The 115,343-nt window shown below is 57.2% G+C and carries 101 protein-coding genes, 1 tRNA gene and 1 other annotated feature (2 of these 103 running past the window's edge); of the genes, 90 read left to right on the forward strand and 12 right to left on the reverse strand.

Annotated features, from left to right (window positions below; genetic code table 11):
* The 4 genes from nagE to leuS all read left to right on the forward strand — a co-directional run.
* On the forward strand, positions 1 to 966 hold the 3' portion of the coding sequence (gene nagE / locus ACK2JC_RS25820; RefSeq protein ID WP_368271481.1) for an N-acetylglucosamine-specific PTS transporter subunit IIBC. Its footprint begins 510 nt before the window's first position; only the last 966 of its 1,476 coding nucleotides appear in the window; its start codon lies off the left edge, out of view; it ends in the stop codon at positions 964 to 966.
* Positions 967 to 1,170: 204 nt separating this feature from the next.
* Positions 1,171 to 1,449, forward strand: coding sequence for an autorepressor SdpR family transcription factor (locus tag ACK2JC_RS25825; RefSeq protein WP_007712605.1), 279 nt, complete (start codon positions 1,171 to 1,173; stop codon positions 1,447 to 1,449).
* On the forward strand, positions 1,436 to 2,119 hold the full coding sequence (locus ACK2JC_RS25830) for an SdpI family protein (protein WP_092361092.1): 684 nt from the start codon (positions 1,436 to 1,438) through the stop codon (positions 2,117 to 2,119). Before ACK2JC_RS25825 ends, ACK2JC_RS25830 begins: the two co-directional genes overlap by 14 nt.
* A 48-nt stretch (positions 2,120 to 2,167) precedes the next feature.
* Positions 2,168 to 2,402 (forward strand) — a binding site (T-box leader).
* A gap of 103 nt (positions 2,403 to 2,505) precedes the next feature.
* The gene (gene leuS / locus ACK2JC_RS25835) at positions 2,506 to 4,920 is read left to right on the forward strand and encodes a leucine--tRNA ligase (protein ID WP_368271482.1); all 2,415 of its coding nucleotides are present in this window, start codon (positions 2,506 to 2,508) and stop codon (positions 4,918 to 4,920) included.
* Positions 4,921 to 5,243: 323 nt separating this feature from the next.
* On the opposite strand, the gene ACK2JC_RS25840 is transcribed toward leuS, so the two are convergent.
* A complete protein-coding gene (locus tag ACK2JC_RS25840) occupies positions 5,244 to 6,152 on the reverse strand; it encodes a helix-turn-helix domain-containing protein (RefSeq protein ID WP_368271483.1) in 909 nt (302 codons plus the stop codon).
* A 223-nt stretch (positions 6,153 to 6,375) separates the two neighbouring features.
* Here ACK2JC_RS25840 and ACK2JC_RS25845 point away from each other — a divergent pair, with 223 nt between their 5' ends.
* The 7 genes from ACK2JC_RS25845 (at position 6,376) to ACK2JC_RS25875 (ending at position 15,105) form a co-directional block, all read left to right on the forward strand.
* A complete protein-coding gene (locus tag ACK2JC_RS25845) occupies positions 6,376 to 8,559 on the forward strand; it encodes an FAD-dependent oxidoreductase (protein ID WP_368271484.1) in 2,184 nt (727 codons plus the stop codon).
* A gap of 33 nt (positions 8,560 to 8,592) precedes the next feature.
* Positions 8,593 to 9,942 (forward strand): sugar ABC transporter substrate-binding protein, encoded by a 1,350-nt coding sequence (locus ACK2JC_RS25850; RefSeq protein ID WP_320936684.1) that lies wholly within the window; start codon positions 8,593 to 8,595, stop codon positions 9,940 to 9,942.
* A 16-nt stretch (positions 9,943 to 9,958) separates the two neighbouring features.
* Complete coding sequence (locus ACK2JC_RS25855) at positions 9,959 to 10,849, forward strand: carbohydrate ABC transporter permease (protein ID WP_368271485.1); 891 nt, start codon at positions 9,959 to 9,961, stop codon at positions 10,847 to 10,849.
* A gap of 12 nt (positions 10,850 to 10,861) precedes the next feature.
* Positions 10,862 to 11,692, forward strand: coding sequence for a carbohydrate ABC transporter permease (locus tag ACK2JC_RS25860; RefSeq protein WP_024734985.1), 831 nt, complete (start codon positions 10,862 to 10,864; stop codon positions 11,690 to 11,692).
* 227 nt (positions 11,693 to 11,919) lie between these two features.
* Positions 11,920 to 13,236, forward strand: coding sequence for a hypothetical protein (locus tag ACK2JC_RS25865; RefSeq protein WP_368271486.1), 1,317 nt, complete (start codon positions 11,920 to 11,922; stop codon positions 13,234 to 13,236).
* 186 nt (positions 13,237 to 13,422) lie between these two features.
* Positions 13,423 to 14,193 (forward strand): L,D-transpeptidase, encoded by a 771-nt coding sequence (locus ACK2JC_RS25870; RefSeq protein ID WP_368271487.1) that lies wholly within the window; start codon positions 13,423 to 13,425, stop codon positions 14,191 to 14,193.
* A 120-nt stretch (positions 14,194 to 14,313) separates the two neighbouring features.
* Positions 14,314 to 15,105 carry a DUF6612 family protein gene (locus tag ACK2JC_RS25875; RefSeq protein WP_092361098.1) on the forward strand — a complete coding sequence of 264 codons (792 nt, stop codon included), beginning with the start codon at positions 14,314 to 14,316 and terminating at the stop codon, positions 15,103 to 15,105.
* A 29-nt stretch (positions 15,106 to 15,134) separates the two neighbouring features.
* Here the strand turns inward: ACK2JC_RS25875 and ACK2JC_RS25880 are convergent, their stop codons facing one another.
* Both ACK2JC_RS25880 and ACK2JC_RS25885 read right to left on the reverse strand, forming a co-directional pair.
* Positions 15,135 to 15,416, reverse strand: a complete 282-nt coding sequence (locus tag ACK2JC_RS25880; RefSeq protein ID WP_007712547.1) for a hypothetical protein — start codon at positions 15,414 to 15,416, stop codon at positions 15,135 to 15,137.
* Between the two features lie 108 nt (positions 15,417 to 15,524).
* Positions 15,525 to 15,941 carry a hypothetical protein gene (locus ACK2JC_RS25885; RefSeq protein WP_024734982.1) on the reverse strand — a complete coding sequence of 139 codons (417 nt, stop codon included), beginning with the start codon at positions 15,939 to 15,941 and terminating at the stop codon, positions 15,525 to 15,527.
* Positions 15,942 to 16,115: 174 nt separating this feature from the next.
* Here ACK2JC_RS25885 and ACK2JC_RS25890 point away from each other — a divergent pair, with 174 nt between their 5' ends.
* Entirely contained in the window at positions 16,116 to 16,265 is a 150-nt protein-coding gene (locus ACK2JC_RS25890) for a hypothetical protein (RefSeq protein ID WP_007712541.1), read from the forward strand.
* Positions 16,266 to 16,471: 206 nt separating this feature from the next.
* On the opposite strand, the gene ACK2JC_RS25895 is transcribed toward ACK2JC_RS25890, so the two are convergent.
* Positions 16,472 to 16,723: a hypothetical protein gene (locus ACK2JC_RS25895; protein ID WP_007712535.1), complete on the reverse strand. Its 252-nt coding sequence runs from the start codon at positions 16,721 to 16,723 to the stop codon at positions 16,472 to 16,474.
* Positions 16,724 to 16,901: 178 nt separating this feature from the next.
* On the opposite strand from ACK2JC_RS25895, the gene ACK2JC_RS25900 reads away from it, so the two are divergent.
* Together ACK2JC_RS25900 and ACK2JC_RS25905 are read left to right on the forward strand one after the other, a co-directional pair.
* Positions 16,902 to 18,083 (forward strand): alanyl-tRNA editing protein, encoded by a 1,182-nt coding sequence (locus ACK2JC_RS25900; protein WP_368271488.1) that lies wholly within the window; start codon positions 16,902 to 16,904, stop codon positions 18,081 to 18,083.
* Between the two features lie 26 nt (positions 18,084 to 18,109).
* Entirely contained in the window at positions 18,110 to 19,270 is a 1,161-nt protein-coding gene (locus ACK2JC_RS25905; RefSeq protein WP_368271491.1) for an AI-2E family transporter, read from the forward strand.
* A 114-nt stretch (positions 19,271 to 19,384) separates the two neighbouring features.
* Here ACK2JC_RS25905 and ACK2JC_RS25910 read toward each other — a convergent pair whose 3' ends face one another.
* Complete coding sequence (locus ACK2JC_RS25910) at positions 19,385 to 19,621, reverse strand: hypothetical protein (RefSeq protein WP_007712526.1); 237 nt, start codon at positions 19,619 to 19,621, stop codon at positions 19,385 to 19,387.
* A 180-nt stretch (positions 19,622 to 19,801) separates the two neighbouring features.
* On the reverse strand, positions 19,802 to 20,650 hold the full coding sequence (locus tag ACK2JC_RS25915; RefSeq protein ID WP_118754141.1) for a PHP domain-containing protein: 849 nt from the start codon (positions 20,648 to 20,650) through the stop codon (positions 19,802 to 19,804).
* A 174-nt stretch (positions 20,651 to 20,824) separates the two neighbouring features.
* Here ACK2JC_RS25915 and ACK2JC_RS25920 point away from each other — a divergent pair, with 174 nt between their 5' ends.
* The 13 genes from ACK2JC_RS25920 to ACK2JC_RS25980 all read left to right on the forward strand — a co-directional run bounded on the left by ACK2JC_RS25920 (position 20,825) and on the right by ACK2JC_RS25980 (position 37,694).
* Positions 20,825 to 22,645, forward strand: coding sequence for a VanW family protein (locus ACK2JC_RS25920; RefSeq protein WP_320936678.1), 1,821 nt, complete (start codon positions 20,825 to 20,827; stop codon positions 22,643 to 22,645).
* Between the two features lie 214 nt (positions 22,646 to 22,859).
* The gene (locus ACK2JC_RS25925; protein WP_092361100.1) at positions 22,860 to 23,114 is read left to right on the forward strand and encodes an HPr family phosphocarrier protein; all 255 of its coding nucleotides are present in this window, start codon (positions 22,860 to 22,862) and stop codon (positions 23,112 to 23,114) included.
* A gap of 242 nt (positions 23,115 to 23,356) precedes the next feature.
* Entirely contained in the window at positions 23,357 to 26,893 is a 3,537-nt protein-coding gene (nifJ, locus tag ACK2JC_RS25930) for a pyruvate:ferredoxin (flavodoxin) oxidoreductase (protein ID WP_320936677.1), read from the forward strand.
* 253 nt (positions 26,894 to 27,146) lie between these two features.
* Positions 27,147 to 29,030 (forward strand): ATP-dependent endonuclease, encoded by a 1,884-nt coding sequence (locus ACK2JC_RS25935; protein ID WP_368271492.1) that lies wholly within the window; start codon positions 27,147 to 27,149, stop codon positions 29,028 to 29,030.
* A 327-nt stretch (positions 29,031 to 29,357) separates the two neighbouring features.
* Positions 29,358 to 29,792, forward strand: a complete 435-nt coding sequence (locus tag ACK2JC_RS25940) for a PTS sugar transporter subunit IIA (protein ID WP_368271489.1) — start codon at positions 29,358 to 29,360, stop codon at positions 29,790 to 29,792.
* Between the two features lie 26 nt (positions 29,793 to 29,818).
* Positions 29,819 to 31,009, forward strand: coding sequence for a glycoside hydrolase family 88 protein (locus tag ACK2JC_RS25945; protein WP_368274695.1), 1,191 nt, complete (start codon positions 29,819 to 29,821; stop codon positions 31,007 to 31,009).
* A gap of 114 nt (positions 31,010 to 31,123) precedes the next feature.
* Entirely contained in the window at positions 31,124 to 31,615 is a 492-nt protein-coding gene (locus tag ACK2JC_RS25950; protein ID WP_118754137.1) for a PTS system mannose/fructose/N-acetylgalactosamine-transporter subunit IIB, read from the forward strand.
* 19 nt (positions 31,616 to 31,634) lie between these two features.
* Positions 31,635 to 32,423: a PTS mannose/fructose/sorbose/N-acetylgalactosamine transporter subunit IIC gene (locus ACK2JC_RS25955; RefSeq protein ID WP_368272135.1), complete on the forward strand. Its 789-nt coding sequence runs from the start codon at positions 31,635 to 31,637 to the stop codon at positions 32,421 to 32,423.
* On the forward strand, positions 32,413 to 33,222 hold the full coding sequence (locus tag ACK2JC_RS25960) for a PTS system mannose/fructose/sorbose family transporter subunit IID (protein ID WP_024734974.1): 810 nt from the start codon (positions 32,413 to 32,415) through the stop codon (positions 33,220 to 33,222). Before ACK2JC_RS25955 ends, ACK2JC_RS25960 begins: the two co-directional genes overlap by 11 nt.
* Before the next feature lie 106 nt (positions 33,223 to 33,328).
* A complete protein-coding gene (locus ACK2JC_RS25965; protein ID WP_320936676.1) occupies positions 33,329 to 35,350 on the forward strand; it encodes a heparinase II/III family protein in 2,022 nt (673 codons plus the stop codon).
* A 175-nt stretch (positions 35,351 to 35,525) separates the two neighbouring features.
* Complete coding sequence (locus ACK2JC_RS25970) at positions 35,526 to 36,530, forward strand: LacI family DNA-binding transcriptional regulator (protein ID WP_092361195.1); 1,005 nt, start codon at positions 35,526 to 35,528, stop codon at positions 36,528 to 36,530.
* Between the two features lie 12 nt (positions 36,531 to 36,542).
* Complete coding sequence (locus tag ACK2JC_RS25975) at positions 36,543 to 37,253, forward strand: alpha/beta hydrolase (protein WP_320936675.1); 711 nt, start codon at positions 36,543 to 36,545, stop codon at positions 37,251 to 37,253.
* Between the two features lie 192 nt (positions 37,254 to 37,445).
* The gene (locus ACK2JC_RS25980; RefSeq protein WP_092361107.1) at positions 37,446 to 37,694 is read left to right on the forward strand and encodes a hypothetical protein; all 249 of its coding nucleotides are present in this window, start codon (positions 37,446 to 37,448) and stop codon (positions 37,692 to 37,694) included.
* A 148-nt stretch (positions 37,695 to 37,842) separates the two neighbouring features.
* Here the strand turns inward: ACK2JC_RS25980 and ACK2JC_RS25985 are convergent, their stop codons facing one another.
* The 3 genes from ACK2JC_RS25985 to ACK2JC_RS25995 form a co-directional block, all read right to left on the reverse strand.
* Positions 37,843 to 39,282 (reverse strand): carbon starvation protein A, encoded by a 1,440-nt coding sequence (locus ACK2JC_RS25985; RefSeq protein WP_092361108.1) that lies wholly within the window; start codon positions 39,280 to 39,282, stop codon positions 37,843 to 37,845.
* A gap of 193 nt (positions 39,283 to 39,475) precedes the next feature.
* A complete protein-coding gene (locus tag ACK2JC_RS25990) occupies positions 39,476 to 40,189 on the reverse strand; it encodes a LytR/AlgR family response regulator transcription factor (RefSeq protein WP_092361109.1) in 714 nt (237 codons plus the stop codon).
* Between the two features lie 51 nt (positions 40,190 to 40,240).
* Positions 40,241 to 41,938 (reverse strand): LytS/YhcK type 5TM receptor domain-containing protein, encoded by a 1,698-nt coding sequence (locus ACK2JC_RS25995; protein WP_368272136.1) that lies wholly within the window; start codon positions 41,936 to 41,938, stop codon positions 40,241 to 40,243.
* 334 nt (positions 41,939 to 42,272) lie between these two features.
* On the opposite strand from ACK2JC_RS25995, the gene ACK2JC_RS26000 reads away from it, so the two are divergent.
* The 37 genes from ACK2JC_RS26000 to ACK2JC_RS26180 all read left to right on the forward strand — a co-directional run bounded on the left by ACK2JC_RS26000 (position 42,273) and on the right by ACK2JC_RS26180 (position 84,438).
* Positions 42,273 to 42,902, forward strand: coding sequence for a DUF2975 domain-containing protein (locus ACK2JC_RS26000; protein WP_166445576.1), 630 nt, complete (start codon positions 42,273 to 42,275; stop codon positions 42,900 to 42,902).
* A 10-nt stretch (positions 42,903 to 42,912) separates the two neighbouring features.
* On the forward strand, positions 42,913 to 43,119 hold the full coding sequence (locus ACK2JC_RS26005) for a helix-turn-helix domain-containing protein (RefSeq protein ID WP_007712462.1): 207 nt from the start codon (positions 42,913 to 42,915) through the stop codon (positions 43,117 to 43,119).
* Positions 43,120 to 43,472: 353 nt separating this feature from the next.
* The gene (asrA, locus tag ACK2JC_RS26010; RefSeq protein ID WP_320936999.1) at positions 43,473 to 44,504 is read left to right on the forward strand and encodes an anaerobic sulfite reductase subunit AsrA; all 1,032 of its coding nucleotides are present in this window, start codon (positions 43,473 to 43,475) and stop codon (positions 44,502 to 44,504) included.
* 20 nt (positions 44,505 to 44,524) lie between these two features.
* Positions 44,525 to 45,316: an anaerobic sulfite reductase subunit AsrB gene (asrB, locus tag ACK2JC_RS26015; protein ID WP_320936998.1), complete on the forward strand. Its 792-nt coding sequence runs from the start codon at positions 44,525 to 44,527 to the stop codon at positions 45,314 to 45,316.
* An 18-nt stretch (positions 45,317 to 45,334) separates the two neighbouring features.
* Positions 45,335 to 46,372: a sulfite reductase subunit C gene (gene asrC / locus ACK2JC_RS26020; RefSeq protein ID WP_092361114.1), complete on the forward strand. Its 1,038-nt coding sequence runs from the start codon at positions 45,335 to 45,337 to the stop codon at positions 46,370 to 46,372.
* Positions 46,373 to 46,466: 94 nt separating this feature from the next.
* A complete protein-coding gene (hemA, locus tag ACK2JC_RS26025; protein WP_320936997.1) occupies positions 46,467 to 47,633 on the forward strand; it encodes a glutamyl-tRNA reductase in 1,167 nt (388 codons plus the stop codon).
* Between the two features lie 2 nt (positions 47,634 to 47,635).
* On the forward strand, positions 47,636 to 48,271 hold the full coding sequence (locus ACK2JC_RS26030; RefSeq protein ID WP_302327338.1) for a bifunctional precorrin-2 dehydrogenase/sirohydrochlorin ferrochelatase: 636 nt from the start codon (positions 47,636 to 47,638) through the stop codon (positions 48,269 to 48,271).
* Positions 48,264 to 49,178 carry a hydroxymethylbilane synthase gene (gene hemC, locus ACK2JC_RS26035; protein ID WP_320936996.1) on the forward strand — a complete coding sequence of 305 codons (915 nt, stop codon included), beginning with the start codon at positions 48,264 to 48,266 and terminating at the stop codon, positions 49,176 to 49,178. Before ACK2JC_RS26030 ends, hemC begins: the two co-directional genes overlap by 8 nt.
* Positions 49,179 to 49,186: 8 nt before the next feature.
* A complete protein-coding gene (gene cobA, locus ACK2JC_RS26040; protein WP_320936995.1) occupies positions 49,187 to 50,731 on the forward strand; it encodes a uroporphyrinogen-III C-methyltransferase in 1,545 nt (514 codons plus the stop codon).
* Positions 50,728 to 52,005 carry a glutamate-1-semialdehyde 2,1-aminomutase gene (gene hemL / locus ACK2JC_RS26045; RefSeq protein WP_320936994.1) on the forward strand — a complete coding sequence of 426 codons (1,278 nt, stop codon included), beginning with the start codon at positions 50,728 to 50,730 and terminating at the stop codon, positions 52,003 to 52,005. The genes cobA and hemL overlap by 4 nt, the downstream gene beginning before the upstream one ends.
* Entirely contained in the window at positions 52,005 to 52,988 is a 984-nt protein-coding gene (hemB, locus tag ACK2JC_RS26050) for a porphobilinogen synthase (protein ID WP_092361119.1), read from the forward strand. Before hemL ends, hemB begins: the two co-directional genes overlap by 1 nt.
* Positions 52,989 to 53,235: 247 nt before the next feature.
* A complete protein-coding gene (locus ACK2JC_RS26055) occupies positions 53,236 to 54,525 on the forward strand; it encodes an amidohydrolase (protein ID WP_320936993.1) in 1,290 nt (429 codons plus the stop codon).
* A 22-nt stretch (positions 54,526 to 54,547) separates the two neighbouring features.
* Positions 54,548 to 56,332 carry a sensor histidine kinase gene (locus ACK2JC_RS26060; RefSeq protein ID WP_320936992.1) on the forward strand — a complete coding sequence of 595 codons (1,785 nt, stop codon included), beginning with the start codon at positions 54,548 to 54,550 and terminating at the stop codon, positions 56,330 to 56,332.
* Positions 56,295 to 57,275: a response regulator gene (locus ACK2JC_RS26065; RefSeq protein ID WP_411338097.1), complete on the forward strand. Its 981-nt coding sequence runs from the start codon at positions 56,295 to 56,297 to the stop codon at positions 57,273 to 57,275. The genes ACK2JC_RS26060 and ACK2JC_RS26065 overlap by 38 nt, the downstream gene beginning before the upstream one ends.
* Before the next feature lie 90 nt (positions 57,276 to 57,365).
* The gene (locus tag ACK2JC_RS26070) at positions 57,366 to 58,589 is read left to right on the forward strand and encodes an ABC transporter substrate-binding protein (RefSeq protein WP_368272352.1); all 1,224 of its coding nucleotides are present in this window, start codon (positions 57,366 to 57,368) and stop codon (positions 58,587 to 58,589) included.
* A 93-nt stretch (positions 58,590 to 58,682) separates the two neighbouring features.
* On the forward strand, positions 58,683 to 59,558 hold the full coding sequence (locus ACK2JC_RS26075) for a branched-chain amino acid ABC transporter permease (RefSeq protein WP_092361124.1): 876 nt from the start codon (positions 58,683 to 58,685) through the stop codon (positions 59,556 to 59,558).
* Positions 59,555 to 60,541: a branched-chain amino acid ABC transporter permease gene (locus tag ACK2JC_RS26080; protein WP_118754121.1), complete on the forward strand. Its 987-nt coding sequence runs from the start codon at positions 59,555 to 59,557 to the stop codon at positions 60,539 to 60,541. The genes ACK2JC_RS26075 and ACK2JC_RS26080 overlap by 4 nt, the downstream gene beginning before the upstream one ends.
* Positions 60,538 to 61,305 carry an ABC transporter ATP-binding protein gene (locus tag ACK2JC_RS26085; RefSeq protein WP_092361126.1) on the forward strand — a complete coding sequence of 256 codons (768 nt, stop codon included), beginning with the start codon at positions 60,538 to 60,540 and terminating at the stop codon, positions 61,303 to 61,305. Before ACK2JC_RS26080 ends, ACK2JC_RS26085 begins: the two co-directional genes overlap by 4 nt.
* A gap of 13 nt (positions 61,306 to 61,318) precedes the next feature.
* Positions 61,319 to 62,029: an ABC transporter ATP-binding protein gene (locus ACK2JC_RS26090; RefSeq protein ID WP_007712403.1), complete on the forward strand. Its 711-nt coding sequence runs from the start codon at positions 61,319 to 61,321 to the stop codon at positions 62,027 to 62,029.
* A gap of 13 nt (positions 62,030 to 62,042) precedes the next feature.
* Entirely contained in the window at positions 62,043 to 63,884 is a 1,842-nt protein-coding gene (locus ACK2JC_RS26095) for an L-2-amino-thiazoline-4-carboxylic acid hydrolase (RefSeq protein WP_320936990.1), read from the forward strand.
* A gap of 157 nt (positions 63,885 to 64,041) precedes the next feature.
* Positions 64,042 to 64,317 carry a type II toxin-antitoxin system HicB family antitoxin gene (locus ACK2JC_RS26100; RefSeq protein ID WP_024734950.1) on the forward strand — a complete coding sequence of 92 codons (276 nt, stop codon included), beginning with the start codon at positions 64,042 to 64,044 and terminating at the stop codon, positions 64,315 to 64,317.
* 425 nt (positions 64,318 to 64,742) lie between these two features.
* Entirely contained in the window at positions 64,743 to 66,335 is a 1,593-nt protein-coding gene (locus tag ACK2JC_RS26105; protein WP_276950498.1) for an N-acyl-D-amino-acid deacylase family protein, read from the forward strand.
* 23 nt (positions 66,336 to 66,358) lie between these two features.
* The gene (locus tag ACK2JC_RS26110; protein WP_276950496.1) at positions 66,359 to 67,723 is read left to right on the forward strand and encodes a GntP family permease; all 1,365 of its coding nucleotides are present in this window, start codon (positions 66,359 to 66,361) and stop codon (positions 67,721 to 67,723) included.
* Positions 67,724 to 67,758: 35 nt separating this feature from the next.
* Complete coding sequence (locus ACK2JC_RS26115; RefSeq protein WP_276950494.1) at positions 67,759 to 69,129, forward strand: D-serine ammonia-lyase; 1,371 nt, start codon at positions 67,759 to 67,761, stop codon at positions 69,127 to 69,129.
* A gap of 180 nt (positions 69,130 to 69,309) precedes the next feature.
* Positions 69,310 to 69,870, forward strand: a complete 561-nt coding sequence (locus ACK2JC_RS26120; RefSeq protein ID WP_276950492.1) for a helix-turn-helix domain-containing protein — start codon at positions 69,310 to 69,312, stop codon at positions 69,868 to 69,870.
* A 273-nt stretch (positions 69,871 to 70,143) separates the two neighbouring features.
* Positions 70,144 to 70,572 (forward strand): GntR family transcriptional regulator, encoded by a 429-nt coding sequence (locus ACK2JC_RS26125; RefSeq protein ID WP_092361129.1) that lies wholly within the window; start codon positions 70,144 to 70,146, stop codon positions 70,570 to 70,572.
* On the forward strand, positions 70,538 to 71,437 hold the full coding sequence (locus ACK2JC_RS26130; protein WP_320936989.1) for an ABC transporter ATP-binding protein: 900 nt from the start codon (positions 70,538 to 70,540) through the stop codon (positions 71,435 to 71,437). The genes ACK2JC_RS26125 and ACK2JC_RS26130 overlap by 35 nt, the downstream gene beginning before the upstream one ends.
* Positions 71,412 to 73,871 carry a DUF6449 domain-containing protein gene (locus ACK2JC_RS26135; protein WP_320936988.1) on the forward strand — a complete coding sequence of 820 codons (2,460 nt, stop codon included), beginning with the start codon at positions 71,412 to 71,414 and terminating at the stop codon, positions 73,869 to 73,871. The genes ACK2JC_RS26130 and ACK2JC_RS26135 overlap by 26 nt, the downstream gene beginning before the upstream one ends.
* A 187-nt stretch (positions 73,872 to 74,058) precedes the next feature.
* Positions 74,059 to 75,246, forward strand: a complete 1,188-nt coding sequence (locus tag ACK2JC_RS26140; protein ID WP_368272172.1) for a pyridoxal phosphate-dependent aminotransferase — start codon at positions 74,059 to 74,061, stop codon at positions 75,244 to 75,246.
* Between the two features lie 31 nt (positions 75,247 to 75,277).
* A complete protein-coding gene (locus ACK2JC_RS26145) occupies positions 75,278 to 76,339 on the forward strand; it encodes a pyridoxal phosphate-dependent aminotransferase (protein ID WP_276950487.1) in 1,062 nt (353 codons plus the stop codon).
* Between the two features lie 41 nt (positions 76,340 to 76,380).
* Positions 76,381 to 77,514 carry a sporulation integral membrane protein YtvI gene (gene ytvI, locus ACK2JC_RS26150; protein WP_227167599.1) on the forward strand — a complete coding sequence of 378 codons (1,134 nt, stop codon included), beginning with the start codon at positions 76,381 to 76,383 and terminating at the stop codon, positions 77,512 to 77,514.
* A gap of 66 nt (positions 77,515 to 77,580) precedes the next feature.
* Positions 77,581 to 78,939, forward strand: coding sequence for an MATE family efflux transporter (locus tag ACK2JC_RS26155; RefSeq protein WP_276950483.1), 1,359 nt, complete (start codon positions 77,581 to 77,583; stop codon positions 78,937 to 78,939).
* Positions 78,940 to 78,978: 39 nt separating this feature from the next.
* Positions 78,979 to 79,428, forward strand: a complete 450-nt coding sequence (locus tag ACK2JC_RS26160; protein ID WP_092361136.1) for a DUF523 domain-containing protein — start codon at positions 78,979 to 78,981, stop codon at positions 79,426 to 79,428.
* Positions 79,429 to 81,429, forward strand: a complete 2,001-nt coding sequence (locus tag ACK2JC_RS26165; RefSeq protein ID WP_368272171.1) for a L,D-transpeptidase family protein — start codon at positions 79,429 to 79,431, stop codon at positions 81,427 to 81,429. It begins immediately after the preceding gene.
* A gap of 35 nt (positions 81,430 to 81,464) precedes the next feature.
* On the forward strand, positions 81,465 to 82,013 hold the full coding sequence (locus ACK2JC_RS26170) for a DNA-deoxyinosine glycosylase (protein ID WP_207648736.1): 549 nt from the start codon (positions 81,465 to 81,467) through the stop codon (positions 82,011 to 82,013).
* Between the two features lie 172 nt (positions 82,014 to 82,185).
* Complete coding sequence (locus tag ACK2JC_RS26175; RefSeq protein WP_092361138.1) at positions 82,186 to 82,707, forward strand: DUF6465 family protein; 522 nt, start codon at positions 82,186 to 82,188, stop codon at positions 82,705 to 82,707.
* Between the two features lie 267 nt (positions 82,708 to 82,974).
* A complete protein-coding gene (locus tag ACK2JC_RS26180; protein WP_320937001.1) occupies positions 82,975 to 84,438 on the forward strand; it encodes an RsmB/NOP family class I SAM-dependent RNA methyltransferase in 1,464 nt (487 codons plus the stop codon).
* On the opposite strand, the gene ACK2JC_RS26185 is transcribed toward ACK2JC_RS26180, so the two are convergent.
* On the reverse strand, positions 84,401 to 85,429 hold the full coding sequence (locus ACK2JC_RS26185) for an RluA family pseudouridine synthase (protein ID WP_320936984.1): 1,029 nt from the start codon (positions 85,427 to 85,429) through the stop codon (positions 84,401 to 84,403). The two genes, ACK2JC_RS26180 and ACK2JC_RS26185, sit on opposite strands and share 38 nt — an antisense overlap.
* A 4-nt stretch (positions 85,430 to 85,433) precedes the next feature.
* Positions 85,434 to 86,705 (reverse strand): DNA polymerase IV, encoded by a 1,272-nt coding sequence (locus ACK2JC_RS26190; RefSeq protein WP_320936983.1) that lies wholly within the window; start codon positions 86,703 to 86,705, stop codon positions 85,434 to 85,436.
* 193 nt (positions 86,706 to 86,898) lie between these two features.
* Between ACK2JC_RS26190 and ACK2JC_RS26195 the strand changes: the two genes are divergently transcribed.
* The 13 genes from ACK2JC_RS26195 to ACK2JC_RS26255 all read left to right on the forward strand — a co-directional run bounded on the left by ACK2JC_RS26195 (position 86,899) and on the right by ACK2JC_RS26255 (position 103,114).
* Positions 86,899 to 88,245: a D-alanyl-D-alanine carboxypeptidase family protein gene (locus ACK2JC_RS26195; RefSeq protein WP_320936982.1), complete on the forward strand. Its 1,347-nt coding sequence runs from the start codon at positions 86,899 to 86,901 to the stop codon at positions 88,243 to 88,245.
* Positions 88,246 to 88,527: 282 nt separating this feature from the next.
* Positions 88,528 to 90,711, forward strand: a complete 2,184-nt coding sequence (locus tag ACK2JC_RS26200; RefSeq protein WP_320936981.1) for an SH3 domain-containing protein — start codon at positions 88,528 to 88,530, stop codon at positions 90,709 to 90,711.
* A 34-nt stretch (positions 90,712 to 90,745) separates the two neighbouring features.
* Complete coding sequence (locus tag ACK2JC_RS26205; protein ID WP_320936980.1) at positions 90,746 to 91,249, forward strand: hypothetical protein; 504 nt, start codon at positions 90,746 to 90,748, stop codon at positions 91,247 to 91,249.
* Between the two features lie 73 nt (positions 91,250 to 91,322).
* Positions 91,323 to 93,344, forward strand: coding sequence for a cadherin-like beta sandwich domain-containing protein (locus tag ACK2JC_RS26210; RefSeq protein WP_368271331.1), 2,022 nt, complete (start codon positions 91,323 to 91,325; stop codon positions 93,342 to 93,344).
* Positions 93,345 to 93,534: 190 nt separating this feature from the next.
* Positions 93,535 to 93,936, forward strand: coding sequence for a GntR family transcriptional regulator (locus ACK2JC_RS26215; RefSeq protein WP_007712354.1), 402 nt, complete (start codon positions 93,535 to 93,537; stop codon positions 93,934 to 93,936).
* Between the two features lie 94 nt (positions 93,937 to 94,030).
* Positions 94,031 to 94,633 carry a UvrB/UvrC motif-containing protein gene (locus ACK2JC_RS26220; RefSeq protein WP_092361146.1) on the forward strand — a complete coding sequence of 201 codons (603 nt, stop codon included), beginning with the start codon at positions 94,031 to 94,033 and terminating at the stop codon, positions 94,631 to 94,633.
* Complete coding sequence (locus tag ACK2JC_RS26225) at positions 94,626 to 95,666, forward strand: ATP--guanido phosphotransferase (RefSeq protein WP_368271330.1); 1,041 nt, start codon at positions 94,626 to 94,628, stop codon at positions 95,664 to 95,666. The genes ACK2JC_RS26220 and ACK2JC_RS26225 overlap by 8 nt, the downstream gene beginning before the upstream one ends.
* A gap of 18 nt (positions 95,667 to 95,684) precedes the next feature.
* The gene (locus ACK2JC_RS26230; RefSeq protein WP_368271329.1) at positions 95,685 to 98,213 is read left to right on the forward strand and encodes an ATP-dependent Clp protease ATP-binding subunit; all 2,529 of its coding nucleotides are present in this window, start codon (positions 95,685 to 95,687) and stop codon (positions 98,211 to 98,213) included.
* 170 nt (positions 98,214 to 98,383) lie between these two features.
* Complete coding sequence (locus ACK2JC_RS26235) at positions 98,384 to 98,800, forward strand: hypothetical protein (RefSeq protein WP_024734932.1); 417 nt, start codon at positions 98,384 to 98,386, stop codon at positions 98,798 to 98,800.
* 86 nt (positions 98,801 to 98,886) lie between these two features.
* Positions 98,887 to 100,269: a DNA repair protein RadA gene (gene radA / locus ACK2JC_RS26240; protein WP_320936978.1), complete on the forward strand. Its 1,383-nt coding sequence runs from the start codon at positions 98,887 to 98,889 to the stop codon at positions 100,267 to 100,269.
* 88 nt (positions 100,270 to 100,357) lie between these two features.
* Positions 100,358 to 100,428, forward strand: a tRNA-Trp gene (locus ACK2JC_RS26245).
* Positions 100,429 to 100,567: 139 nt separating this feature from the next.
* On the forward strand, positions 100,568 to 101,644 hold the full coding sequence (locus ACK2JC_RS26250) for a hypothetical protein (RefSeq protein ID WP_320936977.1): 1,077 nt from the start codon (positions 100,568 to 100,570) through the stop codon (positions 101,642 to 101,644).
* 51 nt (positions 101,645 to 101,695) lie between these two features.
* A complete protein-coding gene (locus tag ACK2JC_RS26255; protein WP_368280927.1) occupies positions 101,696 to 103,114 on the forward strand; it encodes a DNA-deoxyinosine glycosylase in 1,419 nt (472 codons plus the stop codon).
* Here the strand turns inward: ACK2JC_RS26255 and ACK2JC_RS26260 are convergent.
* Positions 103,095 to 104,012, reverse strand: a complete 918-nt coding sequence (locus ACK2JC_RS26260; protein ID WP_320936975.1) for a LysR family transcriptional regulator — start codon at positions 104,010 to 104,012, stop codon at positions 103,095 to 103,097. The two genes, ACK2JC_RS26255 and ACK2JC_RS26260, sit on opposite strands and share 20 nt — an antisense overlap.
* Before the next feature lie 177 nt (positions 104,013 to 104,189).
* On the opposite strand from ACK2JC_RS26260, the gene ACK2JC_RS26265 reads away from it, so the two are divergent.
* The 13 genes from ACK2JC_RS26265 to asrB (ACK2JC_RS26325) all read left to right on the forward strand — a co-directional run.
* Positions 104,190 to 104,981: an alpha/beta hydrolase gene (locus ACK2JC_RS26265; protein WP_320936974.1), complete on the forward strand. Its 792-nt coding sequence runs from the start codon at positions 104,190 to 104,192 to the stop codon at positions 104,979 to 104,981.
* Between the two features lie 38 nt (positions 104,982 to 105,019).
* Entirely contained in the window at positions 105,020 to 106,321 is a 1,302-nt protein-coding gene (locus ACK2JC_RS26270; RefSeq protein WP_024734926.1) for a GntP family permease, read from the forward strand.
* A gap of 22 nt (positions 106,322 to 106,343) precedes the next feature.
* A complete protein-coding gene (locus tag ACK2JC_RS26275; protein ID WP_320936973.1) occupies positions 106,344 to 106,976 on the forward strand; it encodes a serine hydrolase domain-containing protein in 633 nt (210 codons plus the stop codon).
* On the forward strand, positions 106,940 to 107,752 hold the full coding sequence (locus ACK2JC_RS26280) for a hypothetical protein (protein WP_320936972.1): 813 nt from the start codon (positions 106,940 to 106,942) through the stop codon (positions 107,750 to 107,752). The genes ACK2JC_RS26275 and ACK2JC_RS26280 overlap by 37 nt, the downstream gene beginning before the upstream one ends.
* 129 nt (positions 107,753 to 107,881) lie before the next feature.
* Complete coding sequence (locus tag ACK2JC_RS26285) at positions 107,882 to 108,436, forward strand: hypothetical protein (protein ID WP_139201127.1); 555 nt, start codon at positions 107,882 to 107,884, stop codon at positions 108,434 to 108,436.
* A 200-nt stretch (positions 108,437 to 108,636) separates the two neighbouring features.
* Positions 108,637 to 108,798 carry a hypothetical protein gene (locus ACK2JC_RS26290; protein ID WP_007712315.1) on the forward strand — a complete coding sequence of 54 codons (162 nt, stop codon included), beginning with the start codon at positions 108,637 to 108,639 and terminating at the stop codon, positions 108,796 to 108,798.
* Between the two features lie 9 nt (positions 108,799 to 108,807).
* On the forward strand, positions 108,808 to 109,320 hold the full coding sequence (locus tag ACK2JC_RS26295; protein ID WP_368271328.1) for an appr-1-p processing: 513 nt from the start codon (positions 108,808 to 108,810) through the stop codon (positions 109,318 to 109,320).
* Positions 109,321 to 109,519: 199 nt separating this feature from the next.
* A complete protein-coding gene (locus tag ACK2JC_RS26300; RefSeq protein WP_320936971.1) occupies positions 109,520 to 111,517 on the forward strand; it encodes an FUSC family protein in 1,998 nt (665 codons plus the stop codon).
* Between the two features lie 81 nt (positions 111,518 to 111,598).
* Positions 111,599 to 111,787 (forward strand): hypothetical protein, encoded by a 189-nt coding sequence (locus ACK2JC_RS26305; RefSeq protein ID WP_092361158.1) that lies wholly within the window; start codon positions 111,599 to 111,601, stop codon positions 111,785 to 111,787.
* Positions 111,788 to 111,904: 117 nt separating this feature from the next.
* Entirely contained in the window at positions 111,905 to 113,035 is a 1,131-nt protein-coding gene (mobB, locus tag ACK2JC_RS26310; RefSeq protein WP_320936970.1) for a molybdopterin-guanine dinucleotide biosynthesis protein B, read from the forward strand.
* Positions 113,032 to 113,718: a Crp/Fnr family transcriptional regulator gene (locus ACK2JC_RS26315; protein ID WP_118754098.1), complete on the forward strand. Its 687-nt coding sequence runs from the start codon at positions 113,032 to 113,034 to the stop codon at positions 113,716 to 113,718. Before mobB ends, ACK2JC_RS26315 begins: the two co-directional genes overlap by 4 nt.
* A 116-nt stretch (positions 113,719 to 113,834) precedes the next feature.
* Complete coding sequence (gene asrA, locus ACK2JC_RS26320) at positions 113,835 to 114,869, forward strand: anaerobic sulfite reductase subunit AsrA (protein ID WP_320936969.1); 1,035 nt, start codon at positions 113,835 to 113,837, stop codon at positions 114,867 to 114,869.
* 1 nt (position 114,870) lies between these two features.
* Positions 114,871 to 115,343: the 5' portion of an anaerobic sulfite reductase subunit AsrB gene (asrB, locus tag ACK2JC_RS26325; protein ID WP_320936968.1), read on the forward strand. It continues 322 nt past the right edge of the window; only the first 473 of its 795 coding nucleotides appear in the window; it begins with the start codon at positions 114,871 to 114,873; its stop codon lies off the right edge, out of view.

Below are 115,343 nucleotides of genomic sequence, written 5' to 3' on the forward strand. Positions count from 1 at the left end.
TCGATTATCGCTGCGGCAGTCCTCCTGTTTATATGGCCGATCGTTTTCGGCGGACTGACTGCGTTAGGCCAGTCGATCGCAAAGATGGGCGCAGTAGGCGCAGGTCTCTATGCGTTTTTAAACCGTTTGCTGATTCCGTTCGGCCTGCATCACGCGCTGAACAACGTATTCTGGTTTGACACCATCGGATTAGGCGACTTAAGCAACTTCTGGGCAGGCAAAACCAGCGCAGATGTTACTTGGAGCCTTGGAATGTACATGTCCGGATTCTTCCCCTGCATGATGTTCGGAGTTCCCGGAGCTGCTCTGGCTATGATCCACTGCGCAAAGAGTAACAAGAAGAAAATTGCTATTGGTATCCTTGCATCCGCAGCGCTGTGCGCATTTGTCTGCGGCGTTACCGAGCCCTTTGAATTTGCATTCATGTTCCTGGCTCCCGCACTTTACTTAGTGTACGCAGTTTTGTACGGCGTCTTTACCTTTGTGACCGTACTGCTTGGCTTCCGTGCCGGCTTCTCATTCTCCGCCGGCGCAACGGATCTGCTGTTCTCCGCAGCCCTTCCGGCCGCAGCGAAGACCTGGCTGATTATTCCTCTGGGCATCGCCGCGTTTGCAGTATTCTACCTGGTATTCAGATTCATGATTACGACCTTCAACTTAAAGACACCCGGTCGTGAGGATGACGACGAGGCGGACGACACCTCCGCTAAGCTTGCCAACAACGACTACACCCAGGTTGCAACCATTATCCTGGAAGGCCTTGGCGGCAAAGAGAATGTAAAGAGCATTGACAACTGCATCACCAGACTGAGACTGGAGATCAACGACTACACCAAGGTGGATGAGAAGAAGATCAAATCCGCCGGTGTCGCCGGGGTGATCCGTCCCAGCCAGAAGAGCGTGCAGGTAATCGTCGGCACACAGGTTCAGTTTGTGGCGGATGAGTTTAAGAAATTATGTAAATAAACAGCAGTGAGAGCGAGAAGCAGGGGCCGAAAACCTCTGCTTCTCTTTTTGAATGCAAGGGGCCGCTGGCGCAGCCTGGGGCGATTACAGTGAAACCCCAGTTATTTCCAGATTGACAGTTCGCCTTCACTGTGGTACAATACGTTTAGATATTTAGAGAAATATCTAAATGATAACCATCAAATGGGAGAAAGGAGGCACTCCATGTCCTTTGCCGATACCTTTAAAGCGCTGTCCGATCCAACCCGCCGGGAGATTTTAAACCTGTTGAAGCAGGAAAAGCTCACGGCCGGGGAGATTGTGGCCCATTTCGACACCACGGGAGCCACCATTTCCCATCATCTGTCCATCCTCAGACACGCCGGATTGATAGATGACAGCAAATCCGGCAAATATATCTATTATGAGCTGAACCTCTCCGTGTTTGAGGAGGTACTGGCCTGGATTCAGGATTTAATGGAGGAAAAACATGAAGAAGATTAGCGGTTCGATCAAAAATATGACATTTTCCGACTGGGTTTACTGGGGAATGGCCCTGGTGCCCTTCGCCATCTCACTGGTCTTTTACAGCAGGCTGCCGGAGCAGGTGCCCACCCACTGGAACGGCGCGGGAGAGGTCAACGGCTACTCCAGCCGGTTGATGGCCTGCTTCGGGATACCGGGCTTTATGCTGCTCATGGCGGTGGTGGTCAATTTCGCCTTTCTGGCGGATCCCAAGCGGGCCAATATCGCCCGTTCCCGGGAGCTGAAGCAGATCACCCGCTGGTTCATCGTGATCCTGGCGGTGCTGGTCCAGTGCATCACCATGCTGTCCGGCGTGGGGGTGGAGCTGAACGTGGGGCTGCTCACCAGCGTGCCGATCTCGATTCTGTTCATTGTCATCGGCAACTACATGCCCAAATGCAAACAGAATTACACCCTGGGAATCAAGCTGCCCTGGACCCTGGCCGACGAGGACAACTGGAACAGGACCCACCGGCTGGCCGGGTACGTGTGGACCCTGGGCGGTCTGGCTATGCTGGCCTTCGGCCTCATGGGGCGCTCCGGCCCGTATTTTGTAATCGTTGTGGCAATTATCCTGATTCCCACAATCTACTCCTATGTCTTGTGGAAACGCTCGGGCGGTGGGGAAAATCATGGGAAAAATCGTTAAGAATACGCATTGACACCCCGCTGCAAATATGTTAAATTTATAGTCAGCATAAATACTGAGACGGGGAGTAGTAGAGGAATTCCGAACTTCAGAGAGCCGGCGGAGGGTGCGAGCCGGTGGGAAGGATTCTTTGAACTGGCCCCTGAGTAGCTTTCCCAAGGGCGATCCAGCCTGCGTAAGAAATGCCGGCCCCTGACCGTTATACAAGGAATCGAGCGCATGCGCCAAACGGCGTGTGAATCAGAGTGGTACCGCGCGGGAGCTTATGTCCTGCGTCTCTAGCAATAGGGGCGCAGGGCTTTTTTCGTACAACGGCCAGCCGGCCGGAAGGAACCGTCCGCCCCCTCACGAAATGTACCAAGCAAGAACAATGGAGGAAGCAAGCTATGGCTACACAGTACAACCACAGCGCCATTGAGAAGAAATGGCGCGAAAACTGGGAAGCGAAGCCCATCAATGTAAATGACGGCAAGAAGGAGAAATACTACTGCCTGGACATGTTCCCCTACCCCTCCGGCAGCGGCCTGCATGTGGGCCACTGGAGAGGTTATGTGATCTCCGACGTCTGGAGCAGATACCAGCTCTTAAAGGGCAAATATGTGATCCATCCCATGGGATGGGACGCCTTCGGCCTGCCGGCTGAGAACTACGCCATCAAGATGGGCGTGCACCCGGCCAAGTCCACGGAGGAGAATATCAAAAACATCAAGCGCCAGATCAAGCAGATCGCGGCGATCTACGACTGGGATATGGAAGTAAACACCACGGACCCCGGGTTCTACAAGTGGACCCAGTGGATTTTCGTGCAGATGTTCAAGAAGGGTCTGGCCTACGAGAAGGAGTTCCCCATCAACTGGTGTCCCTCCTGTAAGACCGGCCTTGCCAACGAGGAAGTGGTAAACGGCTGCTGCGAGCGCTGCGGCACCACGGTGACCAAGAAAAATCTGCGCCAGTGGATGTTAAAGATCACCGCCTACGCGGAGCGCCTGTTAAGCGACCTGGACAAGCTGGACTGGCCGGAGAAGGTCAAGAAGATGCAGACCGACTGGATCGGCAAATCCTACGGCGCGGAGGTGGATTTCCCCATCGACGGCAGGGATGAGAAGATCACCGTCTACACCACCCGCCCCGACACCCTCTACGGAGCCACCTTCATGGTGCTGGCCCCGGAGCACGAGCTGGCAAAGAGCCTGGCCACCGACGAGACCCGCGAGGCGGTGGAGCAGTATATCTTCGACGCTTCCATGCGCTCCAACGTGGACCGCATGCAGGCCAAGGACAAGACCGGCGTGTTCACCGGCAGCTACGCCATCAACCCCTTAAACGGGGCCAAGACGCCCATCTGGCTGTCCGATTACGTGCTGGCTGACTACGGCACCGGCGCGATCATGTGCGTGCCCGCCCACGACGACCGCGACTTCGAGTTCGCCAAGAAGTTCGGCCTGCCCATCGTGCAGGTCATCGCCAAGGACGGCAAGGAAATCGAAAATATGACCGAGGCCTACACCGAGGCCAGCGGCGTGATGATCAATTCCGGCGACTGGAACGGCATGGAGTCCGCGGTATTGAAACAGGAAGCCCCTCACATGATCGAGGAGAAGGGCTTTGGCCACAAGACGGTGAACTACAAGCTGCGCGACTGGGTATTCTCCCGCCAGCGCTACTGGGGCGAGCCGATCCCGATCATCCACTGTCCCAAGTGCGGCTGCGTGCCGGTTCCCGAGGACCAGCTGCCCCTGCGCCTGCCGGATGTGGAGAGCTATCAGCCCACCGGTACCGGCGAGTCCCCGCTGGCTGCCATCGACGAGTGGGTTAACACCACCTGCCCGGTCTGCGGCGCTCCTGCCAAGCGGGAGACCAACACCATGCCCCAGTGGGCCGGTTCCTCCTGGTATTTCCTGCGCTACGTGGACAGCCACAACGACGAGGAGCTGGTGTCCAGGGAGAAGGCGGACAAGTACCTGCCCGTGGACATGTATATCGGAGGCGTGGAGCACGCGGTGCTGCACCTTCTGTACTCCCGGTTCTACACCAAGTTCCTCTGCGACATCGGAGCCATCGACTTTGACGAGCCCTTCAAGAAGCTGTTCAACCAGGGTATGATCACCGGCAAGAACGGCATCAAGATGAGCAAGTCCAAGGGCAACGTGGTGTCCCCGGACGACCTGGTGCGGGACTACGGCTGCGACTCCCTGCGTCTCTACGAGCTGTTCGTGGGACCGCCGGAGCTGGATGCGGAATGGGACGACCGGGGCATCGAGGGCGTTTCCCGCTTCTTAAACCGCTTCTGGAACCTGGTGATGGACAACAAGGATAAGAACGTGGAGCCCACCCGGGAAATGCTCAGGGAGCGCCACAAGCTGGTCTACGATATTGAGCAGCGCTTCAACCAGTTCAGCTTAAACACCGTGATCTCTGGCTTCATGGAGCACAACAACAAGCTGATCGAGATCGCCAAGAAAGAGGGCGGCATCGACAAAGAGACCTTAAAAACCTTCGTGATCCTGCTTGCTCCCTTCGCGCCCCACATCGGCGAGGAGCTGTGGCAGCAGCTGGGCGGCACGGACACCGTGTTCCACGCCCAGTGGCCGGAATTCGACGAGGAGGCCATGAAGGAGGACGAGATTGAGGTCGCCGTACAGGTCAACGGCAAGACCAGAACCGTGATCAGCGTGGCAGCCGATATCGCCAAGGAGGACGCCATCGCCGCGGGTAAGGCGGCTGTTGCCGACAAGCTGACCGGGAACATTGTGAAGGAAATCTATGTTCCGGGGCGGATTATCAATATTGTGTGCAAATAATGGGAAACCATTGACCGCGGGCTGCGCCCGGGGCACAATCGAGACGAGAACAATGGGCCGCAGGCTCTGCCCGCAGCCCATTGCATTTAACAAAAGCCGCTGTACGGCCGGAGGAATCCGGGCCGTGCAGCGGCTTTTTGCGGGTAAATGGGGGAGCGGTTAAATGGGTGATCGGATAAAGGGATGATCAGTTAAATGGGGGATCAGGTAAACGGGCGATTGGGGGTGTCCGCAGGGCCTCCGTCTCTGGCGGACGGCGGCGGTGGCGGTGGCGGACTACGGTGGCGGCAGACGGTGCAGCATACGGCGATGGCGGCAATTCATCAGTCCTGCACCCCCTGCTTCCGGAACCGCCTGCGGTACTCTGTGGGCGGGATGCCCATCAGCTGGGTAAAGACCCTGGAGTAATAGTTGGGATCGCAGAAGCCCACGCTCAGGGCAATGTCCGCAATGGAGGTCTGGGAGCCCACCAGGAAGTCCTTGGAAGCTTCCACCCGCACCTTGTTGATGTAGGAATTGATGTTTAAGTGAAACCGTTTCCGGAAAATGTGGCTGATGTGGGACTCGCTGCAATGGCAGAAGCCTGCCAGCTCCGAGACCCGGATCTGCTCGGTGAAATTCTGCCGGATGTACTCCGAGGCGTGGGACAGGATCGTGTCCTCGTTGGAGCTTCGCCGCCGCATGGAGGCGTCGTGGGTGTCTTTGATGGTGTCGTAGGTCATGGAGAGATACTCCGCGATCAGCTCCATGGTGGGGATGAGCACCTCCGGGGAGATCGTGGGCGGCGTGAAGCTCTTGCGGTAAAGCCGGACGGCCTCCTCCTCGGAGAGAAGCTCAGACTGGGCGCACACGTGGTGAATCCGGTTGAGCGCCAGGGCATCGTACCCGCCGAAGAATCCGATATTGATGGTTCCGATAATAAAGTCTCCGTTGATGATGGGAGTCACGTACTCGCAGAGTCCGGCGTGGCACATGCCGAAAAATGTGCAGCGGTCCTTTCGGAACCGGTTGTTCATCTTCCGGATCATGGTCAGGCATTTGTGATAGATATGACGGTCGGACTTGATGTACATACAAAATGCGTTGGCGTGGGTGAGAAAGGGCTGGAGCGCTTCGTCCAGCTCCCGGTTCACCGGGATAAACCCCGAGTAATCCTTGATACAGATGGAAATATTGTATTCTTTCTCCGCAAATGCGAGATAGTTCGCGATCTTCTGATAATGACAATTCATGGAAATCCCCTTCCGGTCCGGCACAAATGTGGATTAGATTGCAGAATAATCCAGAAATAGAGCAGGATATTTAATGCACAACGGATTTATAATTGTTACTATATAGAAAAGATAGCAAAAAACACAAAAAAGTGCAAGCGCAAATCAGAAATACTATAAATAATTCCGATATACAGAAATATTTAAAAGTATTATTCTGTAAAAAACACAGGGGGATTTTGCGGTGACGGAACGGGTAGAGGCAGAGGTAGTAGTAGCAGGCGGAGGGCCGGGCGGGATATGCGCCGCGCTGGCGGCCGCAAGGCTGGGAAAGAAAACGGTCCTTGCAACGGACCGGCCGGTGCTGGGCGGCAATTCCAGCAGCGAGATACGGGTATGGACGAGAGGCGCCACAGGGGCGGGGAATCTTTACGGCGAGGAGATGGGGATTTGGGGAGAATTAAAGCTCCGCAATCTCTATCTGAATCAGGAAGGCAATCCGGTGTTCTGGGACGACGTGCTCCTGGAACAGGTCTTATCCGAGCCCAATCTGAAGCTGTATTTGAATACGCACATTAGCGGGATGGAGACGGACGGCCAGGGCCGGATCGCCTGGGTGTCGGGGTTTCAGATGATGACGGAAAAGGAGCTGCGGTTTGAGGGCGCGTATTACATCGACGCCACCGGGGACGGTTCCCTGGGAGCCATGGCCGGGCTGCCCTACCGGATGGGCAAGGAGAGCAGAGACACCTACGGGGAGTCCTTTGCGCCGGTGGAGGAGGAGCGCACCACCTTTGGGAGCACGCTGTTTTTCTTCACCAAGAGGGAAGACCATCCGGTTTCCTACATCGCCCCTGACTATGCTTATCCCCGGGAAACCATCGAGGAGCTGCTGGGAAAGGGCGGCCGGATCGCCAATGAGAAGATGGACGGCTGCGACTACTGGTGGTTTGAGACCGGAGGAATGGCGGACACCATCCGTGAGGCCCAGGAGATTGGTCTGGAACTGAAGCGGTTTACGGCCGGTGTCTGGGACTATATCAAAAACAGCGGACGCTATGACGCGGACTGTCTGACCCTCAGCTGGGAGGGAAACATGCCGGGCAAGCGGGAGAGCCGGCGCTTTATCACGAAAAAAATATTGACCCAGCAGGATATTCTGGAGCACAGAGCGTTTGAGGACGGCGCGTTCTACGGCGGGTGGTACCTGGATTTTCACCCGTCCCACGGATTTAAGACGGAGGAGGACAACTGTACGCAGATTCCGGTTCAGGTGTACGCTGTTCCCCTGGGCTGCCTTTATCCAACCTGCGATTCCAACCTGCTGTTTGCGGGCAGGGACATCGGCGTGAGCCATGTGGCGTTCGCCTCCACGCGGATTATGAATACCTGCGCTCTGTCCGGCCAGGCGGCCGGTACGCTGGCGGCACGGTGCATCGAGCTGGGGAAGCGGCCGGGGGATCTGGCAGCGGAAGAGATTCAGGGAGTTCAGCAGACCCTTTTGAGAAACGATATGATGATCCCTGGAATCCGGTACCATGAGGAGGGGGATCTGGCGCAGGAAGCCATTGTTTCCTCCTCCGGCGCGGAGTGCCGGGGAGCACTTGGGGAGACGGGAACATTTTCCTTGTCGGACGGCGGAATTTTGGTGTTTCCCCGGCGGGCGGCGGGGACGGAGTTCCTGGTGGAGAGCGGACAAACCACAGAGGTCTCCTACCAGTGCTATCGGAGCGACGTGCCTTCCAGGCTGGCTCTGGGCAGCCGTTTGGGAACCATGAAAACCGTGATCCCGGAGGGGAAAAGCTGGATCAGCTTTCCGATTCCGGAGGGGGTTGCGGACGGCTTTATTACCCTGGAGTTTTCCGGAAACCAGTCCGTGTCCTTTGTGACCGGGGAGGAGCAGCTGACCGGGTTTTTGCTGGGGCGGGAGGACAGCCCCCAATACTGCTACCCCTGCCTGAAGCTGCCGGATGACTGCGGACTTTACGGCGAGTCCAACGTGGTGAACGGCTACAACCGCCCGTGGAGAGAGCCGGGGTCCTGGATATCCGGGCCGGCGTTTGGGGAGGGCGGGGAATTTCCGTGGATCAGACTGGATTTTCAGGAGCCCAGGACTGTCAGGGAGATTCTTGTATTCTTCAATCCGGACCTGTCCAGAGAGCTGAATTCCTCCAGAGCCTCCATGTGGGACGACCACCATAAATTCCTTCCGCGGACCGGCATGCCGCCGGAGCTTGTAAAGAGCGCGGTGATCTATGGAATCCTGCCGGACGGAAGCAGGAGAGAGATAGCGGTTCTTGAGGACAACTGGAACAGAACCTGGAGGGCTCTGCCTCAGGACGGTATTACGGTGACGGGGCTGACCCTGGAAATCCGCGGTACATACGGAGCCAGGCGGGCCGAGGTCTTTGAAATTTGTGTGTATTAGCAATTCTATTATCATATAAAGAGGAGGATTACCATGAAAAAAAGAAGAACATTGGCCGTCGTGCTGGCGGCAGCGATGACAGCGGGAATGCTGGTTGGATGCACGGGGGGTGGGGTAAAAACCGAGCAGACGGCGGCTCCCACAGCTGAGACAGCCAAGCAGGAGGAGAAGACGGAAGCGGAGAGTGGCGCCACCGAGGCGGCAAAAGAAGCGGAGAATATCGTCTGGGCCGGATGGTCCGGCGAGGAGGAGGCCTCCAAGGATATTTTCCAGCGGATGATGGACACGTACCGGAAGGATACGGGAAATGAAGTGACATGGGTGGGCTGGACCTGGGCCGACACGGCGCAGCAGCTGCTGATCCGTACCCAGGGCGGCGAGCAGCTGGATATTGCCCAGGTGGATATCGGAATTTTCAACACCGTGGCCAACGCAGGGGTGCTTGCGGATTTGAACGAGGTGATGGGCGCGGACTACCTCAAGGAGAATTTCCAGGAGTCCGCCCTGGCTGTGGGAAATATCGACGGAAAGCAGTATGGGATGCCCTGGAGCATGGCCAGCATCAGCATGGTCTACAACCCCACCATTTTAAAGGAAGCGGGCTGGGAGAGCGTGCCGGCGACCATGGAGGAGTTTGAGAAGTGCCTTGCGGACGTGAAGGCTCTGGGCGGCGATGTGATTCCCTATGCGGTTTCCACCAAGGACGCTACCTGCGCGGGAGATTTCATGCCGTGGCTGTGGACCTTCGGCGGATCCCTGTTTAACGAGGACGGCAGCGTTGCGGTGGACAGCGAGGCGGCGGTGTCCTGCGTGAAATGGTATCAGGATATGTTGTCAAAGGGTTATATCGCCATGGATACCGGGCGGGGCGAGGCCAGACAGCTGTTTGCCCAGGGTAAGGTGGCATTCTACGACGACGCGGTAGTTGCAAAGGGCCAGGCGGTGAGCAACGGCGTGTCCCCGGACGATGTGATAAAGGTGTGTTCCGCCATGGAGCGCCCGGTGTTAAAGGAGGGAGACCAGCCGCAGAGCACCATGTGGGGCCACATGCTGGTGATCTTTAAGGATTCCGAACACAAGGAGGCTGCGACCGAGCTGGCCAAGACGCTGGTGAGCGACGAGATCGCAATGGATTATTTCAAGAACAACGGCATGCCTCCGGTGACCAAGTCTGCGATGGAAAAGGATGAGGTTAAAAACGACGCGTATCTCAACGGCTTTATCAAGTCCACGGCAACGGCCAGGCTGGAGGAGACGGCGCGTATGACCAACGCCAGCGAGGTGAAATCCATTGTCACGGAAGAACTTCAGTATGCGCTTCTGGGTCAGAAGAGCGCGGAGCAGGCGGTAGCGGATATGGCGGCGCGGTTAAATTCACTGTAGGATTCAGGAGGTTCGTATGAAACAGGGAAAAACGGGCATTCGCCTCACCAACGGCCAGGTGGGATTTCTGCTGGTAGTGCCGGGCCTGGCGATATTTGCGGGGATTATACTCTATCCCTTTATCAGCGCGATTATCATGTCCTTCACGGACAGGACCATGCTGTCGCCGGAATACCAGTATATCGGGCTGCAGAATTACCGGAAGGTGTTCGCGGATCCGTATTTCATGAAAACAGTGCGAACCACGGTGGTGTTTGTGATCTTTTCGACGCTGCTCCCGTTTACCCTCGGATTCATCTGGGCCATCCTGTTAAACCAGGGTTTTAAAGGTTCTGAGTTTCTGCGGGGCGTGACGCTGGTGAACTGGATTATCCCCGGCACGGCCATCGGATTTCTCTGGAGCTGGATTTTTAACGGCCAGTACGGCGTTTTAAACGGCCTGCTCATGAAGCTGGGGGTGCTGGAGGCCGGAATCCCCTGGCTGGGGCAGACCGGCACGGCGCTGGCCTGTGTGGTGATCGCCAGAACCTGGCAGATGCTGCCGTGGTACATGGCGTTCCTGCTGGGCGGTCTGCAGGGCGTTTCCCTGGAACAGGTGGGGGCGGCCAGAGTGGACGGGGCCAACAACTGGCAGGTTTTCTGGTATATGGTTCTGCCGTCCATGAAGACGATTGCGTTTCTGGTGCTGATTCTGGGCACAATCGGAAACCTGCAGCATTTTGACCTGCCCTGGACCATGGTTCAGGGCGGGCCGGCCAGGGCCACCACCACGCTGTCCATCGAGGTGTACACCACGGCGTTTAAGAACTGGAATATGGGCAAGGCGGCCACCATCGGAACCATCTGGGCCGTGCTGCTGGCGCTGTTTTCCTTTGTTTACCTGCGCCAGGTCAATGAAGCGGAATAGGAGGGGAAGGATATGTTTCGAAAGACACCGGGATTTCGCGTATTTTTCTGGATTTTTACGGTCACAATCGGAGGATTTATCTTTCTTCCCCTGCTGTGGATGATCAACACCGCGCTGAAGCCCGCGGCGGAGACGTTCACACTGGACTTCTTCACGGGCACAAAAACGATGGAGAATTTCGCCCATATCGTGACGGACGGGAAAATCATGCGCTATCTGCGCAACAGCCTGCTGGTCTCCTTCGGCAGCAGCCTGATGGCGACCATTGTCTGCGCGTTTGCGGCATACAGCTTCTCCAAGTTCCGCTATCGGGGCAGGAAGCTGGTGATGGGGCTGTTTATGATGAGCCAGGCGTTTCCCCAGGCGATCCTGCTGCTGTCCATTTACGTGCTCATGCAGAAGACCGGGCTTTTGGGCAGCTACTGGGCGCTTCTCATCTCCTACGTGGTATTCACGCTTCCGGTGGGTACCTGGACGCTCAAATCCTATTTCGACCAGCTGCCGGACTCCCTGATTGAGAGCGCCAGAATCGACGGGGCGGGGAACTTAAAGATTATGTTTCAGATCGTGTTCCCGATCACGGTTCCGGGTATGATATCCATTGCGATTTACGGATTTGTGTGGAGCTGGAACGACCTGCTCTACTCCATGACCCTGGTGACGGACGCTACAAAGCGGACCCTGGCTTCCGGTCTGGTCATGACCTTTCTGGGGGAGGCTTCCACCAACTGGGGCTATATGATGGCGGCCAGCATTGTGGCGGCGATCCCGGTGACCATTGTGTTTGTGTTCCTGCAGCGGTATTTTATCCAGGGGCTGACCGCGGGAGCGGTGAAAGGCTAGCGTTTGTCTGAACATTTATAGCGGCTTAAGTTTCAGGAGATTTCCGGCGATCCGGTCAGGATTTGCGGAGATCTCCTTTATTTTTGTGTAATGGACCGCTGACACAGCCTGCGGGCGGTTATATTGTGGGCAAAACCGGGAAAATGTAAGAAAAAAGAAATAAATGAGTCCGGCCCGGACGCTATAATACAGGTAAGTACAAATGAAAATGGGAGGAAATGGGTGATATGAGACGAAGAAGCAGACTGTTCGGAACAGAAGGGGTGGACCGGGGGAGAGACTTTAAGCGGATTTGGCTGGCCGCGGCTCTGTGCGCGCTGGCTGTTTCCGCTGCGGGCTGCGGCAGCAGCGGGAAGGGCGGGGAAGATCAGGAGGTAGCCTGGGAGACCCGGGAGAAGGACGGCGAGGAAGAGGCGGGGAACGCATCGGATGCGTCCAATGAAACGGGGGAACGCGAAGGGAAGGAATCCGGCGAAAACGGTGGTGAAGGGCAGTCCGCGGAAGGAGAAACCGCGGGGGGAAAAACCGGGGCGGAAAACTCTGCTGCAGGGAAAAATGCGGGCGGCGAAAACGCGGATGGAGCCGCCGCGGCACGGGAAAACGCGGCGTCCGGCGATGGAACCCCGGCCGCCGGTGCAGCGGATTTGGAATATCCCTTCACGGAACGGGTCGACGCCTCCAAGGTGGAGGACATGGTGAAGCAGGTCAGGGCGTCCTGGACCAGAGACCGGGAAGCCATGGATGCGGGCCGGTACGACAAGCGCTCGGAGAGCACCATGGATGTATACGATTACAATGGGGAGATCGTGATGATCGAGGTTGGGATCAGAAATGAGAACAATCCCTATTCAGCAACCTATGAGTTTGAGGATGGAAAGCTGATTTTCGCCTACTATGTGGGGGAAGGCCGCGAATACCGGTTGTATTACCACAACGATTCCATGTTCCGCCTGAATACGCAGGTGGATGGAAAGCAGACGATCAAAGATGCCGCCTATGAGGATGAGGAATTTATCCAGTGGCACAAGATGGGGCTGTACAATGCGTATCTCTTGTATCAGGTGGCAGAAGGAGGTATTGCAGCGGATTCCTCCGCGCCGGTGAAGGAAGCGGATTTCAGGTTCCGGTCCCCCTACCGGGAGGCCCTCGGAAACACCGAGGCGTATCTCATCGACACCTTCGGGGACCCGGACGATTTCTATTACGGGGAGCAGGGTGAGGTGACGGATACCAACTGGTACACCTACCAGAATCCGTTCTGTTTCTTTGACCTGCGCCGCTCCGCCGATTCAGTGCGCTGCCTGATCAGCAATGCGGGCACGGTGTTTGAGATGTCCAGGGATTCCTATACTCTGGACGAGGTGGAGGCGTATCTGGGGACCACAGGCGGCAGCACCTATGAGGGGGAGAGCGTGGAGGGATCCTTCTCGGAGACGGGAGATTTGGTGTTTGGGTGCAATGACGGCACGTTTTACTATGACTTTATTCTGGAAAACGGCAGGGTGACAAGGGACAGCCGCTGCGAGATCGTCTTTGCGCAGTAGGAAGGGCGGAGCGGCGAATTGTATCAATCCCCGGCACACGTCCATTTTCCAAAAAACGTAAGAAAAAAGAAATACATAGAAGGTCCATAAACGTTATAATGATCAGAGAAACAAGGCGCCGCCGGGGCTGGCGGAGGCCGGGGACAACCGAAACCATAGAATGATACAAAAACGAGGGAATGTCAAATGAAACGGAACATTTATAAAACCGCCGTCGGGGCGGTTCTGCTGGCGCTCAGCATGGCAATGACAAGTTTTGGCGCGGGTCAGGCCGCCCGGGAGGCGGAGAATTCGGCCGCCAAGGGGCCGGGAATCGCAGAGCCAGCGCCGGCCGGAAACCCTGTGGAAAACGGGGAGATTATCCCGGAAAACCTGGGAGCGGCAGGGGAAGCGGACCAGATGGTGGTGGTGGTCGGCACCGGCGGCTGCAACGCGGACGTGTCGTATTACCGGAAGGACGAGAGTGGGGCGTGGCAGCTGGCCTGGAAGGAAGCGGGAATTGTGGGCCGGGGCGGCATCACGGATGAGAAGCGGGAAGGGGACGGCAAGACGCCGGAGGGAACCTACCGGTTTACCATACCCTTTGGCTTAAAGGACGATCCGGGCGCGAAATTACCCTATCACAAGGTGCGCCAGGGCGACTTTTGGGTGGACGATTCTCAGAGCGCCCACTACAACCGGCTGGTGAACACGTCGGAGACAGCCAAGGACTGGAACTCGGCGGAGAACCTGGCCACGTCCTACACGGTCTACAATTATGCGCTGGCACTGAATTATAACGAGGAGTGTGTTCCAGGCCAGGGCTCGGCTATTTTTCTGCACTGTTTTACCGCCAACCCGGACAACGGCTCCGCGGGCTGTATCCGCCTTCCCGAGGAGCGGGCCAAAGAACTGGTGATGTCCGCCACAGAGCAGACCCGGATTATCATCGCCAGAGACTTAGAACATCTGCGCTAAAATGAGAAATTATGGAAATAGTAAGACTTTGTTAAGAAAAAGTCATTGCTAAATATCCGTTTATGTCGTATCATGGTAACACAGTATTAACCCATATAAAAAGTTTAATGGAGGAAAAAGATGAGAAAAAGTGTGAAGCGCGCTGCCATTATCGCAGTGAGCGCCCTGTTGGCGATGTCTATGGCCGGCTGTGCGAAGAAGAAGGATCCCAAGGAGCTGTACACTGAGGCGATCAAGAAGAACCAGGAGCTGTCCAGCATGGATATGTCCTCTGTGGTGAAGATGACCATGAGCCAGGGCGAGGAGACCATCGATGTGGATGTGGATATGGACATTCAGATGGCGGATGTGAATACGGATAAGATGAAGTATGTTGCCAAGGGCTCCACCTCCCTGATGGGCCAGTCCATTGAGACCAGCATGTTCTACACCGACGGCTACTACTACATGGATATGATGGGCCAGAAGATGAAGTACGCCATGGACATGGATAAGCTGATGGAGCAGGTAAAGCAGACTACGGACAATGGAAACTTAAACGTTGAGTACATGAAGGACATCCAGGCCAAGAAGGATGGAGATACCACCATCCTGACCTTCTCCGCAGATCCGGCGAAGATGGATTCCTACATGAAGGAAATGATGGAGTCCATGGGAGGCATGATGCCGGGTATGGATACGGCTCAGTTCACCATCAAAACCGTGGAGGGCGATCTGACTCTGAACAAAGAAGGCTATTACACCAACATGAAGATGACCATGGACATGGATATGACCATGCAGGGAGAGACCATCGGCCTGAAGATGGAGATGACCGCAGAGGTTCACGATCCGGGCAAGACCGTTGAGGTGACGCTGCCGGATACCGAGGGGTATCAGGAGATCGATCCGTCTTTGCTGAACGTGGGATAAGACGATAAAGAATGGCAGGGAGCGCTGTATCAGCGCGGCCCTGCCATTTTTTTTGACAACATTTTCAGAATATCCAGCTTTTTCTTCTCCTCCGGCGCCATGCCTGAAGTGAGGATGGAAACGATCAGATTTGTCTCCTTGTCGTTGAATTGAAGGCCGCGCTGTTTGGCCTCCATGTTCATGGCCATAAACGCCTGCATGAGCTGATTCTTTTCCGTGTGCTGGACCCGGTCGGCAAAATGCTCCAGGAGCTTGATTTTTTCCGGGTTCATCGCTTTTAAGCGGGGATCTCTCTTCCAATCTGCTTCCATAGGTTATGTAATTCCTTTCTTCTATAAAAATTGTGTCCGGGGTATGCCGTCCTGGGCAGTGCGGGAGCGGCTGCCGGGAAAACAGTGAGGTTTTAAGCCCTATGCGCTTTACGGCATAGCCTGAAACGCCTGCATCAACATCTGCATGGTTTCAAAGCGGGACTGCTGTTCCGGGCTGAGAAGGCGCATGAGCTGATCCATAGGCGTGTGTCCGTCCATAAAGCTCTCGGCCATGTCGATCATCTCGCGCTCGGAGGGGTTTCCGTAGGGGCGTATGGCTTTCAGCATATCCCGCATGGAGCCCGGCTTTTCCTGGCGGTCCAGGGAGCAGATGCCCATGGAGGCCACTTCCTCGTCTTTGAACAGATCGTAGGTGCGCTTTAACTCCTGAAATTTCACCATCAGGGAGAGCGTTTTCTGTTCCGGTACATTTAAGAACGGCAGCGCCGCCTTCATCATCTGCAGGTGGTGGTCGCCGACCAGGTAATCCAGGTCCGTGAGTTTATAATCGTCAGATGGGTTCATTGTTTTTCCACCGGCCTTTCAAGATCCTTTGCTCCTAATATATGATCCGCCGCCGGAATTCATGCGGGGTTTCTGAAAATAAGCGCAAGGGTTGGTATTTTGCATATATTATGGTAGGGCGGGACGCCCGTCGTACCGCCTCTATGAGAACGGACAAGAGGAGATGAACACACCATGTGGTACAGGTTAGTGATAGATGACAATACGGTGTATGAGATCGACGACGAATGCGTCAGCCGCAAGCAGGGCAAGAAGGGAAACGGCGGGAAATGCAGCCCCTGCCCGGAAGTCCCCGGCTGCAGGCGCGGGAGCCGAGAATCATAACAAGGGTTGCCGGTTTTGGGGAGGCGTTTTGCCTCCCCTGTTTCAGGCGGCGAAAAAGGCCGCTTTCCGGTAGGGAAAACAGCCTTCTGTTTGAATGCAATGGACCGCTGGCACAGCCTGCGGGCGATTGCCTGAATTGCTGTGAGACAGGCGGCGGAGGGGCCGCCGCCTGTTTGGAGCGCAGAGCGCGCTCCGCCGACTGTACATTAGCAGCAGAAGCCGCCGCCGTTGCCGCCACAGCAGCAGCACAGGATCAGGATCCAGATCAGATCAAATCCGCAGCCGCCACCGCCGCCGCAACCACATCCGCAGTTGTTATGTTCAAAACATCCACCATTGCCGCCGCCACAGCAGCAGCACAGGATCAGGATCAGGAAGATCATATTGCACCCGCTTCCTCCGTTTCCACACCCGCATCCACAATCACAACCGCAGTTTGTTGCCGCTACATCACTCATTATTAGTTCCTCCATCATCAATGTTTGATTACACTGCATCATATGACCCCCAGCTTGCCAGAGTTTCTATGTTTTGTAAAAATTTTAGAAAGTTTTTCTTGGTACGGGCCGTCTTCTGTAGTATAATAGGAGCATTTAGCGGGAGCTTATGAAATTTACGGATAAAGGAGCAGTAACCATGGACAAGTCACGCCTGTATTATCAGCTGCCATACGTCAAGTCATTTATGTGCACGGTGGAGGAGTGCCGCCCCGGCAAGGACGGCACCTGGATGGTCGCCTTAAACCAGACCGGTTTTTACCCGGAGGGAGGCGGACAGCCCTCGGACACCGGCACCCTGGACGGCGTTTTGGTGCGCTACGTCTGCGAGAAGGACGGGAAGGTCTGGCATCAGGTGGAGGCGCCCCTGGAGCCGGGCCGCCTGGCGGAGGGCGTTATCGACTGGGAGCGGCGTTACGACCATATGCAGCACCACACGGGGGAACACATTCTGTCCGGTCTGATTCACCGCCGTTACGGCTACGACAACGTGGGATTTCACATGGGAAAGGATGAGGTGACCATCGATTTCAACGGCCTTCTGCCCATGGAACAGCTGGAGGAGCTGGAGGATATGGCCAACGGGGTGATCTGGGACAACGTTCCGGTGGAGGAGCATTTCCCCACGCCACAGCAGCTTGAGGACCTGGACTACCGGAGCAAAAAAGAGCTGACCGGCCAGGTGCGGATCATCAACATTCCCGGCGGCGATACCTGCGCCTGCTGCGGAACCCATGTTACAAACACCGGAGAGGTGGGTATAATCAAAGTGACGGGCATGATCCACTACAAGGGAGGCGTGCGCATCTCCATCCTCTGCGGGCGCAAGGCGCTGTTGGACTACCGACGCCGGGTGAACGTGGACACCAGGATTTCCAACCTGCTGTCGGCCAAGCCTCAGGCCATCGGGGAAGCGGTGGAGAAGCTGAAGGCCGACGGGCAGGAGCGGGAGGCTGTGATCGGCGGCCTCTACCAGAAATTGTTTGCCTTTAAAACGGCGGCCTGCCCTGAGAGCGGCAGTCCCCTGGTCTGCTTTGAGGAGGGTCTTGCGCCCATGCGGGTACGCCAGCTGTGCACTCTGCTCTATGAGCAGAACAAGGGCAATGTGGTGCTGGTGTGTTCCGGAACGGACGAGGCGGGAGAATACGCCTACGCCCTGGGCAGCGCCCGGGCGGATATGAGGCCCTTGAGCAGGGCGCTGAACGGATGTCTGGCGGGCCGCGGAGGCGGCAGCGCGCTGATGGCCCAGGGAACCTTCCGGGCGGATGCAGAATCGATCCGGCAGGCATTTCTCGCGGAGGCGGGAAAGCTGCCGATATGAGAAAAGAGGAGTGCGGAACAAAGCGTATGGAGTTAAATCGCGATACAATTAACAAACTGAGATGGCTGATCGTGTTTACGGTGGTCGTGGTGGTGACGGGGGTCAATTACCGGAAGCTGCTGGAGCTTTTGGGCAGTCTGGTGCACATCGCATCCCCCTTTATCCTGGGAGCGGCCATCGCATTTGTCCTCAACGTGCCTATGCGCAACATTGAGCGGCATCTGCCCTGGAAGGGGAAGCTGGAGAAGCTCAAACGGCCCGCGGCCATGAGCCTGGCTATTCTGGCGGTGGCCGGAGTGCTGTTTCTGGTGACCTTTGTGGTGGCGCCGGAGATGATCAACACCTTCAGCGGCCTGCAGAAGAGCGTGCCCATCTTCTTTGCCGGGGTAAAAAACCAAGCGGAGGAGCTGTTTGCCAGCAATCCCCAGATTTTGGAATATCTGGGCAGCGTGCAGGTGGACTGGGATCAGATTCTGCAGAATATGGCGGAATTTCTGAAAACCGGAGCCGGTTCCATGTTGAGCACCACCATGTCGGCGGCTGTTTCCATTGTGAACGGGGTGTCCACCTTCGCCATCGGATTTATTTTCGCCATCTACATCCTGTTCCAGAAGGAAGTCCTGGGCAGGCAGCTCTGCTCCCTGATGAACGCCTTTCTGCCGGAACCGGCGGTGGAGCGGACCCTGTACATCGCCGCGCTGGCGGAGCGGACCTTTTCTAGCTTTCTCACCGGACAGTGCGTGGAGGCGGTGATCCTAGGCGTTATGTTCTTCGTGGCCCTGTCCATTCTGCGCCTGCCCTACGCGCTGCTGGTGGGCGTGCTGATCGCCTTCACAGCGCTGATCCCCATATTCGGGGCGTTTGTGGGACTGGGAATCGGCGCGTTTCTGATGCTCATGGTCAATCCCATGGATGCGCTGATATTTACCATCACCTTTTTCGTGCTCCAGCAGATCGAGGGGAATCTTATCTATCCCCACGTGGTGGGCGGCTCCGTGGGCCTTCCCTCCATCTGGGTGCTGGTGGCCGTCACGGTAGGCGGCAGCATGATGGGGGTCGTGGGGATGCTGCTGTTCATTCCCCTGTGCTCCGTGCTCTACGCCCTTCTGCGTGAGGCTGTGCACGGCCGCCTGGCGCAAAAGAAGGCGCACGGGGATGAAGGGGGGAGCGCTCCGGGGAGTAGATAGACGCCCGCCGGCAACGCATGCGGCCCATTGCATCCAACAAAAAAACAGCCGCGGACCCGTGAGGGCCTGCGGCTGCTTTGAACAAAACGGTATGAACGCCTGTCTGCGTCCGGTTTATTCTCCCTGATACATGTATTTGATTAGACGTTCGATGTCCTCACGGTCGTGGGCAACCAGGTCTAATTCTTTGATATACCCGTTGGAGAAAATCGTAGCCATCGACAGATACTGGGTGAGCTTGGACTTGAGGTTGATGCGGTCGCCCTCCGGGGACACCAGCTCAACGGTTCCCTTGCACTCATCGATTACTTTGAAAAATTTATCCACATCGGAAATGTTTTGAATCTTCATGGTGAATCCTCCTGTTTTGATCGCCGCCGGTTGTATACCGGCAGGTTGATAATGCGTTTCCTCGACTTGATTATAGCAAAGACGCTGGGGGAGTACAATTATAAAAATTCATAAAAATTTAAGAAAATGCGCCCGGCCGGAAGATCACAAGTGCCAATAAATGCCATTTTTGGGGGGAATTCAGCTCCCGGCGCGCAGGCGGTCGATGTCGTCCAACAGCAGGGAGGACACCCTGAGGCCGCCCCGGCCGGTGCCGATGGAGATATCCGGCTTGTTGGCACCGTGGAAGTCCGAGCCGCCGGTGGGAAGCAGGCCCAGCTCTTTGGCCAGCACCTGCAGCTTCCCGCTCTCGTGCTGGTTGTGGGAGGAGTGGTACACCTCCAGGCCCTGCATGCCCATCTCCTTCATCTGCGTTACCAGGGTGCGGATACCGCCGTCCCCCAGATTGTACTGATAAGGATGGGCCAGGGAGACGAAGGCGCCGCCGGACAGCAGTGCGGAGACCACCTCCTCTGGGGCGGGAGAGGCCTTGCGGGGGCAGTATTTCCCTCCGTACCGGAGATAGCGCTTGTAGGCCTGGTCCAGGGATGGGGCGTAACCGGCCTCCACCATGGCTCTGGCCACGTGGGCCCTGGTGATGACGGTGTCCGGATTGGAGCCGGTGAGCTGCGCCCGGGTCAGGGGCATGCCGTCCTGCTCCAGGCGGGAGAGCATCTGCCGGTTGCGGTCGTCCCGGATCCGGCGGAACTCCTCCAGCATCCGGCCGAGGACCGGGTCGGAGGGGGTCACGAACAGGCCCAGAATATGGATCTCCGTGCCGTGGTAAATGCTGGAAACCTCGATGCCGGGAATCAGCCGGATTCCGGCGGCGTCCGCGGCGTTCTGAGCGGCGGGGATGCCGTCCACCGTGTCGTGGTCGGTCAGGGCGATGGCATCAAGTCCCGCCTGCACCGCCAGTGAAATCACGGCTTCCGGCGGACAGCTTCCGTCAGAGGCCGTGGAATGAACATGTAAATCCACAAAACCCATGAAAATCACCTCGTGAAATAATTTCGTAATACTATAGTAACACGAATTTCATAATAAGTAAAATCGGTTGGAAAATTTAAAAAAAAGACAGTTCCATTTCTGATAAAGTATGGTATACTACAATCTGGACTCAAAAAGTAAGCACGGAAACAGTTTTGATAACAGGTGAAAAAGATGAATCAATTAGAGAACGAAAACAGAAGAAAGAGCTCTGCCGGCAGAAGCCGCGCCAGAGGAAATGATAGAAGCTCATACAGTACCTCCAGAAGTTCTTCCAGAAGCGGATCCGGTTCGGGGCGGAGCAGCTCCTCCGGCCGGAATCACTCATCCTCTTCCTCCTACCGGTCCGGTTCGGGCGGCAGGAGCGGAGGCCGCAGAAACAGCCACCACAGGAGAAAGGGGCCGGATTACCAGAAGATCGCCATTGTGGGCGTGATTCTGCTGATTCTGATCACCGTGATTGTATTTATGGTGAAATCGTCGAAGAAGGCGGGCGTGGAGGATCCTGAGACCACGGAGGTCCAGACCACGGAGGCCGAGATGACGAAATCCGTGTCGGTGGAGGGCGTGGACATCACGGGCATGTCCCGGGACGAGGCCAGAGCCGCTATTCTTGAAAAATACCCCTGGAATATGACCGTCGTGTTCGGCGAGGATTCCTACCAGGTCACCAACCTGATGGACTCCAGGATCGACAGCCTGCTGACCGAGATCTATTCCGGCGAACCTCAGGAGACCTACAGCCTGGACACCACCGGGTTTGAGGAGGCCGCCGCCGCTGAGGCCAAGGCCGCTGCGGGCAAGTGGAATAAGAGCGCCCAGAACGGCGCCATCGAGAGCTATGACAAGGAAAAGGATACCTTTGTGTTCGCCGGGGAGAAGGCGGGCTTTGCCATCGACGAGGACAAGCTGGCGGCCGATATTCTGAAGGCTCTGGCGGATAAACAGTTCGACGCCCGGATTACGGCGGACGGCGGCGAGGTACAGCCGGAGATCACCCAGGCTTCCGCCAAGGAGAAATACAAGACCATCAGCACCTTCACCACGGACACCACGGCCAACAAGAACCGGAACACCAACGTGCGTCTGGCCGCCGAGGCCATCAACGGCACCATCATAAAGCCCGGCGAGGAGTTTTCCTTCAACGGCACGGTGGGCAAGCGCACCGAGGAGAAGGGCTATAAAGGCGCCGCCGCCTACAACAACGGCGAGGTGGTTCAGGAGATCGGCGGAGGCGTGTGCCAGGTGTCCACCACCCTGTACAACGCGGTGGTGCGCGCGGGGCTGGAGATCAGCTACCGCCGTTCCCACACCTTTGAACCCTCCTATATCACTCCCGGACAGGACGCCACGGTCAGCTACGACCAGCCGGACTTCCGGTTTATCAACAACTCCAAGACGGCCATCGGCCTGAAGGCCAGCTACGCCAACCAGAAGATGACGGTTTCCGTGTACGGGATTCCGATTCTTGAGGACGGCGTGAAGTGGGATCTGCGCTCCGAGAAGGTGGAGACCCTGGATCCGCCTGCGCCCACCTACGAGGAGGACCAGACGCTGGAGCCGGGCGTTGAGAAACTCAAGAGCGCCGGCACCAACGGAAGCCGCTGGGTGACCTACAAGGTGGTGATCAAGGACGGCAAGACGGTCAGCGAGGAAGTGGACCACAAGACCACCTACAAGGGCCACGCGCCCGTGATTCTGCGCAACACCTCCGGCGTTGTGCTTCCGCCGGATGAGACCACCACGGCCGAGGTTTCCACCGTTCCCACCGTGGACGGCATGCCGGACGGATACGTGCCGGGAGAGAGCACCCCGCCGCCCGCCGGAAACGGCGATATGAGCCAGGGGCCCGGCGTCACCGGTACCACCTCAGCGGCGCCTGCGCCGGATGCGGGAACAAGCGCGCCGGAGAGCAATATGGGGCCGGGAGGGCCGGATCCGGGAATTCCGGCGCCCCAGGATACGCCCGTTGTGGCTCCGAATCCGGGTCCCTGATCCGGATGAATTTCAGAACAACCGGCCGCGCCGGCGGCCGAATATATTCCGTCAGACGGATGATGCGGGAGATGCCTTTGTCAAAAAAGGCGTCTCCTGTTTTTTTTCGCGTACTTAGAATAAATTTGCCGTTTTTTTAGTGAAATTTCTCCTCATTGTGCTATGATTGTGTTATGATAAAAAAGAATCTTTGCAAGACAGGAGAGTGAGAGATATGGTAAGCAAAAAATTTGTTGTCCGGCATGACGGCGGCATGGACGCGAACCACGCGGCCCAGCTGGTGCGGCTGGCAAACCAGTACGACTGCAATGTGCATGTGGAGTTCGGCCAGAAGCGGGCCGACGGGAAAAGCATCATGAACATGCTGGCCCTGGGAGCCAGAACCGGAGATGAGATCGTAATCATCGCCAACGGCCCGGACGAGGAGTATGCGCTGAACGCTCTGGAAGAGTATCTGGACCGTCAGTGAGCCGCGGGCGCGGCAGCGGCATGATTGGATGCGATGGGCCGTTGGCGCAGCCTGCGGATCATTGTCTGTCCGCAGAGCGCCTGAAACATGCGCCGGCCGGCGCTGTGGACTTTTTTGTATACAATCACATTTTTAATTTGCAATTTGTTAAATAATTGCTATAATAGTATACAGGTCAGTCTCTGTTTTAGAGACTCACATGAATACCATTACATATTCACTATTTGCAGGAGGAAAGTAAAATGGCAAGAAAAATGAAAACCATGGATGGTAACCATGCAGCGGCACATGCGTCATACGCATTTACCGATGTAGCGGCTATCTATCCGATTACGCCGTCCTCACCCATGGCGGAAGCCACAGATGAGTGGGCAACTGACGGAAGAACAAATATCTTCGGCCAGGAAGTACAGATTACCGAGATGCAGTCCGAGGCTGGTGCAGCGGGCGCCGTTCACGGTTCTCTGGCAGCAGGTGCGCTGACCACCACCTACACCGCTTCCCAGGGTCTGTTACTGATGATCCCCAACCTGTATAAGATTGCCGGCGAGCAGCTTCCGGGCGTATTCAACGTATCTGCCCGTGCCATCGCCAGCCATGCATTATCCATTTTCGGCGACCACTCCGACGTTTACGCATGCCGTCAGACCGGCTGCGCCATGCTGTGTGAGTCCAGCGTTCAGGAGGTTATGGACCTGACCGTTGTTGCCCATATGGCAGCTCTTGAGGGCAAGGTTCCGTTCATCAACTTCTTCGACGGCTTCAGAACCTCCCACGAGATCCAGAAGATCGAGACCTGGGATTACGACGATCTGAAAGAGATGGTGGACATGGACGCAGTGGACGAGTTCCGCGCCCGCGCTTTAAACCCCAACCATCCCTGCCAGAGAGGTTCCGCTCAGAACCCTGACATCTTCTTCCAGGCGAGAGAGGCCTGCAACCCCTACTATGACGCTCTGCCCGCAATCGTGCAGAAGTACATGGACAAGGTTAACGAGAAGATCGGCACCGACTACAAGCTGTTCAACTACTATGGCGCTCCGGACGCAGAGCGTGTGATCATCGCTATGGGTTCCGTGAACGACACCATTGAGGAGACCATCGACTACATGCTGAAGCAGGGCGAGAAGGTCGGCGTTGTGAAGGTACGTCTGTACAGACCTTTCTGCGCGCAGGCTCTGATCGATGCGATCCCGGATACCGTTAAGGTCATCAACGTATTAGACAGAACCAAGGAGCCCGGTTCCATCGGCGAGCCCCTGTATCTGGACGTTGTTGCCGCGTTAAAGGGCACCAAGTTTGACCAGGTGAAGATCCTGACCGGCCGTTACGGCTTAGGTTCCAAGGATACCACTCCGGCTCAGATCGTTGCCGTATTCGGAAACGAGACTAAGTCTCCGTTCACCGTTGGTATCGTGGACGACGTTACCAACCTGTCCCTGGAACTGGGCGAGCCCCTGGTGACCACCCCTGAGGGAACCACCAACTGTAAGTTCTGGGGTCTGGGCGCTGACGGTACCGTTGGCGCGAACAAGAACTCCATCAAGATCATCGGCGACAACACCGATATGTATGCTCAGGCATATTTTGATTACGATTCCAAGAAGTCCGGCGGCGTGACCATGTCCCACCTGCGTTTCGGACATACCCCGATTAAGTCCACCTACTTAATCCGCAAGGCCAACTTCGTTGCCTGCCACAACCCGGCTTACATCCGTAAGTACAACATGGTCCAGGAGCTGGTAGACGGAGGTACGTTCCTGCTTAACTGCCCGTGGGATGCTGAGGGACTTGAGAAGCACTTACCCGGACAGGTTAAGAAGTTCATCGCTGACCACAACATCAACTTCTACACCATCGACGGCGTTAAGATCGGTATCGAGACCGGCATGGGCCCGACCCGTATCAACACCATTTTACAGTCTGCGTTCTTCGAGCTGACCGGCATCATCCCGGCTGAGAAGGCCAACGAGCTGATGAAGGCTGCCGCCAAGGCTACCTACGGCCGCAAGGGCGAGGACATCGTTATGAAGAACTGGGCCGCAATCGACGCAGGCGCCAAGGGCATGCACAAGGTTGAGGTTCCGGAGAGCTGGAAGAACTGCGAGGATGAGGGTCTGGATTACGCAGTTGTGACCGACGGAAGAAAGGATGTTATCGACTTTGTCAACAACATTCAGACCAAGGTCAGCGCTCAGGAAGGCAACTCCCTGCCCGTTTCCGCATTCACGGATTATGTTGACGGCTCCACTCCGTCCGGCTCCTCCGCTTACGAGAAGCGCGGTATCGCAGTGAAGGTTCCGGTATGGAATCCCGACAACTGTATCCAGTGTAACTTCTGTGCGTATGTATGTCCGCACGCTGTTATCCGTCCGGCTGTCCTGAACGCTGACGAGGCTGCCAAGGCTCCGGCTGATATGAAGCTGAAAGATATGACCGGTATGCCCGGCTACAAGTTCGCCATCACCATCTCCGCTCTGGATTGTACCGGATGCGGCTCCTGTGCTAACGTATGCCCGGGTATGAAGGGCAACAAGGCTCTGGAGATGAAGAGCCTGGAGGAGAACCTGGGCGAGCAGGCGATCTTCGATTTCGGCCAGTCTCTGCCGGTTAAGGAAGAGGTTCTGGCGAAGTTCAAAGAGAACACCGTTAAGGGGAGCCAGTTCAGACAGCCTCTGCTGGAATTCTCCGGCGCTTGCGCAGGCTGCGGCGAGACTCCTTACGCTAAGCTGATCACTCAGCTGTTCGGCGACAGAATGTACATTGCCAACGCTACCGGCTGTTCCTCCATTTGGGGCAACTCCTCACCGTCCACTCCTTACACCGTAAACTGCAAGGGCCAGGGCCCGGCATGGGATAACTCCCTGTTCGAGGACAACGCTGAGTTCGGTTACGGCATGCTGCTGGCTCAGAACGCTATCCGCGACGGCTTAAAGGCTAAGGTTGAGAAGGTGATGAACGACGAGCGCGCGACCGACGAAGTGAAGGCTGCCTGCAAGGAGTATCTGGATACCTTTGGTATCGGCGCTCTCAACGGCACCGCCACCGACAAACTGGTTGCGGTTCTGTCCGGCGTTGACTGCCCGATCTGCAAGGATATTGTGAAGCACAAAGACTTCCTGGCCAAGAAGTCCCAGTGGGTATTCGGCGGCGACGGATGGGCTTACGATATCGGTTTCGGCGGCGTTGACCACGTTCTGGCTTCCGGCAAGGACATCAACATCATGGTTTACGACACCGAGGTTTACTCCAACACCGGCGGTCAGTCCTCCAAGGCTACCAAGACCGGCGCTGTTGCTCAGTTCGCTGCAGGCGGTAAGGACGTTAAGAAGAAAGACCTTGCCAGCATCGCAATGAGCTACGGCTATGTGTACGTTGCCCAGATCTGTATGGGCGCCGACATGGCTCAGACCGTTAAGGCCATCGCAGAGGCAGAGGCATATCCGGGTCCGTCCCTGATCATCGCTTACGCTCCCTGTATCAACCACGGCATCAAGAAGGGCATGGACAAAGCCCAGACCGAGGAGAAGCTGGCTGTTGAGTGCGGTTACTGGAACAACTTCCGCTACAATCCGGCTGCTGAGAAGAAGTTCTCCCTGGATTCCAAGGCTCCCAAGATGGAGGGCTATCAGGACTTCCTGAAGGGCGAGGTTCGTTACATGTCCCTGGCTATGAAGAATCCTGAGAGAGCAGCGAACCTGTTTGCGAAGAACGAGCAGGAGGCCAAGGAGCGTTACGCTTACCTGGAGAAGCTGGTTACTCTGTACGGAAACGACTAATCCGGTCCGTTGATATCAATTTAATATTTGCCCAAGCATTGACTGGCCCCCGGGGAGCGCAAGCTCTTCCGGGGGCTTTTCTGAACCCGGGCGTTTGCGCAGCGGTGCGTTCTGCGAGAAAGGGAGGCGCGCGGGGAAGAGCAAGATTGTGGTTGTGCGGCGGGCTTAAATCCGCTATACTGGAAAGTGAGAGAGCGAGGTTGGGAGTTTGAGGCCGTCCTTTTTGTGCGGCGAAGAGAGAATGGAGCGTTCTATGCAGTTTACCTATTTACGGATACAGAACTTCAAATCCATACGGGATATGGAGATTAAGGATATCGAGGCGGCCCTGATTCTGGTGGGGAAGAACAATACCGGAAAAACGTCGGTGCTGGACGCGTTCAGCGCGGTCTGCGGCGGCTACCAGGTGCAGGCGCGGGATTTCAACGAGAGAAAGCAGGCGGTGCGCATCGACGCCAGCCTGTCCATCGGCGAGGAGGATTTGAAGCTGTTCCACCACATGGGCGTGGTCTGCCAGTACCGCCGCTATGAGGCGTGGAAAAAGACCTTCTGCCAGCGCCTTCCCTCCTACCGGGACGGGGTGCTGTCCTTCACGCTCCACGTGAATTTCGACGGGAAACAGCGGTATGAGGATTTCAGCCGCAAAAACAATCCCTACATCCCCATGGTCCTGCCCAGGCTCTACCGGATCAACGCGGAGCGGGAGCTGAACCAGCTGCAGAACGACCTTCTGATGTTCCAGGAGGACGACCAGCTGCGGCAGATTCGCGCCGGGAGCTGTATTTTCGAGCGGGCCAAGAAGTGCCGCCACTGTTTCCAGTGCATCGGCCTGATCAACCAGAAGAAACCGGATGAGCTGACGGCCTTTGAGACGGCCCGGCTGCTGGAGTATAAAATCTACCAGCTGAACCTGAATGATTTCGCCCGGAAGATCAATGAGAATTTCTTTAAGAACGGCGGTTATGAGGAGCTGAGTTACGCTTTGACCTGCGATGTGGACCAGATGTTCGATCTGGAGGTCACGGCATTTAACCGCAAGCGGGGCGTCTCCCAGCCGGTGGAGATGATGGGCAAGGGCATGCGCAGCATCTACATGCTGTCTCTGCTGGAGACCTACATCGGGGAGCCGGGACGCCTTCCCAGCATCATTATGGTGGAGGACCCGGAGATCTTTCTGCACCCGCAGCTGGAAAAGGCATGCAGCGAGCTGCTCTACCGCCTGTCCAAGAAAAACCAGGTGATTTTCAAGACCCATTCCCCCACGCTGCTGTTCAATTTTAACAGCCGTCAGATTCGCCAGGTGATTCTGGACGGGGACCGGTACTCCGTGCTGCGGGAAAAGACGGACATTGGCCGCATTTTAGACGATCTGGGGTACGGGGCCAGCGATCTGATGAACGTGAGCTTTGTGTTCATCGTGGAGGGCAAGCAGGACAAGAGCCGGCTGCCACTGCTGCTGGAGCAATATTACTCGGAGGTCTACGACAGCCAGGGACGCCTGCTGCGAATCTCCATTATCACCACCAACAGCTGTACCAACATCAAAACCTACGCCAATTTAAAGTACATGAACCAGGTGTATCTGCGGGACCAGTTTCTGATGATCCGGGACGGGGACGGCAAGGACCCGGAGGCGCTTGCCGGGCAGTTATGCCGGTATTATGACGAGCGGAACTTAGAGGACGTGGACCGGCTGCCCAAGGTGACCCGCCGGAACGTGTTGATTTTAAAATACTATTCGTTTGAGAACTATTTCCTGAATCCCCAGGTGATGGCGAAGCTGGGGATTGTGGAGAGCGAGGAGGCATTTTACCGGACGCTTTTCCACAAATGGGGGGAGTATTTGGGCCGGATCCGCAGCGGGCAGGAGCTGCAGCGGATTCTGGGCCGGGATTTTACCTCGCCGGAGGATATGCGGGAACACATGGAGGAGATCCGCGTCCACATGAGAGGCCACAATCTGTACGATATTTTTTACGGGCCTTACCGGGAACGGGAGCAGGAGATTCTGAGGGAATACATCCGTATCGCGCCGCGGGAGGATTTCCAGGATATTCTGGACGCCATTGACCGGTTCGTGTATTTTGACAGCCGGAAAATCGACGGGGAGGAAACGGGAAGTAAACAAAATGAGTAAACAAGTAAACCTGATCCGCTATGGATCAGGTTTTTTGTGAGATTAGAGGTAAAAAAGCGAGTAAACAGATTGAAACATAAGATTTACTAAGTAAAAAATAAATGGTTTACTTTTTTGGAGGAAAATAGAGCGGATAGGGAATGGGAGAGAATTTCTAGTATATTCCAAAAATAATAGTTATTTAGCATAAAAATGTAAATAAAATATGGATATAATATACAAAAAATAGGGAGTTTGCAAAAAACGATTGACAGAGGTCGTTAAAAATACTATACTGCAATTATAAGTAAATTGGTTTACTAAATGAGCGGAAGGAGAAACGTGAAAATGATTGGTATTGTGGTGACAGGGCACGGACATTTTCCCAGCGGATTGCTGAGCGCGATTGAGCTGGTGGCCGGAAAACCGGAGAACGTGGCTGCGGTTGACTTCGAGAGCGGGCAGAGTCAGGCGGACTTACAGACCGCGCTTGACGCGGCCATCCGGGGACTTGAGGGGGATGAGATGCTGGTGCTGGCGGATCTGGTGGGAGGCACGCCCTTTAACACGGCCTCCACGATCCGGGAACAGATTCCGGGCAAGCAGGTGAAGGTTCTGGCGGGGATCAACATGGCCGGTATGGTGGAGGCGGTATTTTCCAGAGCCATGGCGGATTTCGGACAGCTGGCAGGCATGGTGGCTGAGGCTGCCCACAGTGGAATCGTAAACCTGGAGAGTCTGGAAGGGCCCGGCGAGGAACCGGAGTTTGAGGACGGGCTGTAAGCCCGGAGCGGACAGGGGAGATTGAAATGATAAAGAAAATTCAGGTTGAACCGGTAAAATACCGGGAAAAATATTTGAGCACAAGCCTCCTGACCAAAGCGGAGGTGGAACATGCCATGGACCGGGTGGTGGAGCAGGTCCGGCAGAACATGATCTGCATAGGAGGCCGCTTCCCCACGCCGGCGGCCAAAGACGGGAGCTACGGCGTAATCGACAACATCGAGTGGACGGACGGCTTCTGGACCGGGCTTTTGTGGCTCTGCTACGAGTACACCGGGGACGGGGCCTTCAGGGAACTGGCGGAGCGCAACGTGGAGTCCTTTTTAAACCGGGTGGAACAGCGCATCGAGCTGGATCACCACGATCTGGGTTTCCTCTACTCCCTCTCCTGCGTGGCCGGATACAAGCTGACCGGCTCCGGGACGGCCAGGAGGGCCGGGCTTCTGGCTGCGGATAAGCTGATGGAACGGTTCCGGGAAACGGGCGGTTTCATCCAGGCCTGGGGAACGCTTGGAGCCAGGGATAATTACCGGCTGATCATCGACTGCCTGCTGAACATTCCGCTGCTCTACTGGGCGTCCCGGGAGACCGGGGATGAGCGGTATGAGAACGCGGCCAGGCGGCATTACCAGACGGCCTGCAATAACGTGATCCGGGACGACGCCTCGGCTTACCACACCTTTTACTTTGACCCGGAGACCGGGGAGCCGGTTAAGGGTGTGACCAGACAGGGCTACAGCGACGATTCCGCCTGGGCCAGAGGTCAGGCCTGGGGCGTGTACGGGCTGCCCTTAAACTACCGCTACACCAGGGATGAGAGCGCGTTTAACCTGTTCGAGGGCATGACCAATTACTTCTTAAACCGGCTGCCGGAGGACGACGTGTGTTACTGGGACCTGATTTTCGGAGACGGCTCCGGCCAGTCCCGGGATTCCTCGGCGGCGGCTGTGGCGGTCTGCGGGATTCACGAGATGGAGAAGTACCTGCCCGAGACCCATCCGGACAAGGAGACCTACCGGTATGCCATGCACCGGATTCTGCGGTCCCTGACGGAGCGCTACGTGAACCCGGAGACGGGAGCAGGGAAGCCGGTTCTGCTCCACGGCGTTTACTCCTGGCATTCGGGCAAGGGCGTGGACGAGGGAAATATCTGGGGAGACTATTTCTATATGGAAGCGCTGGTGCGGTTCTGGAAGGACTGGAACCCGTACTGGTAAACGGCGGCGGTCGCGGGCAGAGCCTGTGGGCGATTGCTGAATGTAATGGGCCGCGGGCAGAGCCTGTGGGCGATTGCTTAACAAGACAAACTATAATATGAGGAGGATTTTATAATGGCAGAGCCAAATATCGTAGCATTCAGAATTGACGAGCGCTTAATCCACGGGCAGGGACAGCTCTGGATCAAAGCCCTTGGGGTGAACACCGTGATCGTAGCCAACGATTCGGCCAGCGAGGATTCCATGCAGCAGACGCTGATGAAGGCGGTGGTGCCCAAAACCATCGCAATGCGGTTCTTTTCCGTGCAGCACACCTGCGACGTGATTATGAAGGCATCGCCCAAACAGAGCATTTTCATCGTGTGCAAGACGCCGGAGGATGCGCTTAAGCTGGTGGCCGGAGGCGTTCCGGTGAAGGAGATCAATGTAGGCAACATTCATCACGGGCCGGGCAAGGAGGAAGTGAGCAAATACATCGCCCTGGGGCCTGAGGACAAGGCGGCGCTGCGGGAACTGCGGGATAAATACGGCGTGGTCTTTAACACAAGAGCAACCGCTTCCGGGGACGACGGCTCCGCGAAAGTGGATTTAAATAAGTTCTTATAATCTAAAGGAGGGGTTTATCGTGACAATCAGTATTTTTCAATGTGTATTAATCGGTTTGTGGACAGCCTTCTGCCTGGCGGGCATGCTGTTCGGCATCTACACCAACCGCTGCCTGGTGATGGCCGCGGGAGTGGGCCTGATTCTGGGCGACCTGCCCACCGGTTTGGCTATGGGCGCTGTAGGTGAGCTGGCGTTTATGGGCTTCGGCGTTTCCCAGGGAGGCTCCGTGCCGCCCAACCCCATGGGCCCCGGTATTGTTGGAACCATCATCGCCATCACCATGAGGGGGTCGGGCATCGACGTGGGCTCCGCCCTGGCGCTTTCCTTCCCCTTTGCGGTGGCCTTCCAGTTCGTGATCACCGCCACCTACACCTTTGCAACCACGCTGACCAGCTACGCTTACAAGGCGCTGGACCGGAAGAATTTTAAGGGCTTCCGCATTGCAGCCAACGCGACCGTGTGTATCTTCGCTGTGGTCGGCTTTGTCATCGGATTCGGCGGAGCGTTCAGCTCCGAGGGCCTGCAGAAGGTGATCTCCCTGATTCCGGCCTGGCTGTCCGAGGGGCTGGGAGTGGCTGGAAAAATGCTTCCGGCAATCGGATTTGCCATGATCCTGAACGTGATGGCAAAGAAGGAGCTGATCCCCTTCGTACTGATCGGCTACATTGCAATCGCTTACTTAAACCTTCCCACCATGGGCGTGGCCGTTGTGGGAACCGCAATCGCGCTGCTGGTGTTCTTCCATATGGGGAAGGGCGGCAGTGAAACTGTAGAAGAAGTGGAGGTTGAATTTGAAGATGGCATCTAATCAGCTGGTAAAAAACGATTATGTGAAAACATCCCTGCGGGCCTATTTCCTGCAGAACGGCTTTAACTATGGAAACTATCAGGGCCTTGGCTACGCCAACGTGATGTATCCGGCGCTGCGCAAGATGTATAAGGACGATGACGACAAGCTCCAGGCGGCGTTAAAGGACAACATTGAGTTCTTCAACACCAATATGCATTTCCTGCCCTTTATCACCAGCCTCCACCTGGTCATGCTGGAGAACAAGACTCCGGCCAAGGAGATCCGCAACATCAAGATGGCGCTCATGGGCCCCTTAGCCGGAATCGGCGATTCCCTGGCTCAGTTCTGCCTGGCCCCGCTGTTCGCCACCATCGGCGCCTCCCTGGCCCAGGAAGGCCTGATCATGGGCCCGATCCTGTTCTTCGTGGCCATGAACGCCATCCTGCTGGCGGTGAAGCTGCTGACCGGTATCTGGGGCTACAAGCTGGGCACCAACATCATTGAAACCCTCAGCGCCAGAATGGAACAGATTTCCAATGTGGCCAGCATGATCGGCGTGACCGTGATTTCCGGCCTGGCGGTGAATTTCGTGAAGATCACGACGCCCATCCAGTACGTGGCCAGCATGCCCGGCGACCAGCAGAAGGTTGTGGCGATCCAGGAGATGATCGACGCCATCGCGCCCAGGCTCCTGCCCGTGCTCTTCACCGGCCTGATCTTCTACCTGATCAAGGTGAAAAAGTGGACCACCTACAAGCTGGTGATCCTGACGATCATCCTGGGCGTGGTGCTGTCCGTGCTCCATCTGATCGCATAACTGAAACAGACACATATTCCGGATATTTGAGGGGGTGTGCGCCCGCGGGGATTGCCGCGGACGCCGCCTCCTTGAGCTGTATGAATGGATAGAGAGAGGAAGAAAAATGGCGGAACAGGGAAGATTTGCCCGGCTTTTGGACCGGGTTAAGGCATGGAGGACGGAGTACGGCCCGGAGGAGGCCGCGGCGTATCTGCGGGAGCGCTGCGGCGGGGAGGCCGGGCAGGTGATCGAAGCGGCGGGGCGGCTGATGGACCAGACCTTTGTGTTCACGGACCCCTGGGATATGGAACCCTGCGGGGAGCCGTACACCTTTCCGGAAATGCGGTGGAACGAGGCGCCCAATGGGGACCCGGAGTGGGTGTACATGCTGAACCGGCACGACAGCCTGCAAAAGCTGTTGCAGGCCTGGCGGCTGACCGGGGACGAGGCCTACGCCGGGAAACTCAAATGGTATCTGTTCCACTGGATGGAGCACAATCCGCTGATACCGGGAGGGGAGACGGTGCGGACCATCGACACGGGGATTCGCTGTATGAACTGGACCATGTTTTTACTGTTTCTTCTGGACGGCGGCCTGGTATCGGAGGAGGAGACAGAACGGGTTCTTGCGGGCATGGGGGACCAGTTTCAGTACCTGAGAGAGGCTTACATTGGGAAATATACCCTGAGCAACTGGGGACTTTTGCAGACCACGGCCATGTGCGCCGCCTACTGCTGGTTTGAGGAGTATCTGCCGGGCGCAGGGCTTAAAACATGGGCCTGGAAGGAACTGGAAACGCAGCTGGAGCTTCAGGTGGGGGATGACGGCTCCCACTGGGAACAATCCATCATGTACCACATGGAGGTGCTGAACAGCTGTATGAAACTGTGGGCGGTTTGCCGGTTTGCCGGGGAGGAAACGCCGGGATGGCTGAGAAGGACCGTGGAGCGGATGAGCCGGTACGTGCTGTTTGCGGCCGGGCCGGATCACCGGCAGCTGGCTCAGGCGGACAGCGACGTCACGGACGTGCGGGACGTGCTGACAAAGGCAGCCGTGTTCTGCGGCAGTCCGGAATTAAAAGGGGGCGGATACAAGGCGCTTGATCTGGACAGCTGCTGGCTTCTGGGGAGCTGGGGGCTGCGGGTGTACGAGAACCTGGCGGAGGGAAGGCCTGCAGAGACTTCCCTGGTCTGCGGGGACACGGGAAATATCTATTTGCGCAGCGGCTGGGAGGAGGACGCCCATTACACCTATCTGCACTGCGGCCCCTTGGGAAGCTCCCACGGCCACGGGGATCTGACCCAGATTTGTCTGTACTTTGAGGGCAGGCCCTTTCTGGTGGACAGCGGGCGCTACAGCTACCGGGAGGACGAGCCGCTCAGAGTGAAGTTCAAGGAGGCCGGGGCCCACAATGTGTGCACCATCGACGGAGCGTCCCAGGCCAGAGCAGAGGGTTCCTGGAGTTACCGCTCTTATGGGGAGGCGTTTCGGAACAGCTGCCGGGAGAAGGGCCCGCTGCATTTTGCGGAGCTGGCCTACCACGGCCTGACGGAACAGGGGCGGCCCTGTCTCGTCAAACGCAAGGTGGCGGTTCATGACAGCGGATTCTGGCTGATCGTCAACGACATATGTTGCGAGGGGAGCCATAGGGTGAAGGAACGCTATCACCTGGACGGCTCGGTTCGGGCGGAGCGGGATGTGCAGGCGGAGGCCGGGGCGGGGGAGGTCCCGCGCTGGCGGCTTCTGTCGGGGGACGTCTGCCTGAACCTGTGGGGACAGCAGGATTTTAGCCTGGAGCCCTGTTGGGTGTCCCCGCGGTACAACTGTCTGGAAAAGAGCGGAAGGCTGACGGGCGTCCGCTGCTTTGAGGACCGGTTTACGGGCTGGACCGCCTTTGCCGGGGACGGGATCCGGGTAAAGTCCGTGCCGGTGCAGAGGGCCGGAGACAGCCGGGAGGTGGGGGAGGAGACGGTCACGGCGGTAGAATTCCTGCTGGGGGAGCGGGAGTCCTGGATCATTCTGATATGGAACCGGGAAATCTGCCGGGGGACCAAGCTTCTCATCTGCCGGGGCGTTCCCGTATACGGGCGCGCGGTGGCGCTGCATGTCCGGGACGGGGAGCTGTGCGAACGTCTGCGGCTGTAAAACGCATTTTTTCCGGAATTAGGATTCCGTTGGAAATCGTTCTGTGTTATGATAAATAGGAGTTGGGATGCGGCTGTCCGGAGCGGTTTAAATGCAGGGCGGCTGCGGCGAGAAAAAGCGGGGCCCGTGGACCGGCGGTTTGTTGCAGCGGCGGCGGAGACGGGCGGAGGTTACGATGAAAAAGTTGACGATCAATGAAATTGCGGAGCGGGCGGGAGTCTCCAAAACCACCGTATCCTTTTATTTAAACGGCAAGACGAACAAGATGTCGGATGAGACAAAGCGCAGAATCCAGCACATTATCGATGAGACGGGGTACGAGCCCAATGCGGCGGCCAGGGCCATGAAGGCCAAGAGCAGCGGAATGATCGGGGTGATTCTGGGGGATTTGGCGGACCCCTATTCCTGCCAGGCGTTAAAAGGCCTGGAGGACGCGGCCGGTTCCCAGAACATCCAGGTGATGGTGGCGGGCAGCGGCATGAATTTCAACAGCGAGAAGGAGATTGTGGAGCGGATGCTGAAGATGGGGGCGGAGGGATTTATCATCCAGTCCACCTACCGGTTCGGCATGATGGCGGGCAGCCTGGAGAAAAAGCGCCGTCCCATTGTGTATCTGGACGCCAAACCCTACGACTACCGGGGCCGCTGTGTGAAGAGCAATCATTACGAGTGCGTTTATCAGGTGATCACGGAGTGCATCGGAAAGGGCTACGAGGATTTTATGATGTTCTCGGACGATTTTTCCACCTCCAGCACGGGATTTGAGAGCATGCAGGGCTACAAGGACGCGCTGCAGGACGCGGTCCGGGACGGGGGGACCTTTTATATGGCGGAGGGACGCCGGTCCGGGGACGTGTACGAGGTGCTGAGCCAGAATCTGAATCTGGAGCGCCGCACCCTGATCTATGTGGCGGACCCGCCGCTGTACCAGGTGGTATACCAGGCGCTGCGCCGTTACCCGGATTACATGGAACTTCTGAAAGGGAGAGTGGGGCTGATCGGCTTTGACTGCGACGGCTGGACCCGCATGACCACGCCGCCTTTGGCCGCGATTATCACCCCCGCCTACCAGGAGGGAGTGAAGGCGGCGGAGGAGCTGATGGATATTCTGGACGGAAAGAAAGCGGAGGGCGACGTGGTGTTCAAAAACATCGTCAAATACCGGGAGAGCGTAAACTGACAAGGAGGGGACATGGAGGTTCGCATTTCGGACTGCAGGCTTCATTATGAGGAGGCGGGAAGCGGGGAACCCCTGGTCCTGCTCCACGGAAATGGGGAGGACTGCGGTTATTTTGCCCGCCAGATGGATTACTTTTCCACAAAATACAGGGTGATCGCGCTGGACACCAGAGGGCATGGAAAATCAGAGCGTGGTTCTGCGCCGTTTACCATCGCCCAGTTTGCGGAGGACCTGCGGCAGGCCCTGGAGAAGATCGCGCCGGAGCCGGTGCATCTGCTGGGGTTCTCCGACGGTGGCAATATCGCCGTGGCATTTGCCCTGCGCTGGCCCGGGCTGCTTCGCTCCCTGATCCTGAACGGGGCCAATCTGCGGCCTTCAGGGGTGAAATTCTTTGTTCAGGCCCCCATTGTGCTGGGTTATGGTCTGTGCCGTCTTTTGAGCCCGTTCTCGTCGCAGGCGGGAAAGAATGGGGAACTGCTGGGGCTGATGGTGACCCAGCCTCATGTGGAGGAACGGGAGCTTGGTGCCATCCGTGTACCCGCCCTGGTGATCGCAGGGAACCGGGATATGATCCGGGAAGCCCACACCAGGAGTATTGCGGCGGGGATTGCGGGGAGCAGACTGGTGATTTTAGAGGGAGATCACTTTGTGGCGTCGAACGAGCCGGAGGCGTTCAACCGGGCGGTGGAGGCCTTTTTGGAGGAAGTGCGCGGCGGTAAGTGAATGGAGAGGAGCTGTTGGGAGCGTTTTGGCGTTCCGGGCAGTTCTTTTTTTGTTTGACTATTGACACGAATGTATGTTCGTGATACTATAAAGATAGATCGAACGCACGTTCTTTTTGGATTATATATTTAACGATTGACGTTGCCGCCGTTGCCGGGATCGGGGCGCAGGAGAGTTGGAGGTGTGTGCTGAGTGAAGATTACAAGGGATAACTTAGATGAAGTCATGTTTGAGAACCATGACGCCAGACTGTTGATTGAAGACGTGGTAAGCCATACCAGCGCGAATCTGTATTATTACCACGATATTGAGATTACCGTTGAGAAGGCGCTGGATATCTGGTACAAGGCTCAGGCCGCCGACGAGGAGGCCCATAGCTTTTACAGCGTATCGTTTCTGGATTTTGGGAAGGACCGGATGCCGGAGATGCTGTGCTCGTGAGGAGCGCCGGGGTTTTGATGTTCTGCGGTCACAGGACTGGCAGAGAGAATGGGTTGACGTAAAACGGATGGTGATATCCGTTTTGCGCCAACCCAAATCGTCGAATGCGATGGGCCGCTGGCGCAGCCTGCGGCCCGTTGCTCTGTGGTTATGCGGAAGCGCCTTCTTCCAGGGTGGGAGCCGCCGCGTTTTTCCCCTTGCCCAGCACGCAGGTGAACACAAAGGTTCCCAGGCAGACGGCGGCGAAAAGGATTCCCGCCGGGTACGCGATGGCGGTGGAGAGCTGGAAGCCTTCCTTGGCGATCAGTATGTAGGTGCAGGACACCGCGGACATGAAGGTAGCCGGAAGAGCGGTGATCCAGTAGAAGCGTTTTCTGCGGAACAGGTAAACGCTCGCGGACCACAGGGCGATCATGGCCAGGGTCTGGTTGCTCCAGGAGAAGTATCTCCACACTACCTGCACGTCGAACTGGGTCAGGATGGAGCCGACGCCCAGCAGGGGGATGGTCAGCAGCAGGCGGTTTTTGATGGGCTTCTGATCGATTTTGAACCAGTCGGCCAGGGTCAGGCGGGCGCTGCGGTAAGCGGTGTCCGCAGAGGAGATGGGGCAGGCGATGACGCCGATCATGGCGATGACCGCGCCCACCGGTCCCAGGAGCTTGAAGCAGATTTCGTAAACCACGCTGGACTGTCCGCCGCCAAGCGCTGTCAACAGTCCGCCGGTGCCGTTGTAGAACGCCACGCCCGCAGCGGCCCAGATCAGGGCGATGACGCCCTCGGCCACCATTGCGCCGTAGAACACTTTGCGGCCGTCGCGCTCGTTTGTCAGGCAGCGGGCCATCAGCGGGGACTGGGTGGCGTGGAAACCGGAGATCGCGCCGCAGGCCACGGACACGAACATCGTGGGCCAGATGGGGGTATTGGCCGGGTGCAGGTTCGCCAGGGTGATCTCAGGGATGGTGTAGCCGCCCAGGAGGATGGCGCCGCCCACGCCCAGGGCCATCACGATGAGGCAGATTCCGAATATGGGGTAAATCTTGCCGATCACCTTGTCAATGGGCACGAAGGTGGCGATAAAGTAATAGATCAGAACCACGGCCAGCCAGAACCTGGTGTTCAGCACATTGGGGGTCAGCATGGCCAACAGGTTGGCCGGGCCGGTGGAGAAGCTTACGCCCACCAGCACCAGGAGTACGACGGAGAATACCCGCATTACCTGCTTCATGGTGGTTCCCAGATAGGTGCCGGTCAGCTCCGATACGCTGGCTCCCTTGTGGCGCATGGACATCATGCCCACCATATAGTCGTGGACGCCCCCGCCGAGAAGGGTTCCGAAGGTGATCCACAGGAACACGCTGGGACCCCAGCAGGCACCTGCCAGAGCGCCGAAGATAGGTCCAAGGCCGGCGATGTTGAGCAGCTGGATCAGAAAGATCCGGGCGGTTCCCATGGGAACGTAGTCGCTTCCGTCCTCCATGGTGATGGCCGGGGTTTTGCGGTCGTCGGGTCCGAACACTTTTTCCGCGATTTTACTGTAAACGGTAAATCCCACAATCAACAGTGCCAAACAAGCGAAGAAACTTATCATACTGAATACCTCCACGATTAATTTTATAACGGCCGTTGTATGCTTTTATTATAGGGGAAATTAGATGAAAGAAAATAGTTTTTGCGTGAAATGCAGTGTATTGTGCACAAACAGTCAAAAAAAGCGCATTAACGTTTTCTTAGCAGACAGACGTTAATGCGTTTTTCGGAAGCACCGCGGCAGAGGGGGAGGGTCAGAGTCCCAGCAGCTGGCGCAGGTTTTTGACCTTCTCCCGGCTGACGGGCAGTATGTTCTTTTCAAAGCCCTGCATTTTCACGGCAAGGCTGTTGTTGGCCCAGGGGAACATCTCGCTGATATAGTTCAGATTCACCAGGTAGCTCTTGTGGATGCGGAAGAATCCCTGGGGGCTCAAGCGCTTTTCGTACTCGCCCAGGAGCTGGTTCTCGGTGTAGTCCCCCTCGGTGGTGTGGATCAGGCAGCTGCGCCCGCAGGTCTCCACATACACGATCCGGGAGATATCCAGCAGGACGATCTTTCGGTCGGAGCTGATGGCCAGGCGGCCGGCGGGCTGGGCCGGGGAGGAGCTTTCCAGATCCTTCCGGCATTTTTCCAGGACGCGGCGCACCCGTTCCGGATCAAAGGGTTTTAAGATGTAGTTGTTGACGCCCAGCTCAAAGGCTTTTACCGCGTACTGGGAGTAGGCCGTTGCGAACACAATCTGGGCCCGTGGCATCATCCGCCGGGCGGCGGCTGCCAGCGTGGTTCCCTCCATATCGTTTAAATTGATGTCGATGAACAGCAGGTCGAAGTCGCCGGAGCTGATAAGCTCCAGGGCGGAGGCGCCGCTGTCCGCCTCCCCGATCTGGCTGCCTGGCAGCACCTCCAGAATCTGATGGATCAGTTCCCGGCGCGCCGGGCGCTCGTCGTCGATAACCGCTATTTTCATAGAAATTTCCCCCTGTATTGATTGTTTCGTTTGAATCTGCAGCGTGTCCGCTCAGACGGCGTCAGACTTTGGAAGACCTTCTGCGGGAACGGTGAAGTAGACGCAGGCGCCTTCGGGCGTATTGACAGCCTGCAGCCCGTTTTCCTCTCCGTAGATACTCTTTAGGCGGCGGTGTACATTCTCCAGTCCCACCCCTCCGTTTCCCGTTCCGGACTGCAGGTTTTCAAGCACGGCGGGCGGAATGCCGGGGCCGTGGTCTGAGACGGAGATTTCCGCCAGGCCGGCCCGGCGCACGGCCCGGATGGAGACGAAGCGGTTGCCGGATTTGTCCGCCCCGTACCGCACGGCGTTTTCCACCAGCGGCTGAAGGATAAAGGAGGGGACCATGCAGTCCAGATCCTCGTCCACATGGATTTCCACGGACAGCTTTTCCTCGAACCGGGCCTTTTCCAGCTCCAGATAGCTGTTCACATGGTAGAGCTCCGTATGCAGGCTCAGCATGTAGCGGTCGTTTTCCAGCGTCTGCCGGTAATAGCTGGACAGGGTCAGAATGAGCTCCCTGGCCCGGTCGGGATTCTCCCGGCAGACATAGGAGATGGTGTTCAGCGCGTTGTAGAGAAAATGTGGGTTTACCTGGGACTGGAGGGCGCGCAGCTCGGCTTTGCGGCGCAGCTTTTTCTGGTATTCCAGGTCCGAGAGCTCCAGCTGGGTGGAGAACAGCCGGGCCAGCTCATCCGCGAAGCTCACGTTGGCCTCGGAGGTGTGCCACTGTTTTTTTACCATGATGGTCAGACTGCCGATGGGCTCGTTGTGTTCGATCAAGGGAGCCGCTATGATGGTGTGGCCTTTTAGCAGGCTGTAAAGCGGGTCCTGCTTCTCGGCGCTCACAAAGGTGGTGGCCTTTTTATCCTGGATGGATTTCAGAATGGGCTCCAGAATCCGGTCTGTTTTCTGGTCCGTGTATTTGGGGTCGCCGCAGAAGGCCAGTATTTTCCGGGTATCGGTGATCATCACCGCGGCGCAGGAGATGGACTGGTAGATGATCTGGGCGGCTGACTCCATATCCGCGGTGCTGTACAGTCCTTTTCGCAGATGGGGCAGGCTCTGGTCCGCGATGCGCAGCGCCAGGCGCATCTTCCCGGCGAACACGCTGTCCTCCTCGATGAACACCCGGTTGAAGGTGCGGATGAATACCACCATACCCAGGGCGTTCATGGTGATCATGGGAAATGCGATCAGCCGCACCAGATCCAGGGCCGCCTGGAAGGGGCGGGAGATGAGGAGGATGATCGCCATCTGGGCCACCTCCGCCGCTGCGGTGATGAGAAAGATGCCGGTTCCGTCCAGGCGGCCCTGCTTGAAGCGTTTGGAAAATGCGGAGCCGATAAGTCCCTCCACGAAGGTGGACACCGCGCAGCTGACGGCGGTGAAGCCGCCGATGTCAAAGAGGTAACGGTGCATGCCTCCGATGATAGCCGCGCCCATGCCGGCGTAGGGGCCTCCCAAAAGTCCGGCGGCCAGCACGCCGATGACACGGGTGTTGACGATTGCGCCCTGGGCCCGCACCCCGGTGTAGGTGGACACGATGCTGATCGCGCCGAAGATCAGCGCCAGGGCGATCTGGCCGGACACAGGATTGTTGGAGTTGAGCAGCAGGCGGCGCACGAAGGGGACATGGGTGAGCAGAGTGGCGATCAGCACCAGCAGTCCGATATTGAGCAGAAGGCTGAAAAACATGGTGTTGGGCATAGGGGCTTCCTCCGATCCGTAAGGGATTTTCGCATGGGCAGGGATACGTTTCTTTGATTATATATTGTCGGCAGCCGCAGGCTGTCGATAAGAGATACGTTTCCTTGATTATACCAGACAATAGGTGAAAATTGCAAAATGTACTTGCCGGAAAATGTGATTTAATGATTATCATTAAATAATTATTGACTTTCATATCCGCCTGCTGATATACTGGAAGAAAGATAGAAAGAAATTGTGAAACAGTACCGGAATGCGCCGGGCCGGAGGCGGAATCCAGATTCCGGATTCCGTTTCCCGGTCCACAGTGGGAATCCACAGGATGGAGGTAAGTATGCAGGAACAGATGGAACGATTGAGAAAGATCAAAACGAGTTGCCGGGTGATCCGGGGTTTTTTATGGATCATGATGGGGTTGATGGCGCTTTTTGCCGTATCCTACGTGTGGTATGGCATCAAGGTGGCCGCGGCTCCGGAGTCGGCCTTCACGGCGGCGGAAAACCGGTTCGGCGGGTTGTCCGTGGACATGGCGGGGCAGAATTTCCAGGTGGGGTCCTCCGTTCCGTCCTACGCCTCACCTGTGGGTATCCGGGGAGCCTATTCCCCGAAGACGTTGCAGATGGTGAACATGGGGCTGGGATTTGTCCTGGTGCTGGTGCCGTTTTCTGCCGTGATCTGGGAGATCCTGCGGATTCTGGGGCGGGTGATGGCTGGAGAGTCTCCCTTCTGCGCGGAGAATATCCGTGCGGTGAAGTTCGTGGGCTTTATCCTGTTGTTTCTGGGGCTGGCTTCCAAGATCCTTTACCTTTTGGGCATCACCTATCTGGTGTTTAAAGGAGAAGTCTCGGGGATGAGCTTTCTCTTCGACTATCTGGTGGCGTTTACTGGAGGTTTACTGCTGGTTCTGGCCCGGATTTTTGAGTACGGCTCGTATCTTCAGAGCGAGTACGACGCCACGCTTTAAGGGGGCTGCCATGGCGATTATACTTCGTTTGGACCGGGTGATGGCGGACCGGAAGATGTCTCTCAACGAGCTGTCCGCCCAGGTGGGAATCTCCAATGTGAATCTGTCCAATTTAAAGACCGGGAAGGTGAAGGCCATCCGTTTCTCCACCCTCGAGGCTATCTGCCGGGCGCTGAAATGCCAGCCCGGCGATATTCTGGAATTTCAAGAGGATTGAGGCCGCACGGGGACTGTTGGGGAAGCCCGGCCCTTGCAGACAGCGCTCCCGCCTCCTGTGAGAAAAATTTATGTGAAAAATTAGATTTTTGACAGGTCGAATCCCCGGTTTTTATGTCGGATTTCCATCAAAAACGGTCTGGGAACCAGGTGCAGATTGCTGTCACGGACCGGGGCGGATTGCCGTATTTTCCATAAAATGCAGGGATTTGGGCGGTTTCAGGGCCGCCCGGTTCACATCGTTACATAAATAACGTTGATTTATTGATCTATTATTTATTATAATTGTACATTATCATTCCTTGCTGTTATACTGGAAGTACATGGCATGAACAGAAGGAGGACAATGGTCAAATGGGTTACAAAGTAAGCTATGAACAAGCGGATAAGATCTTTGAGAAGCTCAGCGAAACATACGAAATCTGGGCTCCCAAGCGGTTTAAGGGAAAGGGTAGGTATTCCCAGACCGATCTGATCCGCTACGACAGAGTCTGTCGCGCGGAGGATATTGAGTACCGGGAGAAGTCGGATATGCCGGCTAAGGAGGTGCTCAGCCCCATCACTCAGTCTCTGTTTTATTTTACCGAAGACGAGTATATCGAGAGCAAGGCTACCAGTAAGAAGCTGCTGATTTTTATGCGCCCCTGCGATATCCACGCACAGCACCACCAGGAGCGGATTTACCTGGGCAACGGCGGTTTTGAGGATCTGTACTACAAGCGCATGAACGAAAAAGTGAAGATCGTGATGATGGAGTGCACAGAAGGATGGGATACATGCTTCTGCGTCAGCATGGGAACCAATAAGGCCGACGACTATGCCGCGGCGGTCCGGTTCGGCGACGGCGAGCTGCTCTTCGACGTGGAGGACCAGGATCTGGCGCCCTATTTTGAGAAGATGGAAGAAAACGGCTTTAAGCCGGATTACATAAAGGAGAACGAGATTTCCCTGACTGTTCCGGAGATCCCGGACAAGGACGTTCTCACCAAGCTGAAATCTCATCCGATGTGGCAGGAATACAACGGCCGCTGCATTTCCTGCGGCGCCTGTACGGTGGCCTGCAGCACCTGTACCTGCTTTACCACCACCGATATCATTTACAATGAGAACTCCAACGTGGGCGAGCGCAAGCGCACCACGGCTTCCTGCCAGGTTGAGGGCTTTGACCAGATGGCCGGCGGCATGGCGTTCCGCCACACGGCCGGAGACCGCATGCGTTACAAAGTACTCCACAAGTTCCACGACTACAAAGCGCGCTTTAAGGATTACCATATGTGCGTTGGCTGCGGGCGCTGTATCGACCGCTGTCCGGAGTTTATCTCCATTGTGGCCACGGTGAACAAGATGGCGAAGGCGATCGACGAGATCACTGGAACTGAAAGCTAAAGAATTGAGGTGGAGGAAAAATGGAAAATATCGTAAAACCAGTTGCATGCAGGATTATGGATGTAAAGCGTGAGAGCCTGCACGAGTATACATTTAAAGTTGAAACCGATATCAAGCCTCAGCACGGACAGTTTTTACAGCTCTCCATTCCCAAAGTGGGCGAGGCTCCGATCTCTGTCAGCTCCTTTGGCGACGGCTGGATGGACTTCACCATCCGTTCCGTTGGTAAGGTGACGGACGAGATCTTTAACAAGCAGCCCGGAGACACCCTGTTCCTGCGCGGCGCTTACGGCAAGGGCTGGCCTGTGGAGCAGTTTGCGGGCAAGCACGTGGTGCTGATCACCGGCGGAACCGGTTTGGCGCCGGTGAAGAGCATGCTGAACATGTTCTACGATCAGCCGGATTTTGTGAAGAGCGTACATCTGATCTGCGGCTTCAAGAACGAGGAAGGCATTATTTTCAAGAGCGATTTGGAGCGCTGGAAAGAGAAATTCAACACCATTTACGCCCTGGACAGGGATCAGAAGGAAGGCTGGAGCACCGGTTTTGTGACGGAGTTTGTTGATAAGATTCCCTTCGACAGCTTTGACGGAAACTACGTGGTAGTGATCGTAGGCCCGCCGCCAATGATGAAGTTCACCGGCTTAAAAGCGGTGGAGTGCGGAGTGCCGGAGGAGAAGATCTGGGTGTCCTTTGAGCGGAAGATGTCCTGCGCAGTCGGAAAATGCGGACATTGCCGGATCGACGAGGTATACGTCTGTCTGGACGGCCCGGTATTCAACTATACCCAGGCAAAATATCTGGTGGATTAAGAAAGGGGCGGATCGGTTATGAATCACGATATTAACATAAAGAAGGTACGGATTAACTGTTTCAGACAGTCCAAGGTCAAGGGCGAGTTCATGCTGCAGATGCGTGTACCCGGAGCCTTGATCAACGCCAAGCACCTGAGCATGGTTCAGGAGATCTGTGAGCGCTGGGGCAATGGAACATTTCACATGGGAACGAGACAAACACTTGACATTCCCGGGATTAAATACGAAAATATTGAAGAGGTCAACAAGTTCATCAAGGGTTACATTCAGGATGTGGACGTGGAGATGTGTAACGTGGACATGGACGTAAACGACGGCGGCTATCCCACCATCGGCGCCCGCAACGTGATGAGCTGCATCGGCAACGCCCACTGTATCAAGGGCAACGCCAATACATATGAGCTGGCCCGCAAGATCGAGCGGATCGTGTTCCCGTCCCACTACCACATCAAGGTGGCTGTGGCCGGATGTCCCAACGACTGCGTGAAAGCGAACTTCAACGATTTCGGCATCATGGGCGTGAATAAGCAGGTCTACGATGTGGACCGCTGCATCGGCTGCGGCTGCTGTGTGGAGGCCTGCCAGCATCATGCCACCGGCGTGCTGAGCTTAAACGCCAACAACAAGATCGACAAGGATACCTGCTGCTGCGTGGGCTGCGGCGAGTGTTCCCTGATCTGCCCCACCGGCGCGTGGAGCAGAGGCACCAAGCAGCTCTACCGCGTGACCCTGGGCGGCCGTACCGGCAAGCAGAATCCCAGAGCGGGCAAGCTGTTTATGAACTGGGTGACCGAGGATGTAATCCTGGCCATGTTCGGCAACTGGCAGAAGTTCTCCGCCTGGGTGCTGGATTACAAGCCCGAGTACCTGCACGGCGGCCATCTGATCGACCGGGCGGGCTACAAGGAGTTCAAGAAGCGCATTCTCGAAGGCGTGGAGTTAAATCCCGAGGCAAAGGTTGCGGACGATATCTTCTGGGCTGAGAACGAGCAGCGCGGCAATATGCACGTGATGCCGGTTTCCCAGCACAAGACGGCAGGACCTCAGAACTAAAGCTGACATCCGGCCCTGGGGCGGCAGGGGCAGAACCGGAAGACCGTGGGGCCGGATTGCAGCCAATCAAGAGAAAGCTTAGGAAACGACCAGTATGTACTGTATCAGTGTAAGTTACAAGAAAGCTCCGGCGGAGATCCGGGGGCGGTTCGCCTTCGACGCCAGGGAGAAGGAGGCGCTAGCCGGAACGCTGCGGGAGAGCGGAGCCGTGGACGGCTGCGTGGTGCTCTGCACCTGCAACCGCAGCGAGGTCTACTTATCCGGCGGAAAGGCGGCCATCCGGGCGCTCCAGGAGGCGGTGGCCTCCATAAAGGCGGTTCCGCAGCAGGAGCTGCTCAAATACCTGAACATATACAGCGGTGAAAGAGCCACAGCACACCTTTTTAAGGTGTGCTGTGGCTTTGACTCCATGGTCCTGGGGGAGGATGAGATCTTGGGACAGGTGAGGGACGCTTACCAGGCGGCCCTGGAGAAAAAGCATGTGGACTATGAGCTCAACGTGCTGTTTCAGAGGGCCATCGCCTGCGCCAAGCGGATCCGTACGGACACCCGCATCTCCACCACACCGCTGTCCGTGGCCACACTGGTGGCCAATGAGGTGTTCCATTTCCCCGCGCAGGGAATCAAGCGGGTGATGATCATCGGCATCACCGGAAAGATGGGAACCACCATCGCCAAGAATATTCTGGCCAAGCCGGGAATCCAGGTGACGGGCACGGTGAGAAGCCATCACGCCGTGCTGGATTTTGCGCCAAAGGGGGACCGGGTGAAGTTGGTGGACTACCGGGACCGTTACCAATATATGGGAGAGATGGACATTGTGATCAGCGCCACCACCAGCCCCCATTACACCATCACCCGGGATGAGCTTGCCCGGGCCATGGCCGGGAGGGAACCAGACCGTCCGCGCCTTCTGATCGACGTGGCGGTGCCCCTGGATATGGACCCCGAGGCGGCCAAGCTGCCGGGCGTGACCCTGAGGGACATTGATTATTTTGACACCCTTTCCAAAAACAACGAGCAGATCCGCTTAAAGGAGCTGGACCGGGCCAGGGCCATTATGGAGGAGGACCTGGACGGGGCGGTGAAGGAGATTCTGTTTCATCCGTACATCGGCCGTCTGGCGGAGCTTCGGACCGCTTTTGCCGGGCGCAGCCCGGAGAGCCTGTTGTTTATGATCCGGGACCGGGTGGACAGCGAGGAGCTGAAGGTGGTCTTAAAGGTGCTGGACGGCCTGGAGACCTGGGTAAAGGAGGCGTAAGGTTGGCGTATTTCCCTTTTTATATGGATGTGGAGGGCATGGTCTGTCTGATCGCGGGGGGCGGTAAGGTGGCTTCCCGCAAGGTTTTTACCATGCTGGAGTACGGGGCAGCGGTGCGGGTGATCGCGCCGGAGGCGGAGGAGGAGATCGCCGCCCTGGCGGAGATGGGACGAATCTCCTATGAGGCCAGGGCCTGCGCGCCGGAGGATGTGGACGGGGCGGATTTTGTGATCGCCGCCACCTCCGACGAGGGTTTAAACCGGGCCATTTCCCGGCGCTGCAAAAGCCTGCGGATTCCTGTCAATGTGGTGGACGTTCAAGAAGAGTGCAGTTTTATTTTCCCCGCCCTGGTGAAGGACGGGGATATTGTGGTGGGCATATCCACCGGAGGGGCCAGCCCAGCCATCGCGCGGATGCTGAAGGACCGGGTCCGGGCCGCCATCCCCGAGGGGGCGGGAGCCGCCGCCGGGTGGATGAAGGAGAACCGGGAAATGGTCAAGGCGCTGGTGGATTCCCAGCCGGTGCGGGAGGAAATCTTTTACCGGCTGGCCGAGCTGGCCATGAGCGCGGGCGGCGGCCTTGAGGATGGGACAGTCAAAAGAATGATCGAAAGAAAGTTGGAAGAGAGCCATGGATAATACCACACATACCATACGCATAGGAACCAGAAACAGCCGGTTGGCCATGATACAGACCGGGATGGTGGCGGATTCCCTGCGGGCCGCGGCTCCGGGCACCCAGGTCCTTTTGGAAGCGCGCCTGACCACCGGGGATAAGATTTTGAATAAACCACTGCAGGAGTTCGGAGGCAAGGGCGTGTTCGTCTCCGAGTTCGAGGAGGGGATTCTGGAGGGACGTCTGGATCTGGCGGTCCACAGCGCCAAGGATATGCCGATGGAATTGGCGGCGGGTCTTTCCATCGTGGGCGTGCCCCGGCGGGAGGACCCCAGGGACGTGCTGGTGACGGCGGCCGGACGTCCGGTTCCGGAGACCGGGGAGATTGTGATCGGCACCTCCAGCCCGCGCAGAAAGCTTCAGATCGAGCTGTTGGGAACAGAACTGTGGCCCGGCGGTTCGGTGCGGTGTGAGAATCTGCGTGGAAATGTGCAGACCCGCTTAGGAAAGCTGGAGAGCGGCATGTACCACGGCATCATTCTGGCCGCGGCCGGACTTAAGCGGCTGGGGCTGCTGGAGGATCCACGCTACAATTTCCAGTTTCTGGAATGCGAGAGCTTCATCCCGGCCGGAGGCCAGGGGATCCTGGCCGTGGAGGGCAGGGCGGACAGCAGGGCGGCCGGAATTTTAAGCGGGATCAGCCACCGGGAAACGTGGCTGTGCCTGAATCTGGAGCGGCAGGTGTTAAAGCTCCTGGACGCCGGGTGCCACGAGCCCATCGGCGTCTACTCCCGGCTGGAGGGCGGTCTGCTGGAAGTATTTGGAATCAGCGGCAGGAACGGCCGGGTATACAAAATCCATCTGAAAGGACAGCCGGAGGAGGCGGGGGAGCTGGCCCGCCGTGCGGCTGAGGGTCTTGGCGGAGCATGAGAAACGGTATGGTAGTATTGGTGGGGGCCGGCCCCGGTGATCCGGGGCTGATCACGGTAAAGGGGCTTTCCTGCCTGAAAGCCTGTGATGCGGTGGTTTACGATTCCCTGTCCTCTGAGCAGCTTCTGGCCGCGGCACGCCCGGACTGCCGGAAGGTATACGTGGGCAAGCGGGCCGGCCGGCATTCCATGAAGCAGGAGGAGATCAACCGGCTGTTGGTGGAGCTGGGAAGAGAGGGCCTCTATGTGGTCCGGTTGAAGGGCGGAGATCCCTTCGTGTTCGGAAGGGGCGGGGAGGAAGCTCTGGCCCTGGCGGTGGAGGGGATTCCCTATAAGATCATTCCCGGAGTCACCTCGGCGGTGGCCGTGCCGGAGTGCGCCGGTATCCCGGTGACTCACCGGAGTTTGAGCCGCAGCTTCCACGTGATTACCGGCCACACCAAGGGCGAGGAAGGCGGATTACCCCCGGAATTCGGCCAGGTGGCGGCGCTGCCCGGAACCCTGGTATTTCTTATGGGCTTAAACAGCCTTCCCGCCATTGTGGAGGGGCTTGTGAAGGCCGGAAGGCCGGAGAGCCTGCCTGCCGCCGTGATCGAGAACGGCACCCTGGAAAATGCCAGAACCGTGCGGGGCTGTCTGGGAGATATCCAGGGCAAGGTGCTGGAAGCAGGGCTTCACACGCCTGCCATCATTGTGGCCGGGGAGGCCGCCGCCCTGGATCTGTCCTGCAAGTCGGGGCTGCCCTTAGGGGGAGTCCGGGTCGGGATTACCGGCACTGCATCGTTTCGGGAACGGCTGGGAGCGCTGCTTGACAGCCTGGGCGCGAAGGTGGAGTGCGCGGGAGCCATGGAGGTGAACTCCCACGCGGACTCCCCGGAGATGGAGGCGGCTTACGGGCGGCTTTCCCGGTATGAGGTGATTGTGTTCACCAGCGCCAACGGCGTTCGGTTGTTTTTCAGCGGCCTGTTAAAGTCAGGGCGGGATTTCCGGGCCCTGGGCCGGGTGAAATTTGCCGTGGTGGGGCCGGGAACCGCCGGGGAGCTGCTCAAATACGGCTTCCGGGCGGACTACATGCCCCAGGTGTACCGGACGCGGGAGCTGGCGGAGCTGTTGGCGCAGGTATGCCAGACCGAGGGCGGTGGGGCAGCCCTCACAGCACGGGAAGGGGCGTCTCCGCGCATTCTGATCCCCCGCTCCCGGGGCGGCTCCCCGGAGCTGACGGAAATTTTATCCCGCGCGGGTGTTGCCTTTGACGACATTGTCCTGTATGATGTAACAGGCGGGCTTCCGGTCCAAGAAGCAGCCGGGCCGCAGACGGGCTGCGACTACATCACCTTTGCCAGCGCCTCTGGCGTGGAAGCGTATTTCGAGCAGATGGGCGGCGAGGCCATGGAACGGCTGGCGGGTATCCGCACCGTGTGCATCGGGGATGTGACGGCGGGAGCCCTTGAAAGCCATGGGCGCCGCGTGGACGTGCTGGCGAAGGAATTCACCGTCCGCGGCATGGCCGAAGCCATCTTAAACGACAGATCAGAAGGAGACGAGAGACGATGAAGCTGGATGAATCAAAAATCTTATACGACCGTTCCCGGGAGGTATTTCCGGGCGGCGTCAACAGTCCGGTGCGGGCCTTCGGTTCCGTGGGCGGGACGCCGGTGTTTGTCAAGCGCGCAAGCGGGTCCCACATCTACGACGAGGACGGCAACGAATATATCGACTATGTGGATTCCTGGGGGCCCTGTATTCTGGGGCACGGCTGCGAGCCGGTGATCCGGGCGGTGCAGGAGGCCTGCGCGGACGGCCTTTCCTTTGGCGCGCCCACCCGCAAGGAGCTCACCCTGGGGGAAATGATCAAGGCCTGCCTCCCATCCATGGAGATGATGCGTATGGTCAGCTCCGGCACCGAGGCGGTGATGAGCGCCATCCGGGCGGCCAGGGGTTATACCGGACGGAATAAGATCATCAAGTTCAAGGGCTGTTACCATGGCCATTCCGACGGCCTTTTGGTGAAGGCCGGCTCCGGCGCGCTGACCGGCTCGGCCCCGGACAGCGCCGGTGTTCCCCGCTCCTACACCAAGCATACGCTGCTGGCGGATTACAACAGCCGCGAGTCCGTGACCCGTCTATTTGGCCAGCATCCGGGCAAGATCGCAGCCGTGGTGGTGGAGCCGGTGGCGGCCAACATGGGACTGGTTCCCCCGCAGCCGGGATTTCTGGAGTTTCTCCGCGAAATCACCACGAGGAACGGCGCGGTTCTGATTTTCGACGAGGTGATCACGGGCTTTCGCATGGGGCTGGGCGGGGCCCAGGGATATTATCATGTGACGCCGGATTTGACCACTCTGGGCAAGATCGTGGGCGGCGGCATGCCCATGGGCGTCTACGGCGGCCGCAGGGAGATCATGGAGTCGGTTTCCCCGCTTGGAAAGGTCTACCAGGCGGGAACCTTGTCCGGCAACCCCATCGCAACGGCGGCGGGCATCGCCACCTTAAAGATCCTGATGGACGGACCCGAGCTGTACGAAGAACTGAACGCAAAGGCCGACCGTCTGACCGCAGCTCTGGCGGCGGCTCTGCCCAAGGCACAGGTGAACCGGGCGGGATCTCTGTTCAGCGTGTTTTTCACCGAACAGCCGGTGACGGATTACGAGAGCGCCCTGACCTCGGATACCGGGCTTTACGGGCGGTATTTTCACTATCTTTTGGAGAACGGCATCTACACCGCGCCGTCCCAGTTTGAGATTCTGTTCCTCTCCGCCGCTCACACGGAGGAGGATATGGAAAAGACGTGCCGCGTGATCGAGGCCGCGGCCAGGGAGGTAAAATGATGGAACTGACCAACAGACCCAGAAGGCTGAGAACCAGCCCCGTGCTGCGCAAAATGGTGCGGGAGACCAGGATGGACAAATCCTCCCTGATTTATCCCATGTTCGTGCGGGAGGGGCAGAACATAAAGGAAGAGATTCCCACCATGCCGGGCCAGTACCGCTACAGCCTGGACCGGCTGCCCCAGGCACTGGCTGAGGTGGCGGATGCGGGCGTGCCCAGCGTGATGCTCTTCGGAATCCCGGACCACAAGGACGAGTGCGGCACCGGGGCCTGGAGCGAGGATGGAATCATCCAGCGCGCATTCCGCCTTGCCAAGCGGGAGGTGCCGGACCTGTACTATATCGGCGACGTGTGCATGTGCGAGTACACCTCCCACGGCCACTGCGGCATCCTGGACGGGGAGTACGTGGACAACGACAAGACTCTGGAGTATCTGGCACGGATCGCCTTAAGCCAGGTCCAGGCAGGGGCGGACATGGTGGCCCCCTCGGATATGATGGACGGCCGGGTGGCCGCGATCCGGGAAAAACTGGATGAGAACGGCTACTGCACGGTGCCCATCATGTCCTATGCGGCCAAGTACGCCTCCTCCTTCTACGGGCCCTTCCGGGACGCGGCCGGTTCCGCCCCCGCCTTCGGGGACCGCAAGAGCTATCAGATGGATTACCATAACCGGAAGGAGGCCGTGAAGGAAGTATTCTCCGATCTGGACGAGGGTGCGGACATCATTATGATCAAGCCCGCCCTGTCCTACCTGGACGTGATCCGGGACGCTGCGGAACAGATCGACGTGCCGGTGGCCGCCTACAGCGTCAGCGGCGAGTACGCCATGGTGAAGGCCGCGGCCAGCCTGGGGTATGTGGACGAGGAGAGCATCATCTGCGAGACGGCCACCAGCATCTACCGGGCGGGAGCCGGGATTCTGCTGACGTATTTCGCCAAGGAACTGGCGAAGTTTATGGACCAGGGCCGGATCGGGTAAATGCGTGTGGGCGGCGGCACTGTTCTGCGTGTCCGCCGCCCGGCAGCTTGCTCATACCGGGGACGGCCCGCCCCTTACGGCGCTTTGCAGCTGAGGTTGTGAAGCGCCGTATTTTTGTGCTATCCGGAGCTGGCGGCGTTGACCCGGGGAAAGTAGAAAAGTCCACAGAATCGTTATTTTTTACACTCCATAACTGCCTCCTCATATGCGATAATAGAAGCAGAAAAAGACGGAGGAGAGACGGAACATGAATTGGATTGCGGACTACATAGAGGGTCATGGGGAGGAATTTTGGCAGCGGGCGTTGAAGATTCACGGCTACGCGGAGCTGGCGGGGGAGGAGCGGCAGTCGGCCGCGGAGCTTTGCGCCATGCTGGAACAGGCCGGATTTGCGGTGGAACAGGGCCTGGGAAGCCAGCCCACGGCCTTCCGCGCGGTTTACGGAAGCGGCGGGCCGGTGATCGGTTTTCTCTGCGAGTACGACGCCCTGCCCAAGCTGAACCAGACGGAGGGAACCTGCTACAACGGGGATGGAAGAAGCGGCCACGGCTGCGGTCACAATCTGCTGGGCGTGGGAGCCGCCGCGGCGGCGATGGCCCTGCGGGAGGAGATGGAGAAGGGCGGACTCTCCGGGACTTTGGTGGTATACGGATGTCCGGCGGAGGAGACGCTGTTCGGGAAGACAAAGATGGCGGAGGAAGGGTATTTTAAAGAACTGGACGTTGCGCTGGCCTGGCATCCGGAGGACCATTACTGCTGCGGGGAAGTCTGCCACAAGGCTATGGATTCCATCCGTTTCCGGTTCCACGGCAGAAGCGCCCACGCTTCCGTGTGTCCGGAGATGGGGCGAAGCGCCCTGGACGGGGCGGAGATGATGAGCGTGGGAGCCAATTATCTGCGGGAGCACGTGCCGGACGGCGTGCGGATTCACTACAGCTATCTGTCCGCGGGAGAAAAGCCCAACGTGGTGCCGGATTTCGCGGAGGTGTGGTATTTTGTGCGGAGCAACCGCCGCCGGATCGTGGACCAGGTGACGGAACGGCTGATCCAGGTGGCCAGGGGAGCCGCTATGATGAGCGGGACGGAAGTGGAGTGGGAATTTCTGGCACGCGGCAAGTCTACCAGAATCAACACCACCCTTGCGGATCTGGCTTACGGCTGCATGCGGAGGGTTCCGCTGCCGCGGTGGGAGGAGCCGGAGCTGCGGCTGGCGGCCGGTCTGGGGGAGAGCCTGGGGCTTCCGGGGACGATCTGCGGGGAGCTCACTCCGCCGGAGGGCAGGGAGCTGGCGGGCAGCGGTTCCACGGACTTCTCAGCAGTCAGCCAGACGGTTCCCTCGGTGGAGATCAACACGGTCTGTTTCACCCGGGGCACGCCGGGGCACCACTGGGCGGTGACGGCCCAGTCCTGCTCGCCCATCGGCAGGAAGGGGATGCTGTACGCGGCAAGCGTGCTGGCTGAGATGGGAAAAGCTTTATTGGAGGACCCCGGGCTTCTGAGCCGGGCCAGGGAGGAATATCTGGCCCGGGCGGAATAGGCGTTTCGGGGCGGGAGGGAATATGCTGAAAAAGCGGCTGTTTATCAGCTATACGGTATTGATCAGCCTGTTTATGATTGTGGTGCTGACGGCGGTGAACCGGGCGGTGTCGGGTACCATCGACACCCAGATGGAGAGCGTGACCCGCGAGGCGGTGGAGGTGGGAGTCCGCGATATCAACAGCCTGTTCAGCGATATGTTTTCCGAGACGCTGAACCTCTGCGTGGACCGGCAGCTTCAGGCCGCGCTCACGGATTTCGCGGACCAGGGCGGCGAAGCCGCCGGACGGGCGGTGCGGGAACAGGGCGAGCGGGCTATCTCCGGGCTGCGGCGGAAGCTGACGGTGGAGAAGGTGAGATTATACCCTGTGCGCAACGGGGAGTTTTACCGGGATGAGGCAGAATATCCCGACGGCGGCTCGCCCGGCCGGGAACCAGTCCGCGGGTTCCTGGCAGCCCCGGATCTGGCCGGGGAGGAGTGGGTTCAGAAAACCCGGGCCGCGGGAGGAAAGTTTGTGCTGACGGAGAACGAGGAGGCGGACCGGACGTTTCTCAGGCTTTCCAAGGTGATCCTAAGCGACGACCGGGACATGCGGGATCTGGCGCTGCTGGAGGTCAACATCGATGTGCAGATTCTGTCTACCCGTCTGAATCAGATCAGCGTCCAGAAGGGGCTGGTGTACCTTCTGGACGACCAGGGCAGGATTATTCTGCCCTATTCCCATTACCACCAGGACGGAAATGAGCGGTTTGGGGAAGGGCGCAGCGGGGCGTTCATTGACCGGAACAAGCACATGGTGATCATCCGGCCCATTCACACGGTTGGGTGGCGGGTGGCGGCGGATGTTCCCATGCGGGAAATCCTGGCGGCCGGCTCCGCACTGCGGGGCCATGTGATGGCGATCAGCGCCGTGGCCATCGTGGCCGTGCTGCTGTTGGCGATCTATTTTTCCACATACATATCCAGGCCGGTCATACACATTTCCCAGGTGATGAACCAGGTGCGGGAGGGGGATCTGGACATCCGCATCGACTCCTCGCGCCAGACCGGGGAGATGAAAACCCTGTACCAGAGCTTCAACTACATGATGGACATGATCGGGGACCTGATTCAGGAGGTATACGTGGCAAAGATCCGGGAAAAGCAGTCGGAGCTGGCGGCGCTTCAAGCGCAGATCAATCCCCATTTTCTCTATAATACCCTGGATTCCATCAACTGGATGGCCATCCGCTACGGAGCCCGGGATATCCAGAAAATGGTAGTCTCCCTGGCCACCATGCTGCGCTATTCCCTGAACAACGGCCAGAATCTCATTGCGGTACAGGACGAGATCAAACAGGTTCAGAGCTACATCAATCTACAGCAGATCCGGTTTGAGAACTGCTTTGAGTCCGAGATCCGCATCCAGGAGGAGATGAACAGCTGCATCATTATCAAGCTGCTGCTGCAGCCACTGGTGGAGAACGCCATCATCCACGGTTTTGACGAGGGGCAGTATGAGAACGGCCATCTGACCATTACCGGGGAGATCGAGAGCGGGCACATGGTGTTCCGGGTGATGAACGACGGGCATCAGGCGGACCTGGAAGTGATTCAAAGGATCCTCTATCCGGCGGAGAATGTGAAGCCCAAGAGTTATGGGATCAAAAATGTCAATGACCGGCTGAGGCACCAATACGGGGAGGAGTATACATTGCAGTACCGGATTCAGGGGGACCTGACGGTGGCCGTGATCCGAATCCCATTGGAAAAAACAGGAGGAGAAGCTTATGGAGGGGGAAATGATTCGGGCGGTGGTCGCAGATGACGAGAAGATCATCCGCGAGGGGATCGCAGAGTGGGTAGATTGGAATAAACTGGGGATTTGCCTTGTGGGCTGCGCCAAAAACGGCGAGGAGGCCCTGGCGGCGGTGCGGGAGCATCAGGCGGATCTGCTGGTCACGGATATCCGGATGCCCGGCATAAGCGGGCTGGAGCTGGCGGAGCAGCTGGAACGCGAGGAAAAACCGCCCCTGATTATTCTGATCTCGGGTTACAGCGACTTCGCCTACGCCCAAAAGGCGGTGAAGTTAAAATGCGTGGTGGATTACGTGCTCAAACCCCTGGAGCTGGAGCAGCTGGAGGCGGTGCTGGCAAAGACCGGGCAGCAGATTTTAAAACGCCGCCATTCCATCCTGGTGCCGCCGGTGGAGCGGACGGAGGAGTCCGCCGGAACCGGGGCGCGCATGGCGGGCATGACCGCCCGGCTGGTGCGCTTTATCAGCGCAGGGGAGGAGAAGGAGACGGCGGAGCGGCTGGGGGAGCTCTGCGAAACCGGGCATCCGGCGGAGACGGTGAAGGCGCTGCCGCCGGAACAACTTCTGCCGTTTATGGAGCGGGCCGTTATGGGCTGCGTCCGCCTCATCGGAGAGACCAGAAACCGCAGCTGTTCCGCGCTGATCAAGTCGGCCCTGGAGGAGATCGACCGGAACTATTACCGCTCGGAATTTACGCTGCAGACTCTGGAGGAGACGCTGATGGTCTCGCCCAATTATCTGTCCGCCAGATTCAAGGAGGAGACGGGAACCGGGTTCGTGCGCTGCCTCAATGAGAAGCGCATGGAGCGGGCCAAGGGGCTTTTGGCCGACGTGAGCCGGAAGATCTACGAGGTGGCCTGTCAGTGCGGCATCGACGACGTGCGCTATTTTACCAGGTTGTTCAAGGAGTACGCCGGGATGACGCCGAAGGAGTACCGCGACAAGATCCTGTAAAAAGTCCACAGAAGCGTTGAATTGTGACGTTGTGAACTTGTGACACATGTTCTATAATAAAGATAACAAAAAACAAGGAGGAAGTAGAACATGAGAAAGAGGATTGCGGTACTGTTGGCTGTAGCCATGATGGCCTCCGTGACGGCAGGCTGTTCCGGGGCAGAAGCCAAGGCTCCGTCGGCGGGAACCGAGACAAGTGGGGGACAGACCGGGGAGAACGCCTCCCAGGAGGCGGGGGAATCCGGGGAGAATCCCATCCGTATCGGCGTTGCAGCTCCTATCACGGGCAACAGCGCGGAGTACGGTAAAGGGTTCCAGGTGGCCACCCAGATGGCGGCAGAGGTGGTCAATGCGGCGGGCGGCGTGAAGGGCCGGCCCATCGAGATGGTGGTCAAGGACAGCAAGGGGGACGCCAAGGAGAGCGCGGACGTGGCCAGAATCTTCTGCGAGGAGGAGGACATCGTGGCGGTGATCGGCGATTTCAGCAGCTCCAGCTGTATGGCCAGCGCGCCCATTTACCAGGAGAAGGGTCTGGTTCAGATTTCTCCCAGCGCCTCCCACCCGGATTTCGCCAAGATGGGCGACTACATGTTCGGCGTGGTGGGACGCCAGGACGACGAGGGGCCCTTTATGGCCAAGTACATGGCCAAGAAGTACATCGGCGCCGAGAGCGTCGGCGTGATTTTCATGAACAACGACTGGGGCGTGGTGACTTCTGAGAACTTCAAACAGGCCTGTGAGGAGAGCGGCGTCGCGGTGACGGCCACCGAGAGCTTTATTGAAGGAGAGAAGGATTTCAACGCCGTGATCAGCAAGGTGCGCCAGACCGATCCGGACGCGCTGTGCCTGATCACCCAGTACAACGAGGCGGCCATCATTTCCAAGCAGGTCAAGCAGGCTGGCTGGGACGTGCAGATCATGGGAGCGGGCGCCATGTACTCGGATCAGCTGATCCAGCTGGGCGGAGCCGACGTGGAGGGCCTGATCGCGGAGTCCCCGTTCATCATCGAGGAGAGCGATCCCAAGGCCATGGAGTTCGCCGAAGAGTTTGAGAAGCGGGCCGGCTTCAAGCCCAACATCCAGGCGGCCAGCGCTTACGACACGGCTCTTCTGGTGGCGGACGCCATCGGTCGCGCGGAGGAAGTGTCCAGAAGCGCGGTGCGGGACGCTCTTGCCGCTACGGACAACTTTATGGGCATCACTGGCCCCATCACCTTCACCGAGGACGGGGACGTGCACCGCAAATACCGGGTGATGGCGATTCAGGACGGCAAGTGGGTGGCGCTCACCGGATACGACTACTACGACGAATAAATTCATCCGGCAACATTTAAAAGGCAATGCCAATGCGCCTTGCCTTTTTTGATACCCTAAAATCGGAAAAATTGTAAAAAAGAGGGGATAATCATGTATCTTTTGGAACAAATTTTAAACGGCGTCTGCCAGGGAATGATCTATGCGCTGATGGCCATCGGCTACAGCACCATCGTGGGCGTGACCGGCCTGGTGACCTTCGCCTACGGCGAGGTGGTGATGATCGGAGCCTTTGCCGCGTACTACTGTTTTGAGTTTTTCGGCGCCCATCTGGTGCCCGCCCTGCTGGCGGGATTTCTCATGGCGGGCCTGGGCGGAGTGGTGATCCACAAGGTCTGCTACGAGCACTTTTTCGACGCACCCCGTCATATTTCCCTGATCTGCACCATCGGCATGAGCATGCTGCTGAAGAACCTGGCCCAGATTCTGTTCGGCAGCCAGGTGAAGGGGATGCCCACCTTTTTCGGGGGCAGGTTCATTTCCCTTGGGGGAATCCGAATTTCCTTTCTCCAGCTTCTGATCTTCGGTCTGGTGATCGGCCTGTCGGCCGCCCTGAGCATTTTCTTAAACAGAACCAGAACCGGCATGACGCTGCGCAGCGTTTCCCAGGACAAGAAGGCGGCCGCCCTGGTGGGAATCGACGTGGAGCGGTCCACCCTGACCGGAAATGTGCTGGGCTGCGCCCTGGGCGGAGTGGGCGGCGTGCTGCTGGGAATCTACTACGGCACCATCGTCCCAACCATGGGCGGCGCGGTGGGAATGAAGGCATTCAGCGCCTCGGTGCTGGGCGGCCTGACGGACGTGGCCGGAGCCGCAATCGGCGGCCTGCTGATCGGAATCTGTGAAAATATCGGCATTATGTTTATGACCACCGGGCTTCGGGATGCCATCGCCTTTGTGTTTTTGATCCTGGTGCTCCTCGTCAAGCCCCAGGGACTGTTCGGCCGAAAAGGAGGTATTAAATTATGATGGAATGGATCAAAAATCACCGGAATATGGTCCTGGCAGCGCTGGGCGTCCTGCTGGTCCTGCTGCCGGTGGTAGTGCACAGCAGCTACCTGCTGGGAATTTTAATCCGCATCCTGCTCTACACCATGCTGGCCGGTTCTCTGAACATGATCAACGGCTACTCCGGGCAGATGAACCTGGGCCATGCGGGCCTGTACTGTATCGGCTCCTACACTGCGGGAATCCTGGCCGTGAAATACCAGGTGGGTTTTCTGCCCCTGCTGTTCATCAGCGGGTTTGTGACCGCGCTGTTCGGCTTTCTGGTCAGCCTGCCCACCATCAAGCTGGCGGGCGTTTATCTGGCGATTGTGACCATCGGTTTCTCCGAGATCACCCGCCTGGTGGCCTTGAATTGGACCGGGCTGACCGGGGGACCCATGGGGATCAAGGGGATTCCCAGACCGGAGATTTTCGGCCTCAGGCTCTCCGAACCGGTGCATTTCTACTACCTGGCCCTGGTGCTGGCGGTTCTGGTGCTGTTTATGATGCGCAGGGTGGTGAGCTCCCGCATCGGCCGGGCCTGGATCGCCATCCGGGAGGATCAGGTTGCTGCTTCCTTTCTGGGGGTGAATACCAGGCGGTTTAAATCCCTGAATTTCAGCTTCGGAGCGTTTATCGCCGGGGTGGCGGGCTGCTTTGCGGCTTACTATTACCAGTTCATCTCCTCGGATATGTTCTCCATGGACGAGGGCTTCAACATTCTGGCCATGGTGATCATCGGCGGTCAGGGCACCCTGATCGGGCCGGTGGCCGGTTCCCTGGTGGTGAACACCATCACCGAGGTGTTCCGCTTCGCGGCGGATTACCGGATGGTGATGTACGCGGTGCTGATCATTGTGATGATGTGGTTCAGGCCCCAGGGGCTGGTGGGCGCGTCCAACAGCGTATTTGCGGTCAAGCGGACGAAGAACAGCGGCAAGAAGGCCGAAAGGAGCGGAAAATGACGATATTGGAGACAAAACAGGTCTGTATGTATTTCGGCGGCTTAAAGGCGGTGGAGCAGGTGGACATGCAGGTGGAGAAGGGGGAGATTTTCGGGGTGATCGGACCCAACGGAGCCGGTAAGACCACGTTCTTTAACGTCTGCTCGGGCAATTACGCCGCAACCCACGGGGATGTGTTCTTAAAGGGCGAGGCCATCACGGGCATCCGCCCGGAGCAGATCGCCGCCAAGGGGATGGCCAGGACCTTTCAGAATATCAAGCTGTTTAACAATATGACGGTGCTCGACAACATCAAAATCGGCTTTCATATGCACACCAAAACCCAGCTGTGGGACGCGATTTTCCACACCAGGGCCTACCGGGCCGACGAGGAGGCGGTGGAGCGTCAGGGCATGGAGCTGTTGGAGATGGTGGGGCTGAGCGAATACGCTCTCACCAAGGCGGGCAATCTGGCCTACGGCACCCAGCGGAAGGTGGAGATCGCCAGGGCCCTGGCCATGAAGCCGGACATTCTGCTCTTGGACGAGCCTGCGGCGGGTATGAACCCCAATGAAACCATGCAGCTGCTCAGCTTTGTCAAGATGCTCAACGGCATGGGTTACACCATCGTGGTGATTGAGCACGACATGAAGTTCATTATGAACCTGTGCAACCGCATTATGGTGTTGAACTACGGCAAAAAACTTTTTTCCGGCACGCCGGAGGAAGTGAAGAACAACGACGAAGTGATCGAGGCGTATTTCGGCAAGCCGATTGCCGTTTAAGGGAGGGAACGTTATGCTGAAAATAGAGAATCTTTCGGTGGATTACGGAAATATCTCCGCGCTTCGGGGCGTCAGCCTGGAGGTGAAGGAGAATCAGATCGTGTCCCTGATCGGGGCCAACGGGGCGGGCAAGACCACCACCCTGATGGCGGTTTCCGGCCTGGCGGCCAAATCGGGCGGCTCCGTTTCCTTCGCAGGGGAGGACATTACCCGGGAGAGAGCCAGCCGGATCGTGCAGCGGGGAATCTGCCACGTGCCCGAGGGACGGCATATCTTCCCGCGGATGACGGTGGAGGAAAACCTGGTGGCGGGAAGCTTCGGCGACCGGGCGATCTCCAGGGTAAAGGTGAGGGAAAAGGTGGAGGAGATGTATGACCTGTTTCCGCGGCTGAAGGAGCGAAAGAGCCAGCTGGGCGGCACCCTGTCCGGCGGCGAGCAGCAGATGCTGGCCATTGCCAGGGGGCTGATGTTCGACCCCAGGCTGGTCATGTTCGACGAGCCGTCCATGGGCCTTGCGCCCATCGTGGTGGAGGAGATTTTCGGACTGATCTTAAAGATCAAGGAGATGGGCAAGACCATCCTGCTGATCGAGCAGAACGCCAGCATGGCGCTTCAGATCGCGGACTGGGGGTATGTGCTGGAAACCGGCGAGATCACCCTCCAGGGCGCGGGGCGCGACCTGCTGGCGGACGAGAACGTGAAGAAAGCATATCTGGGTATATAAGGAGGCGGAGATTTTGAGACAGGAACGGAACATGGTGATACTGGGCATGGGTTATCTCATGGAGTACATTTACCCCTGCTACAAACATATGCTGGGGGAGGCCGCCGGGCGGTGTATGGCGGCGGTGACCGCCGACGGGGCGGATCTGGCCAGAAAGCAGGAAAAATTTGAGTTTCCGGTCATATTGGACGACAATGCGGGCGCGCTGGAACAGATGGAGCCGGAGATCATCCTCTTTGCGCCGCCGCCCGCGGTGGCTCCGGGGCTGATAGAACAGGTGCTGGCCCCCTATTACCGGAAGGTGCGGGAGCGGGGAGGAAAGCTGCCGGTGCTGTACGCATTTCCCCCCAAACCGGAGGGGCGCGACTATCTGGAAATGCTGGGAAACGACATTCTGGTGGCCAATATTCTCCCCAACATGGTGAGCCGCATCGCCGGTGAGACGCTGGCCGGGGAAGGGCTTACCTATCTGACCTTCCCCGATGAGGGGCCGTGGCCGAAAGAGGAGCGGGACTATCTTTTGGAGTTTTTCTCGCCCCTGGGCGGGTGTATCGAGGTGAAGCCGGCCCACGTGATGCAGATGCTGGCCGGGACCGTCACGGTGCACAATATCTCGGAGATCATTCTCACCGTTTCAGACGCCCTGGAGCGCAGCGGAAACCCTGTGGATTTCCACCGCATAGCAGGAGCCATGCGGGCCTACCACCAGAAAAAGTGGTCTTACAGCCCGGCCGGGAGCGCGCCCTGTCGGGAGGACGAGGTGGAGGAGCCGCTGTTTTTGGCGCTGCGCAAGGTGACATACCACTGGTTCATGGGAATTTACCGGTTTTATCTGGACGCGGGTATGGATGAGGACACGGCTTCGCGGATTCTTGTCTCCCTGCTGGATCTCCACCTGCACCTGCACCAGAAGGAGAATCGCAGTGTCATTGAGGCCAGTGGAATCCAGCACGCGACCAAGGGCGGAGTGCTGGAAAAGGGCTGCCTGGTCTTTGCAAGACAGGTGGAGCGGGAGCTGGCCCGGACATTTGAGCAGTGGCCGGATGTGAACTTGTCCGACGAATGGTGTTCCTGGCTGGAGCAGCAGGCCTATTCCATCACCGCCCAGGTCGCGGATCACAGCAAACATCTGACCGGAGCCGGGGAAGGACGTTTTGCGGTGGAGCACCACGCGGTGATGTTCGGGCTTTTGGCGCGGGCGGTCCTGGAGGTGTGCGGGGAATCCGGCCGGGAGATCGTGAAGGCGGGAACCAGGCACTACGCCCACGGCCGGGGACACCGGATGCGCCTGCGCTGCCAACGGGACGGCAACCCCACGGACATGATCCATTACATGGCCTACGGGGAGTGGACGCCTGAGCCTGGAACCATGGAGATCAGAACGAGGCAGAAATCGCCGGTGAACAGGACCCTGGTGGTGAAGTGCCCCTGGATGACGGCCTGGAAGAAATACGGCCTGTCGGACTATGCCAGACATTACTGCGATTATGCGGATTTTGCCCTGGTGGAGGGATTTGACGGCGGGCTGGCGCTGGATATGGACAGCTGGATGGCCAGGGGCGACTCGGGCTGCGGCTTTACCTGGAACGGGGCGGATTTAAACGGGGAAAGCGAGGCGGAGATCGCCAGGGTGAAAACCCTTAACCGGGAAGGCGGGGTGCTGGACTGGGAGTACCATACCGCCCACATGTATTACGCCTTCTGCCAGGTGTTTGAGAAGCTGCTGGATCCGGAGACCCGGGGCCAGGTGGTGTCCGGGGTGAGAGCGGAGTTTGAGGACCGGTTCGGGTCAGGCGCTCTGGCGGTGATCGACCGCTTTGCCGGCGTGGATTTCTTTCGTCTGGAGCGGCCTTAGGTTTCGGGCATAAGCCGGATATCGGGTATGTAACCGTTGCATAACCGGCAAAAATCGGCATTTGACATACCGTCCGCCAATCGTTATAATAGACAGCGGAGGCCCGGGACGGCCTCCGGCAAATAGGAAACAGAATCCAATCAGGAGACGGACGATTATGACATTTACTTACCCCGCGGTGTTTACACCGCATAAAGATGATAAGGGATTCCACGCGGAATTCCCCGACCTGGAGCTCTGCGAGGCGGACGGGCCGGATTTGGAGGACGCCATCGAGGCGGCCCGGGACGCGGCCTACAACTGGCTGAGCCTGGAGTGGGAGGAAGGCGGAGATTTCCCGCAGCAGACCCACGCTGAGGACATGGAGCTGGCAGAAGGGGCGTTTGTGCGGCAGATTATGGTGCGGATCAAGCTGCTGCCGGACAATGACTGAGTGGTTGCCGGGATTAAAGCTTATATTGGTGAAGTGTTAACAGAATCATATGAATTTGAGAAGATTCGAAATGCTGTGCTGATTTGCATGGCATTTCGAATTTTTTGCGTTATATAGAATTTTATTTGTTATTGGATTTAATATTGTGTTGTTAAGGAGAAATGATCAACAAATGAAAGTATATGAAATGCACAAAAAATTATGGTAAATAGGAGGGATATGGGTATTAACAACTAATTGTGTGGTCATAATGCTGAAAAAGAAATAAAGTATAAATTAATATTGATTATTTTAAATTAATTTATTAATATATAATTAATTCAATTAAGCTTTAATTAATTCCTTGCAGGGGGTAATTTCACTAAAGTTTCCAGTCCGGGCAGAATCATGAACTGGCTGGTACTGGGGAAGAGAGGAGCAAATCTATGCTTGATATATTAATTAAGAACGCAAAAATAATTGACGGTACGGGTTTACCAGTGGTAGAAGGAAACGTTGGTATCCGTGGGGATAAAATTGTTTATCCGACGGAAGAACAGGCTGCGAAGAAAGTGATCGACGCGGCGGGGCGGATGGTTAGCCCGGGATTTATCGATGCTCATTCACACGGGGATTTGATTTTGGGAACCGAGAGCGCTCACCTGTTTAAGACTAATCAGGGAGTAACGACTGAGGTGACCGGCCAGTGTGGACTTTCTATTGCGCCTACGAACCCGGCTTATCTGGATTTGGTTCAGCATTTATTGAGTCTGGGGACCGCATCATTCCCTGATGATATGGTGAATTGGAACAATTTCAGCCGTTATCTGGAGTATGCTGACAAGCAACCTAAGACGGCCAATGTGATGATGTATGTGGGACACAGTACATTGCGAATTGCAGTTATGGGATTTGCCAACCGGGTGGCTACAGACGAAGAACTGGAGCAGATGAAGGCTATCTTAAAGGATGCAATGGAGCACGGGGCGGCAGGCTTTTCCACCGGACTTATTTATACACCCAGCTGTTATGCGGATGAGCGTGAGGTAGTAGAGCTGGCTAAGGTAATAAAGCCATACCATGGAATTTATGCTTCCCATATGCGCAATGAATCCTACGATATTATAAAATCAGTGAGAGAAACCATTGATGTGGGACGTAAGGCCGGAGTGACGGTGGATATTTCTCATCACAAAACGCTGGGTAAAGCAAATTGGGGGCTGCAAAAGGAGACACTGAGGCTGATTCAGGAGGCCAGAGACGAGGGGATTAACGTAGTGTGTGATCAGTATCCCTACACATGTAATATGACCCACTTAAACGCCTGCATTCCACCGTGGTATTTTGACCAGGGATTCGACATTATGACAGAGCAGTTAAAGGATCCGGAATTTCGTGCCAAGTTGAGAAAGGAGATGGAGGATCCTGAAACGCCGTATGACAATTACTACCTGAATGCAGGGGGGTGGAGCGGTGTGTTTGTGTCAAGCTCCACGCAGACTCCTCAGGCTGAGGGGAAATTTATCAGCGAATATGCGGCAGAGATTGGTAAGGATCCTTGGGATGCATTTTTTGAACTGATGGTTGAAAACAAATGCAGCAGCGGGGGTGTTTACAGCAGTATGTGTGAGGCTGATGTATGTGAGATTGCAAGCGCTCCATTCTGTATCGTAGGAAGCGATGGACTGACGCGTTCCTGGGAGGAAAAAGGGCATCCAAGAGCCAGCGCCACATTTCCCCATGCGATCACCTATTTTGTTAAAGAGAAGAAGTTATTCACGCTGGAGCATATGATTCGAAAAATGACGGGGCTTACGGCGGATTCTCTGTCCATTAAAAGAAAAGGATATATACGGGATGGCTACGACGCAGATCTGGTGATTTTTGATTACGATAGACTGAAGGATACTGCAACTTATACCAATTCCAATTCTCTGACAGAAGGAATTGATTATGTGTTAGTAAATGGACAGATTGTATATGAGGATATGAAACTGACAGGGATTTATTCTGGAAAAATGATCCGGCATAATGCTTGACAAATTACATAGGAGGGGTGTATATGAATATACTGGTTGCATTTATCATCACGATGGCGGCGCTGTTGGTGGCGTTGATCAAATTTAAAGTGAGTCCGGGCCTGGCGCTCTTTGCTTCTGCGATTCTTATGGGCTTTCTGGGCGGCATGGGTATGACGGATATGTTGGGCTACCTGACCTCCGGCTTTGGTAGTATGATGACCAGCATTGGCTTGATTATTCTGTTTGGAGGAATCTTCGGCATGATGTTGGGCGATGCAGGCGGAATGGAGGAACTGGCAAAAGGTCTGCTGCGCAAAGTAGGGCGCAAAAATGACCTGTTGGCTATGAATCTGGCTGGATTTATTGTATCCATCCCTGTATACTTCGGCTCTGCATATATTATGATGGCGCCGCTGGTCACTTCTCTTCAGAAGCTAACCAGGAAGAAAACCAGCAGCTATGTGGCAGCTCTGTTTACCGGTCTTCTTCTGACCCATTGTATTGTAGCGCCTACTCCTGGTCCCACGGCTGTATGTGGTCAGTTGGGAGCTAATCTTGGGTGGTTTATTCTTTACGGAATTCTGGTAGCGCTCCCGGCAAGCCTGCTCTGTGGATGGCAATACGGAAACGCCTTGAATCGTAAATCTGATCGCAGCGCTGATAGGGCGGAGCGGAAAGAACTGGTGGAAAATGAGGAGATTCTGCGGGCCGATCCGGAAAAACCGTCCGCTTTGAAGATTTTCCTCCTGATCCTGTTTCCCATTGCTTTGATTGTAGTCGGGGCTATTGCGGGAGTGGTTCTGCCGGCGGAAAGCTTTGGATATAAATTCTTTAGCTTGGTGGGAAATAATAACATCGCGTTGTTTTTGGCATTAGTTTTAACTGCAGTTGTATTGCGCAAATACCTAGTAAAAAATACCGGTCTTACGGTGATGCAGTACGTTGACAAGGTTTCCGATAAGCTGGGCAATATTCTGATGGTAATTGGCTGTGGGGGATGTTTTGGAACTGTGCTTCAGAAATGCGGTTTGGGAGATGCGCTGGTAGGATTTATGTCAGGAATGAATATGCCCATTCTGTTGCTGGCATTTTTGTTGGCAATGATTATTCGCGCAGCAGTCGGTTCTGCAACGGTTGCGATGTTGACTACTGTGTCAATTATCGGTACCTCAGCAGTATCCATGGGGTACTCACCAATCATTGTAGGACTTTGCATCTGCGCAGGTACGGTTGGATTGACACTTCCAACGGATGCGGCTTTCTGGCTGCCGGCCAGAAATAATGATCTGACTACGGCAGACGCGTTTGTGGCGACGACTTACAGTACGACAGGGGCCAGCATCATTGCGTTCATAGTTCTGCTCGTACTAAATGCATTTGCGGGTGTATTGCCCGGTATGTTTTAATAACACGTTTGATTATTTGGTTGAAGGAGTTTATTATGCTGCAGAATCAGTCCATTACAAGATTGTTGAAGGAGCCGTGCGTGGCGGACCTGGCAAATCTCAGTGAAACTTTTTGGGTAAATCCCCACAAGAAGCCTTGCCAGGAAGCCCTGGAGGCTGCGGAACTTACTTTGGAGGACGTGTTGGAAGCCTCTGAACGTTTGGAGCGCTTTGCACCTTACATCCGTAGTGTATTTCCAGAGACACAGCCAGCAGGGGGAATCCTGGAATCACCGCTGCGTGAAATACCGCGGATGCAAAAGATTCTCTGCGATCGATCAGGCGAGCGCGTTCAGGGACGCTGGTTCTTAAAATGCGACAGCCACCTTCCGGTTTCCGGTTCCATAAAAGCCAGAGGCGGAATTTATGAAGTGCTCTGTTTTGCAGAAAAGATTGCGATGGAGGAAGGCGGGCTGAGTCTGGACGAGGATTACAGTGTATTGACCCAAGAGCGCTATAGGAAGCTGTTTTCCAGTTACAGTGTGGCGGTTGGATCTACGGGTAATCTGGGGCTGTCCATCGGAATCATGAGCGCGAAGTTGGGCTTTTCTGTGACAGTCCATATGTCGGCAGATGCCCGGCAGTGGAAAAAAGATCTGCTCAGAAGTAGAGGAGTACAGGTGGTGGAATATGAGCAGGATTATAGTCTGGCGGTTACCGAGGGACGCAGGCAGGCAGAGAATAACCCCCGCTGCCATTTTGTAGATGATGAGAACTCAACAACATTGTTTCTCGGATATGCGGTGGCGGCGTTGCGGTTGAAAGCCCAGTTGGAAAAACAGAAAATTGAAGTTGATGCGGACCATCCGTTATTTGTATACTTGCCATGTGGCGTGGGGGGAGGTCCCGGAGGCGTGGCTTTTGGACTGAAGCTGGTGTTTGGTGATTACGTCCATTGCTTTTTTGCGGAGCCGACTCATGCTCCATGCATGCTACTGGGCATGGCTACCGGCCTGCACCATCGGATCTGTGTCCAGGACATTGGGATTGATAACCAAACTGCTGCGGACGGCCTGGCGGTAGGCCGCCCCTCGGGATTTGTAGGGCGATTTATGGAACCTTTCATGGATGGCTGTTATACGGTTTCTGATGAGAATCTGTACCGGATGCTGGCACTTTTAGGAGAGACGGAAGATTTATGGTTGGAGCCCAGCGCGCTGGCCGGTATGTGCGGACCTTTGTGGCTTGCTCAGGACAGTGAAAGAGAGTATCTGGTGAAGCAGGGGGTCGACGGACTAATGGAGCAGGCAGTGCACATTCCCTGGGGAACAGGGGGAAGCATGGTGCCGGAAGAAGATATGCAGCAGTATTACCAAAATGGTAAAAAATTGTTGAATATACAGGAGGGAGGGGAAGAAACGTTCTGACACAACGGCGAATCAGGTAATCCTATCAATATCCATCCACAGAGCAAATGTGGGCGGATATTTTCAGCGTGTTTGATCATTGCGTGCGGGGGAAAATTGTGATAGAGTAATAAGGACAGTCCCTTCAGCGGATCCGTGCTGGTACGGCTGGCAGAATATACTTTTAGGAGAGAACTGATTATGGATGACTTGAACCTTGGGAAAAAATTGCAGATGTACCGCACATCTCGCAGCATGAGCATACGGGAATTGTCGGATGCCACAGGCATTACTGCCTCGATGCTCAGCCAGATAGAACACGAGCAGGTTAATCCCTCAATCAATTCCCTGAATAATATTGCCAAAGCTTTGGGAGTACCGCTATACTGCTTTTTTCAGGAAGAAATCATCAAAGAGCCCGTGGTGCGTCATGACAGCCGTAAAACGATTGGACGTCCGGAAAATGCGGAGGAGGTTTATTATGAACTGTTGACTCCCGATACCAATGGAACCATTGAGTTCTGTATGATGGTTATTCCCTCTCATTCGAACTCTTTTGACAGTGTCCACTGCCATACCGGTGAGGAGGTTGCCTATTTTCTGGGGGATGGCGACCATATCGGCATAACGATTGAAGGACGGACCTTACATTTGAAAAGGGATGATAGCGTACGCATCGCGCCATTTTCCAACCATGTATGGCATAACGATACAGATCAAACGGCCCGGGTCATATTTGCCATTACGCCGCCTAGTTTTTAAGATTTAGGATATTTATATATCATACAGCCGCGAGGGAGCATACAGCGTATCCCTTGCGGCTTTTTTGTGGGGATGCGTGAAAATAAATTCTCCCTCTGCGCCAAGCTGGTTTAGAGATCCATTCCAATAAAGGAAATTGTAAGAAAATCTTCCTTGTATTTCCATCCTCCCTATGATATCGTAAGATACAACAACTGTATTAATAAGATTAGTACAGATAGAACGCCGGCCGACGATACGGGGGCCGGACGAAAAGCAGGAGGGAGGTCAAAGATGATTACATTGGATTACAGGGACAGGCGTCCGCTGTATGAGCAGGTGATCGAGCGGTTTCAGGACCTGATGTTCAAGGGCGTGCTGGTACAGGATGAGAAGATGCCCTCCGTGCGCAGCCTGGCCACGGATCTGTCCATCAACCCGAACACCATACAGCGGGCTTACGCCGAGCTGGAGCGCCAGGGATTCATCTATTCCATCAAGGGCAAGGGAAGCTTTGTGGCGGATACGGGGCGCATGAAGACCGGGCGCATCCAGGAGTGGGAGAGGTCCTTCGACGGCCTGGTGGAGGAAGCCGGGCAGCTGGGGATCGGGTGCGAGACCGTGGTGGAACGGGTGCGCCGGAAGTATGAAAAAACCGGGGAACCGGACGGAGAAAGGGGAATGAGTGATGATTCAAGCGGTAAACCTGACAAAACGCTTTGACGATATCGTGGCCGTGGATCACATTAACGCCACCATCAAGGACGGCTGCGTGTTCGGCCTCATCGGCACCAACGGCGCTGGCAAGTCCACGTTCCTGCGGCTGATGAGCGGCGTGCTGAAGCCGGAGGAGGGCCATGTGACCATCGACGGGCACGAGGTGTTCGAGAACACGGAGGCCAAGCGGCGCTTTTTCTATATATCGGACGAACAGTTCTTTTTCAGCAACGCCACGCCCGAGGAGATGCTGCACTACTACCGGGCGATTTATCAGCGGTTTGACGAGGCCCGGTTCCACAAGCTCATGAGCAGCTTCGGGCTCAGCGAGAAGCGCAAGATCCACACCTTCTCCAAGGGTATGAAAAAGCAGGTGTCCGTGATCTGCGGAATCTGCGCGGGAACGGATTATCTGTTCTGCGACGAGACCTTTGACGGGCTGGACCCGGTGATGCGCCAGGCGGTGAAGAGCCTGTTCGCAGCCGACATGGCGGACCGCAACCTGACGCCCATCATTGCCTCCCACAACCTGCGGGAGCTGGAGGACATCTGCGACCACGTGGGACTGCTCCACAAGGGCGGCATCCTGCTCTCCAGGGAGCTGGACGACATGAAGCTCAATATTCACAAGCTTCAGTGCGTGCTGCAGCCGGGCATGTCCGCGGAGGATCTGGTGGCCCTGGACAAACTGAACATCGAGCAGCGCGGCAGCCTGATCACATTGGTGGTCCGCGGCACACGGGAAGAGGTGGAGGCGATTATGGCTTCTTACAACCCGGTATTCTTTGAGTGCATCCCCCTGTCGTTGGAGGAAATTTTTATCAGTGAAACGGAGGTAGCCGGTTATGACATCAAAAAGCTTATTTTTTAAGCTGCTCCGGGAGAACGTTAAGCGCAGGGCCTGGGCCATCGCCCTGGCGGTGCTGGGATTTTTCTTCTCCCTGCCCATCAACCTGGCTCTGACCATGGAAAACGCCATCAAAACCAAATTCTGGCGTTACAACGACTATGAGCAGCTGGTTTTCGCGGAGGGCGTTTCCGAGGCGGAGAAGCTGGCGAAGATTCTGGAGATCAAGACGCAGATCGTGCTGGACTCCGTGAAGTTCGGCAACGGGCTCATCGCGTTCCTGATAATTGTGGCCGCCGTGGTGATCGGCGTTTCCAGCTTTTCCTATCTGCACAACCGCAGAAAGGTGGACTTTTACCACAGCATCCCGGTGCGCAGGGAGATTCTCTTCGCCGTGCAGTACATGGGCGGATTTTTGATCGTGGCCCTGGCCTACCTGGTCAACCTGGGGATTCTCATGGTGGTGAGCTGCGCTTATCAGGTGCCGCTTTCCGCTGTTCTGGGAACGGCCATGATGGGATGGCTTTTGAACCTGCTGTTCTTCCTGCTCATGTACGCGGTGGTATCCATCGCCATGATCATGACCGGGAACATGCTGGTGGGCATCCTGGGAACCGGCGTGTTTTTCTTCTACATGCCCGGCATGATCACCCTTTTGGTGGGTTATTGCAGCACGTTCTTTGAGACCATTCATTACTATTTTCTGACCGGAGACGGCTCCCCCTTTATGGCAGCCATCAAATGGACGTCCCCGGTATCCGCATACATCACGGCCATCGGCTGGAATATGGGCAATCAGCTGGGCAAGCACATTCCGGCGCTTTTCATCATTCTGTTTGCCGCCATGGCCCTGGCGCTTCTGGCCCTGGAGCTGTACCGCAAGCGCCCTTCCGAGTCGGCGGGAAAGGCTATGGCTTTCAAGTGGAGCATGATGCCCATCCGCGTGCTGCTGGTGTTCGCCTTCGGCATGGGCGGAGCCATGTTCTTCTGGCTGCTCCAGAGCACAATCGTCTGGCTGGTGTTCGGCGCGGTGATGGGAAGCCTGATTTCCCACTGCGTGATTGAGATCATCTACAACTTTGACTTTAAAAAGCTGCTGTCCCACAAGCTCCAGTACGCGGGCTGTCTGGCCTGCGTGCTGTTAGCGGTGATGGCGTTCCGCTTCGACTGGTTCCGCTATGATTCCTATGTGCCGGACGAGGGCAAGGTGGCGGAGGCCGCGGTGGAGATCCGTCTGGACAGCGGCTGGGCCAATTTCCTGGAAATTGAACCGAAGGAGGACGGCACTCTGGGGATCACATATTACGACGGGGTGGAGATCCTTCCGGATCACATGCATATCACCAATCTGGCCCCCGTGCTGCGGATCGCCGAGCAGGGCCGGGATGAGGCATTGGAGCGCCGGGAAAAGCAGATGAGGCGTTTTACGGACCACGAGACGTCAGCCGGCTCCTCCAGCTTTATCATAGGCTATGAGAACGATGGGGACGAAGGGGAGAACGGCAGGTACAACACGCGGGTTTCGGTGGTCTATACCTTAAAGAGCGGAAGAAAGGTTTACCGCCAGTACGATCTCTATCTGTCCCGGGTGATGGACGATTACAGCGCCCTGTATGACAGCCCGGAGTATAAGGACGGACTGTATTACCGGGTGATGGAGTTGCAGCCTTCGGATGTGGCCAAGGTCAGCTATTCGGAGCGGAACAAGCGCGTGAGCGTGAGTCCCGACGGAAACAGCGGCTACGGCGACCTGCTGGCGGCTTACCAGGCGGATTTGGCGGAGCTGACCACGACGCAGCGCCTGGAGGAGAATCCCATCGGGCAGATCTGGTTTGTGAACCGCTATGAGTCCGCTTACGCGGAACAGCAGCTCAAACTGTACGAGCAGCGGAACGCTGGCGTAAAAGCACGGATGTATCAATACGAACTGGACTCAAGCCAGACCTGGCCGGTGTATCCGTCCTTTAAGCGCACCCTGAGCGCCCTTGAGGCCCACGGCATTCAGGTGGGCGATTTGGTGCCGGATGATGAGATCCGCTCCGTGATGCTGGATATGTCCGGCGTCATGCGGGAGCTGGGGCTGCGGGAACTGGAGGACGAGGAGCTGGCGGCACGCTATCCCGTGTCGGGAGACGGGGCCACTCTGGTGTTTGAGGAGCCGGAGAACATCCGCCTGCTGATGGACGCGATGGTGGATGAGGAGTGCCTGAATTTTAACGGGCTTTGCGAAGCCCAGGTGGCGGTGTACGTCACCGCGGATACCGCCGCGCCGACGGGACGTAACGGCGGATACCTGCAGACGAACAAAATTACGCCTGAGATCAAGGCATTGTTCAAGGGTACGCCTCTGGAGGAGTACGATCTGACCGGAGAAACGGCGGACCGCGTAACGGCGGAGGCAGACGGCGTAACGGCAATAGAAGTGCCGATTATGGCAGAATCGGTTGTGGTTGACTGACAAGTTTGATTCAGGGGGCTTTTTCCGGAAATGGAAGAGGCCCCCATTTTTGTCAGGATAATAATTGACATTCCGATCAAGGAAAGCTACAATCATATCAACAAGGCGGGCCGCTTAAAAAGAGGCCGGGACCACAGCGCAGTCTGTTCTGCGCGTTTAAGCTGCAGATGAAGGAGAGGATCGGATTATGATATCAGAAAAAATGAAACCATTGGTGAACAACAACTCGGCTATCCGCGCCATGTTCGAGGAGGGCAAGCGTCTGGCATCCATTTACGGGGCGGAGAATGTCTACGACTTCAGTCTGGGCAACCCCAACGTACCCGCGCCCGCGGCCGTCAACCAGGCTATAAAGGATATTCTGGACGAGGAGGATTCCACCTTTGTCCACGGCTATATGAGCAATTCCGGCTATGAGGATGTGCGCGCAACTGTGGCGGACTCCTTAAACCGCCGCTTCGGCACCCATTTTAATCAGGACAACATTCTGATGACCGTAGGCGCAGCCAGCGGATTAAACATCATTCTCAAGACCATTTTAAATCCCGGGGACGAGGTGATCACCTTTGCGCCCTACTTCGTGGAGTACGGCTCCTATGTGAGAAACTACGACGGCGTTTTGGTGGTGGTTTCCCCTGACACGGAGACTTTCCAGCCCAATCTGGACGAGTTTGAGCAGAAGATCACTCCCAGGACCAAGGGCGTGATCATCAACACCCCCAACAACCCCACCGGCGTGGTGTACTCCGCCGGGACGCTGGAGCGGATGGCGGATATCCTGCGGGCCAAGGAGAAGGAGTACGGCACGGCCATCGTGCTGATCTCCGACGAGCCTTACCGGGAGCTGGCCTACGACGGGGTGGAGGTTCCCTATGTGACCGGATTTTACGACGACACGGTGATCTGCTACTCCTACAGCAAATCCCTGTCCCTTCCCGGCGAGCGGATCGGCTATCTGGTGATCCCGGATGAGCTTCAGGACAGCAAGGAGGTGTTTAACGCCGCCACCATCGCCAACCGGGTGATGGGCTGTGTCAACGCTCCCTCCCTCATGCAGCGGGTGATCAAACGCTGCATCGACGAGCAGGTGAACCTGGAAGCCTACGACAAGAACCGCAACCTGCTCTACAACGGCCTTAAGGATCTGGGCTTTGTGTGCATCAAACCCCAGGGCGCGTTTTATTTGTTTGTGAAATCGCCGGAGGCGGATGAAAAGAAGTTCTGTGAAGCCTGCAAGAAGCATAATGTACTGGTAGTGCCGGGCAGTTCCTTTGCCTGCCCGGGATACGTGCGCATCTCCTACTGCGTGTCCTACGGACAGATTGAGCCCTCCCTGCCGGCCTTTGCGAAGATCGCAGCGGAGTACGGCCTGTAACGGACGGATCACAACACAGGAGGACAAACTTATGAGACCATGGGAAGCCAATATCCGCCGGGTGGTGCCCTACGTGCCGGGAGACCAGCCGAAGGGCAGCCGCCTGATCAAACTGAACACCAACGAGAACCCCTATCCCCCCGCTCCGGGGGTGGCAAAGGCTCTGAGGGAAATGGACCCGGAGGCGTTCCGGAAGTACCCGGATCCCTCTTCCTCCTGCCTGGTGGAGGCGCTGGCCGCCCGGTACGGGGTGGACAAGGAGCGCATCTTCGTGGGCGTGGGCTCGGACGATGTGATCGGCATGGCGTTTTTGACCTTTTTTAATTCTGAAAAGCCCCTGCTGTTCCCGGATATCAGCTATTCCTTCTATCCGGTATGGGCGGACCTTTTCGGGATTCCACACAAAACGCCCGCCCTGGACGGGGAGTTTAGGATCCGGCCCGAGGACTATTATCAGGAGAACGGCGGCGTGGTGTTCCCCAACCCCAACGCCCCCACGGGCATTTTCATGCCGCTCAATCAGGTGGAGGACATCCTGCGCCACAACCGGGACGTGGTGGTGATCGTGGACGAGGCCTACATCGATTTCGGCGGGACGTCGGCGCTGCCGTTGACGGAGAAATACGAGAACCTGCTGGTGGTGCAGACCTTCAGCAAATCCCGGGCAATGGCCGGCATGCGCATCGGTTTTGCCGTGGGACATCCCGATCTGATCCGCGCCCTGAGCGATGTGAAATACTCCTACAACTCCTACACCATGAATCTGCCCTCCCAGATTTTGGGAGCAGAGGCGGTGAAGGACCAGGTATATTTTCAGGAAATTACGTCCAGGATTATAGCGACCAGGGAGCGGGCCAAGGAACGTCTGGGCGCGCTGGGCTTCACGTTCCCGGATTCCATGACGAATTTCCTGTTTGTGACCCATGAGCGGGCCAGCGCAAGGGAATTGTTCGCGGCGCTGAAGCGGGAGCAGATTTACGTGCGCTATTTCGACCAGCCAAGGCTTGACAACAGCCTGCGCATCACCATCGGCACCGACGGGGAGATGGAGGCTCTGTATGCTTTCCTGGAAAATTATCTAAAAACGGTCTGACGGCTGCAGGTCCGGCGGACCGGGAATGGCAGGTGAAGGGAATGGAAGAGAATACAGGATGGAGACATTATCTGAGGCTTGTGCTCAATATTCTGATACCGTTTATGGGGTGGGTGTTCCTGTGTCTTTTGGGGCCGAAGCTTTTGCGGTTTTTTATGCCCTTTGTGATCGGCTGGATCATTGCGCTGATCGCCAATCCGCCGGTGCGGTTTCTGGAGCGGCGGCTGAAGCTGGTGCGCAAACACAGCTCCATTCTCATTGTGGTGCTGGTGCTGGCTATGGTGATCGGGCTTTTGTATCTGCTTTTTTCCCGGACGGCGGCTGGGATCAGCGCGCTTTTTAAGACGCTTCCCCAGCTCTACACCGCGCTGGAGGCGGACGTCAAGACCAATATGGAGGAGATTTCCCACCTGTTCCAGTTCTTCCCGCCCGGCGTGCAGCAGGCGTGGAACCAGCTGACCGCCAATATCGGGGACGCCCTCAGCATGCTGGTGCAGAAGGCCGCCCCGCCCACCATGGAGGCGGCGGGGACTGTGGCCAAGAGCATACCCGGCGCGCTGGTGTATTCCGTGGTGACCATCCTTTCCTCCTATTTCTTTATCGTGGACCGGGACCGGATCATCGCATTCTGGAAGCAGCTTCTGCCGGAATGGTGCACCCGGTATTACCGTTACCTGACCGGGGAGGTCAAACACCTGGTGGGCGGCTATTTCCTGGCCCAGTTCAAGATCATGTTCGTGGTGTGGCTGATCCTGATGGTGGGATTTTTTGTGCTGGGCGTGAGTTACGCTCCGGTGCTCAGCTTTTTGATCGCCTTTCTGGACTTTCTGCCCGTGTTCGGCACCGGGACCGCGCTGCTTCCCTGGGGCGTGGTCAAGCTTCTGGCGGGAGAGTACGCCTTTGCGGCGGGGCTGCTTCTGCTGTATGTCCTGACACAGGTGATCCGCCAGCTGGTGCAGCCCAAGCTGGTGGGGGACAGTATGGGATTAAACCCGTTATTCACCCTGATTCTGCTGTTTCTGGGCTTTAAGATCAGCGGCCTTGCCGGAATGATTCTGGCGGTGCCCATCGGTCTGTTCTTTATGAATTTATATAAATACGGGGCATTTGATTCCATGATCAACAGCTTTATGACGCTGGTGCGGGATATCAATGCGTTCCGAAAAGGAGAATAAGGCCGCGGTTTACGGGTCCGCCCGCGGGCGGGCCGCAGACTGCGGTACAGTGAGGGAGTATTTACCGTGAAGATAGAAAATAGTCTGGATACAGATCAAATCAGAGGGCTGGTGTGGAGGCTGGCATTTCCTTCCATGCTGGCTCAATTTGTGAGCGTGCTATACAGCATTGTGGACCGCATGTACATCGGCAATATCCCGGGCACAGGCGGCCTTGCGCTGGCCGGAGTGGGCGTCTGCGGCCCCATTGTGACCCTGATCACCTCCTTTGCCAGCTGGATCGGAGTGGGCGGCGCTCCGCTTATGAGCATCCGCCTGGGTCAGAAAAATGAAAAGGGCGCAAGGCAGATTGTGGCCAACTGCTTCTGCCTGCTGCTGGCCATGGCGTTTCTTATCACGGTTCTGGCTTACAGCTTTAAGGATTATCTCCTGAGCTGGTTTGGCGCCAGCCCGACGATTTTCCCCTACGCCAACGATTACCTGAGCTGGTATCTGGCGGGCACCGTGTTTGCGCTGCTCTCCACCGGAATGTGCCAGTTTATCATCTGCCAGGGGTTTGCCAAGACGGGGATGTTTTCCGTGATCATCGGGGCGGCGGCCAACATCGCCCTGGATCCGGTGTTTATCTTTGTGCTGGGCATGGGCGTCAAGGGGGCGGCTATCGCCACGGTGATCTCCCAGATGGCTTCCTGCGCCTTTGTGCTGTGGTTTCTTCTGGGAAAACGGCCGTTGGTGCCCATCACCTTCGGAGGTTACCGCAGGCGCGTGATGAAACAGGTGCTGGTGGTGGGACTTTCTCCCTTCCTGATCATCGCCTCGGACAGCGTGCTGATTATTATGATGAACACCATTATCCAGCGCTACGGCGGGGAATTACAGGGCGACATGCTGTTGACCTGCAATACCATTGTGCAGAGCTTCATGCTGATGATCACCATGCCGCTGGGAGGAATTACCGGTGGAACCCAGACGATTATGGGCTATAATTATGGGGCGGGCAGGCCGGACCGGATCCGCAGGGCGGAGAAGCATATCGTGCTTCTGGGGCTGGTATTCACCTCGATCATGTTCCTGATTGCCCATCTGGTCCCCCAGTATTTTGTGGACATATTTACCAGGGATCCGGAGTACACGCAGGTCACCAACTGGGCGATCCGGGTGTATACGCTGTGCATTATTCCGCTGGCCGTGCAGTACACGGTAGTGGATGGCTTTACGGGAATGGGGATTGCCAAGGTGGCGGTGAGTTTGTCCATGTTCCGGAAGCTGGTGTACATGGTGGGGATGCTGGCGTTGCCCGCGGCGGCCGGAGCCCAGGCGATTTTCTATGCCGAACCCATCTCTGACATTGTGGCGGCGGTCACCTCCTTCAGTACATACCTGCTGCTGTCCGGGAAGATTTTAAAAGACGGGCGTCGGTTCTGATACTTACAAACCGTTACATAATTGATAAGGGGATGAAATATGAATATACTGGTAAGCGCCTGTTTGATGGGCGTCAAATGCCGATATGACGGAGGCGGTGAGCTGGCCCCGGGTATCCGGGAGCTCATGGAGCGCTGCCATCTGGTGCCGGTCTGCCCGGAGATCATGGGTGGGCTGGCCACGCCGCGCACACCTGCGGAACGGCAGGACGGCCGTGTGGTGACACAGGACGGGCAGGACGTGACCGGGGCGTACCTCAGAGGAGCGGAGGAGGCCGTGAGGCTGGCAAAGCTCTTCGGCTGCAGGTACGCGCTGTTAAAGGAGCGCAGCCCCTCCTGCGGAAGCGGCAGGATATACGACGGAACTTTTACGAGAAATTTGATTCCCGGGGACGGTGTGGCAGCTGCCCGCCTCAGGGAGGAGGGGCTGACCGTATACGGCGAGTCCTCCATCGGGCAGTTGCTGAAAGACTTAGAAAGGCAGGTATAGATGAGCGAGGATCAGAAGAAGCTGCAGGATTCCGGTCCGGAACATGAAAAAAGGCCTGTGAGGCGCAGCCGCAGCCGGGAGGCCGCCGCGGCACGCAGGGCTGAGAAGGAGAGGGCGGCTGCGGAGCCGGCTGCGGGCGCTCCGGGCGCTGTGGCCGGGGAGCAGGGCAAAGGCGATAGCGGTTTCCCGCAAAAGCCTGCCGGTGGGAGCCGGGAGAAGAGCCGGACTGCCTGGCTGCCGGCCCTGGCCGGTTTTGTGGGCGTGCTGCTGTGCGCGGGGATTGCATTTTATGTGTACGCCGCCCAGGCATACAAGACCGTATTTTTCCCCAATACGGTGATCAATGGGGCGGATGTGTCCGACCGGACGGTGGATGAGGTGAAGGCCGCGTTCTCAGCCGGGGCTGACCGTTACCGCCTGACCGTTGTGGCCAGGGACGGGAGCGGGGAGGAGATCACGGGACAGGACATTGGCCTGCACACCGTGTTTGACGGAGGGCTGGAGAAGATTCTCGAAGCCCAGAATCCGTACCGCTGGGTGTTCCACCTGCGGACGCCCAGGGTTTATCAGATCGGCACTATGCTGAAATGGGATGAGGAGGCGCTGGCCCGGGAGGTAAACGGCCTGGAATGCATGGACGAGAGCGCCATGGTCCGGCCGAGAGACGCCTATCTTTCCGACTACATAGAGGGGCGGGGGTATGAGGTGGTTCCGGAGGAGGAGGGCACGGCTCTGAAGGCGGATGCGGTTCAGACTGCGGCCTCGGCCGCGGTGCGCAGCCTGGACCCTGAGATTTCCCTGGAGGAGCTTGGATGTTACGAGAAGCCGTCGGTGAGGTCCGATGATCCTGGACTGGCGGCTGAGCGGGACGCCAGAAACCGGTATGTCAACGTGACGGTGACCTACACCTTTGGCGACCGGACGGAAGTTTTAAACGGCAGCCGGACCCATGAATGGCTCACCGGCGCGGGAACCGATATCGCTCTGGATGAGGCGCAGATCGCAGAGTATGTTTCAGAGCTGGCAAAAACCTACAACACGGCCTACAAGCCCCGCGCCTTCAAGACCAGCTATGGTCCCACGGTGAATGTCAGCGGCAGCTACGGCTGGCGTATCAACCAGAAGGAGGAGGCGGCCCAGTTAAAGGGCATCCTGGAGGCGGGGGAGAGCGTGACCAGAGAGCCGGTTTACTCCCAGACCGCGGCCGCCCATGGGGACGCGGACTACGGAAATACCTACGCCGAGGTCAACCTGACGGCCCAGCATCTGCTTTTTTACAAGGACGGCAACAAGATTCTGGAGTCCGATTTTGTGTCGGGCAATGTGTCCAAGGGCCACACCACGCCGGCGGGGCTGTACAGCCTCACCTACAAGCAGCGGGACGCGGTATTAAAGGGCGAGGGCTATGCCAGCCCGGTGAAATACTGGATGCCCTTTAACGGCGGGATCGGTTTCCACGACGCCAGCTGGCGCTCCAGCTTCGGCGGCTCCATCTACAAGACCGGCGGTTCCCACGGCTGTGTGAACATGCCCTACGCGGCCGCCAAGGAGCTGTATGAGAACGTGTACGCCGGAATGCCGGTGATCTGTTATAACCTTCCGGGCACGGAGAGCAAAGCCCCCACCAAAGCCTCGGGCAGACCGCCGGCGGGCGGGCAGGCAGCGCAGTCGACGAAACCGGCGACGCAGCCGACGCAGCCAAATGTGCCGGCGACACAGCCGGGCGGGCAGGCGGCGCAGCCGACGCAGCCAAATGCGCAGCCGGCACAACCGGGTGGGCAGGAGACGCAGCCGACACAGCCAGGCGGGCAGCCGACACAGCCGACGCAGCCAGGCGGACAGCCGCCTCAGCCGGAGCCAACCCAGGCAGCCGGAGGGCCGGAGATCACTCCGGTGGAGAACGGGACCACTGCGGCCGGGGGCGGCGACTCCGGTGGAGGGTACGGACCTGCTTTCGGCTCCGCCCAGTCCACGGAGGGCGGCGGGCCGGGGGTATCGTAACCCGGTATAGAGAGAAACGGACAGGAGAATCATCGATGGAAGAGAGAGAAACCCGGAAAAAACAGGGGACGGGAGAGGGAGAGGCCTCAAAAAAGCTGGAATATGTGAGCCATCCCTTTGAGCCGGTATTCGACAAGGAAAGCCGCGTGCTGATCCTCGGCTCGATCCCTTCCCCGAAGTCCCGGGAGAACGGATTTTATTACGGCCACCCCAGAAACCGTTTCTGGCCGGTTTTGGCCCGGGTACTCGGCGAGCCGGAGCCTCAGACGGTGGAGGAAAAGCGTGCAATGGCGCTGCGCCGCCATGTGGCGTTGTGGGATGTGCTGGCGGGTTGTGAGATCCACGGCGCGGACGATGCCAGCATCCGCCGCCCTGCGGCCAACGATATGAGCCGGATTCTGGAGTCTGCGCCGGTGCAGGCGGTTTTTACCACCGGCGCAAGGGCGGGTGATCTTTACCGGCGTTATTGCCTGCCGGTCACGGGCAGGGCCGCAGTTGTCCTTCCCTCCACCAGCCCGGCCAACTGCAGAGTGGGTCTGGAGGAGCTGGTAAAGGCGTACTCCGGGATTTTGAAGTTTCTGTAGACGGAATTGGAAAAAATTAGAAAGAATGTCGTATCTGCGGGGCTTTTCGGGCGATTTAGTTGACAAACGCGAAAAAGCATTTTATAATGCCTTTAACACAGACGGGGGACAGTTGAGGGGTTATGTTGAGTAACTGAACTTAATGTTTTTAAGACAGGGAGGAACATGAACTATGGCAGAACCTAGCAAGACAACAAAGGCAGCAGTAAAAAAAGCGAATGTGAAGGAAGAGGCAAAGGCAGCGCCGGAGACCAAGGCAGCCGTCAATGAGGAAGTTAAGGCAGCTCCGGTAAAGGAAGAGACCAAGGCAGCTCCGGCCAAAGCGGAGGCTAAGGCAGCACCGGCCAAGGAAGAGGCCAAGAAGGCGCCGGCCAGGAAAACGGCGGCGAAGAAGCCGGCCGCAGCCAAGACCACAACGGCAAAGACCACCGCGAAGGCAGCACCGGCCAAGAAGCCGGCGGCGAAAAAGCCCGCTGCGAAGAAAGCGGCTGAGCCCAAGGCGAGCGTGCATTTCCAGTTTGACGGAAAAGATCTGATCGCAAAGGACATTCTGGACCAGGCCATCGCTTCCTACAAAAAGAGCCACAAGGATACCGAGATCAAAGATATTCAGCTCTACATAGTCGCCAATGAGAGCGCCGCTTACTATGTGGTGAACGGCGAGGGCGGAGATGACTTCAAGGTGATGCTGTAAGAAGCGTCAAAATCGAAGCGTCCACAGCGGACTGCGAGGAATTCCCAATCCGCTGGCGGACGCGGGATATCAGGCGCGCATGGCCGTATGAACGGCCGTGTCCGCGGGATAATAAAGGGTAGTGAAGGATGAAGCGGGCTGTCGCGCAGGAGAAGCGCGGCGGCCCATTTTCGAGTGGGCGCGGCGGCGAATCTGTTATTGCACAGTTTGCGGGCGGGCGCCTGACAGGGTGGGGATAAAATCATGGAGAAAAGGACTGAAACTGATATGATACATCTGCCGGAAGCATTTTGTGAACGGATGAGAGGGCTGCTGGGGGACCAGTACGGGGAATTTATCGCCAGCTATGACAGGGATCGGGTGCAGGGGCTGCGGCTCAATGGGCTGAAAACGGCCGGACCGGAAAGCAGTCCCCGGGACCTGGCGCGAAAGATAGAGCAGGAAGCCGGATTTGAATTGCAGCCCATTCCCTGGGTGCGGGACGGTTTTTATTACCGGGAGGAGGACAGGCCCGGAAAACATCCTTACCACGAGGCCGGAGCATATTATATTCAGGAGCCCAGCGCCATGGCTGTGGTGGAGCTGATGGACCCGGTTCCGGGAGATCGGGTTCTGGACCTGTGCGCGGCGCCCGGCGGTAAGACCACCCATATCGCCTCCAGGCTGAAGGGAAAGGGGTTTCTGCTCTCCAACGAGATTCATCCGGCCCGGGCTAAAATCCTCTCTCAGAACGTGGAGCGCATGGGCGTTCAGAACGCGGTGGTGACAAATGAAGCGCCGGAGCGGCTTGCCCCCAGGTTTCAGGAGTTCTTTGACAAGATTGTGGTGGACGCCCCGTGCTCCGGCGAGGGAATGTTCCGCAAGGACCCGCAGGCAGCGGACCAGTGGAGCCCGGACCACGTGGCCATGTGCGCCGCGCGCCAGGGGGACATACTGGACCAGGCTGCGGGGATGCTAAAGCCCGGAGGCCGGATGGTCTACTCCACCTGTACCTTTGCCCCGGAGGAGAACGAGGGCACGGTGCTGCATTTCCTGGAGCGCCACCCGGATTTCGAGGTGGAAGCGGTAGAGGGGTACGAGGGCTTTGACTGTGGAAAACCCAGATGGGCGGGGGTGGATCCGGAGACAGAGCCGGGCGGGCAGCTGGCCCGGACGTTCCGGATCTTTCCACACCGGCTGGAGGGAGAAGGCCATTACATGGCGGTGCTGAAAAAGAAGGGGGAAGCCCCGGAAACAGCGGAGTTTTGGGCCGGTCCGCGGATGGCGGTCCGGAAACAGAAGGAGCTGCTGAAGGATTTTGCGGATTTCTGCCGGGAAAATCTGGCGGAGGCTGAGTGGCTGGCGGATCAGGACAGTTACGTGCTGTTCGGGGATCAGCTGTATCTGACGCCGCGGGAGATGCCGGAGATGGCCGGGCTGAAGGTGGTGCGGCCGGGTCTCCATCTGGGAACGCTTAAGAAGAACCGGTTTGAGCCCTCCCACGCTCTGGCTCTGGCCCTGCGCCCGGAACAGGCCCGGATCAGCCTGAGGCTAAAACCCCAGGAAGGACCGGTGCTGCGCTACCTGAAAGGGGAGACTCTGGACTTAAACAGCCTGGAGGGCGGACTTACTTCCAATGGGGCCGGGAAGGGCTGGGTGCTGGTCTGTGCCGGGGACTACAGTCTGGGCTGGGCCAAGCTCACAGGGCAGATTTTCAAGAATCACTATCCAAAGGGGCTGCGCTGGGTGTAAGAGGAGCGCAGCCTCCCGGTGCCGGGGACAGCGCCTCCCTTGTACCTTCCGGCCGCGCCTGGCCTGCCCCCAGCCATATCGCCGTTTCCTCCGCCCCTTCCGGCAGCAGCGCCGCCATATCCTGGGGCAGGGAAGCGGTGAACTCCATGGGCTTTCCGGTTACGGGGTGGCAAAACTCCAGACGCCAGGAGTGCAGGGGCTGGCGGTTGATTAAGCGGTAGTCTGGGCAGTAGAGGAAATCGCCCGGCAGTGGGTGGCCGACGGAGGCCATGTGGACCCGGATCTGATGGGTTCTCCCTGTTTCCAGGGAGAGGCTGATCAGGGACAGGTCCATTTTTTGATTGTACAGGAGACGGCTGTAGTGGGTGCAGGCAGGCTCGCCCTGTTCCAAATCCACGCAGCGCTGGATCACGGAGCCTGGCGCCCGGCCGATGGGGGCGGTCACGGTGCCGGAGTCCGGCATCAGGCCGCGGACAAAGGCCAGATAGCGGCGGCAGATGCGGCGGTCCTCCATCTGTCCGGCCAGCGAGCAGGCGCTGAGCATGTGTTTGGCCAGCACCAGCAGACCGCTGGTGTCGCGGTCCAGGCGGCTGACGGCCCGGTACACAAAGGGTTCTCCCCTGAGGGCAAAATAATGGGCAACGGCGTTGGCCAGGGTGTTGCCGTGATGGCCCTGGGAGGGATGAACCGGGATCCCGGCCTCCTTGTTGACGACCAGGATGTCGGCATCCTCGTAAACTATGGCCAGGGGCAGCTCGGCAGGGGGAATATTCCGGGACGGCTCCTCCTCGGTCAGAGTGACGGTGAGGACCTGGCCCGGGTGCAGCCGGTAAGTGGAAAATACGGATTCCCCTCCGGCCAGAATGCCGCCGGGGGTCTGTTTCAAATGTACCACCAGGCGGTGGGAGTAGCCCAGGCCGCGCAGATATTCCTCTACGGTCCGCCCGCCCTGGTCCGCGGGTATGGTGTAGGTCAGAACTCGTTTGATCATAGTGTTAACGGATGTCCTCCTGACGGTTTAAGTGTTTGCGTTTGCTGGCGGCGTGGTCCACGATGGAATCTTCCTTCAGAAAGCTGGCGCGCTTTATGCTGTCCACCCCGAATTTGCTGCGAATCTGGTCGACGGCTTTCTCAAGATCCTTCTTTTTCCGGTTGGACGGGCTGTCGAACAGGCTCAGCTGGCTGAAGCTGTCGTCGTCGATCTTGCCGGCCCGGACTCCGATCAGGCGCACGGGAGTGCGGTCCCAGAATTCCCGCAGCAGGCGGCAGGCGTAGCCGTACAGGGCGGAGGTGGAGTCCGTGGGCTCCGGCAGGACCATCTGATGGGACTGCGTGTGAAATTCCCAGTCCTTGAGCTCCACGCACACGTTCCGGCACAGAACCCGGTCCGCCCGCAGTCTGGCGCCCACGGTCTCGCAGAGGGAGAGAATCACCTGGCAGGCGGTCTCGTAGTCCGACACGTCCCGGGACAGGGTGACGCTGTTGCCGTAACACTTGTTGATGGGGTCTTTCTCAGCCACCGGGTCGTCGTCCACGCCGTTTGCGTAACCCCGGATGGTGACGGCGTATTTCTCGCCCAGATGGGCTTTGAGCACCTCCAGGTCGCAGGAGGCCAGCTGGCCGATGGTGTGAATTCCCAGGTTCTCCATCTTGCGCTGGGCGGCTCCGCCCACAAAGAAGAGCTCCCGGATGGGCAGCGGCCACAGCTTGGATGGAATCTCGTGGGCGAACAGCGTGTGGCACTTGTCCGGCTTCTCGAAATCCGAGGCCATCTTGGCCAGCAGCTTGTTGGGGGCCACGCCGATGTTGACGGTGAAGCCCAGCTCGTCCCGGATGCGCTCCCGGATCCGGTTGGCCACCTCCAGGGGCTGCCCGAAGAGATGGATGGTCTGGGTCATGTCGAGGAAAATCTCATCGATGCTGAATTTCTCATGATCCGGGGTGTAGGTCTCCAAAAGCTCCATCATCCGGTGGGAGCACTTGATATAGTAGTCAAAGCGGGAGGGCACCACGGTCAGCTGAGGACATTTGCGCAGGGCCTGAGCCAGGGGTTCGCCGGTGGTGACCCCGTACTGCTTGGCGAGGGTGGACTTGGCCAGCACGATGCCGTGGCGGCTCTTGGCATCGCCGCCCACGGCTGAGGGGATGGTGCGCAGGTCCAGGGCCTGTGGGTCCGCGTTCAGCCGGTACACGGACTCCCAGCTGAGAAATGCCGAGTTTACATCAATATGAAAGATCAGACGTGTATTTTTCAAGGGCTCTTCCATCAAATCGCCTCCGAATTCATTCAGTACCCCTATCATAACAGAATGTATGTTCGAATTCAAGAGGAGAAACTCAAAGAAGTGCGCCGGCGTTCGCGGAGCAGGCTGTGATGCTGAAAAATGCCGCCGGTTCCGGCATAATGGATTTCGATTCCGAATAGGATATTAAACAAAAGCAGCAGGGCGGCTTAAGCGGATGCGAAAATGGATGATATGGATGGTCTGCCTGGGACTTGGCCTGGGGCCTTGTGTCCGGGCTTTTGCCATGGACGGGAGTAAAACGGTGACGGTTTGGGAGGAAGGGCAGGACAGGGCCCCGGATGAGGGGCAGCCGGCCACAGCCCAGCCTCCGGGTGGGGAGCAGCCGGCCCAGCCCGACCCCTTGAAATTAAACGCCCAGTCCGCGGTGCTGGCGGACGGCCTTACGGGCAGGGTGCTCTACGGGAAAGGGGAGGATACGATCCGGCCCATGGCCAGCACCACGAAGATCATGACGTGCATTTTGGCTCTGGAGCTGGGCGATCCCGACGATGTGGTCACGGCCACTAAGGAGGCGGCCGGACAGCCTAAGGTCCATCTGGGCGTCCAGAGCGGGCAGACCTTTTACCTGAAGGACCTGCTCTACTCCCTGATGCTGGAATCCCACAACGACGCGGCCGTGATGATTGCCGAGCACATCGGGGGCAGCGTCCCGGGCTTTGCCAGGCTGATGAACGAGAAGGCGAAGGCGCTGGGGTGTGAAAATACCTATTTTATCACGCCCAACGGACTGGACGCCAAGGAGACGGACGAGGCCGGGGTGGAGCACGTGCATTCCACCACTGCGGCGGATCTGGCCCGGATCATGGCGTACTGCGTGAACCTGTCCCCCAAGCGCCAGGAATTTCTGGAAATCACCCAGACTCAGAATTATTTCTTCACCGATGTCCCGGGCAAACACTCCTACAACTGCACCAACCACAACGCGTTTCTGACCATGATGGACGGCGTTGTCTCCGGCAAGACGGGATTTACGGGGGGCGCGGGCTACTCCTACGTGGCGGCAATGGAGAAGGACGGCCGCCCGTATGTTATCGCAATTCTGGGCTGCGGCTGGCCGCCCCACAAGACCTGGAAATGGGCGGATGCCAGAAAGCTGTTCAATTTCGGCCTGGAACACTATCAGATGAAGGACGTCTATGAAGAGCAGAGGTTTTCGCCGGTTCCGGTGACCGGGGGCCTGTGCTGGGACGACGGGAGCGGCGCGGGAACGGATCAGGTGAGCCTGACGATGGGGCAGGAGAGCGCAGGCCGGGAGTTGAAGCTTTTGCTGGGAGAGGATGAGCAGGTGGAGATTCGCCAGAACCTGCCGGTCAGACTGGCGGCCCCGGTCCGGGCGGGCCAGAAGGTCGGAACGGTGGAGTACCGGCTGAACGGCCAGACCGTCCGCAGCTTTCCGGTATATACGGAAAACGGGGTGGAGCAGATCACGCTGAAGCGCTGTCTGTTGCGCGTGGGAGCGCTTTTTGGAGGCTTGTGGGAGGCGCAGCGGCCTGCCGGGTGAGCCGCCTCCAGCCGGAATCCGACGGAGCGTTTCAGCGGACGCCCCCTGGGGGCTGACAGGATTTTTGTGGGATGCGGCAGTATTTTCCATATTTTTTAAGGTTTTCTTACGAATCGAACTCTTTGTGTGAACTTTCTCCGATTTGGTTGACATACTGTATAAATTGTCATTATAATAGTGGTAATGTCATAAATTAGCAAAATTTACGGATGTTGGATGGCCGTGCAGAGTATAGGAGACGCGGCCGTTCCTGTCAATCGTATCCAATAGGAGATATACATAATGAAGCACACGCGATTTAAACGGGGGCTGGCGGTTGCGCTGGGCCTTCTGCTGACTGCCGCGCAGCCTCTGGCTCAATTCGGCGCCGACGGTCCGGGAGTGTCCTACGCTTACACCGGTTCCGCCACTGTCAAGGCGGCGTCCCTCAATGTGCGCAGCGGCGCAGGGACCAATTATTCGGCGGTGGGAAAACTCTCCAGCGGACAGTCCGTGACGATCCGCAGCGAGCAGACCGGCACCGACGGCAACAAGTGGTATCAGATCCAGTATACCGGCAGTGACGGGACCGTAAAGACCGGTTACGTGTCCTCCGTCTACATCAAGATACCCGTGTCCTACACCACAGATTCTGATTTCGAGGCATATCTGAATTCTCAGGGATTTCCGGAAAGCTATAAAGAAGGCCTGCGCCAGCTCCACGCCCAGTATCCCAACTGGGTGTTTCGGTCGCTGAAAACCGGCCTGGACTGGAATACCGTGATTGAGAACGAGAGCCTGCCTCCGCGCAATCTGGTCAACACGGGGAGCATTTCCTCGTGGAAGTCCGTGGAGAGCGGGGCTTACAACTGGGATAACAGCACCTGGACCGGTTTCGACGGCAGCAACTGGGTTGCGGCTTCGGACGGGATTATCCGTTATTATATGGACCCCAGAAATTTCCTGGATGAGACATACATTTTCCAGTTTCTGTCACAGGAGTACAACGGCAGCACCCAGACCCGCCAGGGCCTGGAAACCCTGGTGAAGGACAGTTTCCTTTCCGGAACCACGGATTCCACGGGCACCGGGGGCGGGGGAGGTACCTCCGGGGGACCGGGGGGAGGCTCCAGCTACGGGCCGGGAGGTTCCGGCACCTCCAAATCCTCCGGCGGCTCTTACGACGACAGCCAGTACGGGCCCGGCGTTCAGGGGAGCAAAACTCCGTCCGGCGGCAGTAGCGCGCCTTCTTCCGGCACGGGCGGCGTCAGCCTGGAGGGACCGCCGCAGGCTTCCGTGACGCCGAGAGATCGGGTATTTGTCAGCGCCACGGTCAGCCTGGAAGGGCCGGGACAGAGCAGTTCGGGCACCGGCGGCTCCCAGAGTCAGGGCCCGTCCTCCGGAGGCGGAGCTTCCAATCAGTCTCCGTCCGGCGGTTCGTCGCCGGGAAGCTCCGCACCGAGCACCGGTTCGCCGGGGACATCCCCCTCGGGAGGCGGATCCACCGGCACGGCTTCCTATGTGGATATTATCATGCGGGCGGGCGAGCAGTCCGGGGTCAACCCCTATGTGCTGGCTTCCATGATCATGCAGGAGCAGGGAAAGGGAACCAGCCCGCTGATCTCCGGAAATTATGCCGGATACAGCGGCTATTACAACTTCTTTAACGTGGAGGCCTACCAGTCCGGCTCCATGAGCGCCATTGAGCGGGGGCTCTGGTACGCGTCCCAGTCCGGCAGCTACGGCCGGCCGTGGAATACGGTGGAGAAATCCATTCTGGGCGGGGCGCTCAATTACGGCGACAACTACGTGAAAGCGGGACAGAATACATTCTATTTGAAAAAGTTCAATGTGCAGGGCAGCAACCTGTACAAACACCAGTATATGAGCAATGTCCAGGCGGCGGCCTCGGAGGGCGCGAAGCTGGCCCAGGCCTACACCCCGGAGGTAAAGAACTCGGCGCTGGAATTTATCATTCCGGTATACAACAACATGCCGGATCAGCCCTGCGCCGCGCCCACCGGGGACGGAAGTCCCAACAACAAGCTATCCGGCCTGGGTGTGGACGGTTTCAGCCTGACGCCCACCTTTAACAAGGATACCGAAGTCTACGACCTGATTGTGGATACCTCCGTATCGGCCGTCAATGTTCAGGCCTCCACGGCCGATTCCACGGCTACTGTCAACGGCACCGGGACGGTGAACCTGGGAGCGGGGACCACGGATGTTACGGTTACGGTCACGGCCCAGAACGGCAGCACACGGACCTACACCATCCACGTGGCGAAACAGAGCGGCGGTCCCACGTCGGCGGGCGGAACGTATTCGCCCGGAAGTCCCGGAACGCAGCCCGGAGGCAATTCCGGAAGTCCCGGAAACTCTGGCCAGGGTCCGGGAAGCTCAGGCGGTCCGGGAGGCGGCCAGAACAATTCCGGCGGCAGCGGCCCGGGAGGCAGCAACGTGACGATTGTAACCGTCAGCCCATAGCGCGGGCGGCGGGCGTCACAGAGAGGGGCTGAGCATGAAGAGACGAGTTTGGCAGACGATTCTGGCGGCGGCCTGCCTGCTGTCCCTGTCCTTAACAGGGGTGGTATGGGCCGCCCCGGAGGCAGCGAAAGAGGCCGTAGTAGGGGAAAACATGGCGGAGGAGACGGCCGCAGAGCAGTCTCCCGTCAAGCTGACAACCAGGGAAATTACCATCATGGTGCTGGAGCCTGACGAGGAAGCGGTTTTTCCGGAAAATGCAAGACAGGTTGTGGTGAATATCGATGACAACCGCGTGACCGGATACCTCCAGGGCGAAAACGACGGGTTCTGTCTGTTTTACGGCATGAACGAGAGCGGGCAGAAGCATGTTTACCGCTATGATCTGGAGGAGAGGACGATTCAGCGCTATGTCCCTGACTCCGACTTTACCCAACAGATGTATGACAATGCGATGAACCGGTACGATCATCTGGCGGATGAATACAGCCAGCTGCGGAGACTGTTTGTGATGTTGGCGCTGGCTTCCGCTTTGCGCTGAGGGCAGTCCCGAAACCGCCGTATAAGGTGGATAAGATTTGAAATATTCTGTAACAGAAAGCAGGAGAATTGTTATGACAGAACGAATGAAACGTGTGGCTGCGGCATTGATGGCGGCCTGCTTGCTGGCGGTTTGCGCGCCGGTCAATATGCTTACATCTTATGCGGCCAATGCGAGGATCGCATTTTCCGATCCCTCCGCCACAGTGGGCGGTCAGGTCAGCGTCAATATGAAGGTTACCACCGCCGGAGGGGAAAGCCTGTCCAGCGCGGATATCATGCTGTCCTATGATGCCAATGCGCTGGAGTTTGTCAGCGGCACGGACGCCTCGGGAGATTCGGGCGCGATTCGGGTTCACGGGGACGCGGGAACACCCAACACGTCCTCCATGACCTTTGTGCTGAAGTTCAACGCCAGGGCGGCGGGGACTACAAAGATTGAGATAACCAGCCAGGAGATTTACGACACCTCCTCCAAACTTGTGACCGTGGATAAGCAGGGCAACTCCACCGTGACGGTGAGCGCGCTGGCCACAGCCTCCAAGGATGCGACTTTAAAATCCCTGCAGGTGTCACCGGGCAGTCTGACTCCTGAATTCTCGCCGGATGTGGACACCTATGCGGTGACCGTCGGCACGGATGTGACCAAGATCATCGTGAGCGCGGAGTGCACGGACGACAACGCCACCAAGATCATTAAGGGCAATGAGGACCTGCAGATGGGCGAGAACCGCGTCACCTGCCGCGTAACGGCGCAGGACGGGGAGACCGCCAAGGAATATGTGATTGTGGTGACCAAGGCCGAGGGCGGCGCCAGCAGCACCGAGGGAACCGGCGGAAACGGCGGGACCGCAACCGGAGTGAAGCTGACGGCCATGAACCGGAGTATCACGATCTTAGAGCCGGATCCGTCCGTGCAGCTGCCGTCCGGATTTGTGGAATCCAGCATCGACATCGACGGCAACAAGGTGAAGGGCTGGACCTGGGGCGTGGACAACAATCCTCAGTATTGCGTGGTTTACGGTATGAACGAGGCGGGCGAGAAGAACTTCTACCGCTATGATATGAACATCAACGAGCACACGATTCAGCGCTATTTCGAGGATCCCGCAACTGCGGATATTTCCGGTAAGTATGACGCGCTGGTGGTTGAGTACAATAACCTTTGCAAGGATTACGAGATGCGCCTGATCGTGATTATCGTTCTTGCGGTGATCGCAGTGATCCTCCTGATTCTGGCGATTTGGCAGATCGTATCCAGGAACAAACCTTCCGATCCGGACAGAGGTCCCAGACGGACAAGCCGCGGCAGAAAGGCGGATGAGCGCCTGGAGGAGGACGACGAGGACGAGTACGGGGAGGAGATTCCCCAGGATTACCCGGAAGAGGACTATGAGCCCTATGAGGAGCAGGAAGCAGGGGAAGGACTGGACGTGGTGGACGTACTGGAAGAAGATGAGGACCCGGAGGCGGAATCCATCCGCTTCGAGCCTCAGGTGCGCAGGGCCAGGGAGGCAGCAGAGGCCGTCAACGCCCAGCACGCAGCCAGGAGCCAGACGTCTGTGACAAGAGAACCGGCGCGTACGCCCGCGCCGGCCAGGGAGCCCCGTGTTCCGGCCGGGAATCCCCGCAGGACTGCCGGGGAGCGCAGAGCAGCCGGAGCACATCCCCAGGCAGGTCCGGAAGCCGGAGCAGGACAGAGCCGCCCCGTAAACCGGGCGGAGGCCAACGGGGGCCGTCCGGCCAGACCGGAGAGCCGCCCGCAGCGCCAGACCGCAGAGCCTTCACCGGAGAGCCGCCCGCAGCGCCAGGCCGCGGAGCCTTCACCGGAGAGCCGTCCGCAGCGTCAGATGGCGGAGCCTTCACCGGCCAGACCGGTGCGCCGGGCGGCGGAGGGCGTTTCCCAGCCCGGGTCAGAGCGCCCCGCGGGCCAGAGCCGTCCCCAGGCGGGCCAGGCGGCCCGGCACCCTCAGGCAGGACCTGAGGTAAGACCGGCGGAGCGGCCGCAGCCAAGACCGGTGCAGACCAGGCCGGTACAGCCAAGACCCGCGGAAGTGGAAGAGGACGAAGAGATTGAAGTATTTGATCTGGATTGATCCGGGTCAACGGATACCGCGGACGGCGATGATATTGCCGTCTGCGGTTTTTTGCGCTCCGCGCGGGTAAACGGCCATAAACAGGCGGATGAAAGTTCCACTTGACGAACGAAATACATCTTGATATAGTTATGGTAGCAGGCATTGTTATATTGCTTGTATAACAGATATAACGAAAGATGGTGGCATTATGGTATTGAAGATCGACTTTAACAGCGATGAAGCAATCTATATACAGCTGCGCAATCAGATTATCATGGGCATCGCCACGGACCGCATCCGCGAGGGGGACACCCTTCCCTCGGTGCGCCAGATGGCCGAGTACGTGGGAATCAATATGCACACGGTGAACAAAGCCTATTCCGTTCTACGGCAGGAAGGCTTTGTGAAGCTGGACCGCCGCAAGGGAGCGGTGGTATCGCTGGATGTGGATAAGATTCAGGCCATGGAGGAACTGCGCCAGAATCTGGACGTGGTGCTGGCCTGCGGAATCTGCAAGAATATCAGCCGCAGCGAGGTGCACCAGCTGGTGGACATGATATACGATACCTACACCAGAGGAAATCCGGAGTGCAGCGGGGATGAGGAATAGAATCCGATTTCCGGCAGACCGCATAAAACGGATTTTTTTGGAATACACATAACCAATTAGACGAAAAGCGCCTGTAGAAGGATGGAGGATTCATATGCTGTGTGAGAGATGTAAGATCCGGGAAGCCAATATCAAATATACGGAGATCATAAACGGCGTCAAGACGGAGCACAACCTCTGTTCCCAATGCGCCAGAGAGCTGGACCTGGGCCAGTACACCGCCCTGCTGGACGGTGAGTTTCCGCTGGGAAAGCTGCTCTCAGGGCTTCTCGGGATTGAGGATGACGAGGAGGAGACCGACGAGCGGGCCAGGGTGGTTTGCCCCACCTGCGGCACCAGCTTTGAGGATTTCGTGGAGAACAGCCGTTTCGGCTGTCCCGACTGCTACGGCGTGTTCGACCTGTTTATCAGCGACAAGATGAAGCAGCTTCAGGGGAGCGAGAGCCATAAGGGCAAGCATCCCAAGTTTCAGAGCCGCTTTGAGCGCGGGCGGGGCGAGACGCGGATTCCGGGCGGCCCCGTGTCCTTTCAGGACCAGGAACAGGCCGGGGGAGCAGGCCGGGGAAGCAGCGAGGAACAGATTATGGCGTTGGATGCCAGGCTGAAGGAGGCGATCCGCCAGGAGGAGTACGAGCTGGCGGCCCAGTACCGGGATCAGATCAAAGCGCTGAAAGAGAGGAATGAGGAGCATGAGTAGATGGTTTGAACAGACGGACTGTACCGGCTCCAATGTGGTATACAGCCGGGTCAGGCTGGCGAGAAACTGGGATGAGTACGCATTTCCGGCCAAACTGGACCAGAAGCAGGCCCAGGAGCTGTTGGAACGCCTGAAGGAAGGCCTCAAAGAGATCGGCGGGCTGGACGGGAACACCTACGTCTGCCGGGATTTGAACCAGATAAAGGACCTGGAGCGGATGGCGCTGCGGGAACGGCGGATTTTGAATTCCGCCACGGTCAGCAAGCGGGAACCGGCAGGGCTTATGCTCTCCGAGGACGAGGCCTCCAGCCTGATTTTGGGCGGGGACGACCACATCCGCATCCAGCTTCTGTCCCCGGGCCTAAATTTAGATGAGCTTTGGGCCAGGATGGACCGGATGGATGATTACGTCAACGAGCGTTTTTCCTACGCATTTGACGACAAATACGGTTATCTGACCTCCTTCCCCACCAACGTGGGGACGGGGCTTCGGGCCTGCGTGGTGCTGCACCTGCCGGTGCTGTCCCAGGTGCGCAAGTTCCAGAGCATCGTGGCCGATATGAGCCGGTTTGGAACGGCGATCCGCGGCCTGTACGGCGAGGGAAGCGACAATCACGGCAGTATGTACGAGGTGTCCAACCAGCGGACCCTGGGTCAGTCGGAGCGGGAGATCATCGAACTGGTGACCAAGGCCGCGGCGCAGCTGAACAATCAGGAACAGCGGGTCCGCAAGGCGGCCTTAAGCTCCCAGCGGCTGGAGCGGGAGGACGAGGCCTGGAAGTCCTACGGGGTGCTTAAGTACGCCCGCAGGATCGCCGAGAAGGACGCCAGGATCTTTTTGTCCCAGCTGATGGCGGGGGAGGCGGACGGCCTGTTGAAGTTTGAGACCCCGTGCAGCATTTACAGCATGATTCTGGGAATCAAACCGGCCAACCTGCGCCTGAGCGCGGACCGGCCGCTGGAGAAAGAGGAATTGGACCAGGCCAGAGCGGCCTATATCCGGGAGCACCTTCCGGAGATTGTAATGAAATAGACAGGAGGAAAACACGACATGATGGATCAATATACACCGCAGGCCAGGGAGGCGTTAAGCCTTGCGGTCAGTGTTGCGGAGTCCTTAAACCACGGGTATGTGGGGACGGAGCATCTGCTGATCGGCCTGCTGCAGGAGGGCAACGGCGTCGCTGCCAAGGTATTGGAGGAGAACGGCGTGGAGGAAACCAGGGTCATCGACCTGGTGAGCCAGCTGATCGCGCCCAATCCCACCCTTCAGACAGCGGATAAAAACGCGTACACGCCCAGAGCCAGACGGGTCATCGAGAACAGCTACCGGGAGGCCGTGCGTTTTAAGGCCAATCAGATCGGCACCGAGCACATTTTGATTTCGATTCTGCGGGAAAGCGACTGCGTGGCCAGCCGCCTGCTCAACACCATCGGCGTGAACGTGCAGAAGCTTTATATCGATCTGCTGGCCGCCATGGGAGAGGACGCCCCCGCCTATAAGGAGGAGCTGCAGAACCCGCGGGCGGGCAAGCGCGGAAACGCCACCCCGACCCTGGACGAGTACAGCCGGAACCTGACGCAGATGGCCAGGGAGGGCAAGCTGGACCCGGTGATCGGCCGGGAGGCGGAAATTCAGCGCTTGGTGCAGATTTTAAGCCGCCGGACCAAGAACAACCCCTGCCTGATCGGCGAGCCCGGCGTGGGCAAGACCGCCGTGGTGGAGGGACTGGCGCAGATGATCGTTTTGGGCGACGTTCCGGAGACGATTCTGGATAAGCGGGTGATGACTCTGGATCTGTCCGGCATGGTGGCCGGGTCCAAGTACCGGGGAGAGTTCGAGGAGCGGATCAAGAAGGTGATCTCCGAGGTGATCGAATCCGGGGACGTGCTGCTGTTCATCGACGAGATTCACACCATTATCGGCGCGGGCGGAGCGGAGGGCGCGCTGGACGCCTCCAACATTTTAAAGCCCAGCCTGGCAAGAGGCGAGCTCCAGCTGATCGGCGCAACCACCATCAACGAGTACCGCAAGTACATCGAGAAGGACTCCGCTCTGGAGCGCCGGTTCCAGCCGGTGACCGTGGATGAACCCACGGAGGAGGAGTCCCTGGCGATTTTGAAGGGGCTGAGAAGCCGTTATGAAAGCCACCACAAGGTGGAGATTACAGACGAGGCCCTGGAGGCCGCGGTGAAGCTGTCCAGCCGCTACATCAACGACCGTTTCCTGCCGGACAAGGCCATCGACCTGATCGACGAGGCATCCTCCCGGACCCGGCTGATCGGCTACACCAAGCCGGAGAGGATCAAGAAGCTGGAGGAGCAGATCGACGCCCTGGAGGAGGAGAAGGAGGAGGCCATCAAGACCGAGGCCTACGAGAAAGCCGGGGAGATCAAGAAGAAACAGCAGAAGCTGCGGGAAAAGATCACCCAGATTCAGAACAAGTGGCAGTCCGAGCGTGATACCAGAAAGCTGGTGGTCGGGGAAAATGAGATCGCGGCCGTGGTGTCCGGCTGGACTAAGATTCCGGTGCAGAAGCTGGCGGAGGAGGAATCCGAGCGCCTGCGCAACCTCGAGGGCATCCTCCACGGCCGTGTTGTGGGCCAGGAGGAGGCGGTGACCGCGGTTTCCAAGGCCATCCGCAGAGGCAGGGTGGGCCTTAAGGATCCCAGCCGCCCCATCGGTTCCTTCCTGTTCTTAGGTCCCACCGGCGTGGGAAAAACGGAGCTGTCCAAGACCCTGGCGGAGGCCATGTTCGGGACCGAGAGCGCGCTGATCCGGGTGGATATGTCCGAATATATGGAGAAGCACAGCGTTTCCAAGATGATCGGTTCCCCGCCAGGTTATGTGGGCTACGACGAGGGCGGCCAGCTCAGCGAGAAGGTGCGGCGCAACCCTTATTCCGTGATCCTGTTCGACGAGATTGAGAAGGCGCACCCGGATGTGTTCAATATCCTGCTGCAGGTGCTGGACGACGGCCATATTACGGACGCCCAGGGCAGAAAGATCGATTTTAAAAATACCATCATCATCATGACAAGCAACGCGGGCGCGGAGAATATCATTTCCCCCAAGCGTCTGGGCTTTGGAATGGCAAGCGACGCCAAGGCGGACTACGATTTCATGAAGGGCCGTGTGATGGAGGAGGTAAAACGCCTGTTCAAGCCGGAATTCCTGAACCGGATTGACGAGATTATCGTGTTCCACCAGCTGAACAAGGAGCACATGAAGGGCATTGTGGAGATTATGCTGCGCAGCATTGTAAAGCGCGCCAAGGACCAGCTGGGAATTGGCCTGACGGTGAGCGAGGAGGCCAAGACCCTGCTGATCGACAAGGGTTACGATGAGAAATACGGGGCCAGACCCCTTCGGCGTACCATCCAGAGCATGCTGGAGGACAAAATGGCGGAGGCCATGCTGGACGGAAAGATCAAGACCGGCTGCAAGGTGGAGGTGGGAGCCTCAGGCGATGCCCTGACCTTCTCCGTCCGCGCGGCCCGCAGGCGCAGTCCGGCGCAGGGGACCGGCACCAGGGCGGCTAAGTCGAAAAAGGAAGAAACGGCCGCGGTATCGCCGTAAACAACTATTTGCGGGACCGGCACCAAGTTGTGCTGGTCAACCGTGAAAATTTGTTGTATAATTTTAGAATAACAGACCGGACGGCGGGAACCTGTTTTTTCATCGGATGTCTGAACTGTTATATTTTAAAAGCAACCAGGTTTAAGTACAAGAGCAGGAGGATAAGAAAGATGCCGGTCATTGAAGAATTAATCCGTGCGGAGCAGGATGGCACCATCAGTTTTGGCAATTATACATTGGGAGCAAAGGCGAAGAAGTCTGATTTTGAATACAAGGGCGACCTGTACAAGGTGAAGACTTACAGTGAGATTACCAAGTTGGAGCGCAATGACATGTTTGTGTATGAGTCTGTTCCGGGCACGGCGGCAGAGCATTTTAAGGTCACCGACACGGCGGTGGAATTCATGGTGGAAGGCGGCCGGGATGCTCAGATTACGGTACAGCTGGAGAACGACACGGATTATGAAGTCTATGTGGACGATATGGCTGTGGGCAGCATGATGACGAATATGAGCGGCAAACTGAGCGTGAGCGTGGAGCTGGAAGAAGGAAAAGCGGTAAAGGTCAGCGCGGTGAAACGCCAGTAAATCCCTGAAGGGCTTATCAGTCAAAGGGCCGGAACGATTCTGTTCCGGCCTTTGCGTATACTTGAATTAAAGGAGAGAACAGCAGCATGGCAAAAGCGAGAACAACAGCATTTTTCTGCAGCGAGTGCGGGTACGAGTCCAGCAAGTGGATGGGGCAGTGCCCGGCCTGCAAGGCATGGAACACCATGGTGGAGGAACCCATCGCAAAGTCCTCCCCCTCCGGGGCGTCCTCGTCCCTGGGCGCAGGCAGGCGGAGTCTGGCTCCGGCGGTGAAGCCTGCGCTGCTGTCCGAGATCGATTTGCAGGAGCAGGACCGGATTTCCACCGGCTTTAAGGAGCTGGACCGGGTGCTGGGGGACGGCATTGTGAACGGTTCCCTTGTGCTGGTGGGCGGCGATCCCGGCATCGGCAAATCCACGCTGCTTTTGCAGGTGTGCCGCCATTTGGCAGGCGCGGGACACCGGGTGCTGTACATATCGGGCGAGGAGTCCTTAAAACAGATCAAGATGCGCGCCAACCGCATCGGCGAGGTGCAGGGCGACCTGCGTTTCCTCTGCGAGACCAATCTGGACCGCATCGACCGGACCATTGAGGCGGAAAAGCCGGAGATCGTGGTCATCGACTCCATCCAGACCATGTACCGGGAGGAGGTGTCCTCCGCGCCCGGCAGCGTCAGCCAGGTCCGGGAGTCCACCAGCATGCTGATGCAGACCGCCAAGACCCAGGGCATCGCCATTTTCGTGGTGGGACACGTGACCAAGGAAGGCGTGGTGGCCGGTCCCAGGGTGCTGGAGCACATGGTGGACACGGTGCTCTATTTCGAGGGGGACCGCAACGCCTCCTACCGGATTCTGCGCAGCGTCAAGAACCGTTTTGGCTCCACCAATGAGATCGGCGTGTTCGAGATGGCGGAGCAGGGCCTGGTGGAGGTGGAGAATCCCTCGGAGTTTATGCTGAACGGCAGGCCCGAGGAGGCCAGCGGCGCGGTGGTGGCCTGTTCCCTGGAGGGCACGAGGCCCATTCTGCTGGAGGTTCAGGCCCTGGTGGCGGAAACCAGCTTCGGCATGCCAAGGCGCACGGCGGCGGGCACGGATTACAACCGGGTGAACCTGCTGATGGCGGTGCTGGAGAAGCGGTGCCGCTACGATCTGGGGCGGCTGGACGCCTACGTGAATATCGCGGGCGGCATGAAGATGAACGAGCCGGCCCTGGATCTGGCCATTGTGATGGCGCTGATGTCCAGCTACAAGGACCGGCCGGTGGACCCGAGAATGCTGATCTTCGGCGAGGTGGGATTATCCGGCGAGGTCCGGGCCGTGTCCCAGGCGGAACAGCGGGTCCGGGAGGCCGCCAAGCTGGGCTTCACCGCCTGCATCCTTCCCCAGGTATGCCTGGAGAAGATGAAACCGGTGGAGGGGATCAAACTCCATGGGGTGAAGAATGTGCGGGAGGCCATTGGGTTGTTGTGAGAGGGAAGCAAAAAAATTGGATAATTTTGTTGACAAGCCCAAAAGGATGTGGTATTATAATTTAGCGCGCTGAGATACAGCGCACTGAAGGGGAATAGTTCAATGGTAGAGCAGCGGTCTCCAAAACCGTAGATGGGGGTTCGAGCCCCTCTTCCCCTGCTGACTATTTGAAAGAATAGCCCAACCCGAAGGAAGTCCAGAAAGCCTTGTTTAGAGGTTTGCTGGATTTTTCTTTTTATTGCGGTAAAAGCCGGGGACACCGGATAAGCCGCGGGGATGACTGGAGATGAGGTAATGTATGGGGGATATTTTTGCAGACAAGCCAGTTTCGATCAACGGGATATTTCTCGGCATGGATTCCGATCATGTGATCCTGTATCAGGCGCGGGAAGGGCGAGCCTTTTTTAAGTCCGCCAGCGATACAGGGGAGATACAGGAGATCGTAAGCGTGCCTTCCGATCTGCTGGCATCCTTCTTTTGGACAAAGAACTATGCCGGAAATGGGATGATTGGTTTTTTGACAAAAGAGGATGAATTTGTTTTATATGAGCAAAATCATAGATTGGCTAAATTTCCGGATATCAGAAGGACTGTGATGCCGCCGTGGTATGCTTATATGCCGGATCGAGATACAATTTTCATGGAGTGGGCCTGTTATGAAACGAGAAGTGGACGGAAAAAGTGGGATTTCCCGCTTCCGGTCGCAGAGCGTGCATATAAAAAATTTCTGGCATGTGAAACCTGGCGTGAATTGCCCAACGGCCTGATTATGACACAGATCAATGTTGATCAGGAGAATATTTATATTTCATTAATGGATCAGTCGGGAAATATTATGCGCTCCGTTTCTCTGCCCATTTTCTATGCGTATCACAATGTGGGCGTTGCACAGAACTATATTTATTTGATTCAACCGATTGAAAACACAAGATTCCCGGCAGAGGTAATACTATTTGATTTCAATTTAAATGAAATTGGCAGATATGATGTGGACTCCAACCGGATTAATTATGAGGTGTGGTTTGATTCCCATAACAAACATTTTTACGTGCTGGGCAATGGAATCGTAACCCGGGTCAATATAATGGACGGACAAAAGCATATCGATCCGATCCCCTTTGATCAAATAGAGATTAGCTCATGGGGAGTATTGCCAAATGACATGCTGTATTTTGTCAAGAAAGAGCGGGAACTGTTTTTTCTGGAACCACAAGAAAATATGGAATGTGTCCTGAGACATAAGATAAAAGGGTACTGTTTAAAATTAGTCCCGTTAAAGAATGGAAATGTACTGCTGGTTTCATTGAACAATCGAAAAAAAGAGCAGGTGATCCTTCAGGTAATCTGCTTTGATAAACAGGCGCCGGTTAACTGAGGCGCTGCGTAGCCGCCCGATGTGCCCATGAAGCGAAAGGAGCTGTCTGATATGCCACTGGTCTCACTGATAATTCCCGCGTACAATGCCGAAAAATATCTCCGCCGCTGTCTCAACAGCGCCATGGAGCAGACTTTTCGGGATATGGAGATAATCGTTATCAACGACGGAAGCACGGATACCACCCTCCAGATCTGCCGGGAGTACGAGCAGATGGACGAGCGGTTCCACGTCATTGACAAGGCCAACACCGGGGTCTCGGACAGCCGGAATCAGGCCATCCAAATGGCGGCGGGGAAATATCTGCAGTTCATGGACAGCGACGACTGGCTGACCCGGGACGCCACGGAAAGTTTGGTTTACGCCGCTGAGAAATATGACTGTGATATGGTGATAGCGGACTTTTACCGGGTGGACGGCGCGGTGTTTACGGAGAAGCAGCACATCCGCAAGCGGGGACTGCTGACCAGGCAGGAGTACGCGGAGAACATGATGCGGGATCCGGCGGACTTCTACTATGGCGTGCTTTGGAACAAGCTGTACCGGCGCAGAATCATCGAGGAACATCAGCTGGAGATGGACCGGGATCTCAGGTGGTGCGAGGATTTTCTGTTCAATCTGAGCTTTATCCGCCATGCGGAGCGTTTCACCGCCATCCAGATTCCCATTTACTACTACATGAAACGCAAGGGAAGCCTGGTCAGCACGGACTGGAAAAAAGCCAACGCGGTGAAGCTTAAGTTCCAGCTCCTGAAAACCTACAAGGAGCTGTATCAGAGCATGGATCTGTACGAGGAGAACAAACTTCAGATCAATGCCTTTGTCCTGGCCATTGCGAAGGACGGGGGAGTGGCCGCACCCATGAGCAGGCGGCGCCAGAAGCTGGATTCCAGGGATTATATCGAGGATGAGCTGCCCGCCGGTTATGAGCGGATGCACAATCCACTGGAACCTGTGTACGATGAAAATTCCCGTATCCTGATTCTGGGAAGCTTTCCTTCTGCGCGCAGCCGGGAGAATGGTTTCCACTACGGAGATCCGAAAAACCGCTTCTGGAAGCTGTTGGCCAGGCTGTTTGGAGAGCCGGTTCCGGCGGATACCGCTGCGCGAAAGGCCCTGCTGCTGCGCCGCGGCATCGCCCTGTGGGATGTGGTGGCGGTTTGCGACATCAAGGGCTCCAGTGAACAGAGCATCCGCAACGTGGTGCCTGCGGACGTCAACCGCATTTTGCGCGCCGCCGAGATTCAGACCGTGATCGCCAACGGGGATACGGCCTACCGGCTCTACCAGAAATACTGCCGTGAGTACACCGGCAGGGAGGCGGTGAAGTGCCCCTCTACCAGCCCGTCCAACGCCATTTTTACCCTGGAGCGGCTGGCGGACCGGTGGGTGGAAGCGGTGGAGCCGGAGCTTTGGGCCGCCGGGGCTGAAAACTCCTCCCAGGGTTCCATCAGGCAAAGCCCTGAATGATCTCACACAGAGTCTGCTCAGGAGCCGACAATTTCCGGCCCCGTTGGTACAGCATGACCACATGGCGCTCCAGGGGAGGATTCCCGATCTGGTAGTAGTGGGGAGACGCCTGAAAGGACAGGAACTTCAGGCATATCTCAGGAACGATGGTGAGGCCGAATCCGGCGGCTGCCAGCCGGAAGGCTGTTTCCACGTTCTTTACCTCGTAAATGACCTTGGGGGAGAGCTCGTAGGTTTCAAATATTTTTCGCATAAACTGCCCGATCCCCTGATGCTCCGTTAGAATAATAAACTGTTCATTTGATAATTTATGCATATCGTCCCTCCCAAGCGTCTGAACTGCCTGGGAGGGATTTTTGCCGAATATCTCGCGGATTGGGTAGCTGGGCGGAAAGACCAGGAGAAGGCGTTCTTTTTTGATGGAGGTGTGGTCCAGATTCCGGGGAATGTCCGGCGAGGTATAGAGTGCAAAGTCAAAGAGGCCGTTCTCCACGTACTCCACCATGGTTTTATTGCTGCACTCTGTGAAATTGATGCGGATATGGGGGTACAGATCCTGAAAGCGCCGGAATACATCGGGCATCAGATAGGAGCAGTGGGTGCTGCCGATTCCCAGGCTGATGGTTCCCGAGCTGTGCTCGCTGATATCGGTAAGACCAGCGTACATCTGTTGTTCCGCGTGCAGAACGGTTTTAATATAGTCGATGTAGCATTTGCCTGCGGCGGTGACGGAAAGCGGCATGTGGTTCCGGTCGAACAGACGGACTCCCAAGTCGCGCTCAATGGTGGACACGACCTTGCTCAGATAGGGCTGGGAGATAAAAAGCGCGTCCGCCGCCTTTGAAAAGCTTTGATATTCCGCTACGGCCAAGATGTATTTATATTTATCATGATCCATATTCTCCCCCTCGTTCTATTATATCTGATTGGTTATAATTTCTATGAAAATCCCACCATGGACACAATACAATAACTGCTATAATATAATTGTAGACGATTTATTCCGGATGTCAAGACAAAAATCATAGGCGCGCATGATAAACAGGTTAAGAGTTATAGCTTAGGAGAAATAGAAGTGCAAATTGCAGAATATCACAAAAAAATAACTTCTCTGGGAAGCCGGGACATCACGGTGAGAGTTATGACGCCGGACGGTTACGAGAGCGGCGCAAAGCGTTACCCGGTGGTGTACATCAATGACGGGCAGGATGTGTTCCGGGATGAGGACATTCTGTGGGGGGAGTGCAGCATGGACTATGAAAATTACTACAGGTCCTATGGCAGGTTCCTGCCCGACATGATTATTGTGGCGCTGGTGTGCCCGCGGGACCGGGAGGAGCGCACTGCGCTCTATTCACCGTTTACCTGTAAGCCGGAGAAGGGGGGCGCAATGATCCGGGGACAGGGTGTGGAGTATCTGAGGTGGATCGCCGAAGAGCTGAAGCCATGGATCGACGGGGCTTACCGGACACGGTCCGGGCGGGAGGATACCGGGATCATGGGGTACAGCACGGGCGGGCTGTTCGCGCTCTGTGCAGGGCTTTTAAGGCCGGATATTTTTACAAGAGTTGCAGCGCTCAGCAGTTCGGTCTATCTCTGGCTGGATCAGTTTCAGGAGCTATTGGACACAGCGTCCTTTGGCCACTTAAAGCGCATTTATATGGATGTGGGAACCAATGAATTCGGGCGCTTTACCACAAAGGAGGAGTTTCTGGAGGGAGCGGAGCTGATCTACAGAACCTGCCTGCAAAAAGGGGTAAGCGCAGACCGCATCAAGTACAATCGTTACCCCGGAGCCACCCACTCACAGTTGGAGTGGAAGTTGCGGTTTCCGGATGCGCTGCGCTGGATTTTTATGGATTGTTAGAGGGGTTGTTTTTCACTGAAGAAATGAGGAGGGGTACAATGGATTACAGTATTTTAAGCGTGATCGGCATCGTTTTCAGCATTGCCATGATGGGAATACTTGTTTACAAAGGACTTAACACCGGAGTCGCCACGGTTATAAGCACCTGCGCGGTTGCGCTGTGCAGCGGAATTCCCGTGGCCACAGCGTTGACGGATTATTACGTTTCCGGGTTTGCAGGCGCGATCCAGAGCTTTCTGTTTATGTTTGCATTGGGAGCGCTGTTCGGCGGCCTGATGGACCGCTCCGGCGCGGCCGACAAGTTCGCCCGCTGTATCATGCAGTACATACACGGAAAATGGTCCCTTTACGTCTGTATGATTGTGAATTTGCTGCTGGTCTGGGGCGGCGTAAACTGTTTTATCATCTGCTTTACGGTCCTGCCCATTTATTTGTCCATTTTCCGCGAGCTGAATATACCGCGCAAATTGCTGCCGGTGTCCATCTGGGCCGGATCGGCCGGCTTTGTGTCCTGCTCGCTGCCGGGGGTGCCGTCCACCATCAATATGATTCCGGCGCAGATCCTGGGCACGGACCTGTTCGCCGGTTTGGATATCTGTATTGTCACCAGCCTGGCGTCCGTTGCGTTCATCTACTTTTATTTTGAGTATCTGCTGAAAAAGGCCAGGAGAAAGCAGGAAGGTTATGTGGAGACGGAAAAGGACAGAAAACGGATGGAGGAGGAGCAGTCCCGTAAGACCAATACCATGCCTCTGCCCATGGCGGTGACACCGATGATTTTCCTCTTTGTGACGTTGAATTTCCTGAAATGGAATCTGGTCTATGCCATGGGGGCCAGCTGCATTCTGGCGCTGGTCATGTTCTGGAACTATATTCCGGACAAGATCAACAGCATCAGCAGCGGGTGGAGCGGTGTTTCCGTGATTTTGAGCGTTGGAGCCTGTATGGCCTTTGGAGCCGTAATTAAAAATACGGTGGGATTTCAGATGGTGCTGGATTGGGTGCTCAACTTTGATATCAACCCGCTGATTACCCTGGGGATTTCCTCCAACGTTCTGGCGGCGGCCATGGCCTCCGGCACGGGGGCGGTGGCGACGGCCACGGAGATGGTGGGCATGCGCTATGTGGCCATGGGGGTGAACCCCAATCTGGTGCACCGGATTATCGCCATCGCCTCCCAGGGACTGGACACGCTGCCCCACAACGGCGGAGTGATCACCTATCTGGGAGCCTGCGATTGCAGCTATAAGGAGAGCTACGGTCCGATTTTCGTCATATCTCTGTTATGGCCGCTTGTGCTGACGGTGATTGCCATTGCGATGGGCATGATGTTCTATTAGGTCGGAAAGGAGCAAAATGGAAATGAGGATGGAGGATTTCGGGCTTTCGCCCAAAACGGTTTTACGTTTTTTGGCGGCCACAGAGGGTATGAAATCGCTGTACAGCCTGACGGTGGTGAAGGACGGAAGGACGCTGCTGGACCGGTATTTCAAACCCTTTCACCGGGAGCTTTACCGGGATCTCTATTCGGTGTCCAAAAGCGTGGTGTCCCTGGCGGTAGGCGTTGCCGTGGATCGGGGAAAGCTGCGCCTGGAGGATCGGCCGGCGGATTTCTTTGGGGAGGAGCTGCGGGGGGAGTATGACCCGAGAGTGAAGGATATCACGGTCCGCAATCTGCTAAACATGTCCGCCAGCTCCGCTTATACCAGCAATACCTTCAGGGGGAAGGACTGTAACTGGAGAACGCTCTACCTGGGTCTGCCGCTGCCGGATGACCCGGGAAAGGCGTTCCACTATGACACGGGCGCGCCGTATATGCTGGCCTGTATGGTGTCAAAAGCCATGGGACAGCCCTGCGGACAGGTTCTCAAGTCGTATGTGTTCGAACCCATGGGGATCAAGGACTGCGTCTGGTCCACTGACCCGGAGGGAAATATCACCGGGGATGGGACTGCTTTATGCGGGCCGGCGATTATGTCAGACTGGGGCAGCTGATTCTCAATCTGGGAAGCTGGAACGGGGAGCAGTTGATCTCCCGGGAATACATGAGCGAAGCAGTGTCGGAGCTGATTCCGACCCTGGATGATCCCGGGGTTGGGTGGTGTTACGGCTATGGATTTTTGTTCTGGAGATGGCCCGACGATACCTTTGGCTGTTTTGGGGCCTTTGGGCAGCTGATAATCTGTTCTCCCCGGAAAAACCTGTATGTGGCTACCACTGCCGGACTGTCCATTGAGGACAACCGCAGGCTGGCGCTGGCGGTAATTGAAACGTTGGTGGGGGAAGCCCAGAGCCAGCCGTTAAAACGGGATGACCTGGCTTACAGGCAGCTTTGTGAAGCCCTGGAGAGCAGGGATATGGAATATCCGCGGGGGGAGAGCCGGATGGAAGCGGGGGAACGCGGCGGATTCGACAGTTTGTGGCGTTTTCCGGACAATGACAGCGGAATTGAAGCGCTCAGCTTTAAACGTTTGGACGACCGAACAATCCAGGTGAAAATGGGCTGGCGCGGCCGGGATGTGCAATTCAGAGCGGGGTATCAGATGTGGACGGAGGAAAAGCTGGATCTGGGTCATGAAATTTTGCAGGACCACGCGTTCGCCTACGCCTGGACGTCCGGCAATACCCTGGTGATCCGCCACTATCTGTTGAATACAGCTTATGTTAAAACATACACGCTGTCATTTGAGGGCGGAAAGGTCCGCCTTACCGTCACCCAGAACGTGGTGATCCCCGGCGCTGAGGCGGGGGTGGAGGTGGAATCGCGGTAAAGGCGCCTGAACGAACACAACCGGAGCCGGAGCGATTAACCGGAAAATTCTCCTTTTTGAGGATTTTTAGAGATAGGGCTGGTAGACTTAGAGTCAGAAAACAGTTAATCACAGAAAAGGAGATTTGCCATGAGACAGATTCGATTGATTTTAATGACCGCCGCAGCGCTGATGCTTGCAAACGCGATTCCCGGTTACGCCGCTGCCTCCCAGAGCGTTGTGACCGTGAAAGGTTCCGGTGCGGAGGAGTATTCTACCCTCCCAAGCGCCGATACCCTGAAGCAGGATGTGGGCTTTGCGCCCAGGCTTGCGGAGACGCTGGCGGGGGACTTCCGGTTTGAAAGCGGTTCCGCCACGGAGTCCTTTGACCTGGATTCCAAGGGAAATCCGGTCAACCGCAGGAAAGGCCTGAACTTCCGGTATGCCAAAGTTCTAAACGGCGTCACGAAGACGGTGAGCCTTTCGGTGGAGCCCTCGGCCACACTGACGGGGACGGAGAATTCCACGGTTGTCACATATGGGGATATTACCCTGTATTGCAGCGACATGCAGGGAAATTCCGTAGCCTGGGTCCAGGAGGAAAACATCTACATTTTGCTGGATATCAATCAGAAGGTGACCATCGATGAACTGACCGCCATGGCCAAGGGGCTGATCGATCTCAGGACGGATTCCACGAAATAAAAATATAGTTTCTTCTTCCTATTCTACAACGTACATAATTTAGAACTTGCCGTTTTGCCCGAGTCCAGTTATAATAAGGAAACGTATTCCTTATCATCAGCCTGTCGGCTAATGACAAAGTATAATAAGGAAACGTATTCCTTATCATCATAAGGAAACACATCACATAGCAAAGCTTATGATTGACAACAGGAGAGCCAATGAAAGAGTACATGAACGAACCGGTTGATTTCAGTTGGAGCGACGCGGATATTGTGGAAGCGTATTCCGGAAATTCGGAGGACAAACGGTCCATTAAGCGGATGTTCTGTCTGACCACAAAAGAACTGAACCGGATCCTTAGAGAGGCCGGGGTGGAATAGGAGGACGGTATGATTGAGTATTGTAATGGGGATATTCTGGATTCAGGAGCGGATCTGATCTGCCACCAGGTGAACTGCCAGGGGGCGTTCGGCCGCGGCATGGCAGGGGCGATCCGGCAGAGGTTCCCGGAGGTTGAGAAAACCTACAAAAAGATGACCAGGCAGTGGGTGGAGAAGGAGAACGGAGACACCTCCAGGCTGCTGGGCCGGATCAGCGCCCAGCCGGTGGAGCAGGACGGCCGGTGGTTTCTGATCGCCAACCTGTACGGCCAGGACGATTACGGCAAAAAGGGACTTTACACGGATTACGCGGCCCTGGAGCAGGCTATGACGGAGATTCGCGGTTTTCTGGACGTGCGGGAAAAACACGAGACTGTGGCGTTTCCCTATAAGATCGGCTGCGGCAGCGCGGGCGGAGACTGGGAGATTGTGGAGGAGATGATCCGCCGGGTATTCGGGGATTACGACGGAACGGTGCAGATCTGGAAGCTGGAGGAACAGACCGGCAGGACAGCCCGCTAGAATGCCGTTAAGATCCGGGTCAACCGGTTGAAAACGGCAGACAATGTGGTATGATTGCAGATGGAAGTCAAGACTTGCGCCGGGAGCGGAAACGCGCTCTGCGGGCGTACAGGCATACGGAATTTGACTCAGGCGGTTTGGCGCGATGCCAGGCCGCCTGATTGAATGTGGAAATGAAAAGAGAAGGAGTGAACGTTCCTTGGCAAGTCAAACGCTGCGGTCCCTTGCGGGCCGTGCAAAGCTGGCGTTTACGGATGCAGCGCCGGTGATTCTGTTTTTTCTGATTGCATTTTATTCGATTCTCTGGCTGTTTGGGGTGAAGTACATCATTGTGGTGTCGGTTCTGGCCACGCTGTTCAAGGTGCGGTGCCGGAAGCGGCAGACCATGGTGAAACTGCTCTCCATGGCCGCGGTACAGCTGTCGCTGGCCGTGCTGGCATTTCTTGCGGGCCACTGGCTGATCCTGTGTGTGATTCTCAATATTCTGGTTCCGTTTCTTTTGGTGTTCCTGCAATCCACTCAATTCAATCAGAAAGGTTATTTCACCAGCGCCATGGGCTTTGTGTTTTTCCAGCTGAACCCGGTGGCTGTTTCGGAGTTCGGACGTTTTCTCTGCGCCATGACCTACGGCCTGCTGCTATTGGCCGGGGCGCTTCTCATCTACTCCCGCGGCAGGGAGCGGGATGTGGATTACGGGCTGGAACGGCGGGGCTTAGAGGTTCTGGCGGGACATCTTTCAGCCTGGGCGGCGGGGGAGGAAAATGCGGAGGCCGGGGAGCTGCTCTCCATCCAGCGCGCGCTCTGCAAACAGGTGGAACAGAGCCGGGGGATTTCCTATGCGGTAAAGCGGGAGGGGCAGATTCACTATATGGCGGCGCTGTTATTTCAGCGCTCCGCTTATTTTCTCACGGTTCTGAGGGAGAACGGGATCGGGGAGGAGGAAAAGCGTTTTCTTCTGCGGTTATGCGCTTTTTTGCGGGAATTCAACGGGTGCTGGCCCGGCACAGGCACAAAGGCCGGAGCGGATGGGGAGGAGAACGGTTCCCGGGCGCTGCGCGAAAACGGGGAGGAGCTGGCCCGGGATGCGGGAATGCGGGAGGATGGAATCGGCCGCTTTGGGGAGCAGACGGTTTCCCTGCTGCTCACCCTTTTAAGCCGTCTGGAGCAGAGGGATTTACCACTTGCAGCCGTAAGAAGGCGTTCCGGGGAAAAGGGGCGGCCGTTGGCCTGGATTCTCCAGCGGTTCCGGCCGGATACCTTTGAGATGCGTTTTTCCCTGCGCCTCAGCTCCGTGCTGACCCTGGGCTTTCTGTTCAGCCGTCTTTCCGGCTGCAATCACGCCTACTGGTTTGTGCTTAACGCATTTCTTTTGCTGCAGCCCATGTACGAGGACAGCGCCTTCCGCCTGAAAAACCGCTTTATCGGCACTGTGGCGGGCTGCACGCTGTTGTATTTTGCGCTGCCGCTGTTTCCAGGGGTCCAGGGGCATTTCGCCCTGGCCTCCGTGATCGTGGCCTTTATGTACTGTACCCTGCCGGGGACCTGGCAGCAGGCCGTATTTTCCACCGCCTTCTCCATCACCCTGGCCTCGCTGGCCATGCAGGAGACCATGGCCATGGAGCTGCGGCTGGTTTACGTGGGACTGGCTACCGTGTTTGTCCTGGCGGTGAACCGGTTCTTCTTTCCCACCAGCATGAGGGGGCAGTTTCAGGACAATATCAGGGCGCTGTTTCACATGCAGCACTCCTATTTGAGAATTTTTGTGGCCAGTCTGCACGTGCCGCTTGACTACGGAGCGGTCCGGGACGGCCTGGTCCGTTTCCAGCTGATCTACGAGCAGGTTGAGGAGTATCTCCAGGCCCATCTCCCGGCGCCGGAGCAGGCGGATTACAGGCGGCTTCTGGAGCTGTTCTGGAAAATGTCCAGCGAGATGGAGCAGATTCTGTTTCTCACGGCGGCGCGGAAACGGGAGATCGGGGACACGGCGGCGCTGGAGCATTTTTCTTCCCTGTGCAGCTATGTGATCCAGGAGGCCGGAAATATGGTCTGCGTCAGGATGAGGCAGGAGCCGGTCACGGCCCGGGCGGTTCCGGTGTCGGCGCAGGTGGAGGGAGCCCCCTACCTGAGCGCGCTGCTGAAAAAGTATTCCCAGGACGTCTCGGCGCTGTACCGTCTTGCGCTGAATCACAAAAAGTAATCATATATAGCCCTTATGCCGCATATATTATTGTGCTGGCAATTTTAAGGTTTGCCGGAAACGGATGAGGGAGTGAGGGTTATGACACATTTGGAACTGGTGGCAAAGATCGGGAACGACTCGCTGGACGTGGCGAAAATGTATCTGAAGGGGCAGCTGACCGTGGGAGAGCTGACCAATATTCTGGGGAAGGACCGGACTATGCTGATCCAGCAGTTTGCAGGCGACAGGGGAGCTGAAAACGGGGGAGGCAGATTAAAAGATTGTTAAAATTATGTTGATTTAATTGGCGCTCAATTTTATAATAGTCCTTATACGAGCCGCTGCTCAGGGGAGCTTGTCCGTGTAATGCGGACATTTTGCGGGCTGAGGAAAGGACAGTGAAATATGGAGCTGAAATGTGGGGCGGTGATCCTGGCCGGAGGCAGGGGATCGCGGTTTGGAGGCGTGAACAAGGCGGAGCTTTCTTATCTGGGGAAAAGCTTTTGCGGCCGGATCAGGGAAGAATTTGACAGACTGGGGATGGACTGCTTTTTCTCCGCGGGGGCCTATCCGCCGCCGGAGGAGCCCGGGTTAAAGGTGATCCCTGACCTGCCCGTGGAGGGAGAGGAGGGTCCCATCGGCCCAATGGGCGGAATCCTGTCCTGTTTTGAGCAGACCCGGTGCGATCTGCTGTTTTTTGTGTCCTGCGACATGCCGCTGTTTCACCGGCGCATGGCGGCGCGGCTGCTGGAGCTGTGGACTCCAGGGACGGACGCCCTGGTATGGCGGACCAGAAGCGGAAGGCTTCAGCCGCTTTGCGGGCTGTACGCCCGCTCCTGCCTGCCGGCGTTGAGAGAATGCGTGGAGCGGAGAGATTACCGCCTGATGCATTTTCTGGGAAAAATTTCATGCACTCAGGTGGAGACCTCTGCGGAACAGATTCCGGACTTCTGGTTCTGCAACGTGAATTCAAAGGAGGCATACGAGGCCTTGTCGGGCTTTTGTCCGCCGGTGCTGGCGGTCAGCGGCGTCAAGAACACGGGAAAGACCACCCTTTTGGAGCGCTTGGTGGAGTCCCTCACGGGCCGGGGCCTGCGGGTGGCGGTGGTCAAGCACGACGGCCACGATTTTGAGGCCGACGTGCCGGGAACGGACAGCCGCCGCATGCAGGAGGCCGGGGCTTACGGAACCGTGGTCTACTCGGACAAGCGGTACCTGGCGGTGAAGGAACAGACGGGTCTGTGCGCCGCGGATTTCTTTTTGCTGTTTCCCGAGGCGGACCTGATTCTTTTGGAGGGACAGAAATATTCCTCCTACCCCAAACTGCAGCTGGTCCGGCGGGAAATAGGCGGGCAGCCGGTCTGTCCGCGGGAGACGGTGCTGGCCTATGTGACGGATTGGACGGACGAGGGGGGCCGCCCGTGCCTGAGGGGGGCGGAGGTTCCGGTCTTTGGCTTCGACGAGGTAGAGCGCGTCGCGGCGTTTGCTGTGGATTTTATGGACGGAGAAGCGCGCAGGGGAGGGCTGGAATTATGACGTGTTCGGAAGCAATCCGGCAGTCCGCGGTGCTTGGCAGCGCATCCGCTTCCGGCCGGGAGGCGCTGGCCGCCTTTGGCTGCCTGAAGAAGTATGGGAGGGGAGAGCACATTTTCCGGGACAAGGAGGAGGCCTCCGCCCTGTACTTCCTGGTGGAGGGCATGGCGTCCCTCTACAAGATCAATTCCCTGGACGAGAAGAAGGTGATCTTCGTCTACGGGCCGGGGAACCTGCTGAACGAGGAGATGCTGCAGAACCTTCCGGCCTCGGTGAGCTGCGAGGCCAAGGAGAATTCCCTGGTGTTCATGATCCCAAGGGAACGGCTCTGGACCGTGATGGAGCGGGACCCGGCCCTGACCCGGGCGGTGGTGCAGTCCATGGCCTTAAAAATCCGCCGCCTGTACCGCCAGCTGAAAAATACCACCAACGCCTTAAGCGGGGAGAAGCGCCTGGCCGCCAAGCTCTTCAAGCTGGGCCGGGACTACGGCGTGGAGACGGAAAAGGGCACGCTGATCGAAATGAACTTAAGCATCACCTATCTGGCGGATATGCTGGGCTCCAAGCGGGAGACTGTATCACGGCAGGCGAAAAAACTGACCGAGCTTCAGCTGATTTCTATGGAAAAGAACCATGTCAGCATCCCGGATATGGAAAAGCTTCGAGAATATTTTAAGCAGCCGTGATGGAAATCACGGCATTTTTTGTGCGTTTCTGCTATAGTTAAAATATTAACATAGAAGGTAACAGTTCAGGACGATGAGCCATCCTGAACGGTTACCATGGAAGGAGAAACGTCTACATGGGATACCAGTTGCAGATTGAGGATATGAAGCGGTTGTTCGACCGGTGGAAAGCGGATTACACCCTGCTCGGCCCCCGGCGAATGGCGGGGGAGGGCATGTACTCCGACACGGACGTGATACGCTACGGCGAGCTGGAAAATTGGGAGGATTTGGAATGGGATCAGCGCTCCCACTACTCCTTCAAGGAGGCGGTGCTGCCCATCACCCAGATTTTATTTTACTTTACCGAGGAAACGGTGACCGAGGCCCAGGCAGAGCGGCGCAAACCGGCCCTGATTTTCCTGCGAAGCTGCGATATCCACGCCATAAAACGGCTGGATGAAATCTATCTGCGCAACCGATTTGAGGACCAATACTACAGGCGTTTGCGGGACAATATTAAGCTGGTGCTTATGAGTTGTCCTTTGTCCTGCGGCAGCGGATTCTGCGTGTCCATGGGCACCAACCGGACGGAGGACTACGACGCGGCCGTGACACCCGGAGCGGAGGGCGTGCGGATCGTCAGCAAGTGGGCGGAGCTGGACCGTGAGCTGGAGCGCCTGGGAGCCGCGCCGGTGGATTCTCAGCCGGACTCCGAGTCAGATTTCCAGCCGGACTTCCCGGAGGAGAACGCCGTGAAGGTGGAGATACCGGAACATCTGGACAGTTCGGTGATCCAGGCGCCGCTCTGGAAAGAGTACGACAGCCGCTGTATCAACTGCGGCCGCTGCAATTTCGTCTGTCCCACCTGCACCTGCTTTACCATGCAGGACATTTACTACACGGACAACGGCCGGGCGGGAGAGCGGCGCAGAGTCCACGCCTCCTGCATGGTGGACGGCTACACCGACGTGGCCGGGGGCGGCTGCTACCGGAAGGCCAACGGGGAGCGGATGCGCTTTAAGGTGCTCCACAAGATTTCGGATTTCAAGAAACAGTTCGGGTATCATATGTGCGTGGGCTGCGGACGCTGCGACGACATCTGCCCGGAATACATATCGTTTTCCGCCTGCGTGAACCGGGTGGCAGCACTGGCAAAGGAGGAGAACTGACATGAGCCGTAATGAATACATGCCTTTTTTATCCAAAATTGTGAAGGTGAGAAAGCACACGGAGATCGAGTACACCTTCACCATGACCTATGAGGGGGAGGTAAAGCCCGGCCAGTTCTTCGAGGTGTCCATCCCCAAATACGGCGAGGCCCCCATTTCCGTCAGCGGCATCGGGGACGGAACCGTGGACCTGACTATCCGCCGGGTGGGCAAGGTGACCAATGAGATTTTCGAGCGCTACGAGGGGGACAGCATATTCATGCGGGGCCCCTACGGCAACGGGTTCGACTATGAGGACTACCGCGGCGGCGAGCTGGTGGTGGTGGCCGGGGGCACCGGGGTCTCGCCGGTCCGGGGCGTGATCCGGTATTTTGCGGACCATCCTGAGGAGCGGGGGGACATGACATTGATCGCAGGCTTTAAGAGCCCCGAGGACGTGCTGTTCAAGGACGATTTCGCGGACTGGGCCGGGAA

Source organism: Enterocloster lavalensis (genome assembly GCF_046603895.1).
Taxonomy (GTDB): domain Bacteria; phylum Bacillota; class Clostridia; order Lachnospirales; family Lachnospiraceae; genus Enterocloster; species Enterocloster lavalensis.

Coding starts and splice junctions, on each gene's coding strand:
- ACK2JC_RS26285 (WP_139201127.1), top strand. CDS start 107,882: ATGAGACAGATTCGATTGATTTTAATGACCGCCGCAGCGCTGATGCTT.
- hemL (WP_320936994.1), top strand. CDS start 50,728: ATGAAGCTGGATGAATCAAAAATCTTATACGACCGTTCCCGGGAGGTA.
- ACK2JC_RS25935 (WP_368271492.1), top strand. CDS start 27,147: ATGCAGTTTACCTATTTACGGATACAGAACTTCAAATCCATACGGGAT.
- ACK2JC_RS25825 (WP_007712605.1), top strand. CDS start 1,171: ATGTCCTTTGCCGATACCTTTAAAGCGCTGTCCGATCCAACCCGCCGG.
- ACK2JC_RS25910 (WP_007712526.1), bottom strand. CDS start 19,621: ATGAAGATTCAAAACATTTCCGATGTGGATAAATTTTTCAAAGTAATC.
- ACK2JC_RS25950 (WP_118754137.1), top strand. CDS start 31,124: ATGGCAGAGCCAAATATCGTAGCATTCAGAATTGACGAGCGCTTAATC.
- ACK2JC_RS26260 (WP_320936975.1), bottom strand. CDS start 104,012: ATGGATCATGATAAATATAAATACATCTTGGCCGTAGCGGAATATCAA.
- ACK2JC_RS26105 (WP_276950498.1), top strand. CDS start 64,743: ATGCTTGATATATTAATTAAGAACGCAAAAATAATTGACGGTACGGGT.
- ACK2JC_RS26170 (WP_207648736.1), top strand. CDS start 81,465: ATGGAAGAGAGAGAAACCCGGAAAAAACAGGGGACGGGAGAGGGAGAG.
- ACK2JC_RS26195 (WP_320936982.1), top strand. CDS start 86,899: ATGCGAAAATGGATGATATGGATGGTCTGCCTGGGACTTGGCCTGGGG.
- ACK2JC_RS25875 (WP_092361098.1), top strand. CDS start 14,314: ATGAGAAAAAGTGTGAAGCGCGCTGCCATTATCGCAGTGAGCGCCCTG.
- ACK2JC_RS25850 (WP_320936684.1), top strand. CDS start 8,593: ATGAAAAAAAGAAGAACATTGGCCGTCGTGCTGGCGGCAGCGATGACA.
- hemB (WP_092361119.1), top strand. CDS start 52,005: ATGGAACTGACCAACAGACCCAGAAGGCTGAGAACCAGCCCCGTGCTG.
- hemA (WP_320936997.1), top strand. CDS start 46,467: ATGTACTGTATCAGTGTAAGTTACAAGAAAGCTCCGGCGGAGATCCGG.
- ACK2JC_RS26315 (WP_118754098.1), top strand. CDS start 113,032: ATGACGTGTTCGGAAGCAATCCGGCAGTCCGCGGTGCTTGGCAGCGCA.
- ytvI (WP_227167599.1), top strand. CDS start 76,381: ATGGAAGAGAATACAGGATGGAGACATTATCTGAGGCTTGTGCTCAAT.
- ACK2JC_RS26275 (WP_320936973.1), top strand. CDS start 106,344: ATGAGGATGGAGGATTTCGGGCTTTCGCCCAAAACGGTTTTACGTTTT.
- mobB (WP_320936970.1), top strand. CDS start 111,905: ATGGAGCTGAAATGTGGGGCGGTGATCCTGGCCGGAGGCAGGGGATCG.
- nifJ (WP_320936677.1), top strand. CDS start 23,357: ATGGCAAGAAAAATGAAAACCATGGATGGTAACCATGCAGCGGCACAT.
- ACK2JC_RS25855 (WP_368271485.1), top strand. CDS start 9,959: ATGAAACAGGGAAAAACGGGCATTCGCCTCACCAACGGCCAGGTGGGA.
- ACK2JC_RS26055 (WP_320936993.1), top strand. CDS start 53,236: ATGAATTGGATTGCGGACTACATAGAGGGTCATGGGGAGGAATTTTGG.
- ACK2JC_RS26125 (WP_092361129.1), top strand. CDS start 70,144: ATGATTACATTGGATTACAGGGACAGGCGTCCGCTGTATGAGCAGGTG.
- ACK2JC_RS26270 (WP_024734926.1), top strand. CDS start 105,020: ATGGATTACAGTATTTTAAGCGTGATCGGCATCGTTTTCAGCATTGCC.
- ACK2JC_RS25985 (WP_092361108.1), bottom strand. CDS start 39,282: ATGATAAGTTTCTTCGCTTGTTTGGCACTGTTGATTGTGGGATTTACC.
- ACK2JC_RS25965 (WP_320936676.1), top strand. CDS start 33,329: ATGGCGGAACAGGGAAGATTTGCCCGGCTTTTGGACCGGGTTAAGGCA.
- ACK2JC_RS26190 (WP_320936983.1), bottom strand. CDS start 86,705: ATGGAAGAGCCCTTGAAAAATACACGTCTGATCTTTCATATTGATGTA.
- ACK2JC_RS26210 (WP_368271331.1), top strand. CDS start 91,323: ATGACAGAACGAATGAAACGTGTGGCTGCGGCATTGATGGCGGCCTGC.
- ACK2JC_RS26255 (WP_368280927.1), top strand. CDS start 101,696: ATGCCACTGGTCTCACTGATAATTCCCGCGTACAATGCCGAAAAATAT.
- ACK2JC_RS26160 (WP_092361136.1), top strand. CDS start 78,979: ATGAATATACTGGTAAGCGCCTGTTTGATGGGCGTCAAATGCCGATAT.
- ACK2JC_RS26230 (WP_368271329.1), top strand. CDS start 95,685: ATGATGGATCAATATACACCGCAGGCCAGGGAGGCGTTAAGCCTTGCG.
- hemC (WP_320936996.1), top strand. CDS start 48,264: ATGGATAATACCACACATACCATACGCATAGGAACCAGAAACAGCCGG.
- ACK2JC_RS26305 (WP_092361158.1), top strand. CDS start 111,599: ATGACACATTTGGAACTGGTGGCAAAGATCGGGAACGACTCGCTGGAC.
- ACK2JC_RS25885 (WP_024734982.1), bottom strand. CDS start 15,941: ATGAACCCATCTGACGATTATAAACTCACGGACCTGGATTACCTGGTC.
- ACK2JC_RS26115 (WP_276950494.1), top strand. CDS start 67,759: ATGCTGCAGAATCAGTCCATTACAAGATTGTTGAAGGAGCCGTGCGTG.
- ACK2JC_RS25995 (WP_368272136.1), bottom strand. CDS start 41,938: ATGCCCAACACCATGTTTTTCAGCCTTCTGCTCAATATCGGACTGCTG.
- ACK2JC_RS26225 (WP_368271330.1), top strand. CDS start 94,626: ATGAGTAGATGGTTTGAACAGACGGACTGTACCGGCTCCAATGTGGTA.
- ACK2JC_RS26200 (WP_320936981.1), top strand. CDS start 88,528: ATGAAGCACACGCGATTTAAACGGGGGCTGGCGGTTGCGCTGGGCCTT.
- ACK2JC_RS26120 (WP_276950492.1), top strand. CDS start 69,310: ATGGATGACTTGAACCTTGGGAAAAAATTGCAGATGTACCGCACATCT.
- ACK2JC_RS25895 (WP_007712535.1), bottom strand. CDS start 16,723: ATGAGTGATGTAGCGGCAACAAACTGCGGTTGTGATTGTGGATGCGGG.
- ACK2JC_RS26295 (WP_368271328.1), top strand. CDS start 108,808: ATGATTGAGTATTGTAATGGGGATATTCTGGATTCAGGAGCGGATCTG.
- ACK2JC_RS26000 (WP_166445576.1), top strand. CDS start 42,273: ATGCAGGAACAGATGGAACGATTGAGAAAGATCAAAACGAGTTGCCGG.
- ACK2JC_RS26215 (WP_007712354.1), top strand. CDS start 93,535: ATGGTATTGAAGATCGACTTTAACAGCGATGAAGCAATCTATATACAG.
- ACK2JC_RS26290 (WP_007712315.1), top strand. CDS start 108,637: ATGAAAGAGTACATGAACGAACCGGTTGATTTCAGTTGGAGCGACGCG.
- ACK2JC_RS26140 (WP_368272172.1), top strand. CDS start 74,059: ATGATATCAGAAAAAATGAAACCATTGGTGAACAACAACTCGGCTATC.
- ACK2JC_RS26085 (WP_092361126.1), top strand. CDS start 60,538: ATGACGATATTGGAGACAAAACAGGTCTGTATGTATTTCGGCGGCTTA.
- ACK2JC_RS25865 (WP_368271486.1), top strand. CDS start 11,920: ATGAGACGAAGAAGCAGACTGTTCGGAACAGAAGGGGTGGACCGGGGG.
- ACK2JC_RS25860 (WP_024734985.1), top strand. CDS start 10,862: ATGTTTCGAAAGACACCGGGATTTCGCGTATTTTTCTGGATTTTTACG.
- ACK2JC_RS26135 (WP_320936988.1), top strand. CDS start 71,412: ATGACATCAAAAAGCTTATTTTTTAAGCTGCTCCGGGAGAACGTTAAG.
- ACK2JC_RS26070 (WP_368272352.1), top strand. CDS start 57,366: ATGAGAAAGAGGATTGCGGTACTGTTGGCTGTAGCCATGATGGCCTCC.
- ACK2JC_RS26205 (WP_320936980.1), top strand. CDS start 90,746: ATGAAGAGACGAGTTTGGCAGACGATTCTGGCGGCGGCCTGCCTGCTG.
- ACK2JC_RS26220 (WP_092361146.1), top strand. CDS start 94,031: ATGCTGTGTGAGAGATGTAAGATCCGGGAAGCCAATATCAAATATACG.
- ACK2JC_RS25880 (WP_007712547.1), bottom strand. CDS start 15,416: ATGGAAGCAGATTGGAAGAGAGATCCCCGCTTAAAAGCGATGAACCCG.
- leuS (WP_368271482.1), top strand. CDS start 2,506: ATGGCTACACAGTACAACCACAGCGCCATTGAGAAGAAATGGCGCGAA.
- ACK2JC_RS26090 (WP_007712403.1), top strand. CDS start 61,319: ATGCTGAAAATAGAGAATCTTTCGGTGGATTACGGAAATATCTCCGCG.
- ACK2JC_RS25960 (WP_024734974.1), top strand. CDS start 32,413: ATGGCATCTAATCAGCTGGTAAAAAACGATTATGTGAAAACATCCCTG.
- ACK2JC_RS25970 (WP_092361195.1), top strand. CDS start 35,526: ATGAAAAAGTTGACGATCAATGAAATTGCGGAGCGGGCGGGAGTCTCC.
- asrA (WP_320936999.1), top strand. CDS start 43,473: ATGGGTTACAAAGTAAGCTATGAACAAGCGGATAAGATCTTTGAGAAG.
- ACK2JC_RS26250 (WP_320936977.1), top strand. CDS start 100,568: ATGGGGGATATTTTTGCAGACAAGCCAGTTTCGATCAACGGGATATTT.
- ACK2JC_RS25975 (WP_320936675.1), top strand. CDS start 36,543: ATGGAGGTTCGCATTTCGGACTGCAGGCTTCATTATGAGGAGGCGGGA.
- ACK2JC_RS26130 (WP_320936989.1), top strand. CDS start 70,538: ATGATTCAAGCGGTAAACCTGACAAAACGCTTTGACGATATCGTGGCC.
- ACK2JC_RS25945 (WP_368274695.1), top strand. CDS start 29,819: ATGATAAAGAAAATTCAGGTTGAACCGGTAAAATACCGGGAAAAATAT.
- ACK2JC_RS26065 (WP_411338097.1), top strand. CDS start 56,295: ATGGAGGGGGAAATGATTCGGGCGGTGGTCGCAGATGACGAGAAGATC.
- radA (WP_320936978.1), top strand. CDS start 98,887: ATGGCAAAAGCGAGAACAACAGCATTTTTCTGCAGCGAGTGCGGGTAC.
- ACK2JC_RS25900 (WP_368271488.1), top strand. CDS start 16,902: ATGGACAAGTCACGCCTGTATTATCAGCTGCCATACGTCAAGTCATTT.
- ACK2JC_RS26080 (WP_118754121.1), top strand. CDS start 59,555: ATGATGGAATGGATCAAAAATCACCGGAATATGGTCCTGGCAGCGCTG.
- ACK2JC_RS26100 (WP_024734950.1), top strand. CDS start 64,042: ATGACATTTACTTACCCCGCGGTGTTTACACCGCATAAAGATGATAAG.
- ACK2JC_RS25990 (WP_092361109.1), bottom strand. CDS start 40,189: ATGAAAATAGCGGTTATCGACGACGAGCGCCCGGCGCGCCGGGAACTG.
- ACK2JC_RS25920 (WP_320936678.1), top strand. CDS start 20,825: ATGAATCAATTAGAGAACGAAAACAGAAGAAAGAGCTCTGCCGGCAGA.
- ACK2JC_RS25925 (WP_092361100.1), top strand. CDS start 22,860: ATGGTAAGCAAAAAATTTGTTGTCCGGCATGACGGCGGCATGGACGCG.
- ACK2JC_RS25870 (WP_368271487.1), top strand. CDS start 13,423: ATGAAACGGAACATTTATAAAACCGCCGTCGGGGCGGTTCTGCTGGCG.
- ACK2JC_RS26185 (WP_320936984.1), bottom strand. CDS start 85,429: ATGATCAAACGAGTTCTGACCTACACCATACCCGCGGACCAGGGCGGG.
- ACK2JC_RS26005 (WP_007712462.1), top strand. CDS start 42,913: ATGGCGATTATACTTCGTTTGGACCGGGTGATGGCGGACCGGAAGATG.
- ACK2JC_RS25840 (WP_368271483.1), bottom strand. CDS start 6,152: ATGAATTGTCATTATCAGAAGATCGCGAACTATCTCGCATTTGCGGAG.
- ACK2JC_RS26110 (WP_276950496.1), top strand. CDS start 66,359: ATGAATATACTGGTTGCATTTATCATCACGATGGCGGCGCTGTTGGTG.
- ACK2JC_RS26280 (WP_320936972.1), top strand. CDS start 106,940: ATGCGGGCCGGCGATTATGTCAGACTGGGGCAGCTGATTCTCAATCTG.
- ACK2JC_RS25890 (WP_007712541.1), top strand. CDS start 16,116: ATGTGGTACAGGTTAGTGATAGATGACAATACGGTGTATGAGATCGAC.
- ACK2JC_RS26075 (WP_092361124.1), top strand. CDS start 58,683: ATGTATCTTTTGGAACAAATTTTAAACGGCGTCTGCCAGGGAATGATC.
- ACK2JC_RS25940 (WP_368271489.1), top strand. CDS start 29,358: ATGATTGGTATTGTGGTGACAGGGCACGGACATTTTCCCAGCGGATTG.
- cobA (WP_320936995.1), top strand. CDS start 49,187: ATGGTAGTATTGGTGGGGGCCGGCCCCGGTGATCCGGGGCTGATCACG.
- ACK2JC_RS26235 (WP_024734932.1), top strand. CDS start 98,384: ATGCCGGTCATTGAAGAATTAATCCGTGCGGAGCAGGATGGCACCATC.
- ACK2JC_RS25830 (WP_092361092.1), top strand. CDS start 1,436: ATGAAGAAGATTAGCGGTTCGATCAAAAATATGACATTTTCCGACTGG.
- asrB (WP_320936998.1), top strand. CDS start 44,525: ATGGAAAATATCGTAAAACCAGTTGCATGCAGGATTATGGATGTAAAG.
- ACK2JC_RS25905 (WP_368271491.1), top strand. CDS start 18,110: ATGGAGTTAAATCGCGATACAATTAACAAACTGAGATGGCTGATCGTG.
- ACK2JC_RS26180 (WP_320937001.1), top strand. CDS start 82,975: ATGATACATCTGCCGGAAGCATTTTGTGAACGGATGAGAGGGCTGCTG.
- asrA (WP_320936969.1), top strand. CDS start 113,835: ATGGGATACCAGTTGCAGATTGAGGATATGAAGCGGTTGTTCGACCGG.
- ACK2JC_RS26165 (WP_368272171.1), top strand. CDS start 79,429: ATGAGCGAGGATCAGAAGAAGCTGCAGGATTCCGGTCCGGAACATGAA.
- ACK2JC_RS26145 (WP_276950487.1), top strand. CDS start 75,278: ATGAGACCATGGGAAGCCAATATCCGCCGGGTGGTGCCCTACGTGCCG.
- ACK2JC_RS25915 (WP_118754141.1), bottom strand. CDS start 20,650: ATGGGTTTTGTGGATTTACATGTTCATTCCACGGCCTCTGACGGAAGC.
- asrC (WP_092361114.1), top strand. CDS start 45,335: ATGAATCACGATATTAACATAAAGAAGGTACGGATTAACTGTTTCAGA.
- ACK2JC_RS26060 (WP_320936992.1), top strand. CDS start 54,548: ATGCTGAAAAAGCGGCTGTTTATCAGCTATACGGTATTGATCAGCCTG.
- ACK2JC_RS26175 (WP_092361138.1), top strand. CDS start 82,186: ATGGCAGAACCTAGCAAGACAACAAAGGCAGCAGTAAAAAAAGCGAAT.